This window comes from Embleya scabrispora DSM 41855, assembly GCF_000372745.1.
Taxonomy (GTDB): Bacteria; Actinomycetota; Actinomycetes; order Streptomycetales; family Streptomycetaceae; genus Embleya; species Embleya scabrispora.
This window is the reverse complement of sequence record NZ_KB889668.1, coordinates 1-115343: the sequence shown is the minus strand read 5'-3', so window position 1 is coordinate 115343 and position 115343 is coordinate 1. Positions and strand designations below refer to the sequence as shown.

Below are 115343 nucleotides of genomic sequence, written 5' to 3'. Positions count from 1 at the left end.
TGCAGCTCCAGGGTCAGGGTGTCCAGGATGTTCTGCGTCGAGCCCTGGCGCAGCGCCTCGGCCAGCGGTGCGGTCATGTGCGAGATGCCGGTGTAGGTCAGCCAGAAGGACATGAACTGGGCATCCGGAATGCCGCCCATCGTGGCCAGTTCGCGGTACAGGTCGTTGCCGGCCACCAGCGGGAAGATCGCCTTGACCGGCGAGTTCGGCCCGACGGACGCGGCGGTCATGATCTGGTTGATGCCGGCGTAGGAGCCGCCGATGAGGCCGACCTTGCCGTCGGAGTGCGGCACCTGAGCCGCATGGGCGACCAGTTCGGCGCCGTCCTGGGCCTCCTTCGGCGCCCACGGCGACCACGAACCGTTGGAGGTGCCGGTACCGCGCACGTCCGCGGCGATGGCGATGTAGCCGCGCTGGACGAACCAGGACAGTTCGGCCTCGGTGGAGCCCTTGCCGTACGGGGTCTGGGTCAGCAGCACCGGGAAGGAGCCGGCGGCGGGCGTGCTGGTGCCGGCGGCGGCCGGTGTGTAGACGTCGACGCGCAGGACCGTGCCGTCGGACATCGTGACCGGCAGGTTCTGCTGCTTGGCGATGCCGTACTGCGCGACGCTGCCCTGCACGAGCGGCGTCGCGGCGGCGGGCGTCGAACTCGCCGGTACCGCGCCGAACAGCGCGGCCAACAGGGCGAGGGTCGAGGCGAGGGCCACGCCGATGCGTCGGCGGGCCGCTCTGCGTGCTGTTCGTTGCCGGGGAGTGTGGACGGGTATGTGGACGGACACCCTTGGCCTCCAAGGATCACGCAATACAAGGGGGACTGTGGCGCGAAGTGCGTTGGGAGGGACGGATGGGATCGGCAATCGTTCGCGTCGGGCCCGGACGGGCCCGACGGCGCGGGACCGGCACGGCCGCGAGGCGGGGCGTGCCGGGATGGCCGCATGGCGGCTCGGCCCACGGGGCCGGCCGGCGGCCGCGTCGTGCTCGAACGGCGGACGACCCGGGCCGCCGACCGCTCCGGGTTCCCGGAGAGCGGGCCGTGGCAGGGCCGCACGACGTTCGAGGACGACCGTTCGGGGGGCGTCGAGAGGCGGGCATCCCGGTCAGGGCGCGAGCGTCCGGGTCGGGACCGAGCGCCCGGGTCGGAACACAAGCGTCCCGATCAGGGCGCGAGCGTCCCGGTGAGCGCTCGGCGCACGGAGGCGGCGCGGAGGTCGCCGACGAGGGCGTGGGTGATGGTGCCGGGGATGACCCAGCCGCCGTGCAGGTGGGCCAGCACGCGGAAGGCCGCGCCCGCAACTCCCGCTTCGTGCAGTCGGGTCAGGTAGCGTTCGCCCTGGTCGCGGACCGGGTCGTATTCGGCGACGGTGATCACGGCCGGCGGCAGACCGCTCAGGTCGGGCTCGTACATCGGCGAAACCCTGGGATCGCGCGGGTCGGTGACACCGGCCAGGTAGAGGTCGAAGAACTCGTTGCAAGCCTCGGGGGTCAAGCCGCCGAAGTCGAGGATCGCCTCGGGGTCGGCGTCGGTGTCCATCCGGGTCAGGTCCAGGCACGGGACATCAAGCAACTGGGCGCACGGCATCGGCAGTTCCCGGTCACGGGCAACCAGGCACAGGGCGGCGGCCAGGTTGCCGCCCGCGCTGCACCCGCCGACGGCGATGCGCTCGGGGTCCAGGCCGAGTTCGGCATGGTTGGCGTGCAGCCAGGCGTAGCCCGCGACGCAGTCCTCCAGCGGTACGGGATAGGGGTGTTCGGGCGCGAGCCGGTAGTCGACCAGGGCCACGGCGCATGGCACCAGAGAGGTGATCGGACCGAGTTCGACCTCGGCGGTGTCCAGGTCGCCCTGGAACCAGCCGCCGCCGTGGATGAAGTAGAACACCGGTGCGGCGGCGGGCAGTCCGGCCGGTCGCAGGATCCGGACGGTGATCTCGCCGTCCGCGACCGGCACCCGGTGGTCGGTGGCGGCAACGTCGTCGGGCCGACCGGTGAACGCCAGTCGCATGGTCGCGTTCGCGAGCTTGCGCCGCTCCTCCAGGGTCCCGGGCGGCTCGTTGGTGTCGCGGTGGGCGGCGAGCAGGTCGATGATGCGCTGAATCGGCGGGTCGAGGGGCATGGGTCAGCTCTCCATCACGGGGTCGGGCACGGGATGCGACACGGCGGGGACGGGGTTGGGCCTGGCCCCGGAGCCGAAACCGGAGCCGGAACCGGAGTCGGAACCGGAGTCGGAGTCGGAACGGGAGTCGGAGTCGGAACGGGAGTCGGAATCGGAACCGGAGTCGGAGTAAGGCCCGGACCCGGCACCGGACTCGGTCTCGGACCCGGGAGCGGCCGCGGTACGGACAGCCCCGGTCGCCGCGCCCGACCGGTCGATCGCGCGCGTGTCGGTGCCGAGGTAGCCGGCGATCACGGCCGGATCGGTCCGCACCTGCTCCGGTGTGCCCTCGCTGATCACCCGCCCCGCACCCAGGCAGTACAGCCGGTCGCTGATCGACATCATGAACGGCATGTCGTGCTCGATCACGATCATCGCGGCGTCCAGTTCCTGGCGCAGTCGCAGCAGCAGCGGGCCCAGCGCCTCGGTCTCGCGTTGGGCGACGCCGGCGGTCGGCTCGTCCAGGCACAACACCCGTGCGTCCAGCGCGATCAGGTTGGCCAGTTCGACGATCCGCCGGGTGCCGGTGGACAGTTGCGCCACCGGCGAATCCGCGTAGCGGCCCAGGCCGACCAGGTCGATCAGGTCGGCGGCCTCGGTTCGTCGGTGTCGTTCGGCGCGGGTGGCGGCGGGCAGGAGCAGTGCGGTCGACAGCAGGCCGGAGCGGCGGCGCGCTTCCAGCGCGACCAACACCGTCTCCCGCACCGTGAGTTCCGGGAACAGCCGGGCCGCCTGGAAGGTGCGCCCGAGGCCGAGCGCGGCCCGCCGGGCCGGCGCCAGGCGTGCGACGTCCCGGCCGAGCAGTTCGATCGTTCCGGTGGCCGGCGCGAATCCGCCGATCGCGTTGAGCAGCGTGGACTTGCCGGCGCCGTTGGTGCCGATCAGACCGAGGATCTCGCCGGGGCGCAGCTGGATCGACACCGAGTCCACGGCGGTGTTGCCGCCGTAGCGCACGGACACGTCGCGGGTGACCAGTACCGGAGCGTCGGTCGGGGTGCCCGGCGTCTCGGTCCGCTCGCGAACCCGCAGGGGCCGTTCCGGTTTCGGCGTAGGCGTCGACGGCGCGGGTTCCACCGGCAGACGCCCTTCGGCCCAGCGCAGCAGTGCCGTGCGTGCCGCATTCCCGATCTGGGTCAGTCCACCCGGGAAGTACAGGAGCAGTACCAGCAATCCGATGCTCGAGGCGAAGATCGGCACGAGCGAGTTGCCGGGGAAGAACGCGGGCAGTCCGATCACCCACACCGACCCGACCACCGGGCCGACGGTGGAGCCGAGGCCGCCGATCACCACGATCGCCACCAGGGTCAGCGAATCCGAGACCTGGAAGAACCGTTCGGTCAGCGGCACGCTCTGCACGCTGCCCGCGAGCAGCGCGCCGCCGAATCCGGCGATCGCCCCGGACAGCGCGAACGCGGTGACCTTGGTACGCAGCGGCGCGACGGTACAGGCGGCAGCCGCCTCCGGGTTGTCGCGCACCGCGATGGTGCGCCGCCCGGTGCCGTGCGCACGCAGCCGGGCGATCAGCGCCAGGACCACGATCAGCACGCCCAACAGCACGTAGTAGTAGTTGCGTTCGTCGGACAGATCCAGGCCGAACAGGTCACCTCTGGGCAGCGGTACCGAGGACGCGTTGCCGTCGGTGAGGAACGGCCGCCGGTAGAGGTAGCCGGCCGCGGCGACGCCGAGCGCGAAGGTGCTGACAGCGAGCAGCATGCCGTCCACTCGCAGTGCGCCGGCGCCGACGATCGCCGCCATCGCGGCCGTGACCAGCGCGGCGAGCAGCGCGGAGAGCGCGAACGGCAGGGCCTGGAAGGCGATCGTGCGGTCCGCGCCGATGTCGATCGAGACACCCCGGGTGAGCGCGGCCGTGGTCAGCGCCCCCAGACCGGCGAACGCCATCTGGCCGAGCGAGAGTTGCCCTGCCCAACCGGTGAGCACGGTGAGCGAGCAGGCGCAGATCGCGAAGGCCAGGATCGTGCCGTAGAGCAGGTGCCGGGATGCCTGGGTGACCACGAGCGGCAGCAGTACGGCGATCAGGAGCGGTACGACCAGGGCGAGTCGGTTCAGGTGCCGGATCCACCAGATGCCGCGCAGCCGTTCCGGAATCGGCGCCGGGCGCGGGCCGGTCGCGAAAGCGCGCGCGTCGCTGCGACCGTCGGTGCGGGCGTCGCGCCGGGCGCGGACCCACACCGCGGTGACCACCGCGCCCAGCAGCAGGAAGTCGACCAGGCCGGTCTGTTCGACGAAGTTGAACCGAACGGCCGCCTGGAGCACCCCGATCAGGACGCCGGCCAGCATCGACCAGCGGAACGAGGTCAGGCCCGCGATGACCGCGGCGGCCATCGCCCGGACCATGGTGTTGGGGCCCAGGTCGGCGGTGGCGGCGACTCGGCCGGACTGGCCGGCGATCAGGATCATCGCGAGGGTCGAGAGCAGGCCGGCCAGGGTCCAGACCACGGTGGACACGATTTTGGGGCTGATCCCGACCGTGCGGGCCAGGTTGGGATTCTCGGCGGACGCGGTGACCGCGCGGCCCTGGGTGGTCCGGCCGAGGAACCAGGTCAGTGCGCCGGCCACGACCGGAACCACCACCAGGACGCAGACCTGCGCGCCGGTCACCCGGACTCCGGCGATCTCCCATTGCGAGGTGATCGCCACCGGGTAGCTCGCGCGGACCGCACCGTCCACGTCGGGCAGCGCGCGCACCGCCGCCACGCAGGCCTGCGCGACGCCGATGGTGGCGATCAGTACGGTCACCCGGGCCGAGTCGAACAAGCGGCGGATCACCGCGAGTTCGACGATGGTGCCGGCGAGCGTGCCGACCAGGAGGGCGCCGATCAGGGCGGCCCAGAACGGCACACCGTAGTTGATCACCGCGAGCGGCAGCAGTGCCGCGCCGATCACGCCGAGGTTGCCGACCGCGAAGTTGATCACCCGGCTGGAGCGGTACACCAGCACAATGCCCAGTGCGATCAGGCCGATCGCCAGGCCGTTGACCAGGCCGTCGAAGGCGATCTGGCGAGTCATCAGGTCAGCCACGGTCGGCACCCTTTCCCCCGGTTCCGGCGGGATCGACGGAACCGGCGGGATCGGCCGGATCGAAGAAGCCGGCGGGATCGGCGGGAACCGCCGAATCCCCCGCCTCCGCGTCGCCGCCCAGGAACACCGCCCGGACGAAGTCGCGTTCGGCCAGGTCGGCCGCCGCCCCCTCGAACCGGATCCGACCCTTCTCCAGGAAGATCGCCCGATCGGCGATCGACATCGCCACGTTCAGCGACTGCTCGACCACGATCATCGCGAGACCCTCGGCCTTCAGCCGCTCGATCACCGCGAGCAGTTCGGCCACCATCGCCGGCGCCAGGCCGAGCGACAGCTCGTCGATCAGCAGCACCTCGGGGTCGTGCAACAGTGCCATGGCCAGCGCCAACATCTGCTGCTGGCCGCCGGACAGTGCCGAGGCCGGCTCGTCGGCTCGCTCGACCAACTGCGGGAACAGTCCCAGCGAACGCTCGATCCGGGTCCGCACCTGCTCGGGATCGCCGCGGTGGATGTACGCGCCCATCTCCAGGTTCTCCCGCACGCTCATCCCGGGGAACACGCCCGCGCCACCCGCCAACGACACGATGCCCAGCCGGATCCGCTGCTCGGGGGCGACGAAGGTGACCGTGCGCCCGCCCAGTCGGATCACCCCACGCTCGGGCGTGGCCAGGCCCGCGATCGCCCGCAGGATGGTCGACTTGCCCGCGCCGTTGGTACCGAGCAGGGCCAGTACCTCGCCGCGCCGGACCTCGAAGCCGACGTCGAACAGGACCTGGACCCGGCCGTAGGAGAAGTCCACGTGGTTGAGCTGGAGCACCGGGACCTGGTCCGGTCGGGCCTGCCGGCGCTCGTATTCCTGGTGTTCCTCGTGCAGTTCGGCCACGATCAGCGCGAGGTCGTCACGCACGTAGCCGGCACCGCGCATGATCAGCAACCCGCCGATCACGGTGGCCGGGACCAGGGTGATCAGCACCGCGGTGCGCGGGCCGAAGCTGTCGATCAGCGGCGCGGAGACCAGGCCGCCGCCGGTGGCGCCGATGAAGAACACGTAGATGGACGCCATCGCGGTGCCCAGGCCGCGCAGCCGATACGGCACGATCGTCTGCATCAGCGGACCCATCAGCGCGAACGCGCAGGACAGCAGCACGATCTGCGGCACGCCGAAGACCGTGTAGAGCACCGGGTTGGGCGAGAAGTACTGCAGCGGCGCGAACAGCGCCGAGGGCACGATCAACAACCCGATCAGGCGCAGCGCCTGTGCCGGGTCCTCGCGGAAGCGGCGGTCGTAGTAGCGGCCGATGAACGGCAGCACGAGCAGCCCGCCGATGCCGCCGGCGGTGCCGACCAGGCCCCGGTCGAACGCGTCCAGGCCGTACTCCTGTTCCAGGAACAGGTTGCCCAGTACGGGTGTGGTGAACAGGCCGAAGCCCATCGCGGCGAAGGCGAGGATCACCGTCTTGAGGGTGCGGATCCGGCCCAGCCGGGCGAAGGCCGCCTCGATCGAGATCGGCGGCGGGTTCTCGTCCTCGATCACCTCGCCGAGCACGTCGGCCTTCTCCCATTGCCCGCGCGGGGGTTCGGGCAGGAAGAACGCGAACGCGGCGAAGACCACGACCGGCAGGCCGAGCAGGTAGTACGCCCAGCGCCAGCCGTCGGGTCCGCCGACCGCCGCGGCGATGCCGCCGACCACCAACGGACTGAGCACCGCGCAGAGCCGGCCGGACACGCCGATCGAGGCGCCGAGTCGGCCGCGGATCCCGATCGGGTAGGTGTCGGCCAACAACGATCCCTGCACGGGACCGCTGTTGGACTTGGCCACGCCCGCGCCGAACCGGGTCCAGAAGAACATGAACGCGTTCGTGGCGAAGCCGGACAGGAACACCATCATGGCGAAGAACGCGGTGGAGACGCCGATCACCGGACCGCGCCGGAAGCGGTCCGCGATCCAGCCCATCGGCACCGCGCCGAGCACGGTGAACGCGCCCGCGGCGACGCCGAGGAAGACGATGGTGCCGTTGCCCACGCCCAGGCTGTCCCGGATGTCGGGGGCGAGCACCGCGAGCGCGGCGCCTTCGAGTTCGTCGAGCGCGGTCAGGATCAGCAGCACCGTGAACACGGACGTGCCGCCGCGACGCAGACCTTGACGCAGGGTCAGTTGCTCGGCGGCCGGCTTCCCGCCCGTCCGGCCGGGGCCGTCACCGACACCGGGGACGGTGGTGTCGACGGCGGGGTCGTGGGGGCTCGGCGGCGACTTCCGGCCGCCGGGCGATCCGCGCCCGGCGGCCCGCGGTGATTCGTCCAGGACCGCACCGGCGAGGTCTGCCAGGTTTCCGGGCTCGCCCGCGGTGTCGTCCCGCTGGGGTGCGGCGGTGCCGCCGTCCATATGTGATCGGCCTTTCTCGTGGTTCGCGTGCCGTCACTTCGTGGCGGAGATCGGCGGCCCCGCCGGGAGCATCTGGTTCTGGGTCGGGTCCCAGCGGTACACGCCCACCGCGTCGCCGGCGCTGTGCTTGCCGGGGGTGAGCGAGGCGAGCGGCATGCCGGGCAGCGCGAGCTTGGTCAGCGACTCGGCCCCGCGCTGCCAGGAGGCGGCGGTGAGGTCGCGGCCGGCGGCATCGGCGGCCTGGACGAACAGCCGGAACGCGGCGCAGGAGTTGGCCACCGCGCTCAGGCTCTCCCGGCTCGCCGCCGCCGCGTCGAAGCGCTCGCCGACGCCGCCCGCGTTGTACTCGTCCACGCACGCCGTCACGGCCGGATCGGCGAGCAATTCCGCCTTGGTCGGAATGTACGGCGCGGCCACCGTCACCCGCTGCATCGTCGCCGGCTTGATCCCGGTGGTCTTGACCACGGCCGGACTCAGTGCCTGGGCCGAGGTCGCGTACACCTGCTCGGGCAGCCAGTTCGCCCGTTGCAGCGCGATCATCAGGTTGGAGAAGTTGGAGGTGTTGAGGATCGTGTCGGCGCCCGCCGAGCGCATCTTCTGGACCAGCGTGTCCAACGCCTGGTCACCGGCGGCCTGGTCGGTGCCGTAGTCGTCGAGCGGGGTCTGCACGACCACGTCGACGCCGGCCGCGTCCAGGAGCGGCTTGACGGTGTTCTTGGTGACCGCCGCGTCCTGAGCCTCCCAGTAGAGCGCGACCTTCTTGCCCTGGAGCAGCTTCTGGTCGAGCAGCGCCTTGACCGCGGCGGCCCGCTGCCGGTCGTCGGCCATCTCCAGCGCGACGAACGGCGCCTTGGAACGGCGGTCGCGCTCGGCGGACTGGCCCCATTGGCCCAGGTACGGCGTGCCGTGCGTCTCGGTGAAGCACAGCGGGGTGTCCCCGGTGAGGATGCCGATCGCCAGGAACACCTTCTTGTCCTCGCTCAGTTCCACGCACGCGGCCTGCGCCTCGGCCGGGCCGGTGGGCAGGAACGGGCGGAAGGCGAGTTCGATGGTGCGGCCCTGGACACCGCCGCGTTTGTTCTGCGCGGCGATCCAGGCGGCGTACATGTCCTTGCTCGCCGGGCCCTCGCTCGGCACGCCGAATGCCTTGAGCTGGGCCGGGTCGGTGGCGGCGACGCCGAGCTTGACAGTGGTGTCGGTGACGCCGCGGGCGGGACCGCTCGGGGCCGCGGCCGGGCCGGCGGGCTTCTTGTCGTCCGACTTCTTCTCGACCGAGCAGCCGACCGAAGCGGTCAGGCCGAAGGCGGCGAGCAGGACGCCTACTGCGATACGTCGCGCCGGAGCGGGTCCGTCTCCTCGGAGCAACATGAGGGCTCACCTGTCCTTCGAACGAAACAGTGGATCACGGGTGGTTCGGTCGCGGATCCGGGCTGGACCAGCGAGTCGAGCAGCGGTGGAGCGGTGCGGGCCGGCGGCGGAGCGCCGGCCGGGTCGACGAGTCGGGTGCCGTCGACGGGTGCGGTCGACGGTGGAGCCGACGAGTGCGGTCGGCGGATGGGTCGGCGGTGGAATCGGCGAGTGGAGTCGGCGGGCGCGGGATCGGCGCGACCGCGGTGAGCAGCACCGAGAGCGCCGACGGGCGATGGCGGATCCGTGGTGGGAATGGCGGCCGGGTGGCCCTGGTCCCGGCGGATCCGGGGGGATTTGGTTGTCACATCACGACGGCGGGACGCTAACATCGAATACATGCCAGATGGAAGGCTTTCGTGGACGGCATCATCCCGACTCCTCGCCGGCGGTACACACGGCGAGGCCGAATCGCACCACCCCGACGCCCCTCGACCACCGTTCTCCGGGGCGGACCTGCGCTATTGCGACCTGCCCGCGGTCGAGCCCGATCCGGGCACCGCGCCGCTGCTCCTGCTGCACGGATTCGCCGGCAGCCTGGCCGACTGGGACGGCGTCGCGCCGCTCCTGGCGCGGGATCGACGGGTCCTCGCGTACGACCATCGCGGGCACGGGGACAGCACCAAGTTCGCGGACCGATCCGCCTACACGTTCGACCACCTCTCGGCCGATCTGGAGGGATTCGTCGAGCGCATGCTGCCCGAGCCGATCGATCTGCTCGGCCACTCGATGGGCGGCGTCCTGGCGCTGCGGTACACGCTGGCCCACCCGGACCGGGTGCGCTCGCTCGTGCTGATGGACACCGCGGCCGAACCCACCTCCACGCCGCTGCTGCGGGTGCTCAGCGCGGGCATGAACGCGGTGGTGGGCAGGTTCGGCCTGGCCCCGCTGCTGACCGCGCTCAAGCCGTTCACCCGCACGCCGGCCGACGCCACGCCCGAGGACCTGGCCCGCCGCGAGCGGCAGACCCGCGCGATCACCGGGATGGACCCGGCCGCGTTCGTCGGCTGCGCTCGGGCGCTGGGCGCGTACCCGTCATTGGTCGGCCGACTGGCCGAGCTCTCCTGCCCGGTCACCGTCGTCGTCGGCGAACACGACCGGCGGCTCCGGGGCGCGGCCGAGCAGTTTGCCGCGGGCATTCGGGGGGCGGAGCTACGAGTCGTCGCGGGGGCCAGGCACAGCCCGCAGACGGAGCGGCCGGATGCCTGGTTGGCTGCGGTCCGCGGGCACCTGGCCCGCTGACCGGGTCGACGGCGGCTTCGCCCCTCGGGCGCCGGGCCGGCTCTGTCCTCGAACGCCGGACCGGCTGAGGGGCCCCGGCCTTCGGCCGAGGTGGCCCCAACCGCCGGCCGGGCTGGATTTCGCATGACTTCGGTGCATTGTTCGGCATCCCGAAGCACTTGGTGCACCGGATCACTCAACCCGCCGGATCGTTCGACCTCCCGAGTCGCCCAACCCGCCGGCTCGCCCACCCACAATCGCTCTCTCCCGACTCGCACAAACCCCCCGCGTGGCCACCCCCGGCCCGCTCCCCCGGGCAGTTCGCCTCCCGGTTTGATCGCCTCCACGGGCCCTCGGAAATCGGGCTCGGTTCTGCTTGTTTTCTCCGACACGAAGGAACGATCGCGTGATCGTCAGTACCGACTTTCCGCCCGGACGGTGGCGGGCCCGGTGGATCTGGGCCGAACCGGAGGGTGGGCGTCCGCAGGGGCGGCATGCCGTCGCGTTGCGGGCCGTTCTCGACCTGGACCGAGTGCCCGAGCGGGTGCCCACACGCGTGGTCGCGTTGTCCGGGTACACGCTGGCCGTGAACGGGGTCGAGGTGGCGCGCGGGCCGGTGCGCGCGAATCCGCGCGTCCGGCCGTACGACGATCTCGATCTGGCCGCCCACCTGCGGCCGGGCGCCAACGTCGTGACCGCGCTCGCCTGGGTCTACGACGGGCCGAATCCGTGGTGGTTGCCACCGTCGCCGTTCGGCAACGACCTGGTGCACGGCGCGTTCGTGCTGGAGGCCCGGCTCGGCCCGGATGCGTGGTTCGTCACCGACGAGCGCTGGCAGGCCCGGGTCCTGGACGGGTGGACCGCGACCCCCGGCGGCGGCACCGTCTCCGGGCGCGGCCGCGAGTTGCTCGACGCCCGTGCGCTGCCCGCGAATTGGCAACATCCCGACCACGATCCCGGTTGGCCGGCGGCGGTACTGCGGCGCGCGATGACCACCGGCGAGCCGGGTCGGCCCGAGCCGCCCAGCTACCCGGGCGGCCCGTTCGGCGGCCGGCCGATCAGCTGGCCGCGACCGCACGAGACGATCCTGACCCCGAGTTCGGCCGGCGCGTACTCGGCGGAGCAGGTGCTCTCCGGCACCCTGGTCGTCGACGCCCACGGCCCGGCCGGCGCCCAGGTCGTCGTGCACACCGCCGAGTTCGTCGACCCGAGCGCACGCCCCGCTCCCGGCGAGCACGACGCGAGCTTGGCGGTGACCCTCGACGGCACCCGTCGCGAGCTGGAATCGTTCGACTCCTACGGCCTGCGCGGTGTCCTGGTCGAGGCCCCGGACGGCGTCACCGTGCACCGCGTGGCGGTCCGCGAACGCACCTATCCGGTCACCGGCGACGCGTGGTTCGCCTGCTCGGATCCGCGCCTGGAAGACATCTGGCGGGTCGGACGCCGCACCGTGACGCTGTGTTCGGCGGATGCCTACGTCGACTGCCCAACCCGCGAGCAGCGGGCCTGGACCGGCGACGCGGTGGTGCACCAGTTGGTCGACCTGACCACCAACTCCGACTGGCGGCTGGCCCGTTGGCATCCCCGGCTGGCCGCGTCGCCACGCTCGGACGGGATGTTGCCGATGGCGGTGGCCGGGGACGCCGAGTGGGCCGACTTCACGGTGATTCCGGACTGGGCGCTGCACTGGGTGCACTCGGTGTGGAACCTGTACCGCTATGTCGGCGATCGGGAGGAGATCGCCGAACTGCTCCCGGTGGCCGAGCGGGTGCTGCGCTGGTTCGTGCCGTTCCTGGACGACACCGGCGTGCCCACCGACGTGTTCGGCTGGGTGATCATCGACTGGTCGGCCGTGCACACCGAGGGCGTCTCGGCGGCGCTGTGCGGCCTGTGGGGCCGGGCACTGCTGGAGTTCGCCGAACTGGCGGACTGGCTGGGCGATCGCGGTCGGGCGCAGTGGGCGCGCACCACGCATGCCCGGCTCGTCATCGGCTTCGAGCGGCTGTGGGATCCGGAGCGGGAGCGCTACGCGGACTCGTTCGCGAACGGTGAACGCCGCCCGATGGCGTCCCAGCACGGCCAGGCGGCAGCGATCGTGGGCGGCCTGGTCCCAGCCGAGCGGATCGAGCGGCTGGTCGCCGTGCTCACCGCCGAGGAGGACCTCGTGCACGCCGCCTTCAGCGCTCCGGACGGCCCCGCCGAACCCGGCTCGGACACCGAGGTCGGCGGCGCGCACCTGCGGGCCGGGCCGCCGAAGCCGTGGTGGGACACCGGCCGTCGGGTGGTACGCGCCCAGCCGTTCTTCCGCTATGTGGTGCACGACGCGCTGGCGCAGGCGGGCCGGGCCGACCTGATCGCCGGCCTGTGCCTGGACTGGGTGGCCCTGCTCGCGCGCAGCGACACCTCGTGGAGCGAGACCTGGTACGGCGGCACGATCAGCCACGGCTGGTCCTCCACGCCCACTCGCGACCTGATGACACGCGTGCTGGGCGTAGAGCCGGCCGAACCCGGCTTCGCGGTGGCCCGGATCGAACCCGCGCTCGGCCGGCTGACCCGGGCGTCGGGCGCGGTGCCGTGCCCGGCGGGACCGATCGAGGTGGCGGTGACACCGACGCTGTTGAGCGTGCGCAGCCCGGTGCCGTTCGTGCACGCCGGCCGGTCCTACCCCGCCGGCCGGCACGACATCCGCCGGCCGCGCTGACCCGGGCTCACCTCCCGGTCACCGCTTCGCCGTTCCACCGTCCTCGGACAGTGGAACGGCGAGCACGGCCAGGAAGCGGTCCAGGAACTGTCCGTAGGCGGCCACCATGTCCACCCGGTCGGGTTCGAGCAGCCACTGCACCTGAAGGCCGTCCATCGCGGCCAGCATCAGCTCGGCGCAGTGCTCGGCGTCCACGTCGGCGGCGATGTCGCCGTCGTCCCGGGCCTGCGCGAGGTGCCCGGCGGCGATCTCGCGCGCGATCCGGTAGCGCTCGACGAAGTACGCGTGGGCCGGATGCGCGGGATCGGTGGCCTGCACGGACAACGTCGCGAACAGCCGGATCAGCAGCGGCTGCCGGGCGTTGAGCGCGACCACGTCCCGGCTGGCCCGCACCCAGGCGATGCCGCAGACGTCCACCGGCTCGTCCGGGGTCAGCGTCAGCTCGTCCTTGTAGCGCAGCACCGCGGTGAGCAGGTCCTCCTTCGACGCGAAGTGGTGCCGCAGGCCGGTATGCGACAGGCCCACCTGGGCGGCGATCTCGCGCAACGAGACCGCGTCGTACCCGCGCGTGGCGAACACCTCCAACGCCGCGTGCACGATCTCCTGCCGCCGCGCGACACCTCGCGCGTACGGGCCCCGTGCCCCCGTGCGATCCGACATCCGTCCGGCTCCCCTCGTGAAAGCATTCCACCTGGAATGTATTGAATGTAGTGTGCCCCGCGTGTCGCAGGCCAACGGTCATGATGACCGCACCCTTCCCCCGTCCTCGGCCGAAGAGGCGTCCGGCGCCTTCGAGCCGCTCGAAACCACTCCCACGCCCACCTCCACAGACAGCCCCAGGGCGCCGGACGCCCGCATCCACGAACACATCGAGGCGGCCCTGGCCCGACTCGATCTCGAAGCCAAGGTCCGCCTGCTCACCGGGTCCGGATTTTGGCGGACCGCTGCCGAACCCGCCATCGGACTGCGCGAGATGGTGTTGTGCGACGGTCCGGCGGGCGTGCGGGGCGAGCGCTTCGACGAGCGCGAGCCGTCCGCGTCGCTGCCCTGCCCGACCACGCTCGCCGCGTCCTGGGACGAGAATTTGGTCGAGCGACTCGGCGGCCTGCTCGCCGTCGAGGCGCGCCGCAAGCACGTGGACGTCGTGCTCGGCCCGACCGTCAACCTCCAGCGCAGCCCGTACGCCGGCCGACACTTCGAGTGCTACTCGGAGGAGCCGCTCCTGTCCGGCCGAATCGGCGCGGCGTTGGTGCGCGGCATCCAGGCCGGCGGCGTGGCGGCCACCGTCAAGCACTTCGCCGCCAACGACTCGGAGACCGAGCGGTACTCGGTCGACGTGCGGATGTCCGAACGCGCGCTGCACGAGATCCACCTCGCCCCGTTCGAGGAGATCGTGCGCGCGGGCGGCGTCTGGGCGCTGATGGCCGCGTACAACAGCGTGGACGGCGTCACGATGACGGAAAATCCGCTGCTGAACACGCCGTTGCGCACCGAGTGGGGCTTCGACGGATTGGTCGTCTCGGACTGGTTCGCGACCCGCTCCACCGAGGGCGCCGGGCGTGCCGAACTGGACCTGGCGATGCCCGGTCCGGGGCCGGATCGACCCTGGGGCGCGGCCCTGGTGGCCGCGGTGCGCGCGGGCCTGGTCGCACCGGAGGCGGTGGACCGCAAGGTGCGCCGGCTGCTGCTGCTCGCGGCCCGGGTCGGCGCGCTCACCGCGATCGTGCCACCGGCCCCGGCGCTTTCGAACCCGGATCCCGCCGCCCTGCTGCGCGAGGCGGCCGCGGCGGGCATGGTGCTGCTGCGCGACACCGGGACGGCGCTGCCCTTGGCGCCCGACACGCTCCGCCGGGTCGCGGTGCTCGGCCCCAACGCCGACGTCGCGCGAATCCAGGGCGGCGGCAGCGCGACGGTCATTCCGCCGTACGCGATCAGTCCGCTCGCCGGGCTACGTGCGGCGCTGGGCCCCGATGTGACGGTCACCCACGCCGTCGGCGCGCGCATCCGGCACCGGCTGCCCGCGGTCACCGGCGCCGACGTGCACGATCCGAAGACCGGCGAACCCGGCCTGTGGGTGCGCTTCATCGGCCCGGGCGACGAGGTGCTGCACGAGGAACCGCGGGGCGGAGGGCGGCTGTTGTGGCTCGACGATCCGATCGTCGCGCGGGCCGTCGCGATCGAGGCGATCGGCGTACTCCGGGTCCGCGCGGACGGACCGCACCGGATCGGAGTGGCCGGCGTGGGTCGCTTCCGGCTGCTCGCGGACGGTGTCCCGCTCGTGGACGACGACCTGGTGACCGAGGACCCGCTCGGCGGCATCCTCACCCCGCCCGAGCGGTGGGCCGAACTGGACCTGACGGCCGGCCGGGAGGTCGAGCTGCACCTGCGCCACGAGTTCGCGGCGGAGCGTCCGGGGACCGGGTTCGTGCTGGGCGTCGATCCGCCGCCGGTGCACGAGGACGCGGAGCTCGCGCACGCCGTCGCGGTCGCGGCGGACGCCGAGGTCGCCGTGGTCGTGGTGGGCAGCACCGAGGAGAGCGACAGCGAGGGCCGCGACCGCACGCACCTGTCGCTGCCGGGTCGGCAGGACGAGTTGGTCCGCCGGGTCGCGGCGGTCAACCCGAACACGGTGGTGGTGGTCAACAGCGGATCGCCCGTGCTGCTGCCGTGGCGGGCGGACGTGGCGGCGATCCTGGTCTCGTGGTTTCCCGGCCAGGAGTTCGGCGCGGCGCTGGCGGACGTACTGCTCGGGCGCAGCGAGCCGGCCGGCCGGTTGCCGATGACCTGGCCCGAGCGCGAGGACGATCCGGCGGTGTTGTCCACCACGCCGATCGCGGGCCGGCTCGACTACGCCGAGGGCATCCACATCGGCTATCGCGGCTGGGGCCGGGCGGGCGCGACGCCTGCCTACCCGTTCGGCCACGGTCTGGGATGGACCACGTGGGAGCACGTCGGGATCGAGACGGTCGCGTCCGGCGCCGACTTCGTGGCCCGGGTGAGGATCCGCAACACCGGGCCGCGTCCGGGCCGACACCTGCTCCAGGCGTACCTGAGCCGCGCCGACGGCGCCGTGGAGCGGCCCGCGCTGTGGCTGGCCGGCTACGCGTGGGCGACCGCACCCGCCGGCGCCGAGGTCACCGTCGACCTTGCGATCCCGGCCCGCGCATTCGAGCACTGGTCCGCGCAAACCGGTCGCCGCGAAACCGAACCCGGCGGCTACACCCTGCGCGTGGGCGCCTCCAGCGCCGACCTGCCGCTGACCACGACCCTGGAGGTGAGCCCGGGCCCGCGGTCCTGAACCCGTACGTGGGACGGTCCGCGGGACCGTCCCACGCACGGAGGCGACCGGGTCTGCCGAAGGGCGGCCGACTCCGCACCGCGACCCGCCCACACGCGGCACGCGCATCCGGCCCGTCCGGCGTTCGCGGACACCGGACGCGGACCGGCCCACCCGCGCCGCGGGCTCAACCGTGCGCGAGTTCGACGCGCAGGTCGAGTGTGGCCAGCCGACTCACCCCGAAGTTGTTGCCGTACGTCAGACCCGCCTCGTACCGATCGACCACTCCCGTCGCCCACACCGTCGCGATGCCCTCGGCGACCCGCACCGTGCGGGTGGTCAGGGTGATCGGCGTGGCTCGCTCCTTGATCGTGAGCAGGCCCCGGATCAGCCACGCGTCGCCCTCGCGGACCACCTCCGTGCTCGCGAACAGCACGTCCGGGTGCCGGTCGGCGTCGAGGAAGTCGGGGTTGCGCACGTGTGCGTCACGCTTGGCGTTGCCGGTCTCGAAGCCGGTCGCGTCCAGTCGCGCCCGGACCTCGACCGGGCCGCCGTCGGGGCCCACCGACACTGTCGCCTCGTGGATCGGGAACGCCCCGGTCACCGACAGGACCAGGAAGTTCTTCACCGTGCAGGCGGCCCGGCTGCGCTGCGGGTCGGCGCTCCACAGGCCGGGTCGGATGGTCTGCGCGGCGGACGTGGGTGTACTCATGGCGGTGGCCTCTCGCTGGCATGGGGCATCGTGATCGGGCGCTCCCGAAGCAGCCCCGGGTGTCGAGTCACTCCACCGTAGAACGATTCAGTTCCGGAACTCAAGTGTTCCATAAGTGGTGAGTCGGGGCACCCCTCTCCGCCGCGGCCGCGAGGTGGGATTCTGGCTACATCCGCCGGTCCGCGGACCGCCTCCGCCGGGAGCGCACACGATGAGCAGGACGACGAGTACGAGGAGGCAGCCATGCCGGACACCGAGGTCGACAAGACTTCGGCCGCCGTCGACGCCCTGCGCCGCCCCGCCGCCGCGCCGGCCGGACGCGGTGGTCGACCGCGGGACGCTCATCGGGACGCGCAGATCATGCGCGCGGCGCTGGATGTGCTCATCGAGATCGGCTACGACCGGCTGACCATGGACGCCGTGGCCACCCGCGCCCGCGCCGGCAAGGCCACGCTGTACCGACGCTGGCCCTCCAAGGAGGCGCTGATCGCGGAGGCCGCGCTGTGCGCCGGCGCCGATTCGACCGAGGCCGTGCCCGACACCGGCAGCCTGCGCGGCGACCTGATCACGATGCTGGCCGGCGCCGCCGAGCACATCGACGAGTCGCACGCCCGCGCGGTGGTGGCCCTGCTGCCGATCCTGCCCGGCAATCCGGAGTTGGCCGAGATCGTGCGCGAGCGCTTTCTCACCGAGTGGCAGCGCCTCCTGCAACCGCTGTTGGCCCGCGGCCGCGAGCGCGGCGAGGTGCACCCGGATCGGGACCTGGACCTGCTCGCGCTGGTGCTGCCCTCGATGGCCTTCTATCAGACGGTCTTCGCCGAACGCCCGGTCGACCCACCCCTGTTGACCCGCCTGATCGACGAGATCCTGCTGCCGCTGGCGGCCTCGCCGCCGCACCCGCGCACGGGGTAGGGCCCCGAGCGGGCCGGCCGCGCCCGGTGTGGGGGTGGCGGGCCCGCCCGCCACCCCCACATCGCGCACGCGGTCCATCAGGACACCGGCAGGCCCGTCTCCCCCACGCGGGCCAACCGCCGGTCCGCCTCCGCCTGGATCGTGTCCTTGTCGCCGATCTCCACGTCCGGGATCGCGTCCGGCAACGCGTCCTCCATCCGACTCAGCGGCCGGTACCACAATCCCAGCAGGCCCCACACGCCCAGCGCCAGACCGACCAGGACCAGCAACAGGCCGGTGCCGCGGCCGGGTCCGGTGCCCAGCACCACGCCCACCGAACCGGCGAGCGCGCCGTCGGAGCGCAGCAGCGGCTCGAAGACCCGGTCCGCGAGCGGGCCGGCGGTCACGAAGCCCAGCGGCATCATCGACATCGCCAACATCTGATTGGTGGCCAGCACCCGACCCTGCAACTCCATCCCGACCTTGGTCTGGATCAGGGCCATCCAGTGCGAGTTCAGGATCATCAGTGCCGCCCACAACACGAACAACCCGAGCGCGACGAACACCGGTTCGGGCCGACTGCCCGCGAACACCGCGGCCAGGCCGACCACCGAGGTGAAGCCGATCATGCCGGTGGCCCGCCGGGCGGTCCCGCCCCACAGCGCCATCACCAGCGCGCCCAGCACCGCGCCCACCCCGCCGAACGCGGTGACCACGCCCAGCGTCACCGCCGAGCCGTCGGCCAACACCATCGGCGTGACCAGCACGGTGGCCACCGCGAAGAGGTAGTTGAACACCACGAAGAAGACCACCATCGCCACCAGTCCGCGCCGGCGCACGATGTACCGCCACCCGGTGACCACTTCGCGCAGCAGCGGCTCCTCGCGCTTTTCGAACAGGGCGTCCGGGAAGCGCACCCGCAGCAGAACGGTCACCCCGATCAGGAACGTGGCCATGTCGAACAGCACCACACCGTGCAACCCGACCGCCGCCACCAGCACGCCGCCGGCCAGCGCGGCGAGCATGTCACCGGACCCGGTGCCCAGTTGGGCCAGTCCGTTGGCCTGACCCAGATAGCGCTTGGGCACCAGTTGGGCGATCGCCGCGATGTAGGCGGGTCGTTGGAACGCGTTGCAGATCGACCCGACGCACGCCACCACGTACACATGCCACAGGTGCAGCTGATCGGTCCACAACAACACACCCAACGAAAGCATCCCGGCCGCGGCCACGGTATCGGTGACGATCATGATCCGCCGCCGGTCCACCCGGTCCGCGACCGCGCCCGCGATCGGCAGCAACAACACCGCGGGCAGCACCGCGGCGACCGAGATCATCGCGAAGTCGAAGGCCGAACCCGTCTGCAGATAGACCCACACCCCGAGCGCGAACGTGGACAGCGCGGTGCCGATCATCGACACGAACTGTCCGCCCGCCACCTTCGCGAAGGTGGCCAGGTTCGGCCGTGCCGAGGCCGGCCGCGCGCTCGGCCGCTCGGCCGCCGGTGTGGGACCCGCCGACCAACGGCTCAACACCCGGGCCAGTTCGACGGCCTGGTGCTTGAGGAAGTAGTGGCCGGCGCGCGGGATCACCGCCAACTCGACCCGTGGACCGAAGTGCTCCCATTCGGCGTAGCGTTCCTCGTACAGCAGCGTCGCCCGGTCCTTGTCGCCCACCACGCACAGGATCGGCGCGGCCACCGGCGCCGGCCGCTCGTCACCGTAGGCGCGCGTGTAGAAGTCCTCGGCCTGCCGCACGTCGTGTCGCAACGCCCGGATCAGGTATCGCTGTTCGGCGTCGTCGTAGACGTCGGTGAAACCGCCCATCGCGCGCAGGTAGTCGAGGTAGGCACGGTCGGAGAGCAGCCGGTCGCCGGGCAACCGCCTGGCCACCCACTCGGCGAACCGGCCCGGCAATCGTGCGGCCGGGAAGGTGCCGCCCAGCGCGACGCCGCTCAGCTCGGCACCGGCCGCCTCCAGCCGGCCGGCCAGCGCGGTCGCGAGCGCGCCGCCCAGGCAGTGCCCGTAGAGCAGGATCGGGCCGCTGATCCGCTCGGTGATCTGCGCGGTCAGCCGATCGGCCAGCTCCTCCAGCGGCTCGGGTTCCTCCTCCGGCCGACTGGGATCGTGGCCGGGCAACTCGACCGCGTACAACCGGTGTCGGTCGGGCAGTGCGTCGGCCAGCGGTTGGAAGGTGATCGGACTGCCGCCGCCGTACGGCACACAGACCAGGGTCAGCGTGGTCGGCCCGGCGTCCTTGGTGAGCCGGTGCAGCAGCGTGCGCGGACGCTTCGCCGCATCCGGTTCGCCGGCGCGTTCGTCGAGCAGGGCGGCGAGTTCGCGCACGGTGGGCCGTTGGAACAGGTCGATGACGGACAGGCCGCGACCGATCGTGCGAACCGCCCGGACGGCGGAGAAGCTGTCGCCGCCCAGCGCGAAGAAGTCGTCGGTCGCACCGACCCCGGTCGTGCCCAACACCTCGGCGAACGCCGCGCCCACCACCGCCTCGGTCGCGGTGTCGGGCTCCATGTGGCCGGTCTCGACCGGTGCGAGCTCGGGCGCCGGCAGTGCCGCCCGGTCCACCTTGCCCGCACCGGTCAGCGGCAGCGCGTCCAGCACGAGCACCGCCGAGGGCACCATGTAGTCGGGCAGCCGGGCCCGGGTGGCTGCCCGAATCGCGGCGCCGTCCACCTCGGCGCTCGGGTCCGCGACCACATAGCCGACCAGCTTGCGCGCCGCCCCTTCGCCGCGGGCCACCACGATCGCCTCGCGGACACCCGGCTGCGCGGCCAGTTCGGCCTCGACCTCGCCGATCTCGACCCGGAAGCCGCGGATCTTGACCTGGTGATCGGCCCGGCCGAGGAACTCGATCAGGCCATCGGGACGCCGCCGGACCAGGTCGCCGGTGCGATACGCGCGCCGCCCGGCCCACTCGACGAAGCGCTCCGCGGTCAGCTCCCGCCGACCCAGGTAGCCGCGGGCCAACCCGGCCCCGGTCACGTACAACTCGCCCGGCACACCCACCGGCAACTCGCGGCCGTGCCCGTCCAGCACATGCGCGCCGACGTTGCCGAACGGCAGTCCCAGCAGCGCACTCGCCGCGCCGGCCGGCACGGCCGAAACCGGTGCGCCGAGCATCGACACCGTGGTCTCGGTCGGCCCGTAGTGGTTGTGCAGCGTCAACTCCGGTCGGGCCGCTCGGATCCGGTCCACCAGATCGGCGCGCAGCGGCTCGCCCGCACAGATCAACAGCTCACGCGGAAGCACCTCGGCGAGCCGGTCGCCGAGCGCGGCCAGGCCCTCCAGGTGGCTGGGCACCAACTTCATCGCATCGATTTGATGGGCGCGCAGATACCGGGCGAACGCGTCCGGATCGGTGGCCTGCTCCCGGGTCAACAGGTGCAGACACCCACCGCCGGTGAGCGCGCCGAACACATTGGTGGTGCCCAGGTCGGCGGCGAAGGTGGAAACCAGCGCCCAGTTCCACGGCCGCCCGTCGGCCGCGCGCCCCGGACCCACCCGCTCGCGCAGGCCGGACAGGTAGTTGCGGTAATTGCGATGCTCGACGGCCACCGCCTTGGGGGTGCCGGTGGACCCGGACGTGAACAACACGTAGCAGAGGTTGCCGGGCCCTGCCTCCGTGCCCGAGGCGGCCGAGGCGCCCGGGACAATCGGGGCAGCCGAGGTGACCGGCCCGCTGCCCTCCGGAGCCGCAGGGCCCGCCTCGGGTACCACGATCGGCAACGAACCGGCCACGCGCGCCCGCAGTTCCCCGGTCGTGACCACCGCGACCGCGTCGGCCGCGCCCAGCAGCGCCCGGATCCGTTCGTCCGGATACAGCGGGTCCAGCGGCAGATAGGCACCACCGGCCTTGAGGATGCCGAGCATGCCCACGATCAGCGCCACCGAACGCTCCGCGAACAGCCCGACGACCCGATCCGGGCCCACTCCCGATCCGCGCAGCCGATGTGCCAACCCCTCCGCCCGCGCGTCGAGTTCGGCGTAGCTCAACTCGCCGTCGACACCGCGCACGGCGGGTGCGTCCGGGGTGCGCCGGGCCTGCTCCTCGACCAGGGCGTGCAGCGTACCCTCGGTGTCCCAGTCCCGGGCGGTGTCGTTCCACCCGGTGAGCCGGCGCTCCTCGGCGGCCGTCAGCAGCGGCAACTCGTCCACCGAGCGGTCCGGGTCGGCGCTCATCGCGTCCAGCACGGTGGTCAGGTGACCGAACACCCGTCGGATGGTCGCCTCGTCGTAGAGCACGCTGCGCCAGACCAGGTCGGCGACCAGTTCGTCGCCGGGGGCGGTGTCGAGCACGGCGATGGCCAGGTCGAACTTGGCGGCGCCGGTGTGCGTGTCGCACCACTCGACCTCGACACCGGGCAGCACGGGACGGGCGGGCGCCTGGTTGTGCACGTTCAGCAGGACCTGGAACAGCGGCGTGTAGGCGAGTTCCCGGTCCGGGCCGAGCGCGTCGATCAGCCTGTCGAACGGAAGTTCCTGCCGGGCGAAGGCGGCCAGGGTGTGCTCCCGCACCCGCCCCAGCAACTCCCGCACGGTCGGCTCGCCGGACAGGTCGGTACGCATGGCCAACGTGTTCACGAAGCAGCCGATTAGGGCATCGGTACTGCTGTGCGTGCGTCCGGCGACCGGACTGCCCACCGTGACGTCCGTGGTCCCGTTGTACCGGGCCAGCACGATCTGCAGGGCGGTCAACAGCACCATGTACGTGGTGCCGCCGGTGCGTTCGGCCAGAGCGCGGATCCGCCGCGAGCGCTCCGCCCCGAAGGCGACCTCGATCCGCTCGCCCCGGGTGTCCGCGACGGCCGGACGCGGGCGGTCCACCGGCACGGTCACCGTGCCGGACGCACCGTGTAGTCGAGCCAGCCACCAGGCCGACTGCCGGTCGAGCTCGGCCGCGAGCGTGGTCTGCTGCCGGTACGCGACGTCCGCGTACTGCACCGGCAGCGGCGCGAGTTCGGGTGGATGCCCGGCACACCGCGCGGTGTACGCGGCGGCCAGGTCCCGAAACAGCACGCCCACCGACCACGCGTCGGCCGCGATGTGGTGCAGCACCACGCTCAGCACGTACCGCTCGGACGAACGCAACAGCGTTGCTCGGATCGGCAGTTCGCCGGCGAGGTCGAACGGGCGGCGGGCCTCGGCGGCGAGCAGCCCGGGCACGTCCGGCTCGGGCGGGTCGAGCACGGACACCCGGAACTGGTCGATGTCGTGCACGGTGGGCAAGACGTGCCCGTCCACGCTGGGATACACCGTGCGCAGCACCTCGTGCCGGGCGACCACGTCGGTCAGCGCCGCCACCAGCGCGTCCTCGTCCGGCCGTCCGGTCAGGCGCAGCACGAGCGGCATGTTGTAGGCGGCGCCGTCGGGTTCGTACTGGGCGAGGAACCACATCCGGCGCTGCGCCGCGGACAGCGGCGCGGGCACGTCCGCGGGTCTGGGCATCAGGTCGGCGCGGGGTGTCGCCACGCGCGCCCTGGCCAGCCGGCGACGGAGCAGTTCGCGGCGGGCCTGCGCCGGGTCGGGCTCGGGACGGGTGGTCAGGATCTCTTCGGAGTCGGTCATCCCGCGTCCAGGTCGGTCGAGGTGATCGGGGTGCCGGGGCCGACCCGGTCGCCGTGCGGGCCCGGGTCGCCGAAGGCATCGGGCTGTGCGGGGGCACCGGGCTGGTCGAGTTCGCTGAGCAGGATGTCCTCGATCCGCCGGGCCATCGCAGCCAGGGTCGGCGCCTCGAAGACGACGCGCAACGGGAAGTCGATCTCGAAGCGTTCGCTCACCAGGGCCATCAGGCGCAGCGCGAGAAGCGAATTGCCGCCAAGCGCGAGGAATCCGTCGTCGCGGCCGATGCGATCCGGACCGAGCAACTCGTGCCAGATCTCGGCCAGGATCTCCTCGCAGTCGCCCTCGGGCGGGGCGCCGCTGCCACCGGGTCGGGGTTCGGGCAGGGCGGCCCGGTCGATCTTGCCGGCCGGGGTCAGCGGCAGTGCGTCGAGCGGGACGAACACCCCGGGCACCAGGTGCCGGGGCAGCCGTTCGCCGAGCGCGGCGCTCAGATCGGCGGCGTCGAACGCGGTCTCGGTGACGACGTAGCCGACCAGGGTCGGTCCGGCCGGTCCCCGCCACAACGTGGCGACCGCGCCGGTGACGCCCGCGAGCGCGGTCAATGCGGCCTCGATCTCCCCGAGTTCGATCCGGAAGCCGCGCAGCTTGACCTGATGGTCGGCGCGGCCGTGGTACTCGAGCGTGCCGTCGCGGCGCCGGCAGGCGATGTCGCCGGTCCGGTACATCAGCGTGCCGGGCGGGCCCAGGGGGTCACGGACGAAGCGCTCGGCGGTCTGTTCGGCCCGGCCGAGGTAGCCGAGTGCGACCCCGGCGCCGGCGATGCACAACTCGCCGGGAGCGTTGACCGGCGCGGGCCGCCCTGCCGCGTCCAGCACGTACACGCGGGTGTTGGCGATCGGCGTACCGAGCGGAACCACACGCCGTGCCGCATGCGCGCGATCCACCCGCAGGACGGTGGACCAGACGGTGGTCTCGGTGGGGCCGTACATGTTCCACACCCGCGCGCAGCGGTCGAGCAGGGCACCGGCCAGGTCCCCGGTCAGCGCCTCGCCGCCGCACAGCGCCACCAGGTCGGGCCGGCCGGACCAGTGCGCGTCGAGCAACATGCGCCAGGTGGCCGGCGTGGCCTGACATACCGTCACCTCGCGGCGGGCGAGCCACTCGGCGAGCCTGCCTCCGTCGCCGGCGGTCTCCCGGGAGGCGATCTCGACCCGGGCGCCGACCACCAGGGGCAGCCACAGTTCCAGCGCGGCGATGTCGAAGGTGAGCGTGGTGACGGCGGCCATCGTGTCGGCGGCGCCGAGTCCGGGCCGGTCGGCCATCGAGAGCAGGAAGTTCACGATCGCCCGGTGCGGTACCACCACCGCCTTCGGCCTACCCGTGGAGCCGGAGGTGTGGATCAGGTAGGCCGGGTCCTCGACCTCGGCCCGTCCGGGCAGCGCCGCCGAGGAGGCGGCGGCGACCTCCGGACCGTCCACGAGGACCACCTCGTAGCCGGGATCGGTCAGCAGCGGGGTGGCCGCCGCATGTACCCGCTCCCCCACGATCAGGGTGACCTTGGCGTCGTCGAGCAACGCCCGGTTGCGAGCGATCGGTTGGTCGGTGTCGATCGGCAGGTAGGCGGCCCCGGTGCGCAGGACGCCCAGCAGGGCCGCGGGCAGCAGGTGGGAGCGGGGCATGGCGATCGCCACGAGGGTGCCGCGTTCGGCTCCGTGGGCTCGTAGGGTATTGGCCAATCGGTATGCGACCGCGTCGAGTTCGGCGTAGGTGAGGGTGCCGGTGTCGGCCGAGACGGCGGTCCTGTGCGGGGTGCGGGCGATCTGCTCCGCGAGGAGATCGGGCAGACACAGCTCGGGCCGTGCGGTCGGGGCCGGGTTGTCCGCCTCGACCAGGCGTCGATATTCGGCCGGGTCGAGCATGATCGTTTCTTCGATCGCCCGGTCCGGCGCGGCCAGCGCCTCGGCCAGTACCGACATCAGGTGGTCGATGATCATCTCGATCGAGGCCGGGTCGTAGCGTCCGGTGCGATACTCCACGGACAACAGCGGTCCGGAAGCCGGGAACTCGACGAACATCGACAGGTCGACCTTGGCCCCGCCGTTGCACACCTCGTTCAGGAACTCCAGGGTCAGATCCGGCAGTTCCACCGTCGCGCCCGGGTGGTTCTGGACCGCGAGCAGGATCTGCGACACGGGGGTCGCGGTCTCCGCGCCGAACACGCCGGCGAAGCGGAGCTGCTCCAGATAGGGCAGCGCACAGTGGTCGAGCGCGTCCAGCACCACCGGACGCAGCCGGTGCACCACCTCGCGAAAGGTGTCGGTGCCCTCGATCCGGAATCGCAGCGGCACGGTGTTGAGCAACGGACCGAGCACGCCCTCCAGTTCGGGCAGCGGGCGGGCCGCGAACGGAGTCAGTACGGCCTGATCGGTGCGGCCGGTGCAGCGATGCACGAGCGTGCCGAGCGCGGCGAGCAGGGTCATGTACAGACTGGCGCCCTCGCCCGCCGCCCACTCCTCGGCGGCGCGCATGAGTTCGGGATCCAGGCGGCGCGCCAGGCGGGCTCCGCTCGGGTCGAAGGGGTCCGGGTGGTCGCGGTCCCCGGGCAGGTGCTGTTCGACGCCCAGGCCCTCCAGCCGGCCGGCCCAGCGCCGCGCCTCCTGGTGTTCGGCGTCCGCGTAGCGCCGCTCCCAGGCGGCCACGTCGCGGTATTGCAGGGCCGGTTCGGCGAGCGGCAACCCCTGGTAGGCACGCGCCAGGTCGCGCAGCAGCAGGCCGATCGACCAGCCGTCCATCGCGATGTGGTGCACGGTGAGCAGCAGTTCGTGCCGGTCCGGGCGCACCCGCACGACCAGTGCGCGCAGCAGTCGGCCCTCGGCCCGGTCCAGCGGCCGGGCCGCCTCGGCGCGCAGCAGGGCGTCCAGGCGTTCCTCGTGCCCGTCCCCGTCGCCGGCCGTGTCGGGCAGGTCGAGCACCGGCACCTCGACCGGGTAGGGCGGGCGGATCTCGGCCACCGGTTCGCCGGCCCGGTGCACCAGCGCGGTGCGCAGCACCTCGTGCCGACGTACCACCTCACCCAGCGCCCGGCCCAGCGCGGCCACGTCCAGGGCACCGGTGGCCCGGATCCGCAGCGGCACGCTGTACAGCGCGCTGCCCGGCATGACCAACTCGTGCATGGTGAACTCGCGTTGCACAGTGCCCACCAGCGCGGGTCCGTGCGGTTCGCGGTGCGGTGGTTCGACCATCGAGGTGGTGGTGCCCTCGGCGCGGTCCACCCGCTCGGCCACGGCGGCCGGCGTGGGGCCGGCGAAGAACGCGTCGAGCGGGATCCGGACTCCGCAGGTCCGCTCGATCCGGGCCAGCAGGCCCACGGCGAGCAGCGAGTTGCCGCCCGATTCCAGGAACGGGTCGTGCACCCCGATCCGGGAGGCGTCGAGCACGTCGCGAAAGAGTTCGGTGATCCGGGTCTCGGTCGGCGTCCGCGGCGCGACGAACTCGGCGTCCCGGAACCGGGATCGCGTCGCGGCGGGCAGCGCGTTGCGGTCGATCTTGCCGTTGAGGGTGAGCGGCAGGTCCGCGAGCACGGTCACCGCGTCCGGCAGCATGTAGGTGGGAACCCGGGTCAGGCAATGCGCGCGCAGCTCGGCCGGGGTGGGCTCGGGCGTCCGGTCGGCGCCCTGCACGAACGCCGCCAGGTAGGGTCCCGCCGCGTCCTCGCGCAGCACCACGGCAGCGGCCTGCACGCCCGGATGACCGGTCAGAACGGCCTCGATCTCGCCGAGTTCGATCCGGAAGCCGCGCAGCTTGACCTGGTGGTCCACTCGCCCGTGATACTCCAGCGCGCCGTCGGGCCGGCGGCGGACCAGGTCGCCGGTGCGGTATCGGCGCTCCCCCGCCACCGTGACGAACCGCTCGGCGGTCAGGTCCGGACGCCCGTGATAGCCCTGCGCGAGGCCCTCGCCCGCGAGGTAGAGCTCACCGAGTTCGCCTGGCGGGGCGAGTTCGCCGTGCTCGTCGTGTACATGCGCGGTGGTCCCCGGCAGCGGTATGCCGATCAGCGGCTCGGCGCGATCGGTGCGATCCACCAGCGCCCAGGTGGAGTACACGGTGTCCTCGGTCGGCCCGTACAGGTTGTACAGCCGCTCGATCTGCGGGCACGCGTACACCTGGTCCGCGACCCGACGCGAGAGCGCCTCGCCGACCAGGTTGATCGTGCGCACCTCGGGCGGCAGTCCGGGACCGCGTAACAGCGCGGCGATCGCGCTGGGCACGGTGTTGATCAGGGTGACCTCGTCCCGGGCGGGCGCGTCGGCGAGTGCGAGCACGTTCTCCACCAGGATCACCGTGCCGCCGACCGCGAGCGGGAAGAATATCTCGTAGACCGAGATGTCGAAGCACACGGAGGTGGCGAACAGCACCCCTCGGGTCTGGTCCGGCCGGTAGGTGTCGGCCGCCCAGCGCAGCATCGCGGTGACCCCCCGGTGGGTCACCCGAACGCCCTTGGGACGGCCGGTGGAACCGGAGGTGTAGAGCACATAGGCGAGATCGTCCGGACCGGTGTGCGCCCGGGCCGGCCGCACGTCGGTGGGCGGCTCGGCGTCGACGTACACGAGGCCGGCCGTCGCGCCGGCGAGCAGGTGCTCGTGCGCGCGGTCGGTGACCACGAGGGGAGCCCGCGCGTCGCCGATCACCCATTCCAGGCGCTCGCGTGGGTACTCCGGGTCCAGCGGGACATACGCGGCGCCCGCGCGCAGCACCGCGATCAGCGTCGCGACCAGGTGCGGGGTGCGCGGCAGGCAGACGCCGACCAGATCGCCCTTGGTCACCCCGGCCGCCGCCAGGCGCGCCCCGACCAGATCGGCCTGCGCGCCCAACTCGCGGTAGGAGAGCCGGTGTTCGCCGGCGATCAGAGCGATCGACGCGGGCGATTGATCGATCCGGGCATCGACCGGAGCGGCCAGGGATGCGGCCGGATCGAGTGCTGGGAAGGCGGTTGGACTCATCGACTCTCCTGAGGTGTCCTGGTGCCGATTCGTGGTCGGCGGCGCAGACGATGTGCTCCCGGGGAGATCGTGGAGGAAAGTGTTGACTGTGCCTAGCATCTTCCCCTCACTACTTCGGGTTGGCTGAAAGCCGCCGTCGCGGACGGTCGTGGCCGGCGGGCCGCCGACTCCGGGTCTCGGCCGGTTGCGACGGGCCGGCCGCACCGGGCCCTTCGGCCTTCGAACTCGTCGTCACGTTGGTCAAGGAGTACCGCGTCGGGCTTGTACCGCGCTTGGCTCGGGCCGGATCGCGGAACCGGATACGCACCGTGGGCCGCGCGGCTATCCGTCCGGCGACGTGCGCGCAGGGGAAAGGCCCACGCGCGACGCTCGCGCGTACCCGATCGTTGCGCAGAGTTTCGCCGTCGTGTGTTCGGGGGTTCGTTCGGGCTTCCTAACGTTTCGATCATGTTCTCGCAAACGTCTTCGTCCCCGTTTCGGCTGCCTCGGCGGCATCGCTCCCGGCTTCGGGCCGCCGCCCTGGTCACCGCGCTCGGCATCGGCGCCGGCGCCGGCCTGATCGACGTCTCGCTCGCGGCCGCGGAACCCGCCGCCGCACCGACCGCCGGCGACGTGGCGGTGTCGGAGGACTTCGCCGGCTCCGCGCTGCCCGACGGGTGGCGGGCCATCGAGGGCGATTGGCAGGTGGAGAACGGCCGGCTGGTCGGCACCTCGGCGAACTCCGGTCAACAGAGCCGGATCACCTTCGGCCGGCACCTGGAGGACTTCCGCTTCGAGGCGGTGGTCCGCTTCGAGAGTGCCGTCGACGGTGCCCGCTGGACCGCGTTCGGCCTCGACGTGCCCGCCGCCGGTACGACCCCGTGGTCGATCGCCACCATGCGTACGGGTACCACGGCGGCCAACGGTCTGGAGTTCGCGCAACGCACCACCGCCAACACCTGGAACGTGACCGACACCGGCTCGGCGCCGACCGCTGCCGGGACCGGCCGGGACGTCCGGGTCGCGGTCGAGGTGCACGGAAGTCGGGCCCGCCTGGTGGTGGACGGTCGCGAGGCACTGCGCAGCACCCGGGTTCAGCGCTCCGCCGACGGCGCGCAGGCGTTGTTCGTCAACGGTGCGCGGGTCTCCTTCGACGACGTCAGGATCACACAACTGGCCCCGGAGGCGAACGCCTTCCTGCGCGCGCCCGGCACCCCGCCGGCCGTGATCGCGCACCGGGGCGCGTCCTCGGCCGCGCCGGAGAACACGCTGATCTCGGACGAGACCGCCCGCCGGGCCGGCGTCGACTGGATCGAGAACGACGTCCAGCCCAGCAAGGACGGCATTCCGCACATCCTGCACGACGACACGGTCGACCGGACCACCGACGGCAAGGGCCGCATCCGCGACCTGACGGCAGCTCAACTCGCGGGCCTGGACGCCGGTTCGTGGTTCTCCCCGCTGCACACCGGGGCCCGGGTGCCCACGCTGCGCGCCCAACTCGACGACCTGCGCACGCGCGGCGGCAACCTGCTCCTGGAGATCAAGGGCAGGCACACTCGCGACGAGGTAGCCCGGATCGTCAAGGACATCCGCGACACCGGGATGAGCGGACGGGTCTTCGTGCAAAGCTTCGAGGTCGACGCGCTCGTGTTCACCCACGAAGTGGCGCCCGACCTGCCACTCGGCCTGCTCCGCAGCACCCTGGACGCGGACCCGGTCGCCCTCGCCCGGCAACTCGACCTCAGGGCCTACAACCCCTCGGCCGCCGCACTGGCCACACGCCCCGGCGTGGTCGCCGACCTGCATCGGGCCGGCGTCGCCGTGATGGCCTGGACGGTGGACGACGCGGCCGGCTGGAAGACCCTGGACGCGGGCGGCGTGGACGCGTTCATCACCAACCGCCCCGCCGAGCTGGCCGGTTGGCTAGCCGCGTGGCGACAGATCGGCCCGCCCGTGTCGCCCGCCGCACCGACGGTCAAGGTGCTCGCGCCGGCGGCCGGCTCCCGGGTGGAGCGGGCGAGCAATCCGGTACCCGCGCTCGACACCACCGGCGCCGACACGGTCCGACTCAGCCTGGACGGGCGGGAGTTGGCGCCCGGCACGCCGATCGACTCCGGCACCCTGCCGCTCGGCGCGCACACGCTGCGCGTCGAGGCCAAGGGCCCGGGCGGCAGCACGGCGGTCGAGGCCGGCTTCACGATCACCGCGTCCAGGACCGGCCTGGCGCACCTGATCCTGACCTCCGCGGCCGACCGCAACGCGATCGCCACGCTCACCACGATGCTCGCCCACGACCAGTACGACGCGCTCGCCCGGTGGGCGGACAACCAGGCCGGGCGCACCATCCCGGAGGCTCGCGCCCGGCTCATCGCAGGCGACGCCCGCGCCCTGCGCTGACGGCGGCCGGGAGGCGCTCCGCAGGCCCGGGAGCCGGCATCTCGGGGCCGCCGGGCGCCGACCGGTGCGAGCGGACCGCGACGAGCCAGGGCGGAACGGCGCGGGACGAGGCGGCGCGGGACGAGGCGGACCGTGACGCGGCGGCGCCGACCGGACCGGCCTGCTCGATCCGGTCCGTCCGCCTCGATGGTGTGATGCGTTTCGGGGACGTCCCCGTCATCCGCCGGTGTCACGCCGCTTCGATGGTCGCCGACCGGGATCGGTTCCCGGGCGACGTCCCGGACGCCTCCGCGCGATGCGCCCGCCGAGGCGTCGCCGACGCGCCGGGGGCGCGGTGGACCCGGGTCAGTGGCCGGGCACCAGGCCCGCGAGCCGGTGGGCCGCGCCGGTCGAGGTCGTGGCCGGCCTGGCGGTTCGGCGGGCGCAGGCCGCATCGTGGTGCAGCGTGTGGGCCCGATGGCGGGTGCGCCAGGCGAGTGAGGGTTTGCCACCGGTGTCCGCGGCGGCGATCAGCAGGCCGCCGAACATCGACACGTTCTTGAGGAAGTGGATGCGCTGTCCGGCGCGTTCCTGCTTGTTCTCGGCGGCCCAGAACCGATGCCCGGCAAGCGTGGTCGGAACCAGCGTGGCCGCGATCGCGAGCGCGGCCAGACGCGGCACCCGGCCTACCGCGAGCAGCGTGCCGGCGACCAATTGCACACCGCCGTTCAGCCGTACCGCGGTGCGAATGTCGGCCGGCACCACCGGCACCCAGCGGGCGATGCGTCGCACCACCGGTTCCGCGGCCGGCACCACCCGGTCGGGATGTACCAGGGCGTCGTAGCCCTGGAGCACATAGATCGAGGCGAGCATGGGACGCGCGAAGGTTCTCAACACAGCCATGACGGGACGAGTGCCCCCGGAACGGGCGCCTCGAACCCACCCGAACGCCGCGCCGGGCCCGACCGGCGAAACACCCGGGGTGCGATCCGACGATCCGCCGGTATGCCCGGACGCGGACCGTACACTGCGACAATGGCCGAACGGAACGCGGCGAGTGCCCTGGTGTTGCTGGTCCCCGACGTCGAACAGGTCGTCGAGCCCTGGCGCGAACGCTACGATCCGCGCACCGCCGACGGGATCCCCGCGCACGTCACGGTGCTCTACCCGTGGCTGCCGCCCTCGGACATCGGCCCCGCGGATCTGGCCGCGCTCGCCGACATCGCCGCCGCACAACCCGCGCTGGACCTGGTCTTCGATCGGGTCGGCCAATTCCATCGGGGGCTGTGGCTGGCTCCCGATCCGGCCGAGCCGGTGCTGCGCCTGATCGAGGCGGTGACCACCCGCTGGCCGGACTGCCTCCCCTACGGCGGCGCGTATCTGGACGACCCCGACGACGTCGGTCCGCACCTGACCGTCGCCCTGGGTCAGGGCCCCGACGAACTGCGGGCCCTCGCACGGGAGGTGACGAGCCGGCTGCCGCTGACCACGCGGGTCGACCGGCTCGATCTGGTGGTCGGCGACGACGACGGCGCCTGGGCCGTTCGGGACTCGTTCGCATTCGCGCCGCGCGCGGCGAACGGTAGGACCGACGGCGGCACGCCCTAACCGGCCGCGCGGGAGCCGAGGTGGGGGTGCTCAGCTTTCCTTGGTCCAGGAGCCCAGGACCATGAGGGTTTTGGTGCCCGTGACGTTGCCGCTGCGGCGGAGGTGGTCGATCACCTGCTGGAGGTGGGTGATGTCGCGGACGCGGACGTGGATGAGGGCGTCGGGGTCGCCCGCGATCGTGTAGACCGCCTGTACCTCGGGTGTGTCCGTGGCGGTGCGGACGATCTCGCCGACCGGCATGCTGCCCGGATAGCGCAGTTCGGTGAACGCCTCGACGCCCCAACCCAGTTTGGCGTGGTCGATCTGGACGGTGAAGCCGGTGATCACACCCTCCTCGCGCAGGCGGTCCACCCGGCGCTTGACCGCCGCCACGGACAGGCCGATCTGGCCCGCCATCTCGGAGAAGGTCCGCCGTCCGTCCTCGCGCAGCATGCGCAGGATCGTGTGGTCGATGCTGTCGATCTCGGCCATGCTCGGCGCTCCACTCCTCGGCGCTGCCACGCAAACGTCAGGCCACGAACCTGACCGGCAGGCAAGAATCTTGCGGCCTGAGGCCGTTTCGCCGCAAGTTGCTTGCGCCGGTGAGCCGAATGCTCGCTCCGGCGCCGATCGCCGCGAGTCCCCGCGGGTCGAGGCCCTCGGCCCGATACGCTTCCGCCGGGATCCCGCCACCAGACGCGTCGAACGGATCGGGAGGGCTGGGCCATGGGCAGGACACGGGAGGATCAGGGCGGTACGGACGAGGCCCCCGGCACGCCCGGTCCCGCGCCGGGCCACGCACACCACGCGGCCGGCCACGCACACGGTCACGGCCACGCGCACGGACCGCCCTCGCCCGCGTCGGCCCGGCTGCGGCGCCTGGTGGCCGCCGTCCTGATCCCGTTCGCGGCGGCGGTGGTGGTGGGCCTGGTGGTGTTGTGGCCGGGCGGCACCCCGGCGCACCCGCGTACCGGAGTCGGCTTCGACCAGGAGACCCGGAACGGACGGGTCACCAAGGTCGAGGAACTGCCGTGCGCGCAAGCCGACGCCGAGATCTTCGCCGGCCCGACCGGCGCACCCGCTGCCGGCGGCCCACCGGACACGAGCGGGCCCTCGGGCACGAACAGATCCTCCGGCACGGCTCCCCCCGTCGCGGACGGGCAACCCGGCGACGACATCCCACCCGGATCGAACGGCGCCGCCGCCCACCCCGACGAACCCGGCGGTGTCCCCTGGCCTCCGCCCTCACTCGGCGCCCCGGGCGCGCCGGGCACTCCGAGGGCGGCGCCCGCCGATTGCCACAGGGCCACGATCGAGGTCACCTCGGGCGCCGACAAGGGCCGGCGGGTCACCGAGTTGGTCCGGCCCAGTGAAGTGCGCCGGTTCTCGGTCGGGCAGGAGGTCGTGCTCGCGTACTCCCCCGGCGCGCCGGAGGACCTGCGGTATTCGGTGATCGACGTCCGGCGCGGCCCGCCGATGCTGCTGCTCGCGGGCCTGTTCGCGGTCGCGGTGATCGTGGTGGGTCGACTGCGCGGGCTGACCGCGCTGATCGCGCTCGCGATCAGCTTCGCGGTGCTGTCGTTCTTCATCCTGCCCGCCATCCTGCACGGTTCCGATCCGCTCCTGGTCGCGGTCGTCGGCGGCAGCGCGATCATGTTCGTGGCGCTGTACCTGTGCCACGGCCTGTCCACGCGCACCTCGGTCGCCGTGGTCGGCACGCTCGTGTCGTTGTCCCTGATCGGGGTGTTGGGTTCGCTGTTCATCGGGTGGGCGCACCTGACCGGCAACACCTCCGACGAGACCGGCCTGGTCCATGTGCTGTATCCGGACATCGAGTTGCACGGCCTGCTGTTGGCCGGGTTCATCATCGGATCGCTGGGCGTGCTCGACGACGTGACCGTCACCCAGACCTCGGCGGTGTGGGAACTCAAGCAGGCCGACCCGACCATGACGGCCCGTCGGTTGTACCAGGCCGGCATCCGGATCGGCCGCGACCACATCGCGTCCACGGTCAACACCCTCGTACTGGCCTACGCGGGCGCGGCGTTGCCACTGATGCTGCTGTTCTCCATCGCCCGTCGAGACGTCCTGGACGTGGCCACCAGCGAGATCGTCGCCGAGGAGATCGCCCGCACCCTGGTGGGCAGCATCGGCTTGGTCGCCTCGGTCCCGGTGACCACCGGCCTGGCGGCGATCCTGGCGGCGGCCGACCACGGCAAGCCCGCACGAGGCGAGCCCGCGAAGGGCGGGCCCGCCCCGGTCCCGGTGCCCGCCGCCCGGGGCCGACACCGGGGCCGCTGACCCCGACTCCGTCCGGCACGGAGGGAGCGCGGTACCCCCATGCGCCGCGTCTCATATTCGGGATATCGTCTCCGATATGAGAAGCACTGGGAGTGAGGCAGCACCCGGGGGCCGTACTCCAGAGGAGCTGGAGGCTCGGCTGGCCGTACGGCTGTCCGAGCTTCGGGGCGAGCGCGGGTGGTCGTTGGACGAGTTGGCGCGCCGCGCGGAGGTGAGTCGATCCACGCTGTCCCGGTTGGAGCGGGGCGAGATCAGCCCGACGGCGTCCCTGCTCGGCCGGTTGTGCGCGGTGTACGGACGGACCATGTCGCAGCTGCTCGCCGAGGTGGAGTCGGAGCCGCCGCAACTGGTGCGGGGCCGGCGGCAGGAGGTGTGGACGGACCGGGCCTCGGGCTTCACCCGGCGATCGGTGTCGCCGCCGCACCCGGGTCTGCGCGGCGAGGTGGTCGAGGGCGTGTTGCGGGCCGGCGCGGACATCGCCTACGACGGGCCGCCCGTGCCTGGGCTGGAGCAGCACATCTGGGTGCTGGAGGGTGTCCTGGAGGTGACCGCGGGCGGTCACGTGCACGAGGTGCGCGCCGGGGACTGTCTGCGCTTTCGACTGTGGGGCCGTTCGCGTTTCTGCTGTCCCGGCCCGGATCCGGTCCGCTATGCCCTCCTGATCGTCCTGCCGTAGCCGAGCCCTTCGACCCGCCCTTGTCGTAGCCATGCCCCCGATCGACCCCCGCACAAGGAGACCTCGATGCACACCATCACCCGGCTGAGCCCCGACGACTTCCGAAGCAGCGTGCAGGGCCTGGCCGACCTCCTCGCGGACGTCGTCGCGGACGGCTCCTCGCTCGGCTTCGTCGCACCCTTCGACACGACCGCGGCGGCGAGTTGGTGGCGCGAACGGGAATCGGCCGTCGCCGACGGCAGCCTGCACGTCTGGATCACCCGAGGCGCGGAGGGCGTCGCCGGCACCGTGAGCCTGGCCTTGGAGCGCAAGCCGAACGGCCGGCACCGCGCCGAGGTGGTCAAGCTCATGGTGCACCGCGACGCCCGCGGCCACGGCCTGGGCCGTACCCTGCTCGCCACCGCCGAACGGGCCGCCGCCCGGGCGGGCGCCACCCTCCTGCTGCTCGACACCGAGACCGAGAGCAGCGCGGACCACCTCTATCGCGCGGCCGGCTGGACCCGCTACGGCGTGGTCCCCCGATACGCGGCCGACCCCGCCGGCGCACTTCGGGACTGCAGCTTCTACTACAAGCAACTGCCCTGAACCACACACCGATCCGCCGCCGTCCGCTCTCGGGCGGGTCCTCGTCGCGGCAGGCACCACGCCGGGGCGGGGGGCTGGCACCAGCACCGTCTCTGGTGGTCGCCGGATACTGCCGGGGGCCCGAACTTCCTACCTTCGAGGGGAATCAGTCATCCGAGCGAAACAAGGGGACGATCACCGTGGACCGCAGGAGAAACCGCAAGTTGGCCAGGGTCGCCGCGTGTGCCGGCCTCGCACTCGGCGCCGTGGGATTGTCCACCGCTCCGGCCCTGGCGGATGCGGACAGTCGACCGGCCCTCCGAACCGCCTCGGCCCCGACCGCCGCACCGCTGCCCACCTTCGACTTCACCGACTGCCCCGCGCTGCCGGCGAACGCGGACCCGAACAAGTGGCGCTGCGAAGTGCACGTCTCCACCGGCGAGATGCGGCTCGGCGGACTCACCGTCCCGCTCCGCCCGATGACCATCACCCATGCCGAGGGCCCGCTGCCCGACGGTTCGACCGGGCAGGTGTTCGGCGCCATGCACGCGACGCCGAGCCCGGCGACCGGCGGCCTGCTCGGCGTCCCCGGACTGCCCGACCGGGCTCCCGTCGTGGGAGTGAACGTCGAGACCAGGTACGGCGGCTGGTTCGACTTCCTCTCCCATGGCACCTCCGCCGGCGGCCTGGACGTGACCCTCGCGCTGAGCGGTCCACTGTTGCCGCAGGGCTGCTCGATCGGCACCGCCGAGCACCCGATCCGGCTGACCATGATGCGCAAGGGCCCCAACGAATGGGTGTCCAAGGACCCGCCCGTGCTCAAGGGCACGTTGTGGGACAACACCGTCGCGATCCCCGCCGCGACGAACTGCGGCCCACTCGGCCCGGTCCTCAACCAGCGCAACCGACTGCCCTCGCCCGGCGGCGCGAACTCGGTCACCCTGGACGGCCTGTACACGTTCAAGACCTACGCCCGGCTGGGCCGCTGAGCGCACCCGACGCCCGACGCGTCCACGACGAGCGACCCACCTACGCCGTTCGGTCCGTGCGTCGCGGGGTGCGCTTCGCCGCCCCGGACGACCCCGATCGAGGACAGAGCCCACCACCTTCCGCCACCTGACGCAAAGCCCGCCCCGGACGGCCCAGCCGTCCGGGGCGGAGCCGTTTCCGGGGCCGAATCGAAGACAAGGAGGCTTCCACTTTCTAATGGCTGAACATGTGTGTAATCATTAGTCAGAGTGGTGGGGTCACCACCTCGAACCACCGGGCATCCCCGTCGCAATCGCCACCACCCCTGTCGTCGCCACCACCTCCGCACCACCGCCAAGGAGCAACGATGAGCAACCTCACGACACTTCAGACCGGCCACGTCGGGCTGAACGTGTCCGACCTGGACCGATCCGTGGCCTTCTACAAGGCGGTGTTCGGGTTCGAGGTGGTGGCCGAGGGCAACGAGACGGACCGCCGGTTCGCCTTCCTCGGCCGGGACGGCAAACTCCTCGTCACCCTGTGGCAGCAGAGCGAGGGCGAGTTCCGGGCCGATCGCCCGGGCCTGCACCACCTGTCCTTCCAGGTGGAGACAATCGACGAGGTCAAGGCCGCCGAACAGGTCCTGCGTGGTCTCGACGCGCGCTTCGGCTACGACGGGGTGGTGCCGCACGGCGAGAACGGGACCTCCGGCGGGATCTTCTTCGCCGACCCCGACGGCATCCGTCTGGAGATCTACGCCCCGTCCGGCGCCGACCCGGCCGACGCGCCCACCGCCGGCGCCCCGACCTGCGGCTTCTTCTAAACCCTGGCCCCCATCCGGCCGCGAACCTCGTTCCGTACCCGCCCTCGGCCCCACCCGGCACCGGCTCGGCCGGGGTGACCCACAGGACCACTTTCGGAGGGAATGCCATGGCAACCCGATACCACCGCGGGGAACGCGCGGTGCAGGATCGCGCCGACCTGACCCGTCAGGCGTCGATCGCACTCGGCGGCATCGGGGAGTCCATCCCGCCGGTCGCCGCGGCATTCCTCACCGAGCAACCCATGATCATCGTCGGCGGCGCCGACGCCGCAGGGCGGATCTGGTCCTCGCAACTGGTCGGCGAACCCGGCTTCCTGCGCGTCCCCGACCCGCGCACTCTCCTCGTCGACGCGACTTTGCCCGCCGAGGACCCGCTCGCCGAACTCCTCGCCGGACCCGCCAGGGTCGGCATGATCGCCATCGAGCCCACGTCCCGACGCCGGATGCGGATCAACGGCCGGTCCACGCCGGTGCCCGGCGGCCTGTGCGTCGACCTCGACCAGGTGATCGCCAACTGCCCCAAGTACATCCAAAAACGCGACTTCCGCTTCGTCTCCGACCCAGGGCCCGGCCCCGCGCCGACCCTGCGGGCCGTCACCCGGGGCACCGCCCTGACACCGGCGCAACAGCGGACCCTGCGGGCCACCGACACGTTCTTCGTGGCCAGTGCGGACGACTCCGGCAACACCGACGCGTCGCACCGGGGAGGCAATCCCGGCTTCGTCCAGGTGTTGTCCCCGAACGTACTGCGCTGGCCGGACTACGTCGGCAACGCCATGTTCCTCACCCTGGGCAACCTCGAAATCCGCCCGGTCGCCGGCCTGTTGGTACCCGGCTGGGACACCGGCTCGACCCTGCACCTGACCGGCACCACACGCACGATCTGGGACGCGGACGAGGTCGCCCGCGTGCCCGGCGCGCAGCGCCTGGTCGAGTTCACCGTCACCGGCGCGGTGGAGATCGCCGACGCCGTCCCGCTGCGCTGGAGTGCGCCGAACCACTCCCGCTTCAACCCGCCCGTGTCCTGAACAACCCACCCGACAAGGGAGTCGCACCATGCGCGTCACCGTGGACCCGAACCTGTGCCAAAGCCACGGCCAGTGCGTCTTCGCCGCGCCCGACGTCTTCTCCTTCGACGAGGACGACTATCCGGTCCACGACGCGAACCCCTCGGACGCGTACGCCGAACACGTGCGCACCGCCGTCTCGATGTGCCCGGTCCGCGCGATCACGATCGAGGCGCGGGGACCGAGAGGCGCAGCGTGATCACGATCGGCGCGGTGACACCGCGCCGGATCGGTCGGACGCGCTCGCCACCCGGCGCAGCAGGTGCTCCGGGCTGGTCAGCGCCGGGTCCGTGTCGGTGTCCGCGCGCCGCGAGATGGCGATGTCGACCTCGGGCGCGGCGGGCAGGCGGTGCGGCGCGGACAGCCGTACCGCGTCGGGGGCAGATTGGCCGCCGGCAGCGCGCCGACCCCGATCCCGGCGGAGATCGCCGCCCGGACGGCGTGCACGCTGGTGCTCCGGAACGCGACCCGCCGGCGGCGACCGTGCCGATCGAGTGCGTCCAGGGCCGGTTGCCACCACCTGCACGGCTGGGAGAACAGCACCAGCGGCAGTGGTTCGGCGAGCGGATCCAGACCCGGCGCGGCGGCCCACACCAACGGCACCCGGCGTTCCCAGCGCAGCGCGGCACCGGGCATCACGATCGGATCGCCGAGCACCAGGGCATCGAGATATCGGGATTCCCTTCGGCTCGGGGGTCCCCCTACGCTCGGCGCCATGCCCTTGACCTACCACCACGTCGACGTCTTCGCCGACCGCCCCTACACCGGCAACAGCCTCGCGGTCTTCGTCGATCCACCGGCCCTGGACACCGCGCAGATGACTCGGATCACCCGGGAACTGCGGCACTTCGAGTCCATCTTCGTCACCACTCCGGACACCGGCGACGTGGTACACGCCCGGGTGTTCGACCTGTTCGAGGAACTCGCGTTCGCCGGGCACCCGGTCCTCGGTGCGGCCGCCGTCCTGCACGCCGGGTCGGGCGCCGCCGTCGACGACGAACGTGTCTGGACGATCGCCCTGGCGGACCGCATCGTCGCGGTGAGCACCCGGGCCGACGCCGACGGCCGGGTGTCCGCCGTACTCGACCAGGGCCGGCCGGAGTGGATTCCCGCTTCGACCCGCGAGCGCCGGGCGGAGATCGCTGCGGCCCTGGGCCTGGACGTGGCCGATCTGGACCCGACACTGCCGGTGGAGGTGGTCTCCACCGGCCTGCGCTACCTGATCGTCCCGGTCGACGGCACCGGCCCGCTCGGCCGGGCCCGGATCGTGCACCCGGACTTCGCAACCCTCCTCGCCACATTCGGCGCCCAGTTCGCCTACCTGCTGGACGCGCGCGCACCGGAGGGCCGGCACTGGAACAACGACGGCGTCCTGGAGGACGTCGCCACCGGCAGCGCGGCCGGGTGCGTCGCGGCCTACCTGCTGCGCCACGGCCGGGCCCACGCCGGAGTGGAACTCACGCTGTCCCAGGGCCGATTCGTCGACCGTCCGAGCACCCTGACGATCGCCGCGCACGGCACTGCCGAGGACGTGGAGCGAGTCGTCGTCGGCGGCACGGTCTCGATGGTGGGCATCGGAACCCTGCACGCCCTGCCGCCGAGCAGCCCCGCATGAGCGGCCCGGGCCCGGAATCCGCCCCGAGGATCTTCGACGCCGACCCCATCCGCCGTGCGATCGGACCGGGCGGTGTCCGTCGTGGCCGATGCCGAGCGACGGTCCGCGCGGCCGACGTGATCGTGACCGCGACCGCCGCCAGGGAACCGATCGTGGCGGGCGCGTGGTTGCGGCCGGGCCAACACGTCACCGCGATCGGCGCGGACGACCCCGGCAAGGCCGAACTCGACCCGACCGGCGCCGATGCGGACCCGATGCGGCGGCGCTGATCGGGGACGCCCTTGCGCACGGCCCCGGTCCGATCGACACCTGTCCGAGGTCGGGTCGCCCGAGCGCACCCGGTGCGGCCCCGACGTCCCGCACGACCCGGCGCCCCGTGCTCAGCGGAAAAGCTCGATGTTCTCGTCGAGGAATGCCTCCAGGGTGCGGGGCGGCCTGCCGAGCAGGCGCGCGACCGTGTCGGTGGGCTCCTCCGGCCGGTTCACCGCCAGTTGTTGGATCTCCACCACGTGGGCGGCGAGCCAGTCCGGCAGGCCGACGCGTTCGATCAGGTTGTGCCGCATGGCCTCGGGCGACAGGTCGACGTAGCGGATCGGCCGGCCGAGCATGTGCCCCAACAGCTCGACGAGTTGCGGGTGGCTGAAGGTTCGACTCCCGGTGAGCGTGTACGTCCGCCCGCCGAGTTCCGGTCGGATCAGCACCTCGGCGGCCACGTCGCCGATGTCGCGACAGTCGACGTAGTTGCAGGCCGCGTCCCCCGTCGTCCCGAACACGACGCTCTGCGCCGCGATCATCGGTGCGAGCGTCGACAACTTCTGCATGAACGCGTACGGGCGCAGCACCGTGTGTGGCACACCGCTGTCCCGGAGGGTCTGCTCGATGGCGTGGTGCCATCGGGACACCGCGACCGGGGAGTCCGCCGTCGCGGCCGGGGCGGAGAGTTTGACGACGTGTTCGATGCCGGCGGCCGCGGCCACCCGGATGGCGCACATCTCCTGTGCCTGCTGCGCGGGGCTGTTGGCCATCGCGAGGAACAGTCGGCTCGCGCCGTGGAAGGCATCGTGCAGCGACGACGCGTCGTCCGCGTCGGCGGCTCGGACGTCGACCAGGCGACGCGCCGCGTCGTCCAGGCCGGCTCGCAGCCGTTCGGGGTGGCGGCTGAGCGCCCGGCTCGGGATGCCCAGGGTGACGAGGCGGTGCAGGAGGGCACTTCCGGTGGCGCCGGTGGCGCCCATGACGACGATCATGTGTGTCCTGTCTTTCCGGTGAGGGGTGGTACGGCCGGATCCGACCGCTCGGTCGATCCGGCCTGTGCGGCCTGTGCGGCCTGTGCGGTCTATGCGGCCGGTCGCCGGTCCCGCGTCGCCCCGCGCCAGCGCCACGTGATGATGGAGGTGGCCAGGGCCGCCGAGAGCGGCAGATCCAGGCGGAGGCGATCGGGCCACGGGCCGTGGTGCGGGATGATGCGTTCGGGTACGTGGCCGGCGACGAACCAGCCGACCAGGGCGGCCAATGCGGTGACCGCGGTCGCCAGGACGAGGGTCGGGACCACTCGCGGCGTCGAGGTCAGCCATGTGCGTCGAACACCGATCCGGCGCAGCCGGCCGCCGACGAGCGCGGCCACGATCGCCGAGGTGCCCGCGATCGAGGTGCAGGCCGCGACGACCAGATCGGGCTGCCCACCGACCAGGCCGCCGGTGCCCGCCATCAGCGCGGGAGCCAGGTACGCCACGAGCACCTCGCGCCACAGCGTGAACGGCGGTGGGCCGGAGTTCCGGGCGGACGAGCGGCCTTGTCCCATGCGGTTGTCGACCTCCATTTTCGGCATATGGTTAGCTCCCTAATTACATGGTCGAGAGAATGCCGCCTCGGCGGCACACCGCGCGGACGCGACGTGCCGCCGAGGCGGCGACGGGAACGGATGGTGTGGTACTACTCCTCGCGCGCCGAACGCTCACGCGTCAACGCCGGGATCCCGCGGACGAGCCGGCCGAGCAGATCCAGGAAGACGGCGCGCTCCTCGGGATCGAGCGCGCCCACCATCTCCTGCAACCGGCCGAAGTGCTCCGGGGCCAACTCGCGCATCCTGCGCGCACCCCGGGCGGTCAGCACCACCACGGCCGAGCGGCCGTCCTCGGCGGACGGTCGGCGAAGCACCAGACCCTCCCGCTCCAAACCGCCGATCAATCCCGTCACGGTGGCCCGGGACACACCCAGAACGTCCGCCAGCCCCGAAGGGGACATCTCCCCGTCGGCGTCCTCCAACGCGGCCAGCAACCGGTAGCGCCCGGCGGACAGACCGAACCGGGAAAAGTGCACCTCGACCGCCTGGCCGAGCCGCGCCCCCGCCGCCATCAACCGCACCGCGACCAACACCGCCTGCGGGTCGACATCGAGCCCGTAGCGCCGGATCTGGTACGCCGCCTGGTCGAGCGTGGGGGTGTCCTCAGGCATCGGTTCGTGTTCCACGACATTTAGTATGGCCCCTAACCACCTCGCCGGTCAACATGCCGAACCGAAAGCGGGCCACGCTCCAAGTCGCTTCCATGTGCCTTCCATGACTCCCCGGCGAGAGTTCTTCCAGGACGACGAAGACCGCCTCCCGGGCCGACGGTTCGCTCACGAATCGCTCGACCCGGACCACCGCCTCACCGGGAGACCTCCATGAACGTCAAGAAGTTCACCACCACCCTGGCCGCGCTCGGCGGCCTGTTCATCGTCTACATCGGAATCGCCTACCTGATCGCCCCGCAGTCGAGCGCGTCCGGGTTCGGGCTGCCGAGTCGGCCCGAGCACGAGGGCACCGCGTTCCTGGCCGTCAAGGGCATGCGGGACCTGGGCACCGGGCTGGTCGTCTTCGCGCTCCTGCTGACCGGTCACCGGCGGGCGCTGGGGTGGGCGATGGCGGCCATCTCCTTCATACCCGCCGGCGACATGGTGATCGTGCTGAGCAACGAGGGCTCGACCGGCAAGGCCCTCGGCATCCACGGCCTCACCGCCGTCCTGGTCGCACTCACCGCCGGCCTGCTGCTGCGTGAGCGCCCGGCGGCCCCGGTGCCGGCTTCGGCGACCGCACCCGCCGCCGTGACCCGGGTCCCCGCCCCCGCCGCGCGTTGACCCGCTCCGCCGCCCCCGCCCCCGATCCGCTCAGTCGGCGGGGGCCAGGCGGCCTGTTCCCATCGGCAACCACGTGAGCCCGAAGTCGTCGTCGGCACCGCCGCTCGCGCCGATCTCGACCAGCGCACCGCGGCGGATCGGCACATGGAACGGAGTCTCCGCCGGGACCCGCGAGGTGTCCCGGTTGTCCGACGTGAAGATCTGCGCGTACTCCGCGGTGCCCACCCTGATCGTGGCCGGCGCCGCGCCGGCCTTCGCCCGCACGTGACCGACCAGGATCCCGTCCGTTTCGGCCCGCAGGCGCAGCGCCGGGCCCGATCGCGGCGGGTCCAGCCGCTGATCTGCGCCGATCATCCGCACGTGGCGCCGAGCGGCGAGATCCCGCACCCGCAGGTGCGGCCGGAAGACGGTCACGGTGGTGGTGAGCACCCGCTCGGCGGTACCGCCGGGCAGGGTCGCGGCGAGCCGGAAGGTCGTGGTGTCGTGCAGCGGCGGCGAGTCCCACTCCTTGACCGCACTGACATCGCACTCGCCCCGCAGGCCCCAGCGCATCGTGTAGACGGCCGGCGAACCCTGCCAGGTGAGCCTGACGCACGAACCGTTGGCGACGTGGATCGCACTCGGGGCGAAGTAGCGGAAGGCGAAGTCGGCGGGAAACTTGGGGACGCCGAGCTCCGCCGTCCGGGCGACCCAGTTCGTGCCGTCGGCGCTGGTCTCCTCGGTGACGGTCAGCACCGTCCCGCCGAGCGCCGCGTTGACCGCGACGGCGCCGAGTTCGAGGGTCAATGGCGTGACCCCGGCCAGCCAACCCCTGGCCGCGTTCGGAGTCGCGGTGAACACGGCCGAGCCGCTCGGGGTGGAGCGGGCGATCGTCCAGCCGCCGCCCTGATCCTGGTGTCCGCCGCCCTGGACCGGTGGTGTGACGATCGAGGCCGGATCGGCGGTGAGCGCGCCGGCTCCCGTGCCCGTCGGTATCCCGAGACTGATCCGCCGGCAGTACGCGGGGGCCATGCCACCGCGGGCGACCAGACGCAGCGTGGCCGGCGCACCGACCCGGATCGGATCCGGGTCGGTGGTGAGTGCGTACGCGAGCAGCGGTTCGGCTCCGACCCTCATCGCGACATCACCTCGAACCCGCCGGTGCCCTGCGGCAGCCAGACCAGGTCGAGGGTGTCCCCGCTCTGTCCGCCGAAGTACAGCAGCACCTCGGCGTCCTGCGGCACCGGCACGCTGATCGGGGTCTCCCGGGGTGGCGTCGCCGCCGGGTTCTCCGAGCTGAAGCGCATCGTGTACTCGTTCGCGCCGGCCCGGTACACGGTGGCGGCCAGGGTCGAACTCGGCGCGCCGCTGCGGCCGGAGAGATATCCGACCAGCGTTCCGTCGGTGGCGGCTCGGTAGTACTGCGAGGTCCCGGACGCCGGCAGGGGGAACTGCTGTCTCGGGCCCTGGAGTTGGGTGATGCCATTGACATCGAGATTGCCCACGAGCAGGTTCGGCTCGGTGACGGTGACCGCCGTGGTGAGCGCGTACGTACGGCGACCGGCACCCTCGCCGTCGACGGCGACGAGCATGAAACCCGTGGTGTGGTACAGCTTCTTCGAAGGCCACGAGCTGCGCGCGGTGACGTCCTCGGATCCGCCGTCCCAGTACATCGTGTACTTCGGGCCTCGGCTGCGCTCCCAACGCAGCATGACGGTCTCGCCGTTGCGGACCGTGGCGTCGTCGGGGCGGAAGTTGGCGAAGGTGAAGTCCGCCGGCCACTTGTCGATCGGGAATCGGGTCGTGCGCCGTGTGGTCTCGTCGTCCTCCTTGGGCGAGGTCCACTCGTCGACCACGATCTCGGCGGTGCCGACCTCCTCGTTGACGTGGAAGTCGTACAGGATCATCGTGACCGCGAAATCGCCGTCCGCGTAGACCCCGCGCCGGTTGGTGAAGGAGACGGTCGCGATGCCGCCGACCAGGCTCGCCTCGGCGCTCCACCCCTGGTCCGGCGGCGTCTCGTAGTCCGTGCCGTCCTTGATCGACGCGACGGCGGTGGTGGTCAGTTCGCTCGCGCCGGGGCCGTGCGGGATGGCGATGTCGATCCGGTCCAGGTACACCGGCGCCTCGGCCCGGCCGCGGACGGTCAGTTCGAGGGCGAGGAGTTGCGGCTTCTTCGGGGTGCTGACGTTGACCACCGAGGGCACCGGGGCCAGCGTCAGGGTCAGCGCGGTGTCCTCGAACGCGGCGTATCGCCTCACGTGAGTTCCTCCTCGTCGGCGGCCTGGGCCGGTTGCAGGAGCAGATAGCCGGCACGCGCGTGCGGCACCGGGTCGTCGGGGTGCGGAACCGCGTCCGCGGCCAGGATCGCCCGCTCCTGCCAGTCGCCGTCCACCGCCGACAGCGGCTCGGCCCAGGTCCACGTGCCATGCCAGGCGGCCGGCCGGATCATCACCAACATCTCCTCCGGCAGCGGCTGTTCGTCACCGAAGGTGCCGATCCGCGCGTACCGGCCGCCGCTCGGCCGAGCGGGTTCGATGGCCGGGATCCGGGTCGGCGCCAGCAGCGGGTTGAGCCGGAACGCGGCACGAATGCGCAGCAGGGCCTGGTGCACCAGATCGGCGGGCAGTTCCAGATCGGTCACCGGGAGGATGTCCGTGGTGGCGTGGATCGGGTTGTGCGGGTCGGCCAGGATGGTGAGGTAGTGCGAGACGGCCTCACCCTCGGTGGGGCGGGCCGGTAGTTCCAGGCCCGCGCCGTTGCCGATCTCGACCAGGTAGGGATCCCGGACCGCGGCCTCCACGACATGCAGGCTGCTGTAGTCGGTCCGGCCCCCGGGCCCCTCGGCGCTCGCGTAGTAGCCGATCAGCCCGTCGGTGAGCCGGTCTGGATCGCCCAGCCGGATCGGCCACCTGTAGTCGGGGTACACCTCGTCCGACCCACCGAGCGCGTACCGCCAACCCGGGTTGCTCAACGGGTCGCCGCGCAGCTCGACGTCCAGCCGCATGCGGTACAGCGCGACCGGCCGGCCGACCAGTCGGGCGGGCGCGCGGTCGTCCTGAGCGGCGGTGTCGGTCATGCCCTCGACGCCCTGGTCGATCGTGGCCAGCAGCGCCGTGAACGGGCCCACCGGACCGACCAGTTCACGGACGAATTCGGCCAGGTTCGGGTGTTCGCGCCCGAAATCCTCGTCGCTCTCGTCGTGGTATGGCGACGACGGCAGCGGGGTCCACATGGTCTCCGTGGTGTCCCCGCCGGTGCGCACGATCCGCAGTTCGCCGAAAGCCTCTCCGTCCGGCCCGTACACGAGCAGGTTGTCGTCGAGCCGGTTGATCAGCACCCAGCCGACGAGCGGGCCGGCCGGGTCGCCGACGCGAGCAGCGCTCCCGGCGGGCGCCTCGGCGTCGTCGCGACCGGACACCGTACGCATCCGCACCCGTGCGTCCTGGAGCAACCTGGGCGGCAGTTGGGCGAAGCGGTCCGGTGCCTCGATGCCCTCCTCCAGCGGACCGCTGGGCAGCGTGCTGGGGGTGGGCACCAGTTCCAATTGGAGATGCCCGTCCCCCAGCGTGTTGGCGATCACGGCCGAGCGGCCGAATCGGTCGACGATCCGCAGATCGCGGAAGTAGAACTGGCCCGCGCGCACCGGTTGGAAGCGAAAGTCGACGTCGACGTCGCCCGGCAATCCGGGCGACGCGACGTGCCCGGCCTCCCCGGTGAGTCGGGCCACCGCCGCCGGGGTGGCGTTGCGCGCGCCGATGTCGCGCATGAGCAGCGTCTCGTTGAAGCCGTCCAGGGTCTGCGCGAGCACATCCAACTCGGCGTAGGTGTCGCGCAGGGTGCGCAGGCTCGACAGTTCCGCCGGGCTGCCGCCGTAGGTGTCGAGCAGCCGGTCGATCTGCTTGGCCAGTACGTACGGCGCGCTCGGGGTAAGGAAGGTCCGCGCGGTGAAGGGGATCCACTCCGGCCCGTCCTCGCCGTTGCCCGGATTGGCGCCGGATCCCTCCCACTTGTAACTGCTGCCCTCGAAGGTCCAGTTCCGGGAGCCGTCCTCCTCCTGGTACGGGATGGGGTGATAGCGCAGGTCCCATTCCAGGTACATCGGCAGCCAGGGCTGGCGCCACACCGCGGCGTACTCGCCGAGGACACCGCGCACGTTCCCGGCCTGCCTGGCCAGGGCCATGGCGAGTGCGCTGCCCCCGTCCGGATCGCCGGTGGCCGGCACTCGCGCGGCCCGGTCCAGCAGGGTGAATTCGGCCAGCAGCGCCCCGGCGGGCCCGGGCAGGCCGGCGACCTCGATCGGGCCGGGATCGGGCAGGTCGAGCGGCGGCAGCACGACGTCTCGCGTGTCGATCCATTCACCGTTCACCCGCAGTGAGGTCAGCAACCCGGACTCCGTGCGGCACGGCAGCGGGTTGTCGGGGTCGCGGGTGAGCGGGTCCTTGACGCCCGCACCGGTGATCAGCACGACGGGATCGCCGGTGCGGTGGAAGGGCGGCTCGGCGACGCGGCGCAGTTCCAGGTCGGGGGCCAAGCGGTGATCGTCGGCGAACCGGTCGATGTCCGCCTGCATCTGTTCGGAGGTGATGCCCTGCGGGATGTACTCGCGCAGTTCAATCAGTTCGGCGTCGAGGGCGGCGGCGCGCGCGGCCGGCGTACCCGCGATCTCCGGGTTGAGCTGTTCCGCGGCGGCCTCGTCGAAGCCCTCGGGGTGCTCTCCGGGCAGGCCCTTGAGCCACCACAGCGTGCGCAACCGTTCCTGGACGTGTGCGAGTTCGCGACCGGCCGCGTCGTGGCGCCGCTGCTGCGCATTGAGTTCGGTCAGCCACGGCGGGGTTCCGGTGGGTGCGGCCCGGGCGGGTTCGGGACTGTCGGTGGGCCTGGGCACGATCTGCCAGGTGTAGCCGGACGCGGATACGGAGAACCAGGCGCGGCGGGTGATCTCGTCCAGATCCTCGCCGCCGCCCGCCTGGTCCAGGCCGTCGATGGTGCCGTTGTACAGGGCCTTGATCAGTTCGCCGGTTCGGCCACAGCGGGACTGGCGCGCGGCGATCTCGCCGAGCGCGTCGGCGGTGCTGTGTCCGACGGCGACCGGGAGTTGCTCCGGACGGGCGGGCATATCGTCCTCGGGCGACCAGTCGTAGTAGGTCCACGGGATGCCCAGGGCGGTGCCGGCGTAGATCGAGCGCTGTGGGCCGGCGGGCGGGGTCTGCTCCTCCGGGAGGTCGGTGTAGCCGGGCAGCGCCCAACCCAGGGCGCGCAACAGGTCGTCGGTGCCGTTCGCGCCGGGCGGGAGCAGGCCGGGAATTGTGCGGGCGCGGAGCAGGAAGTCGGCGGTGTCGGTGGTGTACCAGCCGAGCACGAAGTAGCTCAGGGTGGTGGTGGCGGGCACGTTCCGCTCGATCAGGTCGGTGAGCGGGTCGTGGAACGAGAACACGTTCTGGTGATAGGGCTGGAAGCCGGCGAAGGCGGGCAACCCGGGGCCGATCGCGGTCAAAAACGGCTTGACCGGGGCCGGTTCGGTCCAGCCGCCCGTGCGCAGATCGTGCGCCCGCCCGATCCAGTCCTCGCGGAGTTCACCGGGTTCTCCGGGCTTCTCGGACAAGTACGGACAGGTGCCTCGTTTGCCGGTGCCGTGGGCGTGCTGGAGGTGGTCGCTCTGGATCAGCCAGGCCGCCGCCCGGGTCTGGCCCGCGCCGGGTCGCGGCGAGGGCACCGTGTGGTGGCGGACCACCAGCCAGCGATTGGGCACCAGCGGGAACGTGGTCTCGCCGGTCTCGGGGTCGTAGTGGCCGGAGGTCAGCGCCTCGGGCAGCTGCCACTGCACGTGCACGCCGAACGCAACACCCGTGGTGCCCTTGCCGGGTTCCGGCTCGGCGGCCTTCCGCTTCTTCAACATGTCGTCGAAGTTGGGCTGCCAGCGAGCGAAGGCGTTGCTCTCCTTGACCGTCTCGTTCACCACCAGGGCATGCACCCGGACGGGGACGATCAGGTCGGGATCGGTGTCCGTCATCGCAGGCTCCCGGTGGTCGTGGCGGGCGGGGCGGGCGGGACAGGCCCGGTGCTTCCGGCGGCCGGGAAGGCCGGCCCCCTGGGGACGAGCCGCTGGCGGACCGGCGAGTTGATCAACTGCACGGCGAACTGCGACGGCGTCAGATCCTCCAGCTCGAACGCGCCGGCCAGGCCGGGCACGAGGCCGTCGACGCCGAACAGGCGCAGGACGTCGCGTTCACCCCCGTCGGGGCGGTAGCGCAGGTACTTGCTGAACACCGTGTCGCCGTCGGGGTGGTCGGGGTCCGGGAAGTACTCGCCGGTGGATCCGCCGAGCGGGTCCTCGACCCCGTCGAGGCTGCGCAGGCCGATCCGGTCACCGATGTCGATGCCGAAGTGGATGCCCTGGCCGGGCTCGCGGATCTCGATCACGTCCGGCACGTCCTGGAACAGGTAGAGGAGGATGTTCGAGGTCAGGCGCTCCTGACGCAACTCGGCGATCGGCGTGTCCGCGGCGGTCTTCGCCACCAGCGGGAAATCCGGCCATGCCTTGACCAGTTCGGAGTTGATCAACAATCCGGCGCCGGGCACGAGTTCGCTGCGCCGGCTGCGGGAGACCACGGCGCGCAGGTGCGTATCCACGTCGCGGTCCAGCGTGGTGTGCAGGCCGACGTCGCTCGCGCCGGCCAGGACCGCGTCCAGCCAGCGCTCGTCGATCCGGAACATCCGCATCGACTCGGGCGGCAACATCCTCGGGTCCGGCACCAGGTAACAGAACGGGATGCCGCGCAGCAGGCCCAATTCGTCCAGCCAGGCGGGCATGTCGCCGGTGTTCCGCGCGGCCGTGCTGCGCAGCAGGGACACCGAGCGCTCCTCGGCGAGCAGTGCACGGCCCTCGGCACGGTTCAGCCGTCGGCGGCCGGCCACGCGCGGTGCCGGGCCCGGCTCGACCGGTTCGGTCAGCGCGGCGGCCAGGGATCGGCCGCCGTCCGAAGCGAGTTCGTGCAGGGCGGCCAGGCCACGGCCGGTGTCGGGATCGGTCCGGGCGCGGGCCGGGTCGGCGCCCATCGCCCGCAAGGTGGCCGCTCGGTTGGCCAGTTCGCGGCGTGCGCGGGTGAGCTGGGCCGAGTAGTCCGGATCGGCGAGTGCGATCGTGCGGCCGAGCGTCCAGGCCGCCGCGTAGCTGACGTCGAACAGGCCGTGATCCTGCTCGTAGATCAATGCGTGGTCGGCCGTCGTGTACCCGCGTCCGCCCACCTGATCCGGCACCTCCGGAGCGGTGACCGGAGTGGCCGGGCCCCGGTACCACGCGTAGGTGAGTTCGCCGGAGAGGGTCTGGAACGGCACCGGCGCATAGCCCAGTTCGAGCCGGGCCCGGGCGTACCGCTCCGCATCGTCCTGGGGTTGTCCCTTCGGCGGGTTGATCCGCAGCGCGAGATCCTCCGGGTGGCCGGACCAACTCGGCTCGACCAGGTGACGGAGCATCTCCGGGATGTCGAGGGCGTTGGTGAGGTCGGTGGTGAACGCCCAGGAGGACAGCGACACCAGGCGCAGCGCGCGATGGGTTCCGGGAGCGCCCGGGGCGAGTTGGGCCTCGTAGCCTTCGAGCGAGACCAGATGCGCGGTATAGCGGCCGGCTTCGCGCGGAAAACGATTGGCCGTGACGACCGCGTACTTGCCCTCCATCAGGAATTCCCCGTCGGCGCGTTGCACCGGACGAGCCACGTCACGCATGTGCGCGAGGTAGTACATCTCCTCCTGGTGTGGCGCCACCCGACGAAAGACCTCACGCGGCACGTCGATGGTGGCGCACGTGCTCGCGGCGATGCCGGGAGTGATCCCCTTCGGCTTGAGGATGGGGCCGATCACGTCCGTCTCGACCGGCTCGATCAGTTCGGCGACGGTGTGCGGCTTGGTGTCTCCCGTGGCCGCCGGGTCGTCGGGCAGTTCGCCCTCGCGGAAGACCAACAGGGCGACCCAGGGAGCCCGGGCGCGCGAGCGGGCGCCGGTGAGCGGCCGTTCCCACGGCAGGATCGCCCGATCGAGGGTGATGTGCGGCAGCACCGCGTCGTAGCGGCCACTGGACCCGGCGGGCGGGTAGAACGCATGCACGGACGTCTCGTGCAGCGTGAAGCGGGCCGCGCGGATCTCGAACTTCTGCTCGGCGGCGGGCAGCGGTTCGGTGTCGACGCGGGTCCCGTCCGCCTCTTCGAGCAGGTGCTCGGCGCGCACGGTGTACACGCCCGGGTCGGCGCGCGGGACGAGGTAGTCGTGGAAGGTGACGTCGAGTCGGGGCGGCTTGTTCGGTTCGAAGGCTTCGGGCACGCGGCTCACCTCGCTGCGATCGGCACGGACAGGGTGTCGCCGGACTGTGCGGCGGTCGTGGTCAGCGGCGGGTCGACCATGATGCGGCCGACCAGGCGGGCGTACTCGGTCAGTTCGCCGTCGGTGTCCTTCTCGGGCGCGGCGCCCAGGCGGGTCAGCGCGTCGTATACGGCACTTCGCCGGATGGCGGTGGTCGACGTGGCGAGCGTGTCGACGATCTTGCGGACGCTGTTCGGGTCGGGGAGCGGGGCGGGCCCCTTGGCTGCGGCGTCGCGCAGCGGGGTGTAGCCGTCGTCCTGCGGCTCGATGTCGAGCGCGGCCGAGGTGACCGGGCCCAGACCGGGGCTCAGATCGGGGCCGGGCACCTCGACGTGCAGGCCGGTGAACAGGCCCGGTTCCAGGCCGGGTTCCGTAGGCGAGGGCTTGGTCACCGGTTTGCCCCACATCGCCTGGGGCAGGTCGCGGTGGATGACCTTCAGCTTCCAGATCTCCGGATCAGGGGTGAACTCCAGGTCGTCGAGGTCGATCGTGACGATGTGCTCGGAGGTCAGTCCGGCCTTGCCCATCGGCCGAATGTTCACCTTCTCGTCGGCGGTGGCGAACACCTCGCCGTTGAGCCGGATCACCGACGCCGGTACCGCCGCCTCGGTGGAGAAGGCGAACCCGTCGGAGGAGACCAACAGCGGCTCCTTCGCTGCGCTGCGCGCCTCGCTCTCCGACTCGTCCACGTCCAGCAGCAGGCCCTTTTCCGGCTTGGCCCGGATCGGCGACGGCAGTTGCATCCGGAACTCGCTCCACGGCACCGGCGGAGCGCCCTTGCGCGCCGAACCGAAGTCGAAGCCGAACGAGATGAACCAGACCTTGACACTGACATGACCGCCGAGCGGCGGCGTCCACAGTTGCAGGTCGATCCCCACCTCGATGGAGACCCGGATCTTGACGATCACCTTGATGGTGAAGGCGACGCCGATCGAGATGCCCATCGCGATGTCGAGGTAGAACGGCTTCCACTGGATCAGCGCGTCCAGATGCGCGGTGAACCACGCGCTGAGCAGTCCCTTCTCATAGCGGGCGGCCAGCGCGCCGCCGAACATGATCGCGCCCGGGGTGAGCGCGGTGTAGCCCTGTGCCTGGATCACCACCCGGCTGCACGGATTCCAGCGGAAGCCGAGCCGGGTGGGCGTGGGGTAGTAGTCGGGTCGGGCGAACTGCGGGTGATAGCCGCCGATGCTGATCACGAAGTCGCCGCCGCGATCGCCGCCGGTCCACACGCACAGCGCGATCCCACCGGTCAGCTCGCAGGCCGGGTCGAAGAAGAACGAGCCGGGCGCGACCGCGACATCCAGGCTGATCAGGTGCTGGTCGGACAGGTACGCCAGGCGCAGGTCGATGTTCAACCGCGCGTGCACCCGGCCGCCGACGTCGGCGTTCTTCGGGAAGGTGATCGAGGTGCGGCCCAGCAGCATCAGGTTGAGTCGGTTGCCGAACTCGACGAGCGCGAGCGCCTTGGTCTCGATGAAGCGGAAGGACGTGAACTGCACGCCGATCGCAGCCCAGTACGAGCCGTCCTCGGGCCGGATCCACCCGGTCTTCCCGGCCAGGTCGTCCAGCATCTTCATCGGTGTCGGCGGCTCGGGGGTCGGGTCCTCGGGTGTCGCCGGCGCCTTGTCCAGGCGGGAGACCAGCGGGAAGACGGGCAGTTGACTCGCGGCGGGCGGCTTGATGGTGCTGTTGATGCCGAATCCGGCGGAGAGCCCGGTGACGGTGAACGGTGGCGGCCCGAACAACGATCGGCCGCCCGCGAGCAGCGCCTCGACGTACAGGAAGACCGAGTTGAATTTTTCGGTGGCACGAAAGAACCCACCCGCGCCCAGGACTTCGACGGCGGGCGTGGTCACCTTGACCAGGCCGACCAGCCCGCCCGCGAGCATGTCGTCCCGGGCGCCGGCCCAGCGCAGGGCGGCCATGATCTGCATCGGTGGACTGACGCGGGTGATGTCGAGCCCGGCACCCATGAGTTGCGGCTGCGGGATGAAGCCGCCCTTGAGCGGGATGACGATGCCGAGGCCGTCCAACTGGAAGGTGAAGCCCGAGACCCGGAACTCGCCGACCAGGAAGATCCGCAACCCCTGCTTGTCCCGGACCCGCCGGACGGCGGCGATCTCGACCGGGCCGAAGGACACCGGCAGGCCGGGGACCCGGATGTCCTTGTCCGGCTCGGGTGGCTTGGGCGGCTTGGGATCCTTCGGCACCAACGAAATCGCCAGCGCGGGCAGTTCGCCGCCGTTGACCCACCAGCTCAGCACTGCGGTGAACTTCTCCGGCCAGGCGTGCTCGGTGGCGATGTTGGGGATCGGGAACATCGTCTCGGTGGCGCCGTATCCGCGCAACACCGTGTTGAGCTGCTGCACCTCGTCCACGTTGATCGGGCGGGAGACGTAGACGATCCGCAGGGCCGGGAAGACGAACGCGCCCTTGGGGATGCTCTCGCCGATCAGGGTCAGCCCGGAGGCGTCGAAGCCGATCCGGACGTCGAGCACGGCCGCCTTCAGCGAAGCGTTCCCCACGCGGTTGGTCTTGATGAACACCATGTCCACCGGGCTGGCCTGACCGGGCTGGTCGTAGCCGGGCGAGCGGGCGGTGTAGAGCCTCTCGCCGACCGGAAGGTCGGTGTACTGGAACACGTTCTCCAGGAACGGGACCAGCTCGTCCGGGAGTTCCACCATCGGTTCCTCGATGGCGTTGAACATGTCGAGCAACGTGACGGGTTCGGCGGCAAGGGACACGGAGCCTCCTCGGCGGTGGGGGTGGGTGTCGCGAGGTGGGGCGGGATGGGTCAGTAGACGGTGAAGGCGATGGCGCGTGGCCATCCGCCTGCGGCGACCGGGATCGCGCGGTCCAGCACATGCTCGGCGGTGTCGACGATCGACACGGCCATCGATTCGCGCTCGCCGACGAAGGCGTACGTACCGGCGAAGTCGAACGCGATCCCGTGCGGGGTGCCGAGGCCGCCTTGGCCGCCCACCGGAATCCGATAGCGCACGCTGTGGTCGACCGGATCGACCACGAGGATCCCGCTCTTGTCGGCCTCGGGCAGGCAGTACAACGACAGACCGTCCGGAGTCAGCGCGATGTTTTCGCACACCGGAAGCACCCCTTGACGCCGGATGTTTCCGTTGCGCACGTCGACGGTCGCCACATCGCTGCGAGTGGCCACGTGCACGAAGAGCCCGTCCGGCGACACGGCCAGGTCCTCGACCCCCTGGGAGCCGGGGATCCGGAAGCCCTGTCGGACCAGACCGGACTGATCGTCGACCTCGATCACGACGGCGTTCCCGTCGACGCTGCCGCCGAAGTAGAGGTGCCGGCCGCCCGGCACCGAGAGCAAGGGGGAATCGAATACATACAGGCTCCCGGCCTTGGCGGCTTCGGCCGGGTCGGCGAACAGGTCACCCGCACGGATCTCGATCCGCCGGGTGCGTTGGGCGCTGCCGACCGGATACGTATCCAGGTAGATCGGGCCTTGCTCAACGCTGAGCACCCCGTGCACGAACCGGCCGTCCGCGCTGAACCCGGTGTTGGTGGCGGTCAGTCCCGTCGCGATCTCCGGGGTCCGGGCCAGGACACGATGCGTCGTCGTGTCCAGGCACACCCAGGATCGCTCGGCCCGGACATACAGGTGGCGACCGTCGGGGCTGACGGCGAGCGTCTTGGCCGCGTCCGAGGCGACCCGGATGTCCAGGTTGCCGCTCACCTTTCCCGCCGCCACGTCCACGATGTCGAGCGGACGGCCGGACCCATGGCTCACGTACACGTGTCCCGGGGCGAAGGTCGGCACCAGACCCGGCCACGAACTCTCGTCGATCGCCGCCGCGTTGGCAGTGACCGTGCGGGTGGCCAGGACGCCCTTGGTGTACTGCATGCCGCGAAAGAGGTGGAACTCGCCCTTGCTCGGGTCGTAGGTCGCCGCACTGATCCCGTTCACGAACGCCGGTGCCTTGGCCTGCAACCCCGACCACATCTCGGCGAGCGACTCGGTCTCGACCACGGCCGGGATACGCGTGTCGTACAGCACGCACTGATTGCCCCGGAACAGGAACACCTGACTGCCGGTCGGACCCGGCAACGCCGCGTCGATCCCGGATCCGAACCCGGCCGGCAATCCCGGGAACCGCGCCGCGATCGTGGTGACTTCGGCGACGCTCCCCTCCAACGGATGCAGCCGCAGACACTGCGTCCCACGAAACACCAGCGTCCACGGGTCGTCCGACGGCAGCGTCAACGCCGCGTCGAAGCCGGCCCGGAAAACGGCGGGCAAACCCGGCCAGCGGCGCGCGAGCGGCACCGCCCCGTCCAACATCCGCCCGCTCACCCAGCCGTAGCGGGCCGCACGGTCGCCCCGCACGACGAACCCGGTCTGTTCGATGCCTTGGCCGGCATTGGCGATGGTGAAGAAGGCGTCCACTTGGTGTTCGGGCACGACAAAGTCCTCCAACGGTTCGGTACGGGCGCAACGGTCGACGGGCCCGATCAGTAGGGGGCGTAGGCGACCCGGTCGAGGCGGGTGATGTCACGTGAGAGCGGGATGGACGCGATCTTCCGGTGCTCGGCGGTGTCGACGATCGCGATGGACGTCTGTTGGTATGTCTCGTCCTCCGTCACATACGCGAACTCGCCCCGGTGACTGAACGCCACGCCCCTGGGCGTCCCCGGGCCACCGCCCGCCTTGATCGGGATGCGGTGCCGCACGCCGTGGTCGGCCGGATCCGCGACCAGTAGGCCCTGCCCCTGCGCGACCGGCCCGCAGTACAACTCGGAGCCGTCCGGGGTGAGTTCGATCCAGGAGCAAGTCGGCAGCAGCCCCTGCCGCAGGATCGCGCCGTTGCGCACGTCGAGCGCGGCGACACCGTTGAGGTGCGCCACGTGCAGCACGGTGCCGTCGGGAGAGAGGGTGAGGTCGCGCATCAGGCCGGCGTCGGGGATCCGGAACACCTGGCGGACCTCCCGGTCGCGCAGGTCGACCTGCGCGACGGCACCCCACGTGCGCTCGATGTTGATGCCGACATACACCCGGTCGTCCGGGCCGGTGACCACGGGGGTCTGGCCGGGGCCCACGTCGATCTCGCCGAGTCCGAGGCTGGAGAGCGTGATGCGACCGACACTGTCGAAGGTTCCGGTGTGGACGGTTTCCAGGTAGTAGGGCCCGGGGATGGTGCGAAACACGAAGTGCATCAGCGTGCCGTCCGGGCTGAAGGACATGCCGCCACGGGCACTGATCCAGACCTCCTCGAACTCCGCCACGACCTTGTTGGCGGCCGTCTCGGCGCAGATTCGCCCCTGGAACGAGCACACGTACACGTATCGACCATCCGGGCTGGTGACCACACGCCGGGCGGCGATTCCGCTCTTGTGCGGGATCTTCCCGATCGGCTCACGCGATTCGAGATCGATGATGTACGTGCCCTGTTGGCTGTCGAGATTCGTCTCCGTGGCGAGGTACAGGAAGCCCGCCGAGAAGGCCGGGACCAGGCCCGGCCAGGAGGTGTCGTCGATCGGCGTGGCGGCGAGGGTGACCGTCCGGGTCGCCAGCACGCCCTTGGTGTACTGCGCCCCTCGGAAGAAGTGGAACTCCCCCGAACTCGGGTCGTATGTGGCTGCGTTGATCCCGTTCACGAATGCCGGCGCCTTGGCCTGCAGCCCCGACCACATCTCGGCGAGCGACTTGGTCTCTACCACGGCCGGGATCCGGGAGTCGTACAGCACACACTGATCGGCGCGGAACAGGAACACCTGGCTGCCCGTGGGCCCCGGCAGCGCCGCGTCGATTCCGGACGCGAAACCCGGCGGCAGACCGGGGAATCGGGCGGCGATCGTGCTCTCCTCGGCGACCGTCCCGTCGATCGGGTGCAACCGAAGGCACCGGTCGCCACGAAAAACCCATGTCCAGGGGTCCTCCGCCGGAGTGGTCAGCGTCGCGTCGAAACCCGCTCGGAAGGCGGTCGGGAGCAACGGCCACAGGCGGTCGAGCCGAATGGCGCTCCCGTCCAGCATGCGACCGCTCACCCAGCCGTAGCGGGCCACGCGGTTGCCCTGGACGACGAATCCGGTCTGCTCGGCGCCTTGGCCGGCATTGGCGATGGTGAAGAAGGCGTCCACTTGGTTCTCGGGCATGGCGGGCCCTTCGATAGTGGGGGCGACTGTGGTGGGGCGCGAGCTCAGGCTCAGTACGGGGTGAACACGAGGCTGGAGTCCGGGCCGGCGTACGGAAGCACGATCGAAGCGATCTTGCGATAGCACCCGGCGTCGATGACGGCCACGGTGCGGCTGGACTCGTGGGTCGTATACGCGTAGGTGCCGAAGTGACTGAAGGCGAGCCCGCTCGGTGTACCGAGTCCGCCGCGGCCACCGATGGGAATCCGGCGAACAATCCGATGACTCACCGGATCCGTCACCAGGACACCGGTGTTGCTCGCGGTCGGCAGGCACCAGAGTTCCCGCTTGTCGGGAGTCAGTGCCATCGCCGTACAGGCGGGCAATACGCCTTGGAGCACGATCTGCCCAGTGAGCAGGTCCAGCGCGCACACCCCGCCGGGGAGCGCCACGTGCAACAACCTGCCGTCCGCGGAGATGGCCAGGTCGGCGATGGGCCCTGGGCCGGGCAGCGTGAACGGCTGCCGCATCACCTGCTCGTCGAGGTCCACTTCGGACACGACGGCTTGACCATTGTCGGTACCCCAACCGGCATACACACGGCGCGCATCGGGTGACAGGACCACGGGCGCCGGCTTGTCCCACCAATCGTCCGGCACCGGCAAGCCGGAATCCGACTCGGCGTCGGCGTTCGTACCCGTCGTCGGGTTCGGCGGGTCGACAGGATTCCAGATGCTGATCTCCGACAACAATCTCGGCGGATTCAAACCGACCGCACACAAACTGCTTTGGCCCGATCGGACGAAGTACGCGCGGCCGCCCTCGGGGCTGAATGTCATTCGCTGGGTGCGCATGAAGGAGTATTGGCCGCTATTGCCCACTTCCTGCCCTGTGGCCATGTCATGGCAGTGCCAGTCGCGATGGTTCTCCTCCCATCCGAGGACGTGGATGTACCGCCCGTCGGGACTGACCTCGACTCGGCGCCGGCGCCACCCGCCGCCCCAGTTCGGACGAGTCACGTTGTGGGTCTCCAAGTCGACGCTGTAGGAGTCGACTCCCGGCACGATCACATGCCCCCGCGCGAACGCCGGCATCAAGCCCACCCACGACGTGTTGTCCACCGCACTCGCCGCCAGGTCGATCACACCGGTCGCGAGCGTGCCGCGCGTGTACTTCCCGCCCCGGAACAGGTAGCACAGGCCCGACTTGGGGTTGACCGTCGCCGCGCTGATGCCGGCCACGAACTCCGGGGCTTTCGCGGCGAGTCCGCTCCAGGTGTCGGCCAACGACCCAACCGCGATCAGGTTCGACGCGCGTAGGTCGTACAGCGCGCACCGGTCGCCGCGAAACAGGTACACCTGGTTGGCGATCGGACCCGGCAGCGACGCGTCCAGCCCGGCCGTGAAGACCGCGGGCAACCCCGGAAAGCGGGCCGAGATCGTCGCGACCTCGGCGACGGTCCCGTCCAATGGGTTCAGCCGCAGACATCGCTCGTCTCGGAACACCCACGTCCACGGGTTGTCGGACGGCGTGGTCAAGGTCGCGTCGAAGCCCTCGGTGAACGATTCGGGCAACCGCGGCCACCGCCGAGACAACAACGCCGCGTCCGTGTCGAGTGCCTTGTCGCCGTTCCAGTCCCAGCGGGCGACCCGGCCGCCTTGGATCGCATACCCGATCTGTCGTTCCTCGTCCGTAACGGTGAAGAAGGCGTCGATCAAGGTACGGGACATCCCGATCACTCCCTGAAGTGAGACGACTACCGAGCATCGAGGTGAGCCAACCGGGGAGTCAAGAGGAACAAGCGTCCACACCCGGCGATTGGCCGATTCCCAACGGGTTACAAAAATAGGATGATTACCACCAATCAACCGCCATCGAGAACCACTTTCGCTCGCCTCGGTCACCTTCCACAGCCGTCCGACCATCGCGAAAACCGACCCGTGGTCCCGTTCGCCGGACTCGAACCGCACTCCCGGCGGAGGTTTCGTCCCGCCGTGCGATAGCCGCGGATTGTCTTGAAATGGTGCAACATCCGCAACATCCGCAACTCCGGGCAAGTCGACGGTCATCGCCGGCCATCGACCCCCGCCCGCACCCGGGTGGGTCGAAACCCGCGACCGGCGGAGCCGCAGTGGCCGCGGGCGCGAAACACGGGGACGCGGTTCCGGCCGTCGACGCCGATCCACCTCATCCATCACTCACTCAAAGTGATCAAGCTGTTACCATGCGAATACTCGGGGTCTCTCCGCACGCCATCCACCCAGAGGAGCCAGGCCGCATGCACGCCACCAAGGGAGATCGCCTTCTCATCCACGGCCGAGTCGTCGGCCAGCAGGACCACTTCGTGGAGATCGTCGAGGTGCTGGGCCCCAACGGCACCCCGCCGTATCGGGTACGGGCAGCCAACGGCCACGAAACGATCATGTCGCCGGGGCCGGACTCGGTCGTCGAGCACCGCGACTCCGCCGACTCCGAGTAGCGCACCCGGCAACCGACCCGGTGGGCGGTTCGCCGCCCGCACTCCCCCGAGGAGCCCTCGTGACCGGCCCCGTTCCGCCGCCGACGTTCGAGCTCGGTACGGACGGGCCGCGGGCCGTACCGGTCGGCGTGGACGGCTCCCGAACCTCGCTCCGCGTCGCCGACTACGCCCTGGGCCAGGCCCGGCGCGGCGGCGCGGAGCTGGTCGGTGGGTACGTCCGTGCTCCGCTCGGGCTCGCCGCCACCACACCCGAGGGCGCCGAGGTGATGGAGCAGGCGCACGCGGTGCGTGACATCGCGGACTACATCGCCCGTCGGGCCGACGAGCCGCGGGTGCGCCACCGCTTCGTCGAGGCGCGCGGCGACGTCGCGCACGAGATCGCCAAGGTGGCCGACCAGGCGCGCGCCGACGCGGTCGTGGTCGGCGCCTCCGAACGCTTCGGCCACCGGCTGATCGGCTCCCTCGCGATCCGCCCGGTGCGCTCGGCCCGCCGGCCGGTCACGGTCATCCCCTGAGCGGTCGACCCCCGAGCGCGATACCCGGGTCGGCCGATCGCCGCCCCGAATACCCTGGACAGCCCACACCCGCCCTGTAAATGTATGTCGAGTGAACCATATTCATGCATCGACGGGCTTCGAACATCTCCTGGTCGTCCCCCAGTGGCAGGGGTCGGGCACGGCTCACCCGGACCGACTGGTGGCGGGCGCACACCGGCTGAGCGCACTGCTTCCCGCGAAGCGCCGCACGGTCGTCGCCGTCGACGCGGACCCGGCCCCGGATCGGGACGGCGTGCGCCGACTCGACGCACTGGCCCGCGCGCAGTCCGGCACGCGGGAGGCCCTCGACGGGTGGGGCGACGGCGCCCTGTGCACCGTGGGCGGCGACTGCGGCGTCGAACTCGCCCCGATCGCCCACGCGGTGGGCCGGCACGGAGACCGCCTGGCGGTGGTGTGGTTCGACGCCCATCCCGACCTGAACACCCCGGACAGCTCCCCCTCGGGCGCCTTCCACGGCATGGTGCTGCGTACGCTGCTCGGCCAGGGGCCCGCCGCGCTGCTGCCGCCGCCGGCGCAACGACTGTCCGCCCGACGGCTCGTCCTTGCCGGGGTGCGCGCCGTCGACCCGGCCGAGACGCGGTTCATCGAGGCCGAAGGCATCCGCCTGCTGCCCGTCGCGCAGCTCGGCGACCCGAGCCCCCTGGTGGCCGCGGTCGCCGCCACCGGGGCCACCCACGTCTACCTCCACGTCGATCTCGACGTCCTGGACCCGGGACAGTTCACCGCGCTGTCCGTGCCGGAGCCGGACGGCCTGCTTCCGGCGCGGCTGGGCGCGGCGCTGCGGGCACTGGCCGCGGAGTTCGCGGTGGCCGGGCTGGGCATCACCGAGCACGCGCCGGCACCCGCCGCCGACGCGGCCCGCGACGAACGTGTGCTGCACGAGATCTTCGACGGCCTGGCGCCCCTGTGACCGGTCGGCTCACTCGTACGGCGCAGGAAGGGCGACACCCGGGCCCGGGTCCGCGTGCTTGCGGGCCCGACGCCGGTTCCCGGAGTCAGACTGGACAAGTCACTACGACACATGTCATCAGGGTCGAAAACGGCCCGGCGAAGGAGCGACGTGCTCAGTACCGACTTTGTCAAGGGTTCGCCGAACTGGCTGGACCTGGGCAGCCCCGACACCACCGCGGCGGCCGCCTTCTACCGCGCCGTCTTCGACTGGGACTTCGAGTCCGCCGGACCCGACGCGGGCGGCTACGGGCTCTTCCAACAGGAGGGCCAGACCATCGCCGGCCTCGGTCCGCTCACCGAGGAGGGTGCGTCGTCCGCCTGGACGGTCTACTTCGAGACCCCCGACGCCGATGCCACCGCCGCGGCCGTCAAGAAGAGCGGCGGTACGGTTCGGGTGGAGCCGTTCGACGTCATGGAGATGGGCCGGATGTCCCCGCTGACCGACCCGGCCGGCGCCGATTTCGCCATCTGGCAGCCCGGTACCTTCCACGGCTCGGAGCTGCTGGGCGAGCCCACCTCACTGGCCTGGGTCGAGTTGCACGGCGTCGATCGCGCCGCGGCGCTCTCCTTCTACGGAGGGCTGTTCGGTTGGCGTTCACAGGAGTTCGAGATGCCCGGGATGACCTACACCGTGCTGTCCACGGCCGAGGGCGACCCCCGGGACGCCTCCTTCGGCGGCATCGTTCCGGACTCCCACGGCCAGGACCCGCACTGGATCGCGTACTTCGAGGTCGCCGACCCCGACGACGTCGTGGAGCGGGCCCGGCACAACGGCGGCTCGTTGCTCATGCCCGCCGCCGACGTCCCGGAGGTCGGCCGCATCGCCTGGCTGGCCGACCCGTTCGGCGCTCCCTTCGCCATCATCCGCAGCGCGCCCCAGCCCGAGTAGTTCGCCCGTCGACGACCTCCGGGCGGCCGGTCGTGCCGGATCCCGCCCGGCGAACGCGGGTCACGCCGAGGAGCCGACGCGGGTCGGGCCCGGCGGACTCGGCCGCGCCGGATTCGGTCGGCGTGCCCGGTCGGCGTTTTCCCGGTCGTCGGGCCCGGATGGCCTGCCCGGCAACTCCGTTCGGCGGTCGGGCCGGCGGCGGGCTACTCCTCGATCGCGCCGCCGGTGCGACGCAGGTGCCGGCGGAACGTGTACGACGGGTCGCTCGCGCGACGGGCCAGGTAGTCGTCGAAGGTGGTCTGTCGACGCAGCGTCTCGCCGGCCCGGATCCGGCGGGCCTGTTCGCGTTCGGTGTCGCGGATGCGATGAGCCGTCGCGAGCACCTCGTCGGCCCGGTCGACGGCGAGGAACAGCACGCCGTCCTCGTCGCCGAACACGAGGTCGTCGGTGCTCACCAGATGCGGTCCGAACCTGGCGGTGGTCAGCGCCTCGGGCTCGCGCTCGTCCAGCCGCAACGGGCCGGGCGGGAAACCGCCGTAGCTGAACACCGGCAGGCCGATCTCCACCAGTTCCGGGGTATCGCGGTGCAGCCCCCACACCACCAAGGCCGCCACCCCCGCCGCCTCGGCCTCCAGAACCGCCAGATCGCCGATGCACGCCTCGTCGGTACGACCGCCGTTGTCGATCACCAGCACGTCGTCCGGCTCGGCCGCGCCGAACGCCTCCAGGAACACGTCCACACTGCCGTAGTGCCGAACCGGCAACACCCGACCGGCGATGCGCTGTCCGGGTACCACGGCGCCGATTCCCGGCGGCGCGACCCGAAGCGGCATGCCGTGTCGCACACACGCGTCCGCCACGAGCGGCGTGGAGAGTTCGGCGAAGGTCTTCAACATGGCGTTCTCCGTGGCTCGGCGGGTCCCGCGGGACACGCGCGGATGCGGCGAGACAGCCCTGCGATGCTATCCGCGCTCGGCTCGACGCGTCGCCGTGCATCATGAACCGTCAACGCGTCGCCCGCGTGTGGTCGTTCCCGGGGTCGGCGTCCCGGGGCGGTGTCCCGGGGGCAGTGTCCGCAGGGCCGTCCGGGCCGGAAAGGTCCCGATTCGCGTCACTGCGCGTAGTCGTCCGGACGAGACACGCAGCCATCATGACCATGTTGGTCATGATGGCTTCACAGCTCGACCCGTTCGTGCCAAGGTGCACCAGGCGCCGAACCGGCGCCTGATCCACCGGGGTTCGCCGGGGTCGGGTTCGGCCCCGGCGCGCCTTCCGATGGACTCGTTGGTTGCCGTAGATGCAGGTCGGCACGTGTCGAGTCGGCCGGGAAACCCTCGTCGGTCGCCTCGACGTCAACGAGCCGGAACCGGAGCGTCCGGTTCCGATCCGTCCGCCGTACGCCATGCGCCAGGCCACACCGGCCATCGCCGAGCGCGCCGCCATCGGGCGACGCCGTGTTCGGGAGGTATTCGCGTGACCGAGACCATCGACAGCACCCCGCCGCCGGAGAAGCCACAAGAGTCCGCACCCGTCGGCGGCGCCGACCCGGGCCGGCTCGAAGGCGCGTCCAAGCTCCGGATCTTCTCGGTGCTCGGAGTGATCGTGCTGTTCTCCGAGGTGGTACCGCTCCAGTACACGATGATCGGCACCGCCGTACAAAAGATCGGCCTGGACTTCCCGTCGGCCGGCAACAACATCGGCTGGATGATCATCATTCTCGGCCTGGTCGGCGGCGCCACCACGCCGATCATCGGCAAACTCGCCGACCTGTACGGCAAGAAGCTGATCCTGCTCGCGTGCAGCGTCTCGTTCCTGGCCGGTTCGATCCTGTGCGCGCTGACCCACTCGTGGGCGATGTTCCTGGTCGGCCGCGGCCTCCAGGCGGTGGCGTTCGCGATGGCGGCGGTGGCCGCCGGGCTGATCCGCGACCTGATGCCGCGTCGGATGGTGCCGATGGCGATCGGCGTGATCGCCACCGGATTCGGTGTATCCGCGCTGACCGCACCGCTGCTCAGCGGTTGGCTGACCGACCACTGGAGTTGGCGCTCGCTGTTCTGGTTCCTGATGATCTACATGCTGGTGCTGATCCCGATCTTCTGGCTCGTGGTGCCCGAGTCGAAGCTGAAGACGCGTCAGCGACTGGACTGGCTCGGCTCGGTGCTCATCGGGGCGGGCGTCGCGCTCGCCCTGATCTACATCAGCAACGGTCAGCAGTGGGGCTGGGGCCGGTTCACCGCATGGATCTACCTCGTGCTCGGCATCGCCCTGCTGATCGCCTTCTACATCTGGGAACACCGCGCCGCCGACCCGATCATGGACCCGAAACTGCTGCGCGCGCCCAGGGTGTCCATCGTGCTGGCCATCGGCCTGTTCGCCAACATGATCATCGGCGTGCAGTTCTACGCCGTGTCCTACATGGCCCAGATCGACGAGAAGGTGGTCAAGGAGGGCACCGTCGCCGGCTTCGCCGCCAAGGCCGGCATCCCGGTGGACGCGATGCGCCAGGGGCTGATCTTCCACGGCGACATCGGCTACGCGCTCGGCTTCAGCCTGATGGCGCTGGCCGTGCACCTGACCACGTGGCAGTCCATCCCGGGCATGGTCACCGGACCGGCGGCCGGCCAGTGGGCGACCAGGGTCGGCCTGCGTCGCCCGTACATCGTGTGTCTGGCGATGATGACACTCTCGATGGCGCTGTACGCGATGTTCCACGGCTCGTGGGGCGTGCTGCTGATCATCGGCATCGTCTACGGTCTCGCCTTCGGCGTGTACTACGCCTGCGCGAACAACCTGGTGATCGAGGCGGTGCCCCAGGAGCAGCAGGGCATCGGCGCGAGCATGCTGGCGCTGACCCAGTCGTTCGGCAGCGCGGTCGGTACGGCGATCCTCACGGCGATCCTGTCCGCGCACACCTACCAGGTCTCCACCGTCGCCCAACCCGGCGCACCAGCGCAGACGTTCGACATCCCGCAGGTCTACACCGACGACGGCTGGACGATCGGGTTCTGGGCGGTGGCCGCCGCCGGCGTGGTGTGCGTGGTGCTGGCCGTGGTGATGAATGCGGGCCGTACCCCGGCCACCGGCGGCACGCTGCACTGAGCCGCGCGACCGGGCCCGACGGGCCGGGCCCGGTCGCAGCGGCGTCGAGTCCGCCGTCGAATCCGCCGGTGCCGCGACGTGTCGGGACGCACCCGACCCGCGCGGCGCCGGGGCTCACAACGGCTGCACCAGGCGGCTCTCGTACGCGACCACCACCGCCTGGACCCGGTCGCGGACGCCGAGTTTGGCCAGCACCCGGCTCACGTGCGTCTTGATCGTGGCGTCCGACAGGTGCAGCCGGGCGGCGATCTCCGCGTTGGACAGGCCGCGCGCGACCTCGATCAGCACGCCCCGCTCGCGCTCGGTCAACTGGGCGAGCCGCGGGTCCTCGGCGCCGGGCGTGACGTCGTGGTGCGGCAGGCGGTGCGCGAAGGTCTCCAGCAGGCGGCGGGTGATGCGCGGGGCGACCACCGCGTCCCCCGCCGCCACCGAGCGGATCGCGCCCAGGAGTTCGGCCGGCAGCGCGTTCTTGAGCAGGAAGCCGGAGGCGCCCGCGCGCAGCCCGGCGAACGCGTACTCGTCCAGGTCGAACGTGGTCAGGATGAGCACCTTGGTCTCCGGGCAGCGCTCGCTGATCAGCCGGGTCGCCTCGATACCGTCCATGCCGGGCATCCGCACGTCCATCAACACCACGTCCGGGCGCAGCCGCTCGGCCAGCCGGACCGCCTCCTCGCCGCAGTCGGCCTCGCCGGCCAGGGTCATGTCGTCCTGGGCGTCCAGGACCATCGTGAACGCCATCCGCAACAGCGGCTGGTCGTCCACCACCAATACGTCGATGGCCACGTCAGGATCCTCCCGGATCGGTCAGGTGCAACAGCGCCGACACTCGCCAGCCGCCGCCGGGCAACGGCCCGGCCTCCACTTCGCCACCGTAGACGGCGGCCCGTTCCCGCATGCCGGCAAGCCCCCGCCCACCGCGCGGTTCGTTCCGCTCGCCGATGTCGACCGGGCGCGGACGGCCGTCGTCGACCACGCTCAGTTCCAATCGATCGGCCGAACTACTCACCCTGATCCGCGCGTTCGCACCGGGCTGAGCGTGCTTGAGGGTGTTGGTCAGCGCCTCCTGAGCGAGTCGGTACACCGCCAACTGCGCACCCGGCGGCACGTTCCGCGTGTCGCCCTGCACAGTGAGCGTGGTCGGCAGGCCCGCCGCGCGCACCTGCTCGGCGAGCGCGCCCAGCCGAGCCAGATCCGGCTGCGGGTGCCGCGCGGCATCGGGTTCGTCCTCGTGCAACACGCCCAGGAAGCGGCGCATCTCGGTGAGTGCCTGCCGGCCCGTGCCGGAGACCTGTTCCATCGCCGCGGCGGACCGCTCCGGCTTGCTGTGCACGGTCATCGTGGCGGCGTCCGCGAGCGCCACCATCACCGACAGGTTGTGCGTGACGATGTCGTGCATCTCCCGGGCGATCCGCGAGCGTTCGGCCGCCACCGCGAGTTCGGCCTGCTGTCGCTGCTCGCGTTCCAGGCGCTGGGCACGTTCCTCCAGGGCGACCAGGTAACGCCGCCGGGTGCGCAGGTTGGCGCCGAGCACCGCTGCGGTCAGGGCCATCGCGCTGAGCCCGACGAACGCGCCGAACCGGAATCCGTCGGCGGTCCAGCGCGCGATGGCCAGCACGATGCCCACCTCGATCACGGCGAGCGCGTACAACGTCCGGCGCCGGTCGCAGCTCGCGGCCACGGTGTACAGCGCGATCAGCAGACTCGCGTCCGCGCCGGTCCGCGCGTCCACCACCCACTGGGCGAAGGCCACGACCGCGATCATCGAGAACACCGCGACCGGGGCCCGCCGGCGCAGCGCGAGCGGCAGCGTCAAAGCCACCCCGAGCATCGCCCAGTCGGACAGCCGCAGCAGGTTGCCGGCCTCGAAGAGCAGGAGCAGGGCCATCGCGAGGGTGGTGTCGGCCCAGATCGGATGGCGGCGGGTGAAAGCCACCAGGCGTGCCGGTACGGCGGCGAGGCCGTGCTCGCCGCCGTACCGTCGAAGCAACGTGTTCACGCGTCGCGCCTGCGCAGCAACACCGCCGCCACCGCGAGCGTCGCCGCGGCGTACAGCACGAACACCGTGATGCCTGCTCCCGGGGACAGCGCGCCCTCCTCCGGATGCCACCGGGTGAGCGCCTGGCCGGCTTCGCTGGGCAGGTACTTGGTGATCCGGTCCTGCCAGTCGGACGGCAGGGCGCGGACCACCTCGGGCAGTACCAGCAGCAGCCCGAACACGATCGCGATGCCGCCGGCGGCGTTGCGCACGATCGCTCCGATGCCGATCGCCAGGATGCCGGTGACGGCGAGGTAGACCGCGACGCCCACGACCACACGCGGCACGCCCGGGTCACTCAGCGAGACGTCGATGTGCTCCTTGGCCAACACCGCCTGCCCGCTCAGGAACGCGACCAGGCAGGTGCCGAGCATCAAGACGAAGGTGACCGCCCCGAACACCACGCTCTTGGCCCACAGGACCGGCAGCCGGTGCGGCACCGCGGCCATGGTGGCTCGGATCGAGCCGGTGGCGTACTCGCCGCTGACCACCAGGACACCGAGCACGCCGATGGCCTGTTGGGCCAGGTAGAGCCCGGTCAGGCTCGCGTTCGGCGGGGACAGCCGTGCCTTCTCGGCGGCGCTCGTGTTCGGCCAGCGGTCGACCGTGCCCACGCAGACCAGCAGACCCAGCGCGATCACCAGGAAGACCGCGGCGACCAGCACCCAGAAGGTCGAGCGCAGGCTGCGCAGCTTGATCCACTCGGCGTTGAGCACCCGTACGAAGGTGACCCGGCCGTGGCCGGCGGCCCGGGAGACGAACCCGGGACCGGCGCCGGTGGTGACGATGCCGGCCGACATCAGGCGACCTCGCCGTCTCGGTGGCGGGCGGCGGCGGCCGTCCGGGCGGGTCCGGGCGCGCCTTCGGCCACTCGGTACTCGACCGCGTCGCGGGTCGATTCCATGAACGCCTCCTCCAGCGAAGCCTGCTGCGGGACCAGTTCGAACAGGGTGATGCCGTGCGCGGACGCGAGTCGGCCGATGTCGTCGCTGGACACCCCGGTGACCTCCAGGACGTCCCGCTCGCGGCCGGTGACCCGCACCTCGGGGCCGAACAGCAGCGCGCGCAGCCGATCGGCGTCCGGTGTGCGGACCCTGACCTGGTTGGGCGCGGCGTTGTGGATGAAGTCGGCGACCGAGGTGTCGGCGATCAGCCGGCCCCGACCGACCACGATCAGGTGCTCCGCGGTCAGCGCCATCTCGCTCATCAGGTGCGAGGACAGGAAGACCGTGCGGCCCTCGGCGGCGAGCGACTTGAGCAGCGTCCGGATCCACAGCACACCCTCGGGGTCGAGCCCGTTGACCGGCTCGTCCAGCACCAGGGTGGCCGGGTCGCCCAGCAGCGCGGTGGCGAGGCCGAGCCGCTGGCCCATGCCCAGCGAGAAGCCGCCGACCCGCTTGCGGGCCACCTCGTCCAGGCCGACCATCTCGATCACCTCACGCACCCGACGGGCGCGGATGCCGGTGGTCGCGGCCATGGACAGCAGGTGGTTGTACGCGGAGCGCCCGGTGTGCACCGCCTTCGCCTCCAACAGCGCGCCGACCTCGTGCAGCGGGGCGGGGTGGTCGGCGTAGCGGCGGCCGTTGACGGTGACCGTGCCGGAAGTGGGGTGATCCAGACCCAGAATCATCCGCATGGTGGTGGACTTGCCCGCCCCGTTGGGACCCAGGAAGCCGGTGACGATACCGGGACGGACGGTGAAGGTCAGCCCTTCGACGGCGGTCTTGGGCCCGTAGCGCTTGGTGAGTGCGTCGGCTTTGATCATCCCTGCCGTCTCCATGACTCCGGTGCTTCGGCGCCTCCGGTCGGAGCACCGCCGGGCGACTGCCCGATCCGCCCTCAACGCTAGCCGGCGGTCGATGCCCCGACGATCGCCGCGCGGGCGAACCTCACGACGACGTTCGTGCACCCCGGGGGTGAACGGGTACGCCGCTGGGATGACGTGGGGTGGGGGCGGGTCGGGGCGGGCGTGTCCTTCGGTTCAGCCCGCGATGGTGAGTTGCATCAGGGCCTCGGCGGTGTGCAAGCGGTTCTCAGATTGGTCGAAGACGCGGCTTCGGGGACCTTCGAAGACGTCGTCGTGCGCTTCGAGAATGTCCGGGTGGGCGCGCGCCTACGTCTGTCGAGGCCGGATGGGCGCGGATTTTCGTTCCGGAATCGGGTGGAGGCGCGGCGCGGGGGGCTGGTAGGTTCCCGAGCGTGTCCAGTCCCGAGTCGGACAGACGACGGCCACCGGTATTGCGGTGGCCGACCTTTCGTCGATGAGCCGATGAAACCCTGTCGCCCGGCCTGATCAGGTCCGGGGCGTTCGGGCACGGCTGTGCCACCGGCAGCACCGGAACCGCGAAGTGTGGGCCATCGCCCCTTCGTTCCGGCACTCGTGGATGGCTCCCGGCGTGTTGTACGAGGGACGTGCGTGTGCGGCCCACCCCTGCCCAGTCGGATCCATGCCGGATCCATCGGACGTCCATGGGGTTTCGTCATGCCATTCGCTGTCTACGTGCTCGGGCTCGCGGTCTTCGCCCAGGGCACCTCGGAGTTCATGTTGTCCGGCCTGCTCTCGGACATCGCCGCCGACCTGCACGTGTCCGTGCCCACCGCCGGGTTGTCGACCTCGGCATTCGCGATCGGGATGGTGATCGGCGCGCCGGCGATGGCGCTGCTGAGCCGGGACCGGCCGCGTCGGCGGGCGCTGTTGCTCTTCCTGGGTGTGTTCGTCGCCGTGCATGTCGTCGGCGCGCTCACCCCGAACTACCCGATCCTGCTGGCGACCCGCGTGGTCGGCGCGCTCGCCAATGCCGGGTTCTGGGCCGTCGCCCTGGTCACCGCGATCGACCTGGCCGGGCCCGAACGTCGGGCGCGGGCGACCTCCGTGGTGGTCGGCGGCGTCACCCTCGCCTGTGTGGTGGGGGTGCCCGCGGGTGCTCTGCTCGGCACCTGGTGGGGATGGCGGGCGGCGTTCTGGGCGGTGGCCCTGGTGTCGCTGCCGGCCCTCTTCGCGATCGCCCGCACGGTGCCGGAGCGGGCCACCGGGCCGGAGAAGGCGGGCACAGCGGGCGACACGACCGACCCCGAGGGCGCGGCCGGAGCAGACGGCCTCGGTGACGCGGTGGGCGCGCGCCGCGAACTGCGGGCCCTCGCCACACCGTCGCTGCTGCTCACCCTCGTGCTGAGCGCCCTCGTCCAAGGCGCGACGTTCGGTTCGTTCGCCTACCTCGAACCGGTGGTCACCGAGGTCACCGGCCTCGGTGACGGCTGGGTCCCGGTCACGCTCGCGCTGTTCGGGGTGGGCTCGTTCGTCGGCGTCACCATCGCGGGCCGGATCGTCGACGCACGCCCGAACACACTGATCACCGTCGGTGCGGCGGCCCTCGCCCTGGGATGGGCCGTACTCGCGCTGACCGCCGACCGGCCGGCCGCACTGATCGCCCTCGTCCCGATCCAGGGAATGCTCGCCTTCGGCACCGGAACGGCCCTGATCACCCGCGTACTTCGTCTCGCCCCGGCCGGCTCCGCACTGGCCGGCGCCGCCGCCACCGCCGCCTTCAACGTGGGCGCCGCCCTCGGCCCGTGGCTCGGCGGCCTGGCCATCGACGCGGACCTCGGCTACCGCGCCCCGCTATGGGTGAGCACTGCCCTGATGCTCGCGGCCGTCACCGTGGCGACCGTGACCCTCCGATGCACGAAAGCCCCCGAGATTTCCCAGGCCCACCAACACACCTGACGCCGTGCGACCGATCGGCGCGGAGTCGGTCCGGGTCAGCCCATGCCGACCCGGGCCAGGGCTCGCATCGTGGCGGGGGAGAGCCGGCTCATCAGGCGGCCCAGTCTTGCCTCCGGGGTGACCGGGACCACCGGGCGGTGCCGGCGGATGGCGTGGACTATGTGGTCGGCGACCTTGTCCGGTGGGTAGTTGCGCCTTGCGTACAGTCGGGAAAAGCGCTCTCGGCGGGCGTCTTGTTCGGCGTCGTCGGTGCCGGAGAAGGTCGTGCCGCGGGTGATGCCGGTGTTCACGATGCCCGGGTGGATCGTGCTCACCCGCACACAGGAGCCGGCGAGTTCGGCGCGCAGGCAGTCGGACAACATCGCCACCGCCGCCTTGCTCGTCGCATAGGCCGCCAGCAGCTTGGACGGTGTGTAGGCCGCCGCCGACGCGAGGTTGACGATGTGGCCGCCGGTGCCGCGCTCGGCCATCAGCGTGCCGAACGCGCGGCAGCCGTGGATCACCCCCCACAGGTTGACGTCCAGGACCCGCTTCCACTCGGCGCTCGTCGTGGCCAGGAACGTGCCCGAGTGTCCGACGCCCGCGTTGTTGACCACGATGTCCGGGACGCCGTGGGCGTGCGCGACCCGCGTCGCGAAGGCGTCCATCGCCGCGCCGTCGGCCACGTCCACCCGATACGCGTGCGCCGTTCGCCCGTACAGCCGGGCCAGTTCGGCCGTGCGCTCGACGGCGGGGAGATTCAGGTCGCACAGCACCAGGTCCGCGCCCTGCTCGGCGAACGCGACCGCGGTGGCCCGCCCGATTCCGCCGCCCGCGCCGGTGACCAGCGCGAGCCGGCCGGCGAACGGGTCCTTGCCGACCGGGCGTTCACGGTGTCGGGCCAGGTCCAGGGCCGGTGTCGCGGTGCCGTGCTCGATGTGGTCGACGAACTCGCGGGTCATCCCGGCCACCGTCGGTCCCTTCTCCAGGAGGGCGGACCAGTGGCCGGCGGTGATGGATCGCCGCCAGAGTTCGGGGGCCCAACGCTCCAGACCCTCGGACAGCGCCGCGCCGACGTAGCGGTCACCGGTGAGGGTGATCAGCTGGACCGGCACGGTGGTTTCGCGCCGGCCCGGCAGCAACATCCGGGGCAGCATGTTGGCCCGGTACAGCGCGATGCCGCGCACCGCGTCGGCGCCGAGGGTGGGCTGCGGGTGGTCGGCGCGCGGCCGAATCCCCTCCGCCCTGGCCAGCACCCGGCCCCAGTTCGCGGCCAGACCCAGCTTCCAGGTCGCGGGTGCGAGCACCGGCAGGTGGAACGCGGTGATGTACCACGAGCGCACCGACTGCGCCGCGAGTTGTCGCACGTGTCGGGGCGTGGGCCGGGCGAACCGGCTCCGCGCCCAGTGTCCGACGTGGTCCAGGCACGGCCCGGAGATCGAGGTGTACGAGGCGATGCGGCGCGGGCCGGCCCGGTCGGTGACCGCCTCCCACGCCTGGATCGAGCCCCAGTCGTGGCCCAGTACGTGCGCGGGCCGATCCGGGGCGACCGCGGCCAACACCGCGAACAGGTCGGCGGCCAGCTGTTCGAGGCGGTAGCCGTACCGGTTCGCCGGAGCGCCCGAGGCCCCCGCGCCGCGGACGTCGTAGCGGACCACCCGGTGGTCGCGCTCCAGGTCGGCGGCCACCTCGTCCCACACGTGATGGGTGTCCGGATATCCGTGCACCAGCAGTACCAACGGGCGGTCCTGCGGGCCCTGTTCGTACACCGCGAGGGAGACCCCGGCGGAGACCACCGTGCGGGTGGGCAGCCCACCGACCGCATCCACGACGCGCCCGGCGGGGGGCGCGGCCGGCGCCGTCATCGGCCGGCCGCCGCACGCACGCGGCGCACGTGCGGCACCTCGTCGTCCAGCCAGTACGCGTCGTCGTCGGTGACCACCAGCAACTCCTCGAATTTGGCGCCCACTCCACGCAGCGCGATGTGCGGTTCGACCGCCCACAGTCCCGGCGTCGGCGCGTGCCGCGAGGCCCGTCCGTCCGCCCACAGCGGCGAACGCCCGTGCAGCCGCTCGCCGATCAGCTCCCGGCCCAGCGTGCGCAGCGTGCGTACGCCGAAGCCCAGGACGTTCACCCCGACCGGCCGACGCAGCGTCACCCGGGTCACCTGATGGCCGATCACCCGGCCGGGATAGACCCGATGCCGGTTGTCGTAGCCGTGTTCGACGATCAACTCGTCCACGGCGCGGTACACGTCGTCGAGCGGTTTGCGCGCCTTGACCTCGCGCAGGATCAGGTCGCGGTACGCGCCGAGGTCGGCGACGATGCGACCCCACACCGCGTTCTCGCCGACCTTCCCGGCATAGCCGATGTCGGCGGTGTACCCGTCCACGATCGGCGCGCAGTCCAACACGTACGGCATGCCCTCGGTGAGCACCCGGCCGGTGGCGAAGAACTGGAGCGGGGTGCGGAAGTCGCGGAACGCGGTGCGGTCGCCGAACCACGCGAACGGGATGTGGAAGAAGTCCCGGACGCCCTCGCCCACCAGTTCCCGGCGCAGCCGCGCGGCGGCCTGACGCTCCGTCACGCCCGGCTCGAGCCGACCCGCGACCCGCTCGGCGCACCGGTACGCCAGCCGTTGCACGTCGCGGAATCGATCCAGGTCGACCTCGTCGAAGGTGAACGTCGGGGTCCCTCGGGGCGGCCGCACCGCCGGAACCTGTAGCCGTGTGCTCATGAACTCCGCCTTCGTGAGGGGTGGACCGGCACCGGACCGGATGGCATCGGGCCGATGGAGCCGAGGGGAACGGAACCGGGTGGTACACGCCCGAGCGAATGGGCACGGTACGCGCCCGAGCCGATGGGCTACGGCCGTTCGAGGCCGGCCCGGCGGCCCGGCCGCTCAGAGATCCAGCACGAGCCGCTCGCCCGCGGCGGCCCGTGACACGCACACCAACATCGCGCCCGCCGCCCGTTCGTGGTCGGTCAGACGCAGATCGCGATGCTCGACGGCACCGGCCGAGACCCGGACTCGGCATACCCCACAAAACCCCTGCCGGCACGAGTACGCGGTGTCCGGCCGGGCCTCGCGCAGCATGTCGAGGGCGGTTCGGTCGGCGGGCACCGGCAGGTCGATCCCGCTGCGTCGCAACCGCAGTTCGAAGGGCCGCCCATCGACCACGGGCGGCGGCGCGAACCGCTCGAAGTGCAGCCCGCCGGCCGGACTCGCGTCGATCGCGGCACGGACGCCGGCCGTCATCGGCGCGGGTCCGCAGCAGTACACCGCGGCCCCGAGGGGCGCCCGGCCGAGCAGCTCGGCGCAGTCGGGCGGCCCCTGCTCGTCGTCCACGCGCACCTCGAACCGGTCTTCCTGAGCCGCCAGTTCGGCAAGCTCGGCAGTAAACGGCAGCGACGCGCGGGTGCGGCCGAGGTGGATCAGCCGCCAATCCGAGCCGGCCCGGGCGGCCTGGCGCACCATCGGCAGAATCGGGGTGATCCCGATGCCGCCGGCCAGGAACAACACGGCCGGTTCGGCGGCGAACGGGAACGCGTTGCGCGGCCCCGCCGTGCGCAGCGTGGCGCCGACCGGCACCGCGTCGTGCAGCTCCACCGATCCGCCGCCGCCCGCGGCCAGTCGACGGATCGCGATCCGGTAGGTGTAGCGGTCCTGCGGGTCGCCGCACAGCGAGTAGTGCCGGCGGCGTCCGGAGGGCAGTTCCAGGAGCAGGTGGGCGCCGGGCTGCCAGCCGGGCAGTCGACCGCCAGCCGGTGCGGTCAGCCGCAGCGAGAGCACGTCCTCGGCCTCGACGACCTTTTCGCGCACCACGAGTTCGAGCGGTCCGGGCCGCCCGTTCGTCGGGGTCGGCGGCCCGGCGGAGCGGGCTCGGCGCCGTCCCCGGCGCGCGACCGCCTCGGTGTGCAGCCGGCCGAGCACGGTAAGCGCGCGCATCATCCGGTCGCCGCGGTCGCGTCCGTACAGGTCCGGCGGTGCGGCGGTCGGTCGCGGGGGCGCCGCGGTCGGCCGCGGTGATCCCGACGTCGACGGTGTGGTCGGGCTCATGGGCATCCTCGGCATCCTCGGTGTGCGGTGCGGAAGGCAACGGTCGGCGCGACCCGTGCCGGGCTCACCGGGCCGCGGCCCGGGCGGCGGGCGAACACGCCAGATATGCGACGGCCTGGCTCGTGGAGCCCTCCTGGGTCGGGTGGTAGCGCGGCTTGACATAGCGAGCGGCGGACCGGGCGGCCCCGGTCAGCCCGGGCAACAGCCCGCGCCGCGACGCCTGTACGTACGCGCGCCAGGTGGGCTTGGTCGGGCCCGTCGACTCGGGGTCGGCGAGCATCAGGAAGCGCACCCCGCGCACCCACATCCAGGTCAGCACCGGCCCGGTGACCGCCATCGTGCGCATCCGGCGCGGATAGCTCGGATCCAGGTGGACGAGCAAGTCGTAGGCAACGCTGCGGTGTTCCACCTCCTCGGCGCCGTGCCAGCGCAGCAGATCGAGCATCGTCGGATCCACCTGGGCCCGGTCCAGACCGGGCGCGTTGAGCACCCAGTCGCCGAGGAACGCGGTGAAGTGCTCGATCGCGGCGATGATCGCGACCCGCTCGATCAGGTGCTCGCGCCCGGCCGCACCGCACAGGTCGTCCCGGGCGCCGAGCACACGATGAAAGAGCCACTCGACCTGACGCACGAACGGCGCCGGGTCCAGGCCCTTGGCGAGGAGCAGGTCCAGCACGCCCTGGTGCGCCTCGGCGTGCACGGACTCCTGACCGATGAAGCCGATCACGTCCTCGCGCAGCCGCTCGTCGGTGATCAGCGGCAGCGCCTCCTGGAACGTGCGCACGAACCAGCGCTCGCCCTCGGGCAACAGCAGGTGCAACACGTTCATCGTGTGCGTGGCCATGGGCTCCTCCGGCACCCAGTGCATCGGCAGGCGCGACCAGTCGAATCGCACGTCCCGCGGATCGAGTGCCAGGTCGCGGTGTTCGTCGGCACGAACGACCGGCCTGTCGAACGGAGTTCGAGTCGAGCGCCGAGCGATCCGCAGGACCGCCGAGGCGGGGGGAGCCGAGGACATGGCGGTGCTCCTTCGTCGCAAGGACTCTTGTTACCCCACAGTAGGGAGTGTTGAATAAAAGTCAATACTTCGTTCGTCGATCGCCTGCGGCCGCTTCGGGCGACGCTCGCAACGGCTTGAGCACGATGTCGGTGGTGAGCTTGTCCGCGTGTACGAACGCCTGTTGGGCACGCACGTCGGTCATGAATACGAACGGCGGGATGATCGGCGGCAGCGGCAGCGCGTCGGGCGCGAAGTCGAGGCAGAGCAGACCTTCGATGCAGCCGTGCAGCCGGGTCAGGTAGATCCGCACGTTGCCCACCAGATCCAGGCTGCGGGTGGTCAGCCCGATGTTGCCGCCGGTGTCCGCGGTGGTGAGGGCATAGTCCTTCAGGTGTGCCGAGTTCATGGTCAGGACCAGTACCCTGCGCGGCCCGGCGGCGGTGTCGATGGTGGTCACTCCCGCCAGTGCGAAGCCGTTCGGCGCGAACACGCTCGCGGTGATCTCCACGGGCCTCGCATTGGCCCGCGCACCCGGCGCCGGCGCGGCGGCCACGGTCCTGGGCGGCGGAGCGGAACCGGCTTGCCGGGCGCGGGCTTGCTCGGCGCGGGCCTGCTCGGCGCTCGGGCCGCCGAGTACGGATGCGGCGATCAGTATCGGCAACGCCGCCGCCAGGAAGGCGGCAGGCGAGGCCCGGTCCGGCCACGATCTGGGATCCATGTCGAGTCCGTCCTCGTCGGAATCGGTCGCGCTGACGGAGGTGCCGAGGATCGAGACCGACAACGGCGCGGGCGCCCCGGATCGAACAACACGGCACGAAGGGCGCCGTGGATCGAAGGCCGCGACCGCGCACGCGCGTCGTCTCGAAAGGAGCGACCGGGTGGAGTTCCCCGATCCGCCCGAGGGTTGCGCCGGTACTCTTGCCGTGGACGTGGCACGCGGGGCTCGTTCGCCCCCGCCACGTTGCCGCCAACCGTGCACGTACCTTGCCGCGACCGAGACTAGGCGTCGTTTTGAATCAAAGTCAACGCTCTCGCCAGGAGGGTCGCCGGACCCCGCCCGAGTCGAAACGCTCACAGGCGCGGCGGGCCGAACTCGTCTCCATCGGTCGGCAATTGTTCGCCGACACCTCCTACGACGCACTGTCCGTGGACGAGATCGCGGCCCGGGCCAACGTCGCCAAGGGCCTGCTCTACTACTACTTCCGGAACAAGCGCGGCTACTACCTCGCGGTGATCGAGGACTCGGTCGCCGACCTGGTCGCCCGGGCCCGCAGCGACGCGGATCAGCCCGCCGCCGACCGGCTGCGCAATGTGCTCGACGGCTATCTGCGCTTCGCCCAGGGGAACGAGGCCGCCTACCGTACGGTGGTCAGCGGCGGCGTCGGATTCGACACCGACGTGCTCACCATTCGCGAACGCGTCCGCGAGGAAATGCTCACGTCGCTCGCCGAAGGCGCCTACGGCCGCGCCGACCTGTCGCCGGTCGCCCGCGCCGCGCTGGTGGGCTGGTTGTACTGCGTCGAGGGGGTCACCCTGGACTGGCTCGCCCGCCGGGAACTGGAGCGCGAGGAGGTACACCACCTGCTGGTGATGCTGCTCCTGGACACGTTCGTCACCATCGCCCGCCTGGACCCGGCCCGGCAGCCCCCCGAGGCCGCCCTGGCCCTGCGTCGCGCCGGCGGACATCCGGAGTAGCCGGGCGCGCCCGAGGCGCCGAGCGCACGAAGCAGCCGGTCGGGGCGACGGGCGTACGGCCGCACTCCGCCGACACAGTTCACGTGCAACGGCTCTCGCCGGCGGAGGAGTTCGAGAAGTACGCGGAGGCGTCGGCAGTCTCCGACGGCACCCGCTCGGCATCGGTGGCCGGCGGTGCGCATGCGTCGGGCCCCGGCGGGTGGCGCCGCCGGGGCCCGTGATCGACTCGCCTCCCCCCGAGGTTTGTCGATCAGATCCGCTGCCACAGAGCCGGCACGTTGGGCGGCTCCCAGCCCGGTTGTGCCGTGTGGCCCTGGAGGCAGCGGTAGTTCTGGCTGCCGTAGCTCGCCGTGGCTCCGGCCGCGTAGTTGGTGCCCGCGCGCCAGGTGCCGCCCGGCGGGTCGGTGGGCGGTTGGCTCGTCGGCGGCGTGGTCGTCGGCGGGACGCCGTTGATGTTCAGCACGAAGTCGAAGGAGGCTTCCTTGGCGTTGCCCACGGTGCGAACCGTCATCAGCAGCCGGGGGTCGAAGATGGTGTCGGTGTTGTTGCGCGGCTCACCCGGGAAGTACGTCTGCGTGGTGAGGATGCCGCGGTTGGGCGCCTGAACCTTCATGTGCAGGTGCCGGGTGCGACCCGGGTACAGACCGGGCACGATCGTGGTGAGCTTGTAGGCGCCCTGGGCGTTGGTGTACTGGTGGCCTCGGAAGGTGTATCCGACGTTGTCGTAGTTGCCGTTGGTGTCCGCCTGCCAGAAGTCGAGCAGCACGTTGGCCAGCGGCTGACACTGCCGACCGAACACGTACCCCGACACGGTGAGCAGGGTGCCCGGGCCGGTGAGCACCGAGCGCTCGGGCGAGTTGGGCTTGAAGTACGGGCCCTCGGTCTGGTCGATCGTCGGCTCGTCGCCGTCGTGGCAGAACGGCGTCGGCTCCAGGGTGTGGCCCTGGTCGCGCTGCGCCCGGGCCAGCGCCGGCACACCGCCGATGAGCAGCGGTAGCGGTGCGGCCACCAGGGCCGCCTTGAGCAGGTTCTTGCGGGTGATGCCGCGCCGGACGGGCTCGTCCTGATCGGTGTTGTCGGTGTCCACTGCGACCTCTTCTCGGCGAGGGGACGGGTGGGCGGGGTCGAGGCGAATCGATCCGGCCCACTCGCGATTGGTCTGAACCTATGCGCGGCAATCGGGTGCGTCGATGGACAAAGCACGGCCCTCGTGGTGCTTCGCGTTGATCTCCCGGCGGTACTCGCCGGGCGTGCTGCCGGTCTCCCGTCGGAAGAACCGACAGAAGTACGCGGGGTCCGCGAAACCCACCCGATCGGCTACCTGGCGCACCGTCAGATCACTGCCCGCGAGCAGTCGTTTGGCCTCGACCACCTGGGTCTGCCGGATGATCCGGCCGGGCGTACGCCCGGTGGCACTCTTCACCGCGTGGTTGAGATGACCCACCGAGACGCCCAGTTGGGCCGCGTACGCACCGACCGTACGCTCCAGGGGGTCCAGGTCCACCGGCCCGTCCAGAAGCCGGGCGAAGCGCTGCGCGATGACCGCGGTGGGTCCCGCATCCGGTTCCGGCTCGGCATCCGGGCCGTCCTGGGCCGCGAGTCGGGCGGCGCGCAGGATCAGCACATGCAGGTACGCCTGCAGGACCGGGATGAACTCCTCGCCCTGGTCGGCGTATTCGCGGCGCATCTCCGCCACCACCCCGGCCAGCCCCGGCGCCGCGTCGGGCGTGGGCCGCAGTCTCGGATACCCGGCCAGTTCACGGATCGTGCCCCGATCCCCGGGGTGGGCGAGCAGGAAGTCGTCGTTGAACAGAACGACCCAGCCGGTGAGTCCCTGCATGCGATGCCAGAAGTGCACCTGACCCGGCGTGACGAAGAACAGGTGTGGCGGATCGACCGTTCTCGGCGCCAGGTCGACCACATGCGTGCCGCGCCCGCCGGTCACGAAGGCGATCTCGTAGAAGGTGTGCCGATGTGGGAAGTCGGCTCGGGACATCGGTCCGATCGTGTCGAACGACCCGATCGCGAACGGCAGGATGCTCGGCGCGGGTACCTCCAGCCGATGCAGGGGAACCGCCGGTCGAAGCTGGGTGGGTGAGCTCATCGGCCCCTCCCGACCTGTCCGTCGGGCCTGCCCGGCCTGCCGTTCCTGTGGAAATCCCTTGCCATGTCGGCCCCCTGGCGATTCTCGGACGATGCGGCCGGCGCTCGATCAGCGGTCACGCTAGACCGTACGACACCCGGCGTCCGCGAGTTGGCACCCTCCGTCACGAACTGGCAAACGAAGCACCCGGCCGCAGGGGCAGGCGAAACCAGACCACGCCGGCGTCGTCGGCACGCTGGCCGCACCGCCGCACCGCCGCACCGCCGGTCAGCCGGTCAGCCGGTCAGCCGGTCAGCCGATCGGAGCTTCCGCGGGCGGCGTGCGGGCGAGTTCCGCGGGTGCGGCCCGAATCGCAACGACGCGGCGGACCGTACGGTGTGCCCGCGCGCCGGCAACCGGACGTCGGCTCGCGGTGGGGTCGCGAGTCGACGCCCGGCGTTCCTGGGCGATCGACAAGGTCTTCGGGGTCGGCCGCGCGGATCGGGTCGGATCCGCGCGGGCCGCCCGGCGGCTCGGTCAGACGATCGCGAAGTCGTCCCCGTAGACCGAGCCTTGCGCGTACCACCCGTGCAGGTAGACGGTCACCGAGCCGGAGGCACCGACGGTGAACGGGATGGTCAGCTTGCTCCACGCGGCCCCGGGAGAGGCCCACGTGCTCGCGCCGGCGCCGCCGCTGACGCCCAGGTAGGCGTAGTTGCCGCGGACCCAACCGGTGAGCGTATGTGCCGAGTTCGGGGCCAGTTGCAGGGTCTGCCGGCATTCGCCGGTCTGGGCCGCACCGGCCGCGGCCTCGATGGCGTGGGTGCCGCCGTGCGCGACGGAGGTGACCACCGCACCGCCCGGCTGGCAAGTCCACGGGCTGAGCGCGCCGCTCTCCAAGTCGGCGTTGAGCAGGCCGCCACCGGGCGCACCGGTCACGGTGAGGGTGTACACCGTGTTGTGCGTCGCCGAGGGACCCGTGCCGGTGACGGTGAGCACGTAGGTGCCGGGCGTCGCGGTCGCCGAGGCGGCGACATCGAGCGTTGCCGACGCGCCCGCGTTCACCGATGTCGGGCTGACCGTGGCACTGACCCCGGTGGGCCCGCCGGTCACGGTGAGCGCGACGTTCTGCGTGGCACCGGCCGTGACACCGGTGTTGATCCGCGCCGACGTGATGGCGCCCTGGGCGATGGTGCCCGATGCCGGACTGGCCAGGATGGAGAAGTCGTCGGTGACCGGCCCGGAGGTGACGGTGAGCGCGTAGGCCGCGGTATGCGTCGCCGACGGACCCGTGCCGGTGACGGAGAGTTGGTACGTGCCCGGTGTCGCGGACGCGGAGGCGGCGACGTTCAGGGTCGCCGATCCGCCCGCCGTCACCGACGTCGGACTGACCGTGGCACTGACCCCGTTCGGCGCGCCGGTCACGGTCAACGCGACGTTCTGTGCGGTACCGGCCGTCACAGCCGTGTTGATCGTCGCCGACGTGCTGCCGCCCTTGGCGACCGACCCGGATCCGGGATTCGGCGCGAGCGAGAAGTCGTTGGTGACCGGTCCTCCACCGCTGGTGAACGGCGCGAAGGTGTGCGTGAAGTACCAGGTGTCCTGGGGAATTCCGGAGCAGTTGTCGGCCGCCCCGCCGCCCGGGCACGAGCCGTTGTCACGCTGGAGGGCCCACATCGACAGGGTGCCGATGTTCTGCGCCTTGGCCCAGTTGTAGACGGTGACCGCGTCGGCGGTGGTGAACGTCTCGGCCGGACCGAAGTCGTCCACACCGGGCATCTCGGTGACCCCGACCATGGCCCACAGTTCGGCCTGGGTCTTGTTCGGGTAGAGCTGCGCGAGCTGGTTCTTCAGGCCGGTCGCCGCCGTCTTGGTGTCGTTGGCCATCTGATGCGGCTGGTTGTCGTAGTAGTCGAACGTCATGATGTTGACCACGTCGACCTTGGTCCCGTTGGAGACCGCGTTCCGCAGCACGGCCAGACCGCTCTCGGCCAGACCCTGGGTCGTGGTCGGCAGCGTGTACTGGATCTGCAGCGGCCGGCCGGTGCTCGCGGCCCACGCCTGTACCTGCTTGATCGCCTTGTTGCGGCGGTCGATGCCGGCCGGGTTGGTGAGCGAGTTGTCCTCGATGTCGAGGTCGATCCGGCTGACGTCGTAGGTCGAGACGACATTCTGGATCGCGCCGGCGATCGAGTTGACGTTGGTGCAACTGTCCGCGATCTCGGTACCGGTGTTGTCCGCGGTGTAACCGCCGAACGACGGGATCACATCGCCGCCGGCCGCGCGGATCGTGGCGATGTCCGCGCCGAAGGTGGACTGGGATATCGGCATCCCGGTGTCCCCGGACCAGTACGGCGTACAGGACCCCTTGCTCGGCGTCTGGATGAAGGCCATGGTCAGGTACTTCGCACCGGATTGCGCGGACAGCGTCGCCGGGCTCTCCCCGGTCCACGCCTCGAAGTACGGCGCGAACACATGCGCCGGCATCGGCGTGCCGGCGGCCTGCGTGAGGGTGACCGTCGGAGCCGCCTCCGGGGCGGCCCGCGCCGCGCCGCCGGCGGACAACACGAGCCCCAACGACGCGGCTGCGGTGGTCAGCACGGTCGCCAGGGTACGGAGCGGACTTGGTCGTCGCATGGGTGCTCCCGTAGTCGATGAGACGGGAAGGGGACGGGGCGGCCGGTGGTGCGGGACGGTGGTGTGCCCGTCGCTCCGCGGCGAAAAGGGCTGCGGCGGAGCGGCGAGCGGCGGAGCGGCCGGGCAGTGTGTGGCCCACCTCCGGCCCGGCGGCGGTCGTCGGGTTGGTCGGGCCCGTCGGCTTCGTCCGGACCGGAGGTGGCATCTGTGGGGCGTCGGGCGCGTGGTCAGCGCCGCGCGTGGGCCTCTCGGCGCCGGTTGGTCAACAGCACGGCGCCGCCGCCGAGGATGATCAGCGCGCCCGCGCCCGCCGCGCCGACGCCGGCCGCGCGCGGGACGCCGGCGGGGCCGGCGTCCGGTACGGCCGCGGCCACCGGCGCCTCGTTGATGCTCTCGTGGTTGTGCGCGGCGGGTTCGATGTACGGCGCGCCGGTCACGTGGGCCAGCGGTGCGGTCGCCGGGTTCACCCGCGCGGCGGCGGGTGCGGCGGCGGCACCGAAGACCACGTCCGAGCAGGAGTAGAACGCCTCGGGGCTGTCGGTGCGTTGGTAGACGACGTAGATCAGGTGCCGACCGGTCTTGCCGGTGGGCATTCGCCCGTTCATCACGAACGACCCGTTGTCCAACGGCGGATCGGTCTGGGTCAGGAACGGCGTGGGCTCCAGGTCCGACCACTTCAGCGGCACCGTGGGGTCGTATCCGTCCCTGGTCACATAGAACTCGAACGTGCCGCGGTGCGGCGAGGTGGCCCGGAACAGGAAGTTGAAGGTGCTGCCGGCGGAGACCGCGGTCGCCGGCCAGTCGGCGCGCGCCTGGTCGAAGCCCTTGTACTTGTCCCGCCCGGCACTGCACAGCTTGCCGTCCGGAATCACTTGACGATGCCGGCCGGCAACGTCCGCGAGGTTGACCTCGTTCCAGTCGTACACGGGCTGCGTGCCGCCGATCGCGACAGCCGCCTTGCACGCGGCGGACGTGGGGTTCTCCGGATTCTCGGCGCGACACGTGCCGGTGCGGCTGAGCGGATTGCTCAGGGTGCCGTGTGCCTGCGCCGTTCCGGTGGCGAGCGCGGTGATCGTCAGGGGCGTCAGACAGCAGGCCGCGGCGAATGCCGCGACCTTGCGGCGAGACTTCATGAAGCCCTCCGGGTAAGGGAGTTGCCGATATCGGGGACGTACGGGGGCCTCGAACGAGAGCTCCCTCGTGCGGGAGCCCTCGGATGGGGCGGATCGGCGCGGATGGGACGGTCGGCGTGGAAGGGGTGAGACGGCACGGGTGGGACGGGGATCCGCGATGGCCGCGACGGATCCGGGGGTTCCGGCGTACGGGTGCCGCCGCCCGCGGTCCGAGGGGACAGGTATAGACCAATGGCTGCGGCGGTACTCAGAGTCGCCGTGCTCGTCCGGTCGCGCAAGAGCGCGGAGCCGGTCTTTCCGATTGGACCGCGCGATTCGATGGTCATTACTCCCCAACCGAAGCGATGCAAACCGCGCCGAAAAGTCGGGACGGCCTGCGCGGTTTGGTTTCTGATGCCCCGTCAGTTGTGTCGTCATTGTGGCGAGGAAAAATTTTCCGCGCCCGGGCGCCGCCTTGCCAATACTTGCCGGGCGACCCCGAAAAGTGCCCTCACACCTATGGACGGGGACAGGGTTGGTATAGACCATTGTCCGTGCCAGGACGCTCGTCGACGCGATGCGGACGGCGATCATCCGGCCCTTTCGAGGATCGACACCTTCGAGAACCACCCGAACACCAGGCGCCAAACGTCCCGACGACAAGCACTCCGACACCAAGTACCCGGACACCGACTGCCCCACCGCCCGGCCGCGAGCGGTGGGGCACGCCAACCGGCGGCGTGCGCACGGCATGTCCAACACCGCTCTCGTCCCCCGACCCGTGTCCCAAGACGTGTCCAGGAGCCGGCTCGATGATCTCCCCGTTCCCCACACCGCACCGCAACTCCCGAACTTCTACCCATCGTTCGTCGCAGGTCCGACCTCATTGGCGGGCCCGACGGCCGCTGCGCACACTCGCACGCGTCCTGGTCGCGGCCGTCATCGCACCGATCGCGCTGGTCGTCCTGCCCTCCGGCGCCGCCCACGCCGCGACCCCCGAGGCGACGTTCGCCAAGGCGTCCGACTGGGGTTCCGGCTTCACCGGGCAGTACACGATCCGCAACCAGGGCGCCACCACGCTCACCGCGTGGCGGGTCGAGTTCGACCTGCCCGCCGGAACCACCGTCGGCTCGTACTGGGATGCGCTGCAAACCGGCTCGGGCGGCGGTCACTACGTCTTCACCAACCGCGAGTACAACGGCACCCTCGCCCCGGGCGCCTCGGCCACCTTCGGCTTCCTCGGCGCGGGCACCGGAACTCCCGGCAACTGCAAACTGAACGGCAACCCCTGTGTCGGGCCGGCCGGCCCCGACACCACTGCGCCCGGTACGCCGACCGACCTGCGCGTGGCCACGGCCGGCCCGACCGCGCTGACCCTGTCCTGGAGCGCGTCCACGGACGACGACCGGGTCGCCGGCTACGACATCTACGTCAACGGCGCACCCACCGCGACCAGCGCCGGTCCGAGCGTGACACTGTCCGGACTCACCCCCGGCACCGGATACCCGGTCAAGGTGCGCGCGAAGGACCCGGCGGGCAACGTGTCCCCGTTCACGCCCGAGCTGATCGCCACCACCACGACGGGCGGCGGCAATCCCCCGCCGGGATCGGTGCGCAGCGTTCCGTACATCGACATCACCGCACCAACCCCGACCCTGACCGAAGTCGCCGCGGCCACCGGCCAGAAGTTGTTCACACTCGCCTTCGTCCTGGGCAGCAACAGCGGCTGCGACCCCAAATGGGGCGGCACGATTGCCCTCGACGAGCCGCGTATCGTCAACCAGATCAACGCACTTCGCGCCCAGGGTGGCGATGTCGTGGTCGCCTTCGGCGGCGCGGCGGGCCCGTACCTGGAGGCGTCCTGCGGCAGCGTCGACACACTTGCCGCCGCCTACACCAAGGTGATCGACACCCTCGGCGTCAAACACCTCGACATCGACATCGAGGCGTCCATCCCGATCGGCACCATGAACAAGGCACTGGCCAAGGTCCAGCGCGACCGGCCCGCCACCACCGTCAGCTTCACCCTGATGGTGCAGGGCGACGACTACGGCCTGACCCCTTCCCTGGGCGTGGACCTGCTCAAGAACGCGCGGGACAACGGTGTTCGGGTCGACATCGTCAATCCGATGGCGATGGAGTTCGGCACCTCGCGCCCGGTGTGGGGCGACGCGGTGATCACCGCCGCCGAATCGACGCTGCGTCAAATGAAGGAGATCTGGCCCGCCAAGTCCGACGCCGAACTCAAAGCCATGCTCGCGGTGACGCCGATGATCGGCCGCAACTACAACGGCAAGATCTTCGTCCAGTCGGACGCGAGCAAGCTGGTCACCTGGGCGAACACCAACCACATCGGCCGACTGGCGTTTTGGTCGGTGGGCCGCGACAACGGCTCCTGCCCGGGCGGCGGCGTCTCGCCCACGTGCAGCAGCATCAACCAATCCCCGTACGAATTCACCACCCTCTTCAAGAACTTCACCGGCTGAACCCAAGACCGGGCCACCGGTTGAACCAGCCGGCCGAACCCACCTACCCGGCATCGGTCGACCCCCTTTCGACCGTTGCCTCCCAGCCCGGCGGCGCCCACGCGACGCCGCCGGGCCACCTTCGAAGTCGCCGCCACCCGGTGCAAGTGCAGCCGTTCGCCGGCGGCCCGCACCCCGAGATCGGGCACAGCTCTCACGCGGCCCACCGACAACGGTCGGGGTCTCGAACCTCAACAGCCCCGGGACACCAACCGTGTCACATTTTCGGCCGACCTCTTGGCAAGGCTTTTATCCCGGAGTAGGGTGGTTAGTGGCTTACGGGGCGAGCGAGGGAGTTCGACCGATCAGTGGTTGGCCTTGGAGAAGGGAGCTTCGGCTCAAGCCAAGGTCGGGCGGTCGGGCTGAGAGGCGTGAAGGTCGAATGGACCGGAACGCGACCCCTAGCACCTGATCCGGACAATGCCGGCGCAGGGAGCCCACCTCGTAGGTCCTTTGCGCGCGTACGTCCGCCCGGTCACCGGGCCCGACGGTCGCGCGTTCGCATGTGTTCACCGGTTCGACGCGGACTCACCAACCCGGATTGTTGAACATGACCTCCGGGTTGGCTGGTGTCACGCCGGCCAACAAGGGCTGAGGAATGCACTTCAGTTGGAGGTCGAAGAAGGCCCCGACGTAGGCCCGGGTCAGGTCCAACCCGCGGCGCCCCGCGAGCGGCGCCGGCAACCGGCCGCCGGGCAGGCCCAGTTGGTCGAGGAAGACCGGAACGTCGGTGAAGCTGTAGTGATTCGCGCCGGCCACCGTCAACCACCTCTTCCAGCCGTCCAGTCGCCCCCACGCCTCGTCCCAGCTACGGTCCACGCCTCCCGGGCGGTGCGTGTCGTCGTCCGTGCCCAGCATCATGAAAGCCCGCCCGCGCAAGCCCGTTTCGGGTACCGCGGAGTGGAACGCACCGTCGATGTTCACGCCCGCCCGGATTCGAGCGTCACCCGCCATCGCCGCGGCCGCGCTCGCGCCGCCGATCGAGTGGCCGGCCATGCCGATCCGGTTGCGGTCGATCAGGGCCGCGTACCGCCAGGTCGGCCGCGGTCCGGTGAGCCGATCCAACACGAGGGACACATCCTCGGCCCGGCCCGCGGTGACCGCGGCCAAGTCCGCCTCGGTCCGCACCTTTTCACAGGCGACGCAGGTGCGCATCCGGCCGCCCGGAAAGGCGGTCCCCACCGACTCGTACGCGTGGTCGACGGCGGCCACCACGTACCCCCGGCTCGCGAGTTCCTCGGCGAGACCGGTGAGCGTGTACGCGGACACGCCGAATCCCGGGGACAACACCACGAGCGGAAACCGGCCACGCGCGGGCCGGGCATCGGCCTTGACGTCGGTTTCGGTACCACCGAGCGTCTCGGCGGGGAATACGTCACCCATCCCCCGGTCCGCGAGCAGTAGGCGAGCCTCCTCGACCGTGGCATACGGCGCGGGCGTGCCGGTGCCGGGCAGCGCGGGGTAGTACACGCCGACCATCAGCTCGCGCGCACCGGCCTCCGGTACCCACGGGTCCCGCCGGGCCCGGTCGACGAGGTGGAGGGATTCCCGGCCCACGGCGAACGAGCCGGTGGGACGCGGCAAGGAGGTCCGGCCGGCAGCCGCCGGGACGTCGGCCGAGGCCGGGACGAAGGCAATGGGGGCCGCGGCGGCGGAGGCGGCGGCCGACGGGTGTGCCATGGCGGTCGGCAGGGCGAACGCGAGGGCGAGTGCGAGGGCGAGCGTGGGCAGCGCGGCCGTCGGGGCCGACGAGGATCGGGTCATGTCCCGATCCTGGTTCCGGGTCCGGTCCGGCGCATCGGCCATCGGTCGCACCGCGACCGGGGCCGGGCGTACATCCCCGGAAGCATCGGGTCCTCTGGTGGCCGACCGGTCCACGACCGCCCGGACGATCGATCCGACTGCCGCGGCTGTCTCGGAGCGTCCCGAGGCGTCCGTAGGCGAGGCCGGTGGACCGGGTCCGCCCTGCTTCAGGGTGCGTGAGCGGCCGATCGGACCGCGTCCGCGTGGTTCCGTGGCGTCCTTCGGCGTGGCGTGCGCACGGTGCCGGACTGCCGGGCCGAGCCGGCGGATAGTGGAAGGAAGGCGATCCCCGGGCACCGGTCGCGCCCGCGTCCGATGCCGCCCCTCTTGGGAGAAACCCCGTGTCCGACACGCAGTTCACCTATGTCATGTACATCCGCACCACCCCCGAGGAGTTGTGGCGCGCGCTGACCGAACGGGCCGAGATCAGCCGCTACTTCGACGGCTCGGGACCGGAATCGGACTGGCGGGTCGGCTCGCCGGTCCGCTGGTCGATGTCACCGCGGACGGCCCCGCGGGACGCCGGTCAGGTGGTTCTGGCGGTCGAACCGCCACGTCGACTGGCCTACACGTGGCACAACTACGAGCCCGAGATCGGCGAGATGTTCGGCTGGAGCGCGGAACAACTCGCCGAACACCGCCGTGAGCCGATCTCCCGGGTCTCCTTCGATCTGGTACCGCTGGGCGAGGTGGTCGCGCTGCGCGTCCTGCACGAGGGTTTCGCGCCGGAGTCCGAGATGCTCAAGAGCATCCGCGAGGGCTGGCCGATGATCCTGTCCAACCTCAAGACGGTGCTGGAGACCGGCGAGACCCTGGACTTCGGCGCGTAGCACTCCGGTCGGCGACGCACGCGCGTCTCTCCGGCCCCCACCGACTGCCGCGCAGGGGAGACCCGCCGCGTGTTCAGCTTCAGGCGAGTGTCGGCGTTGGGGACCGGCGGTACCGCCGTTGGCGCCAAGCATTCGATCAAGGTCGTCCAGGGCCTGTCCCGAGTCCGGATCACGATCGGGTCGATCCGGCCCGGCCGTCCTCGACGAGCGGTTCGAGGACGAGGACGGGGATCCGGCGGTCGGTGTTGCGCTGGTATTCGGCGTAGTCGGGGTACGCGTCGACGGCGCGGGCCCACCACTGGGCCTTCTCGTCGCCGAGGACCTCGCGCGCCCGGTACGTGTGGGTGGTCCGCCCGTCCTGGATCGCGACGACGGGCTCGGCGAGCACGCCGGCGAACCACTGCGGATTGGTCGCCGTGCCGCCGTTGGACGCGACGGCCGCGTAGCGGCCCTCGTGTTCGACGCGCATGACCGGGGTCTTGCGAAGTTTGCCGGTCTTGGCGCCCCGGTAGGTCATCAGCACCGTGGGCAGGTCCTTTATCGTGACGCCGTCCGTTGTCCCGGTGCGGTGGACCTGGTCGACGTGGTCGCGGACCCACGCCAGACCGCTCGGTTCGTATTCCCCGGCGAGTCCGGCCGCACCCACCGGGTCGGCGGGGCGCCTGGTGTCGATGTTGCGGGTCAGGGCGGTGAGAAGGCTGGGCAGTTCGGTGGCCGTGCCGGCGGGCAGGCCGGCCACGGTCTCCTCCGCCAGGGTGACCCAGACCTGCTTGACCTGCTCGGCCAACGCCCGGCCGCCGTCGGTGAGTTCGACCACGCTCGCGCGCTTGTCGGACACGTCGGGAGTGCGGCGGATGTGACCGGCGGCTTCGAGCTTGCGGGTCATGATGGTGACGCTCGGCGGCTCGCACCCGAGCGCCTGGCTGATCCGGGCCTGGATCATCGGTCCGGTCCGGGCGAGTTCGAGGAGCAGTACCTCCTGCCCGGGATGCAGCCCGAGCGGCGCCAACAACGCGGCGGCCCTGGTCCGGTGACGCAGACTCAGGAGACGGACCGCCTGGTTGAGTTCATCGGCGTACGCGAAGTCCACGGGATCTCCCTCAATTGGTTATGCGGATAACGTTATGCGCATAACCAATCTTCGGCAAGGCCGGATCGCCGTCGAGTGCCGACGCCGGGGCCGCGTCCCAGCACAGGTGATCGATCGCGTGCGGGGGTCCGGCGGGGCGGGTGAAGCCGCCCCGGATCCGGGGCCGCGTCCGGGGGCTTGCCTCGTGCTGCCGGGGCGGTCCGGGGCGGGGAGGGGCCGAGGGCCCGGTGCGGGCCTGGGCCTATGGGCGGCGGGCGATCCAGGTGGTAGGCGTGGTGCGCACCGTCAGGTCGTCACGGCGCAGGATGCCGTGCGGCTGCGTTTCGTCCAGGAGGGTGTCGAGGGCTGCCAGGTCGTCCGCGTCCAGTGCTTCGTCGGCGTGGGAGCGCAGCTCGGTCAGGCAGGTCCGGGCGTAGCGGCCCAGCGCCGGGCCCGCCTGCGAGCCGTCCAGGCCGATCTCGAAGGGACGGCGCGCGTCCACGACGAATCCGGCGTCCGTCAGCCGGTCGGTCCACTCGTGGGGCGGCCGGGTGTTCGTGGCGGCGTGCAGACGTGCCTCCATGCCCGGGCGAGGGTGCGGCCGGTCGCGGCCGGGCGCGCGTTGCCCTGGGCGCCGCGCGGACGAGGCGACCTCGGGCGACCCACCGCGCACGCGTCCGCCCGGAGCCGTCCGCCCCACCCCGCCCGGACCCCGCACCGGCCGCGGGTCGTTCACCGTCGCGGCCGCGTAGGCGCGCCGGGCACGGAACGCGCCCGGGATCGGTCTCCATGTCTCCCGGGCCCGCCGCCACATCGAGGACGGGAGTCGCCGGGGTGAGCGCGGTCGACTCGTACGAGGCCGCGCGTGCGCGGCCTGCGCGGCCCACGTCGCACGCCGCACCGGCGCCGTCACCTGCACGGCCGTGCGCACCGACGCCCACAGCGGCGAATCGGGCGGGTGGGACCGTTGTGTAGCGGATCGGGGGGCGTGATCGCCGAAGTCCACCACCGTCCCGGCGAAGTCCGAACCCGCGAAAGCGACGAGACCATCCGAGAACTCGACGTGCTCGCAGCGGAGTTCCGCACAGTGAAGCGGGCGGTCAATCCCTGGGGCGGGCGGGATCGGCAGGTGTGCACAGGAAGGACCGGGTCACCTCGGTGAAGGCTTGGGGCTCGGCGGCGTGGATCAGGTGGCCGGCCGGGATGGTGACCACCCGGGCGTCGGCGAGCCGGCGGGTCCACTCGGTGACGCGGTCCTGTGGAATATGGCTCGCCGAGCCGCCGGCAACGACGAGGGTGGGGGCGGTGATTCGGGCCAAGCGCTCCCACCACACGGGATCGGGAGTGTCGACCTGCTTGCGGACGGCCACGACCATGTCCCAGTCGAAGCCGAGTTCGCCCTCGGGCCGCGTCGGCGCAATCGGGTCGCGCGGCAGCGGGACGGAGACGTCTTCGAGTACCAACCGGCCCACCCGTTCCGGGTGTTCCTGCGCGAACACGTAGGCCACCATGCCGCCCAACGAGTGCCCGATCAGGTCCACCCGGTCAAGGGCGAGTGCGTCGATGAAGCCGATCAGGTCGTCCCGCATCAGTTCGATGGAGTAGTCGCCGGGCCAATCGCTGCGTCCGTGCCCGCGCAGATCGACGGCGTACACCCGCCACTGCTCGGCCAGGGCTTCGGCTATGCGGGCCCAGTGCGTGGCGTCCTCGCCGAGCGCGTGCAGCAACACCAGCGGCGGGGCCTGCGGCGCACCCCACACGTCGTACGCCAGGCGGACCCCGTCGATCTCGACCGCGCTCGATGCACCCGTTGATTCACCCATATTCGGACCATATCCGCGCGTCGGGCGTGGACGGAACGCCGTTCGCTCCGAGCCGAACGGGTTGTGGCGACGCCCGTTCCCGCGCGCTACGCCCCCGCTCGGGGGGAAATCGAGCGTGCGGCGTACGCGCGGGAAGTCGCTCCGAGGTGGCGGCGTATACGGGGTGGCGCGGCGCGCGTACGCGTGGGGCGGCGTATGCGGAGGGCGCCTCGCGTGGCGGGGGCGGGGCGGGAGCGGAGTCGACGGTGGGTCAGATCCAGCCGTCGAGCGACTTCAGGAACGCGTCGAAGTCGTCGCGGTGGATGCAGTGGCCCACGTTCTCCACCACGCGTACCTCGAAGCCGTTCCCGCGCAGTTCCTCGTTCAGCGCCGGCGTCATGATGAAGCTGTTGGCCGCGGACTGAACCAGGCTCGGCACCACGGGAGCGGCGGGAACGTAGTCCGGGTCGAAGTCGCCCAGCCGGGCCAGGAACCCTTGGTCGAACCTCCGGAAGCCGTCGAGCTCGGCCTGTACATCCGCAGCCGACCATCGCGGGTTCATCTCACGAATGCTCTCCAGGGACGCATCGGCCACCATCGCCCGCATCCCCTCGAAGGCACCTGCGGGTACCGCGCCCATGCGGAAGCCCGGATCGGAGTACACGGCCTTCTTCGGCCGCAACCGCTCGACCGCGAGCGACAGCGCGAGCGCGCCGAGCGAATGCCCGATCGCCACGTCGGCACCGACCGGCAGGTTCTCCACGAGGTCGTCGGCCATCACCTCGGGGCTGTACTCGGCCCGCTCGCTCAGCCCGTGCCCACGCAGGTCCGGCGCGTACACCCGATAGCCGCGCTCGACCAGCACGTCCTCCACCGCGTGCCATGTCCCGTGGTCCGACATCCCACCATGAACGAGCACCGCGACCTTGTCCCCGACACCTCGTTCATGCACGTGAAGCTTCACGAAGAACTCTCCGAAACATTCGCTGACACGATTAAGCGGCTGGTGCGATGCTACCCCTGCCGCCCACCGGAGACCAGAGACCAGAGACCCCACCCATCCAAGAAGGGCAGGCCCGGGCGCGCGAAGCGGACCCCTGGGATGGGCTGCGAATGGCCGGGGCGCGGGTTGGGAGCCGGCGCCGGCGACCGCGCGGGGCCGCGGCGGTGGATCAGGAGACGCATGGCGTCCGTCGGACAGGCCGTCGGAGGGTCCCCCGTCAGCGGTCGGGCGGTGCGTCGCCGTTCTCGTGCGTGGATTCGGCGGGGACCGGGGGCCGGCCTTCGAGGTGGAGGAGGTTGGCGAGGAAGCCGGGGAAGCGCTGTTCGAACTCGGGTTCGCGAAGGCGCAGCATCATGCCGGTTCCGGTGTTGCGTTGGATGATCAGGCCCGCCTCGCGCAGCACCTTCCAGTGGTACGAACGCGTGGATTTGGTACCCGGCACCGGGAACACCGAACACGGCTGCTCGCGGGTCGGGTCCACGGCCAACGCGACGACCACGCCGCGCCGGTGGTCGTCGGACAGTGCGGCGAAGACCGCACTCAGCGACACCTCGTCGAGCGACGGGTGGTGCATCTGGACGGGCATCCCGCATCCGCTCCTTGCCTCGATCCACGGTTGCCGGCGCATGCCGTGGGTGTCTACGGTACCTGAGTACGAAGATTTTCGAACCAAGTCGACGGGAAGCGCACTCCATGACGAACACCCGGCCCACCCCGCTCCGCCCCACCGTCGCCGTGTTGGGCACCGGCATCATCGGCGCCGCCATCGCCCGCAACCTGTCCCGGAACGACTTCGCGGTGCGGGCCTGGAACCGTACGCCCGCCAAGGCCGCGGCCCTGACCGCCGACGGCGCGACCGCGGTCGACACGCCGGCCGACGCGGTCTCCGGCGCGGACATCGTGGTCACCGTGCTCAACGACGGCCCCCGGGTGCTGGACGCCATGCGAGCCGCGGTGCCGGGGTTGCGTGCCGGCACGGTGTGGGTACAGATCAGCACGGTCGGCGTCGACGCACTGGACGAACTGGCCGTGTTCGCCCGCGAACACGAGCTGCTTCTCGTGGACGCGCCGGTACAGGGCACCCGAGGGCCCGCCGAACAGGGGCAGTTGGTCGTGCTGGCGGCCGGCACACCGGCGGGCCGCGAGATCGTCCAGCCGTTGTTCGACACGATCGGTCGGCGCACCCTGTGGGTCGGCGAGGACGGTACCTCCGGCGCGGCCACCCGACTCAAGCTCGTTCTCAACACCTGGGTCCTGGCGCTGACCCACGGCGTCGGCGAGGCCCTGGCCCTGGCCGAGGGCCTGGGCGTGGACCCTCGATCGGTCCTCGACGTGGTGAGCGGCGGCCCGATGGACAACGCCTACTTCCAGCTCAAGTCGGCCGCCATCCTCTCCGACGACTACACCACCAGCTTCTCGGTGGACAACGCGGAGAAGGACGCCCGACTGGTGCTTCAGGCCGCCGAACACGTGGGCATCCGCATGGATGTCGTCGCCGCCGGCGCGGAGCGCTTCCGCCGCGCCTCCGCACGGGGCCACGGCGACAAGGACATGGCAGCCGGCTACTTCGCCGGCTTCGACAAGTAGCCGGCTCGGTCAGCCGCGAGCCCCACGACCCGCGACACTCTCCAGCCTGCGCGTCACCACGGGAACGACAATCGCCGCCGCCACCAGGTGCGCGCCGCACAACATCGCCTTGGTCGAGGCCGGCGTGTCACCGGCGAGCAGCGGTCCGGCCATGGACAGCGCGACCAGCGCAACCGTGGTCACCAGGTACGTCCGCGCCGGACAAGCCGCGAAGCGTGCGACGAGGACGGCCAGTATCGTCCCCAGGCACAGGCTGACAGCCGTGCCCATCGCGAACATCCCCACGGTGATCGGCTCCGCCGTCGCCGCCCCGATGTTGCCGGCCCGCATCGGTACGCCGAGGCCCCGTGCGAGCAACCCGTACGCCTCCGTGCCGATCGCGGCGGCCGCCCCGGCAGCCACGCTCACCGTCCATACCGCCCGCGATTTCCATCCGGCGGGTGCACGTTCGGCCGAGATCGGGTTCTGCGTGGTGTTCATCGGCGTTCTCCTCCGACATCCGGGCGGTCCCTGTTGCCCGAGGGTCGGAGCCGATACCCGCCACTCGACGTCACCACCGACATCCATACCGATCGACTTCAACCGCGTCGGCCCGGTGCTCTGGAGACGGCCGGGTGCGCACATCCCGGAGCGGCGCTCCCGCGATGCCGTCGATCTCACGGCGCGCCGCGGATGGTCAGCCCCTCGGGCGGCGGCGAACGAGGCGGGGGAACAGGCGCGGGCGGCGCGGTCGGCGGGTGTGAGTACGGCGGTCCGGCAGGCGAGCACCGGCTTGCGACGCGACCACCCGACCAGGCCGAGCGCACCGAAAAGGTTGCCGCGGCCGGCCATGCCGTCCGACCGGCCCACCCCAACACTCCCACAAGGCACCTAAGTTGCGGCTCGGAACTTAATCCGCGTCCGCGCGCCATCCCCCCGGGTTCGCAATCCGAAGTCACACGGCCCCAACCAGGCCACTCGGCGTTGATTCTTGAAGGTCATCGTGGCTAACAACCGGTTTTTGGTTCGCCTGCGTTTCCCAACCGTTACCGAAGCCGGCATTTCTCAGGGGTTCCGGGGTCTGGCGGAGACCCGGTGAGGCTATTACGTTGTCGCCCACAACATTTAAGGCGACACCGCCTTCACGTGTTGCGGATTCTCGCTGTCGTGCACCCCGCACCCGTCCGCCCGCACGCCACACAGCCCGCATCGCACAGCGCCACCGCACCCCCGCACCCCCGCACCACCCCGCTGCACCACCCCGCTGCACCGCCCGGCCGCACCACCCGACGCCGCACCACCCCATGACGACGTCTCCACGTCCCCCCGCCGGCTCCACCGGCACGTGCCCGAAGGGATCCACCATGCGCAAGAGGTTCCTCGTGTCCGTCTCCGCCTGCGCCGTACTCGCCGCCGGCACCCTCTCCGCCTGCTCGGACGATTCCGGCACCGGCTCGTCCGGCTCCACGAACGGTGGTGGCAAGAAGGCGAAGATCGGCGTGATCCTGCCCGACAGCAAGACGTCGGGCCGGTGGGAGACCAACGACCGCAAGTACCTCACCGACGCGTTCAAGGCCGCCGGCGTCGACTACGACATCCAGAACGCGCAGGGCGACAAGTCCCAGTTCCAGACCCTGGCCGACCAGATGATCACCAACGGCGCGACCGTCCTGGTCATCGTCAACCTGGACAGCGGCACCGGAAAGGCCGTTCTGGACAAGGCCAAGTCCCAGGGTGTCGCGACCATCGACTACGACCGACTGACCCTCGGCGGCAGCGCGCAGTACTACGTCAGCTTCGACAACGTGAAGGTCGGCACGCTGATGGGCCAGGGCCTCGAGAAGTGCCTGTCCGCCGCGAACGCGCAAAAGCCCACCGTCGCGATGCTCAACGGCTCGGCCACCGACAACAACGCGACGCTGCTCAAGCAGGGCTACGACGCGGTGCTCAAGCCGAAGTTCGACTCCGGAGAGTACGTCAAGGGCCCGGACCAGGCCGTCCCGGACTGGAACAACACCGAGGGCGCCAACCTGTTCGAGCAGATGCTCACCCAGTCGCCGAACATCTCCGGCGTCGTGGCGGCCAACGACGGCCTGGGCAACGCGGCGATCTCGATCCTGAAGAAGCAGAAGCTCAACGGTAGGGTCCCGGTCACCGGGCAGGACGCGGAGACCACCGCTCTGCAGAACATCCTGGTCGGCGACCAGTGCATGACCGTCTACAAGGCGATCAAGAAGGAGGCCGACGCGGTCTCCGGGCTGGCCGTCGCCCTCGCCAAGGGCCAGAAGCCGGCCGTACCCGCCATCGTCCGCGACCCCGAGGGCAAGCGCGACGTGCCGTCCGTACTCCTGGAGCCGGTGGCCATCTACAAGGAGAACGTCAAGGACGTGGTCGTCGACGGGTACGTCACCAAGGACACCCTGTGCACCGGCGCCTACGCCGCCAAGTGCACCGAGTTCGGCATCAACTAGCCACCCGGACCGCGCAGTCGCGCCGGGGCCGACTCCCACGAGGGTCGGTTCCGGCCGGCGCGTACCCTGCCGCCACCCCACGCGAGGAGCCCGCACCGTGGCCCTGTCCCCCACCCCCGCCCCGCCGCCCGCGTCCGATCCCGTGCTCGAACTGCGCGGCATCAACAAGAGCTTCGGCGCCGTACACGTCCTGCGCGACGTGGACCTGTCCGTGTACGAGGGCCAGGTGACCGCGCTCGTCGGCGACAACGGCGCGGGCAAGTCGACCCTGGTCAAGTGCATCGGCGGCATCCACACCGCCGACTCCGGCGAGTACTTCTTCGACGGTGCGCCGGTCACCGTCAACAGCCCGCGCGACGCGTCCGACCTGGGTGTCGAGATCGTCTACCAGGACCTCGCCCTGTGCGACAACCTCGACATCGTGCAGAACATGTTCCTCGGTCGCGAGCGCCGGCGCGGCTGGGTGCTGGACGAGGACAGCATGGAACAGATAGCCGAGGAGACCCTGGCCGGCCTGTCCGTACGCACCGTCACCTCGATCCGCCAGCGCGTCTCCAGCCTCTCCGGCGGCCAGCGCCAGACCGTGGCGATCGCCAAGGCGGTGCTGTGGAACAGCAAGGTCGTCGTCCTGGACGAACCCACCGCCGCGCTGGGCGTCTCGCAGACCGCGCAGGTGCTCGAACTGGTGCGCCGGCTGGCCGACAACGGTCTGGCCGTCGTGCTCATCTCGCACAACATGAACGACGTGTTCGCGGTCGCCGACCGGATCGCGGTGCTCTACCTGGGCCGCACCGCCGCACAGGTCAGCACCAGCGAGATCACCCATTCCCAGATCGTCGAACTCATTACGTCGGGGCAGACCGAGGCACTCGGTCCCGGCGCGGGTCGAAACGGAGTGAACCGATGACGAGCAGCGTCCTGCCTCTCGCCGACAAGAGCGAGTCCGATGCGCCCGAGTCGCCGGTGGTCACGCACATCAAGGACTACGTCGCCCGACTGCGCGGCGGCGACACCGGCGCGATGCCCGCCGTGCTCGGCCTGGTGGTGCTGTGCACGGTCTTCGCGATCATGCGCCCGAGGTTCCTGAGCGCGGGCAACTTCGCCAACCTGTTCACCCAGGGCGCCGCGGTCACCGTGATCGCCATGGGGTTGATCTTCGTCCTGGTCCTGGGCGAGATCGACCTGTCCGCGGGCTTCGCCAGCGGCGTGTGTGCCGCGGTACTCGCCGTGCTGCTGACCGAACACGGCTGGCCCTGGTACGCGGGCGTACTCGCCGCCCTGGTCGTCGGCGCGGTGATCGGCCTGGTGCTCGGCGTACTGGTGGCCAAGGTCGGCATCCCCTCCTTCGTGGTCACCCTGGGCGCGTTCCTGGCCTTCCAGGGCGTGTCGCTGCTCCTGGTCAAGGGCGGCACCAACGTGCCGGTGCGCGACTCCACCATCCTGGCCATCTCCAACCGCAACCTCGCGCCGATCGTCGGCTGGCTGCTGGCCGCCGCCACCGTGGGCGGCTACGCGGCGCTGCAACTGCGCCGCAACCGCAGCCGCATGCGGCGCGGGCTGAGCGCCGAACCGATCGCGATCACCGGCATCCGGGTCGGCACGCTGGCGATCCTGGTCGGCCTCGCGGTGTACGTGCTCAACCAGGAGCGCAGCCGCAACGTGGTGATCTCCTCGCTGCGCGGGGTGCCGATCGTGGTTCCGGTCCTGGTGGTGCTGCTGTTGATCGGCACGTTCGTGCTGCGCCGCACGCCGTACGGGCTGAGCCTGTACGCGGTCGGCGGCAACCGCGAGGCGGCCCGCCGGGCCGGGATCAACGTGGACCGGGTGCGTATCTCGGCGTTCGTGATCTGTTCCACGATGGCCGCCATCGGCGGCATCGTCGCCGCCTCGCGGGCCAACTCGGTGGACTCGAACACCGGCGGCAGCAATGTGCTGTTGTATGCGGTGGGCGCCGCGGTGATCGGCGGCACCAGCCTGTTCGGCGGCAAGGGCCGGGTATTGGACGCGGTGCTCGGCGGCGCCGTGGTCGCGGTGATCGACAACGGTATGGGGCTCATGGGGTACAGCGCGGGCGTCAAGTACGTTGTGACCGGCGTCGTGCTGCTCCTCGCCGCCGGGGTCGACGCCCTGTCGCGGCGGCGGGCCGAAGCCGCCGGGCTGCGGTGACGCCGCCCTCCCCCTCGATCGACGCCAAGGATGAGAAAGGCAGGGTCCGCAGCCCGATGCGCGCAGCGCCCACCCAGGAGGACATCCGCAGGCAGAACCTGGGGGCGCTGCTTCGCCACGTGCACGTGCTCGGCCCCACCTCCCGGGCCCAGTTGACCGCGGGCATGGGGCTCAACCGCAGCACCATCGGCGCGCTCACCGCCGACCTGGCGGCGGCGGGCCTGATCGTGGAGGAGGCCCCGCGCGACACCTCCGGCGGCGGGCGGGGCCGGCCTTCGCTCGTGGTCCGGGCGCAGTCGCAGCGGGTGTACGTGTACGCGTTCACGATCGGCGTGGACCGGGTGGTCGCGGCCCGGGTCGGACTGGGCGGGGTGATCCTGGATCGCCGCGAAATACAGCGTCCCGGAAGCGGTTTCTCGCCCAAGGAGGTGGCCGAGGCGCTCGGCGGGTTCGTCGCGCAGATGCGGCTGAGCGCGCCGCGCGACGGCGTGTGTGTGGGTGCCGGGGTCGCGGTGTGCGCGATGGTGCGCGGCTCGGACGGCACCATTCCCGAGGGGCACACCCCGGATTGGCGCGACGAGCCGCTGGGCGAGCGGCTGTCGGCGGCGATCGGCACCGTGGTCATGGTCGGCAACGACGCCGACCTGGGCGTGGTCGCCGAGCACACCCGGGGCGCGGCGGTGGGTTGCGACAACGTGATCTACCTGCACGGCGACGTGTGCATCGGTGGCGGCATCCTCTCCGCCGGGCGGCCGGTGACCGGCGGCGACGGATACGCGGGCGAGGTCGGCCACATGGTGGTCAACCCGGACGGGCGGCCGTGTCGGTGCGGGTCGCGCGGGTGCTGGGAGACCGAGATCGGCGAGTTCGCGCTCACCCGCGGCACCGCCAAGCACGCGATCGGCGGGCTGGCCGACTCGGCGGCGCGCGGCGATCAGGACGCGGAGGAGGGGCTGCGCCGGGTCGGCGACTGGCTCGGACTCGGCGTGGCCAATCTGGTCAACATCCTCAACCCGCAGATGGTGGTGTTCGGCGGGACGCTGCGCGAGGTGTACCTGGCCACCGCCGCGCAGGTGCGCAGTCGGCTCAACCGGACCTCGCTGGCGGTCACCCGCGAACACCTCAAGCTGCGCACGGCCGCGCTCGGCGACGACGCGCCGCTGTACGGCGCCGCCGAGTTGGCTTTCGGCCGCCTGCTGGACAACCCGTTGGAACCGGGGTTGGAACCGGCGGGCTGAGGGTCTTCGGGCGGAAGCCGGCTCCGAGGGGCGGACGGGCCGGTGGGTCGGCGGGCGTGGGCCGACGGGTCGGCCGGGGTGTGGTCCGGTGTGCACCACGTGGCGCGTCGGGGGCGTGCGGTCACGCGATCGGGTGGACTCGACCGATCGTTTCCGCCGTCCGGGTGACGGAGCGGGCCGATCGGCGTGGCGCGCCCTGTTTCATGGAGTGCGTGTGGCCGTCGCGTTCGGACGATGCATCGCGCCCGAGCATCCCCGAACGCGACGGTCGGTTTCGGTTCACCGGGGACAGCCGGCGGTACCGGTCGCGGCACGCGCCTCGGTGACCGGGCGGCTGCGGGGCCGCGGTGGCGAGGACGGTTCGGGTGGACACGGCGCCCGGGCCCGGGCGCGGCGGCGGCGAGGGCCTCTTCTCGGGCCCGGCGGGACACCCCTCGAAGAAGCCGCAGTTCACGCACACGTGGTGCACCGCACCGCGCGGGTCTTCCGCCGCGCGGCGAAGCCGATCCACGCCTTGACGTCCCCGGACCGTGCGCGGGCCGTCCCGGCGGCGGACGACGGTCGGTCGGTCGGTCGATCGATCGCCCGGCCACGTTTCGTGCGGACGCCGGAGCGACACACGCCATGCGGCGAACGGGCTTGCCACCGATGGGGTTTCCCGTGCGTTGTGCGGCGTCGCGTCACCACCCCTCGGCAGCACACCGGGGTTTGCCCCGTGGGCAATCCCGGGCACGCACGCACGAAGGCCCAGCCCGCAGGTCGATTCGAAGGAGCCCGGCATGTCGACGCCCACACCCCAGGCGCGCACACCCCGGGGCCGCACGCTCCAGGGCAGGGTCGCTCTCGTGGCCGGCGCCACCCGAGGCGCCGGGCGCGGGATCGCGGTCCAACTCGGCGCGGCCGGCGCGACCGTGTACGTGAGCGGACGCAGCACCCGCGAGCGGCGCTCGGAGTACGACCGGCCGGAGACCATCGAGGACACCGCCGATCTGGTCACCGCCGCGGGCGGACAGGGCATCGCGGTGCCCACGGACCATCTGGATCCGGTGCGGGTGCGAGCTCTGGTGGCCCGGATCGACGCCGAGCAGGGTCGGCTGGATGTACTCGTCAACGACATCTGGGGCGGCGAGAAGTTGTTCGCGTGGGACACCCCGGTGTGGGAGCACGACCTGGAAGACGGGTTGCGCCTGCTCCGACTCGCGGTGGACACGCACGCGATCACCAACCACCACGCGTTGCCGCTGTTGCTGCGCACGCCCGGCGGCCTGGTGGTGGAGATGACCGACGGCACCGAGGAGTACAACCGGGACACCTACCGGGTGTCCTTCTTCTACGACCTGGCCAAGTCGGCGGTGCTGCGGATGGCCTTCGCGCTCGGTCACGAGCTGGGTCCGCGCGGCGCCACCGCCGTCGCGCTGACTCCCGGGTGGCTGCGCTCGGAGATGATGCTCGACAACTACGGCGTGACCGAGGCGAACTGGCGGGACGGGATGCGGATCCAACCACACTTCGGCATCTCCGAATCCCCCGCCTACGTCGGCCGGGCCGTGGTGGCGCTGGCCGGCGATCCCGAAGTGGCCCGCTGGAACGGGCAGTCCCTGTCCAGCGGGCAACTCGCGGGCGTATACGGCTTCACCGACCTGGACGGCAGCCGGCCGGACGCGTGGCGCTACCTGGTCGAGGTCCAGGATCCGGGGCTGCCGGCCGACCAGACCGGCTATCGCTGAGCCGGGTCGCGCGCTGCGCGGAACGCCTTTCGGCTGGGTGGCGTGTCCCGCTCATGGCCCGGCTCGGGGTCGGGACCGCCTTTGGTTCGGCTCGGAGTCATTGCCGCGTTCAGCTCAGAGTCAGGACCGCCTTGCCGCGGACCCGGCGGCCGAGCAGGAGAGCGGTGGCCTCGCCGACCTTGGTCCAGTCCGCCTGCCAGTCGACGGGCGCGTGCAGCAGTCCGTCCGCGACCAGGCGAACCACATACGCCAGATCCGCCGCCGAGTCACCGCCGCGCTTGAACCCGATGATCGAGGTCTCGGGGCCGATCAGGCTGTAGGAGGAGAAGTCCGCCCGCTCGCCGGACGCGGCGCCGATCGTGATCACCCGTCCGTTCGGTGCGAGCCGAACCAGCAAGTCCGTCAGAAGTGGGCCGCCGACATTGTCCAGGACGACGTCCAGCGGCGCGTCCAACTCGGCCGGGTCGGTGAGCACCCGGTCCGCTCCGTAGCCGGCCAGGCCCTCGCCGCGCTCCGGGCTGCCGACGAAGGCGCTCACGTGCGCACCGGCGAGATGGGCGAGTTGCACCGCGAACGTGCCCACCCCGCCGGCTGCACCGGTGATTCCGACGCGGGTGCCCGGTGCGACCTCGGCACGACGCAGCGCCCGCAGCGCGGTGACCGCCGCCACCGGGAGCGTCGCGGCTTGTTCGAAGGTGACCTCGTCGGGCAGTACGGCCAGTTCGTTCACGTGCACGGCGCGCAGTTCGGCCCAACCGCCGCGCCAGTCGAAGGTGATCACCCGTTCGCCCACCCGCGGCCCACGCCCGGAGGCGGCCGCGCGCTCGACCACACCCGCCGCGTCCCAGCCGGGAATGGTGCCGTTCGGGGTGTCACCGTCGACCTTGGGCAACTCGCCGAAGTTCAGCGAGATCGCGGCGATCCGCACCAGGACCTGATCGGGTTCGGGGACCGGGTCGGGCACGGTGTCGATCCTGAGCCGACCGGGCACGGCGTGGTCGACGACGAGAGCGCGCATCAGGGGTACCCCCAGGTTGGAGTCCGACTTGCCAAAAGACGCAACCCCGGCAGGGGCACAGGCATTCCGCTCCGGCGGCGGCCGGGGTGGGCGGCCTGGACCGGGGGCGGAGCGGAGCGGAAGCGCGGGCGGAGAGCAGGGCGGCCGGCAGGGCCACACCACCCACAAGCGCCTCCCGCAACCGGACGCACGTCCCCTCCGCAGCCGAAACCCAACCGCTCCCACCCGGGCCCGACCACGAGAACGCAACCGCACACGGGCGGGCCCCCGCACCGGCAGGGCAGCCGCCAAGACCACAACCCCGGCACACCTCCCGCAACCGACCGCACGTCCGCTCCGCAGCCGCGGTCGAACCGCCGCTCCGCGCCGGGTTGCACGTCCGCTACGCGGCCGAAAGACCCGGCCCGGTCCCGCCCCGCCCCATCGCGGAGGTCACGCCGGCACGACGGCAGGCGTCGCGGACCGCCTCGGCGCCGCGCCCGCGCCCCGTGCACCACGCGCATGAGGCCCGGAGCAACCAGCCGGCCACCGGCCGCGTAGCGGACGTGCAACCCGGCGCGGAGCGACCGGCACGACAGGCAGCAGGCTTCGGAAGCACTCGGGGCGACCCGAACGCACCCCCGGACAGTCCGACCCGCCCGCGAAGCGGACCAACAGCGCAACACCCGGAACGACCCCCGGCCGGCCACGTCAACACGCCCCCGCCGACCCGCGCCCGACCCGGCCGCGTCGATCAACCGTGTGGCGTAGCTGGATGTGGATCGGATCGGGAAGGGGTGGGAGGACCGATGACCGATGACCGGCCCACTGCGGGTGAACCAGAACGGTGCCTTCCCGATGAGCGAGACGCCGGTGGTCGACGCGCGCGGCGGGCGGCCGATGCGGCGGTTGATCCCGCTGTTGCCGGCCCTGCTGTACGTCGTGATCGTGGCGGCCGACTTCGGCACACCCAACCAGTTTCGGACCGACACGATGTTGTGTCTGGTGCCGCTGACCGCGTCGAACCTGACCACGGTGCGCGCGACCGCGGCGTACGCGGTACTCGCGACGCTGACGTTCCTGGTCCTGGATCCGTGGCTGGCGCCGACCGGCTACACGCACGACTGGGCCGGGTTCGTGACGGTGGTGCTGGGCGGCGCGCTCGCGATCGCCGCGGTGCTGTTGCGGACGCGGTTGCAGGAGCGGGTGTCGCGGCTGGGGAACGTGGTCGAGCACGTGCAGCGCGCGCTGTTGCCGCCGGCTCCGCCGGTGGTGGGAGGGGTCCGGGTCACCCGTAGCTATCTGGCGGCCGAGCGCGACGCGGAGGTGGGCGGGGACGTGTACGACGTGGTCGCCACGCCGTACGGGACGCGCGCGTTCATCGCCGACGTGCAGGGCAAGGGGCTGACCGCGGTCGGCGCCGGTGCGGCGCTGGTCGGCACCTTCAGCGAGGCGGCGTTCACCGAGCCGGATCTGCGCCGGGTCGGGGATCGTATGGGCGAGGCGCTGGAGCGGTTCGGCCGCAACCAGGTGCTGCTCGGCGAGCCGGACACGGACTGGTTCGCCACCGCGCTGATCGCCCGATTCGGTCCGGACGGCCTGGTCGAGCTGGTCAACCACGGCCACGAGGCGCCTGCCCTGATCGGCCCGTCCGGCGTGCGCTGGATCGACGTGCCGCCCGAGCTGCCGCTGGGGCTGGCCGGGCTGGTCCCCGCCGAGGGACGGGGGCCCGCGTATCGGTTCCGGATGGCGCCGGAGGAGTTGTTGCTGCTGTACACGGACGGCACCACCGAGGCCCGGGACGCCGACGGGCGCTTCTTTGCGCTGCGCGAGTGGGTCGCCCGGCATGCCGACCCGGGCCTGTCCGCGGCCGATCTGCTCGGTCTGCTGCAACGGGCACTGCTGGCGCACGGCGGCGGCCGGCTCACCGATGACGCGGCGCTGATGGTGCTCAGCCCGGAGGCGGCGAGCCCGGCGGAAGACCGCGGGGGTGACGCCGGACTGACGCCGGGTCGGCCGAGTTCCGGATGATGGCGGAACTCCCCTCCCACTCCGCTATGTTCGCGGCATGTCGATACCGGGAGAGCAGCCCCATCCGGCCCCATCGCACGGATATCCGCAGTCGGGCCCGCCCCGGTTGCCACCGCCCGGCCCGTACGGCCGGGTCCCGGCGCAACCCGGGCCATATCCGCAACAACCCGGCTCGTTCCCGCCTCCCGCGGTGGCCGGGTCGGGGTTCGGGCCGGCCGGTGGGCCCTACGGTCCGCCGCCCGGATCCGCAGGTGGGCGTGGCCGAGGGTGGCTGTGGGCCCTGGTCGGAGCCGGGGTCGCCTCGGCGGTGTGGGCGGGCGCGGTGTTCGCCACCGGCGGATTCGGCGGCGCGGACGGCGCGCCGGGTCAGGCGGGTTACCGGTACACCGCGGACCTGTGCGCCGCGACCGACCTGGGCGCCTTCACCGGTTTCGTGGCGCAGGACGCCCCCGGGCCGAACGCGACCGGCATGCGTGAGCCCGACCTGGAGACCATGGGCTGTAACGCTCAACTGGAGCCGAAGGACTCGACGAGCGGCTCGAACCCGGTGGCCTGGATCACCGAGACGGTGACGCTGCACAAAAAGACCGATCCCAAGGACGAGTTCGGTCCGTCCCTGCGCTCCTTCAAGGCGCAGAAGACGGTGCAGTCGCACTACACCGTCGACGAGGTGCGCGACCTGGGCAACGAGGCGTACCTGGTGGTTCAGGTTCCCGAACCGGGCAAGGGTTCGGACGGGGTGGTGTGGGTGCTGCTGGCCGTGCGCGAGGGCGGCATGACGTACCAGTCCACGTGGGTGAGCAGCGGTGCCGGTGGCACCTCGGAGACCACCCCCAAGCAGGCCGGGGACATGCTGGTGCAGAGCGCGAGGGCAACGCTCGCGAAGCTGAGGTCCTGACCGCGCCGGGCGTCGACGTCCGCACCCCGCCCGGCCGCCGGAGACCGGGCGCCGACCGGGGCCGGAGCCGGGGATGCGCCGCGCACGGCGGTCGGGGCGACGATGGCCCGGCCGCCGTGTGATGGCCTCGGGGAGGCGTTTCGTGCCGTTCCGTTCGGGCTCGGGTGGACACGGCGCGGCGACCACTCAAACGAGTTCGCGTTGCGGTCTAGCCTTGATACCGACCGGTCGGTACCGTGACAGGCGCAGCAAGAATCCCGCTTCGCCGCTCCGGCGCACGCGCATACCGACCGGTCGGCACCTCATCGACCGGACCGGCGCGAGTCACCTCCTCGGGCGGCGGGGCGCGGTATTCGCCGGCCGACCTCGTGACCAGTGACGATCCGGAGGATCCAGCACCCATGACCGAGAACACTCCCGCGACCGCCACCGCGACCACACCGCGCGTGGCCATCGTGACCGGCGCCGCCCGCGGCATCGGTGCCGCCACCGCGCGCCGGCTCGCCGCCGAAGGCATGGCCGTGGCCGTACTCGACCTGGATGAGGCCGCCTGCGCCGACACCGTGGCCACGATCGTCGCGGCCGGCGGCAGCGCGATCGCCGTCGGCGCGGACGTCACCGTCGGCGAGCAGGTCGACGCCGCCGTCGCGCGCGTGGCCGACACGCTCGGCGCACCTACGGTGCTCGTCAACAACGCGGGCGTGATCCGCGACAACCTGCTGTTCAAGATGTCCGACGGCGACTGGGACACGGTCATCGACGTGCACCTGCGCGGCGCGTTCCTGATGAGCCGGGCGGTCCAGGCGCACATGACCGCGGCGGGGTACGGCCGGATCGTCAACCTCTCCAGCTCGTCCGCGCTGGGCAACCGCGGCCAGGCGAACTACTCGGCGGCCAAGGCCGGACTCCAGGGCTTCACCAAGACGCTGGCCTTCGAGCTGGGCAAGTTCGGTGTGACCGCCAACGCGGTGGCACCCGGATTCATCGTCACCGACATGACCGCCGCCACCGCGGCCCGGGTCGGCATGGAGTTCGAGGCGTTCCAGCAGGCCGCGGCCGAGCAGATCCCGGTCCGCCGGGTCGGCCGGCCCGAGGACGTCGCGAACACCATCGCGTTCCTGACGAGCGAGGGTGCGGGCTTCGTGTCCGGCCAGGTGATCTACGTCGCCGGCGGCCCGTTGTGCTGACGGCGAACGAACTGGACGACAGGGTCGGCGAGTTCATCACCGCCCACCGGGACACCGACGACGCGCTCGGCTACCTGCGGGCACGCTTCGACGCCGGGCTGGCCTGGGTGCACTACCCGGTGGGCCTGGGCGGCCTGGGCGCGCCGCGCGCGTTGCAGCCGGCCGTGGACGCGCGCTTCACCGCCGCCGGCGCGCCGTCCAACGACCCGGGTCGGATCGGCATCGGGCTGGGCATGGCCGCGCCGACCGTGCTCGCGTACGGCACCGAGGAGCAACGCGAGCGCTGGCTGCGGCCGTTGTGGACCGGTGAGGAGGTGTGGTGCCAGCTGTTCAGCGAGCCCGGTGCCGGCTCCGATCTCGCCGCGCTGGGCACCCGCGCCATCCGCGACGGCGACGAGTGGGTGGTGGACGGCCAGAAGGTGTGGACGTCGATGGCTCACGAGGCGCGCTGGGCGATCCTGGTCACCCGCACCCACCCCGAACTGCCCAAGCACCGGGGCATGACCTACTTCGTCTGCGACATGACCGCACCCGGCGTCGAGGTGCGTCCGCTGCGCCAGGCCACCGGCGAGGCCGAGTTCAACGAGGTCTTCCTCACCGGCGTGCGCATCCCCGACGCCCACCGCCTGGGCGAGGTCGGTGACGGCTGGAGCGTCGCGCGCACCACGCTGATGAACGAGCGGGTGGCCATCGGCGGAGGCGCCGCGCCGCGCGAGGGCGGCATGATCGGCATCGTCGCCGACACCTGGCGCGAGCGCCCGGAGTTGCGCACCGCCGGGTTGCACGATCGGCTGCTGCGGCTGTGGGTGGAGGCCGAGGCGGCCCGGCTGACCTCGGCACGGTTGCGCCTGCAGTTGGCGGCGGGCGAACCCGGCCCCGAAGGGTCGGCGGCCAAGCTCGCGTTCGCCCGGCTCAACCAGGACATCTCCGGCCTGGAGCTGGACTTGCTGGCCGAGGAGGGCCTGCGCCACGACGAATGGACCATGCGCCGCCCGGCGTCGGTGGACTTCACCACCCGCTCCCCCGGCTACCGCTACCTGCGCGCCAAGGGCAACTCGATCGAGGGCGGCACCTCGGAGATCCTGCTCAACGTCGTCGCCGAGCGCGTCCTGGGCCTGCCCGCGGAGCCTCGGGTGGACAAGGACGCCGCGTGGAAGGACCTGCCACGATGAGCGCCACCGAGCACCTTCTCTACACCGAGGACGAGAGCGAACTGCGCTCCGGCATCCGGGACCTGCTCACCGAGCGGGTGACGCTCGCCGCACTGCTCGCCCGGATCGAGACGAACGAGCCGTACGACCCGAAGTTGTGGCGTGTGCTGACCGAGCAGATCGGCGCGGCCGGGCTCGCGGTCGACGAGACACACGGAGGCAGCGGCGCGTCCTGGCGGGAAACCGCCGTGGTCATGGAGGAGTTGGGCCGCTCGGTCGCGCCGACCCCGTTCCTGGGCAGCGCGGTGCTCGCGACCGCCGCGTTGCGCGCGGTGCACGCCGGCGCGCTGCTCGCCGATCTGGCCGGCGGCCGGCGCAGCGCGTCCCTGGCGGTCTCCTTCGCCTCCGTTCCCGGCGCCCGACTCCGGTACCCGGTACGGGCCGACGGCGACACGCTGACCGGGACGGTGACCTCGGTCGTGGACGCCGGCGCCGCCGACGTGCTCGTCGTCGCGGCCGAAGCCGCGGGCGGGCCCGTGCTCTACGCGGTCGAGGCCGATCAACCCGGCGTCGAACGACGCCCGGTGGTCTCGCTCGACCTGACCCGACCGCTGACCGACATCGTGTTCACCGGCGCGATCGGCACCGCGCTGGCTCGCGGCGAGCAGGCCGAGGCGGCGTGCGCGACCGCGCTCACCACCGGCGCCGCGCTGTTGGCGTCCGAGCAGCTCGGCATCGCCGAGTACTGCCTGGAGAGCACCGTCGCCTACATGAAGACCCGCCACCAATTCGGCCGCCCGGTGGGCTCGTTCCAGGGTCCCAAACATCGCCTGGCCGCGCTGTGGGTGTCGATCGCCCAGGTACGTGCGGTGGCCCGCTACGCCGCGGCCTGCGTGGCCGCCGACGACCCCGACACCGCGGTCGCGGTCGCCGTCGCGCAGGCGCACTGCTCGGAGATCGCCGTGCGCGCCGCGGAGGAATGTGTGCAGCTGCACGGCGGCATCGGCTTCACCTGGGAACACCATCCGCACCTGTACCTCAAGCGCGCCAAAGCCGACGCGCTCGCGTTCGGCACCCCCGACCGGCACCGCGCAATCCTCGCGCGGCTGGTCGACCTGCCCGCCTGACCCGGCCCCGGGGGCGGCGCACCCGCCCCCGGATCCCGCCGGCGCCATCACGAAGGAGCATCATGCGCGTCTTCGAGACCATCCCCGAGGTGTTCGCCGCCCGGGGCGAAACGCTCGGTACCAGCGATTGGTTGACCGTCGATCAGGAGCGGATCGACACGTTCGCCCAGGCCACCGGCGACCACCAGTGGATCCACGTGGACGTCGAGCGGGCCGAGGCCGGGCCGTTCGGCAACACCATCGCGCACGGCTATCTGACGCTGTCGCTGATCCCGACGCTGGCCGCCGACCTGTTCACCGTGCGCGGAGTGCGGATGGGCGTCAACTACGGCTCGGACAAGGTGCGTTTCCCCACCCCGGTGCCGGCCGGCTCCCGCGTGCGCGACCACGCCGTCCTGGTCGACGTGGCCGAGACCGCGCAGGGCGTGCGGTTGACGGTGCGTCACACCATCGAGATCGAGGGCGTCGCCAAGCCCGCGTGCGTCGCGGACACCCTCTCCCTGCTCGTCCCGTAGCACCCGGCCGGACGTCCCCCGACGTCCGGCCGCCCCCGGCACCTCGACAGGTAAGGATCACCTGTGAGCTTCAACCTCGCCGTCATGCTGCGCGAGTCCCGTCTCGCGACCCCCGACACGGCATGTCTGATCCACCAGGGCAGGCCGATCACCTATCGCGAACTCGACGACCTCAGCAGCCGGTTCGCTCGCGGGCTGCGGGCGAACGGACTCGGCCGGGACGACGTGCTGGCGATCTGCCTGCCCAACGTGCCCGAATTCGTGGTGGCCTACTTCGGCGCACTCAAGGCGGGCGTCACGCTGATGCCGCTGAGTCCCCTGCTCAAGGCGAACGAGATCGCCTACCACCTCACCGACTCCGGCGCCCGGACGCTGATCGCCTTCGACGTCTTCGCCGCCGAGGCGCTGGGCGCCGCGGCAGCCGTACCCGGCACCGCGGTGTACGTCGTCACCCTGGCCGAGGGCGGCCCGGTGCCGCAGGGCACCCTCGCGTTCGGCCTGTTGCTGCCGGACGGTCCACCGGATCGGACCGAGTCGATCCGCGGCGACATCGAGCCGACGTCGAGCGACGACACCGCGGTCCTGCTGTACACCAGCGGCACCACCGGGCGACCCAAGGGCGCCGAACTGACGCACTTCCAGCTGTACTTGAACTGCACCACCTCGGGCGACCTGTTCGATGTACTGCCCGGTGACGTCTCGCTCGGCGCGCTGCCGCTGTTCCACGTCTACGGGCTGTCGAGCGTACTGAACGTGTGTGTGCGCTACGGCGGAACCGTGTCCCTGGTCCTGCGGTTCGAGGCGCAGAGCGTGCTCGACCAGATGGTCCGGGACCGGGTGAGCGTCATCGTGGGCGTGCCCACGATGTACGTCGCGCTGCTGGCCGCGGACCGCACCGGGCGCGACCTGTCCCGGCTGCGAGTGGGCAGTTCGGGCGGGGCGTCGATGCCCGGCGAGGTGATCCGCGAGTTCGAGGAGGCGTTCGGCATAGTGATCCTGGAGGGCTACGGCCTCTCCGAGAGCGCGAGCACCGCGACGTTCAACCGCAGCGCCGACGACCGGCGGGTGTTGTCCGTGGGCAAGCCGATCTGGGGTGTCGAACTGCGGGTCGCGGACCAGGACGACGTGCCGCTGCCGCCCGGTGCCGAGCACGTGGGCGAGATCCTGCTGCGCGGGCACAACATCATCACCCGCTACCGCCACGACCCCGACGCCACCGCCGAGGCGTTCCGCAACGGCTGGTTCCACACCGGCGACCTCGGCTACCTGGACGAAGACGGCTTCCTGTTCGTCGTGGACCGCAAGAAGGATCTGGTGATCCGGGGCGGCTACAACGTCTATCCGCGCGAGGTGGAGGAAGTGCTGTACACCCACCCGGCGATCGCCGAGGCCGCCGTGGTCGGCAGACCGGACGATCGGCTCGGCGAGGAGGTCGTCGCGGTGGTGGCGCTGCGCTCCGGCGAGGCGGCAGACCCGGACGAGATAATCGCGTACTGCCGGGAACGCATGGCCGCGTACAAGTATCCGCGCGTGGTGCGATTCATGGACGAACTACCCAAGGGCGCTTCCGGCAAGATCATGAAGAAGGAGTTGCGTTCCGTATGACCATGCCCGCCGACGGGTCCCTGCCCGCCGACCTGATCAACCGGCAGATCCGACTGGCCGCACGCCCGTTCGGCCTGCCCAAGCCCACCGACTGGGACGTGGTCGAGGAACCGGTGAGCGAACCGGTCGACGGCCGGCTGCTGGTGGAGGTGTCGCACATCTCGCTCGATCCGGCGATGCGCGGCTGGATGAACGACGTGCGCTCGTACATCCCGCCGGTGCGGCTCGGCGAGGTGATGCGCGCCGGCGCGGTCGGTCGGGTGATCGCCTCCCGGCACTCGGACTTCGCGGTCGGGGAGCATGTGTACGGGCAGTTCGGCGTGCAGGAGTACGCCGACTCGGACGGACGGGCTCTGCGCCGGGTGGATCCGGCCGCGGCGCCGTTGTCGACCTACCTGGGGGCCCTCGGTATCACCGGACTGACCGCGTACTTCGGGCTGTTCGACGTCGGTGACCCGCAACCGGGACAGACGGTGCTGGTGTCCGGCGCGGCCGGCGCGGTGGGCAGCGTGGTCGGGCAGCTCGCCCGGCTCAAGGGTTGCCGAACCGTCGGTATCGCCGGTGGGCCGGACAAGTGTCGGCTCCTGGTCGAGGAGTTCGGCTTCGACGCGGCCATCGACTACAAGAGCGAGGACGTGAAAACGGCACTGCGCAAGCATTGCCCGGACGGCGTGGACGTGTACTTCGACAACGTCGGTGGCGAGATCCTGGATGCCGCGCTGACCCGGCTGGCCCGGGGTGCGCGCGTGGTGATCTGCGGCGCGATCTCCCAGTACAACAACACCGAACAGGGCCCGGGGCCGGCGAACTACCTGTCACTGCTGGTGAATCGGGCGTCGATGACCGGCATGGTGGTGTTCGACTACGCCGATCGTTACGCCGAGGCGAGCGCCGAGTTGGCCGGGTGGCTCGCGGACGGGCGGTTGCGCTCGCGAGAGGACGTGGTCGAGGGCGATGTGACGGCGTTTCCGCAGACGCTGCTGCGGCTGTTCTCCGGCGCCAACACCGGGAAGCTGATCCTGCGGATCCGGTGATCGACGACCCGCGCGGCTTCGCCCGCCGGGGCCGGGCCACCGAAGCGGTCTTCCACTCGGCGGATGCTCTGGAGGTCGCCCGCGCCTTCGCGGAGAAGCGCACGCCGGTGTGGCGAGGCGAGTAGCCACCACGGCTGTGGACACCGAACCCGCCGCACCGCGCGGCGGGTCTCCGGTGTTGCGGGCCCGGGTGGCTCATCATCGAGTGAGCGACGCGAGCAGGGCCAGGACCTGCGGCCAACCTTCCTGCCGGGCGGCGGCGTTGCCGGCCCTGGTACCGCCCTCGTCGAATTGCACGCCCATCGATGGGGAGACCGGACGGGTACCGGCGGCGAGATAGGGATGGGTGCCGACGCCGTGGCCGGCGTTCGTGAAGATCAGTGCCCGGTGCGGGTGGGGGTTGTGGGCCGTATCGAGCGCCTTGACGATCTCTTGGGCCCAGACGCCCGAGGACCACAATTGATCGTCTGCACCGGCGATCGCCAGTACCGGACCGCTGACGCGGGCGAGCGGGATGGGACCCTCGGCAACGGCCTTGTCGTTCTTGGTCCAGGCGGGTATGCCATTGTCCGGAAATCCGATGTGCACGTCGGCAGACGGGGAATAGACGAGCGCGCCGTGAACGAGGTCGGGGTAGTCGTCGGCGAGGAGCAGGGCCGCCTCGCTGCCACGCGAGTAGCCCAGCACCAGGACGTGCTCGGGATCGACTCCCGGCTGCGCGGCCAGCAGTCGACCGGCTGCGGCGAAGTACTCCAAAGGGATGCCGGACAAGGTCTTCGGCAGCCCGGGAAGAGCGAAGTAGCCCAGCGCCAAAGCCGGATAGCCGTGCGAGGCGAGCAGCGCCGCAGTGGGAGTCAAGGCGTTCCCCCCTTCGGAACCGCCGAAGACGAGCACGGCCGGGTGACGCAGCGTGCCGAGAGGCGGGAGGAACAGTGCGCCGGATACCCCGTCCGCCGCGAGGGTGAGTTCCCGGCTCGTCACCCCGGTTCCCGACCAGGAGCGGGTCAGCGTGCGGGAGACGAGCGCTCGTCCGGACACCGCCGCCGTCAGGACGACCTGGTAGCTGCTGCGCGGTGCGTCGGGTGGCACGAAGAATGTGCGCTCGGCATCGCCGGTCTGTGGATTCATCGACCAGAACAAACCCATGCCGTCCGCGTTCCGGTACGTACCACCGGACTTCGGAGTGGCCGTGTCCAGAACGACCAGACCGTGTGCGTCCGCCCGGAAGGTGGCCTGTGCGCGCCACTGTTCGCCTCGCGCATCCACCGCCCGCGCCCCGACGGTGACCTGTTCGCCCGGCGACAGTCCGTCGATCCTGATGTGTACCGGCTGATCCGCCAGGGCCACCGGCGCGTCCACCGCGATCACCGCCAGGCTGCCTCGCTCGGTCGAGCACCCTGTCGCGCCGCTGCCGACCAACGCGAGCACCGCAAGCCCGCAGCCCCACCCGCACAGCCGATTCCGCACGTCCGTGCCCCCCGTCCGAGGCTGTCGCACAACTGCCGCTCTCGGATAGTCAAGCAGTTCCCACTGTTCGAGTTTCAGCCACGCTGATCAGTCGGATGCCAGACACATGGGGTTCAACTTCGTTACCTATGACGTCGATTGCGCGTTCGCGATGCCGCAGGACATCCGGGAATGGCTTCCGGCCGGACATCTGTGTTGGAAGGTCATCGCCACCGTCCGGCAACTGGACCTGACGGCCTTTCTGGACGAGTACCGCGCCGACGGCCAGGGCAGGGCGGCATACGACCCCTCGATGCTCTTGTCCTTGGTCGTCTACTGCTACAGCAAGGGAGTTCGCTCCTCACGCCGGATCGAGAGCGCGTGCCTTGACGACTTGGGATGTCGGATCATCACGACGAACCGCACCATCGACCATTCCACGATCGCGCGCTTCATCCAACGGCACCGCCAAGCCCTGAAGTCCTTGTTCGTCCAGGTACTCGCAGCCTGCGGCCGACACGGACTCGTGGACCCGTCAGCGGTGGCGATCGACGGCTCCCCGATGAAGGCCAACGCGAGCCGGGACTCGAACCGCTCCACCGAAGCGCTCGAACGAATCGTCAACGACTGCGGGGTCGAGGTCACCGAGGAATTGGAGGCCGAGTCGAACTTCGGGACGGCCTCCGGAAGATACGCCCGTCTATGCGATCGGCGGGGCCGAGCCCATACGGCCATGACGCGCCTGGTCGAGCGAGCGCGGCCCTCGGCNGGCGAGATCAAGATCAAGGTCGATGCCGCCGAGCGCGTCGTCGCCCGCGCGAACAAGCGCCTGGCCGCCGAGGTTGCCGCTCATCAGGCACGTTTGGACGACCACGCCTCGCGGCGACAGGCCGACACGACGGCGGGTCGGCGCGGGGCCAATGGGCGGCCGCCCGTGCCACTGGAATCCAAGACGGTCGTCATCCGGCAAC

87 protein-coding genes and 1 pseudogene (1 of these 88 running past the window's edge) are annotated in these 115343 nt (G+C 71.4%); 41 read left to right on the top strand and 47 right to left on the bottom strand.

What is annotated here, in order from left to right; all coding sequences use genetic code 11:
* The 5 genes from A3IC_RS55805 to A3IC_RS0121935 form a co-directional block, all read right to left on the bottom strand.
* Nucleotides 1-707: the start of a CocE/NonD family hydrolase gene (locus tag A3IC_RS55805; RefSeq protein WP_020552208.1), read on the bottom strand. Its footprint begins 1228 nt before the window's first position; the window shows 707 of its 1935 coding nt (coding positions 1-707); it begins with the start codon at nucleotides 705-707; its stop codon lies off the left edge, out of view.
* A gap of 449 nt (nucleotides 708-1156) precedes the next feature.
* Nucleotides 1157-2110, bottom strand: a complete 954-nt coding sequence (locus tag A3IC_RS55800; RefSeq protein ID WP_020552207.1) for an alpha/beta hydrolase — start codon at nucleotides 2108-2110, stop codon at nucleotides 1157-1159.
* A 3-nt stretch (nucleotides 2111-2113) separates the two neighbouring features.
* The gene (locus A3IC_RS0121945) at nucleotides 2114-5188 is read right to left on the bottom strand and encodes an ABC transporter permease subunit (protein ID WP_245599373.1); all 3075 of its coding nucleotides are present in this window, start codon (nucleotides 5186-5188) and stop codon (nucleotides 2114-2116) included.
* Entirely contained in the window at nucleotides 5181-7571 is a 2391-nt protein-coding gene (locus A3IC_RS0121940; protein WP_020552205.1) for an ATP-binding protein, read from the bottom strand. Before A3IC_RS0121940 ends, A3IC_RS0121945 begins: the two co-directional genes overlap by 8 nt.
* 33 nt (nucleotides 7572-7604) lie before the next feature.
* A complete protein-coding gene (locus A3IC_RS0121935; RefSeq protein WP_020552204.1) occupies nucleotides 7605-8939 on the bottom strand; it encodes a type 1 periplasmic-binding domain-containing protein in 1335 nt (444 codons plus the stop codon).
* Between the two features lie 378 nt (nucleotides 8940-9317).
* Here A3IC_RS0121935 and A3IC_RS55795 point away from each other — a divergent pair, with 378 nt between their 5' ends.
* Nucleotides 9318-10220 carry an alpha/beta fold hydrolase gene (locus tag A3IC_RS55795; protein ID WP_020552203.1) on the top strand — a complete coding sequence of 301 codons (903 nt, stop codon included), beginning with the start codon at nucleotides 9318-9320 and terminating at the stop codon, nucleotides 10218-10220.
* Between the two features lie 385 nt (nucleotides 10221-10605).
* Nucleotides 10606-12900, top strand: coding sequence for an alpha-L-rhamnosidase-related protein (locus A3IC_RS0121925; RefSeq protein ID WP_020552202.1), 2295 nt, complete (start codon nucleotides 10606-10608; stop codon nucleotides 12898-12900).
* Nucleotides 12901-12918: 18 nt separating this feature from the next.
* Here A3IC_RS0121925 and A3IC_RS55790 read toward each other — a convergent pair whose 3' ends face one another.
* Complete coding sequence (locus A3IC_RS55790; RefSeq protein WP_020552201.1) at nucleotides 12919-13560, bottom strand: TetR/AcrR family transcriptional regulator; 642 nt, start codon at nucleotides 13558-13560, stop codon at nucleotides 12919-12921.
* 61 nt (nucleotides 13561-13621) lie between these two features.
* On the opposite strand from A3IC_RS55790, the gene A3IC_RS0121915 reads away from it, so the two are divergent.
* Entirely contained in the window at nucleotides 13622-16198 is a 2577-nt protein-coding gene (locus A3IC_RS0121915; RefSeq protein WP_020552200.1) for a beta-glucosidase family protein, read from the top strand.
* A gap of 166 nt (nucleotides 16199-16364) precedes the next feature.
* Here the strand turns inward: A3IC_RS0121915 and A3IC_RS55785 are convergent, their stop codons facing one another.
* Nucleotides 16365-16889, bottom strand: a complete 525-nt coding sequence (locus A3IC_RS55785) for a YceI family protein (RefSeq protein ID WP_020552199.1) — start codon at nucleotides 16887-16889, stop codon at nucleotides 16365-16367.
* A 243-nt stretch (nucleotides 16890-17132) separates the two neighbouring features.
* Here A3IC_RS55785 and A3IC_RS55780 point away from each other — a divergent pair, with 243 nt between their 5' ends.
* A complete protein-coding gene (locus A3IC_RS55780) occupies nucleotides 17133-17801 on the top strand; it encodes a TetR/AcrR family transcriptional regulator (protein ID WP_020552198.1) in 669 nt (222 codons plus the stop codon).
* Nucleotides 17802-17878: 77 nt separating this feature from the next.
* Here A3IC_RS55780 and A3IC_RS55775 read toward each other — a convergent pair whose 3' ends face one another.
* Complete coding sequence (locus A3IC_RS55775) at nucleotides 17879-23362, bottom strand: non-ribosomal peptide synthetase/MFS transporter (protein WP_020552197.1); 5484 nt, start codon at nucleotides 23360-23362, stop codon at nucleotides 17879-17881.
* Nucleotides 23359-28359, bottom strand: coding sequence for a non-ribosomal peptide synthetase (locus tag A3IC_RS0121895; RefSeq protein ID WP_020552196.1), 5001 nt, complete (start codon nucleotides 28357-28359; stop codon nucleotides 23359-23361). The genes A3IC_RS55775 and A3IC_RS0121895 overlap by 4 nt, the downstream gene beginning before the upstream one ends.
* Before the next feature lie 447 nt (nucleotides 28360-28806).
* On the opposite strand from A3IC_RS0121895, the gene A3IC_RS0121890 reads away from it, so the two are divergent.
* Nucleotides 28807-30738 (top strand): glycerophosphodiester phosphodiesterase, encoded by a 1932-nt coding sequence (locus tag A3IC_RS0121890; RefSeq protein WP_020552195.1) that lies wholly within the window; start codon nucleotides 28807-28809, stop codon nucleotides 30736-30738.
* A gap of 345 nt (nucleotides 30739-31083) precedes the next feature.
* On the opposite strand, the gene A3IC_RS0121885 is transcribed toward A3IC_RS0121890, so the two are convergent.
* Nucleotides 31084-31620, bottom strand: a complete 537-nt coding sequence (locus tag A3IC_RS0121885; RefSeq protein ID WP_020552194.1) for a DoxX family protein — start codon at nucleotides 31618-31620, stop codon at nucleotides 31084-31086.
* Nucleotides 31621-31752: 132 nt separating this feature from the next.
* On the opposite strand from A3IC_RS0121885, the gene A3IC_RS68845 reads away from it, so the two are divergent.
* A complete protein-coding gene (locus A3IC_RS68845; RefSeq protein WP_020552193.1) occupies nucleotides 31753-32325 on the top strand; it encodes a 2'-5' RNA ligase family protein in 573 nt (190 codons plus the stop codon).
* Between the two features lie 30 nt (nucleotides 32326-32355).
* On the opposite strand, the gene A3IC_RS0121875 is transcribed toward A3IC_RS68845, so the two are convergent.
* Nucleotides 32356-32796, bottom strand: coding sequence for an Lrp/AsnC family transcriptional regulator (locus tag A3IC_RS0121875; RefSeq protein ID WP_020552192.1), 441 nt, complete (start codon nucleotides 32794-32796; stop codon nucleotides 32356-32358).
* 234 nt (nucleotides 32797-33030) lie between these two features.
* On the opposite strand from A3IC_RS0121875, the gene A3IC_RS65105 reads away from it, so the two are divergent.
* The 7 genes from A3IC_RS65105 to A3IC_RS0121840 all read left to right on the top strand — a co-directional run bounded on the left by A3IC_RS65105 (nucleotide 33031) and on the right by A3IC_RS0121840 (nucleotide 38903).
* Nucleotides 33031-34605 carry a YibE/F family protein gene (locus A3IC_RS65105; RefSeq protein WP_020552191.1) on the top strand — a complete coding sequence of 525 codons (1575 nt, stop codon included), beginning with the start codon at nucleotides 33031-33033 and terminating at the stop codon, nucleotides 34603-34605.
* 76 nt (nucleotides 34606-34681) lie between these two features.
* Nucleotides 34682-35281 (top strand): helix-turn-helix domain-containing protein, encoded by a 600-nt coding sequence (locus tag A3IC_RS0121865; protein WP_020552190.1) that lies wholly within the window; start codon nucleotides 34682-34684, stop codon nucleotides 35279-35281.
* A gap of 66 nt (nucleotides 35282-35347) precedes the next feature.
* Nucleotides 35348-35866 carry a GNAT family N-acetyltransferase gene (locus tag A3IC_RS0121860; RefSeq protein ID WP_020552189.1) on the top strand — a complete coding sequence of 173 codons (519 nt, stop codon included), beginning with the start codon at nucleotides 35348-35350 and terminating at the stop codon, nucleotides 35864-35866.
* 179 nt (nucleotides 35867-36045) lie between these two features.
* Nucleotides 36046-36834, top strand: coding sequence for a hypothetical protein (locus A3IC_RS55760; RefSeq protein ID WP_158696049.1), 789 nt, complete (start codon nucleotides 36046-36048; stop codon nucleotides 36832-36834).
* A gap of 347 nt (nucleotides 36835-37181) precedes the next feature.
* Nucleotides 37182-37637: a VOC family protein gene (locus A3IC_RS0121850; RefSeq protein ID WP_020552187.1), complete on the top strand. Its 456-nt coding sequence runs from the start codon at nucleotides 37182-37184 to the stop codon at nucleotides 37635-37637.
* A gap of 107 nt (nucleotides 37638-37744) precedes the next feature.
* The gene (locus A3IC_RS0121845; RefSeq protein ID WP_020552186.1) at nucleotides 37745-38665 is read left to right on the top strand and encodes a pyridoxamine 5'-phosphate oxidase family protein; all 921 of its coding nucleotides are present in this window, start codon (nucleotides 37745-37747) and stop codon (nucleotides 38663-38665) included.
* 28 nt (nucleotides 38666-38693) lie between these two features.
* Entirely contained in the window at nucleotides 38694-38903 is a 210-nt protein-coding gene (locus tag A3IC_RS0121840) for a ferredoxin (protein WP_020552185.1), read from the top strand.
* A gap of 77 nt (nucleotides 38904-38980) precedes the next feature.
* On the opposite strand, the gene A3IC_RS0121835 is transcribed toward A3IC_RS0121840, so the two are convergent.
* Nucleotides 38981-39421, bottom strand: a complete 441-nt coding sequence (locus A3IC_RS0121835) for a LysR substrate-binding domain-containing protein (protein WP_079026589.1) — start codon at nucleotides 39419-39421, stop codon at nucleotides 38981-38983.
* Between A3IC_RS0121835 and A3IC_RS0121830 the strand changes: the two genes are divergently transcribed.
* Nucleotides 39420-40319 (top strand): PhzF family phenazine biosynthesis protein, encoded by a 900-nt coding sequence (locus A3IC_RS0121830; RefSeq protein WP_020552184.1) that lies wholly within the window; start codon nucleotides 39420-39422, stop codon nucleotides 40317-40319. The genes A3IC_RS0121835 and A3IC_RS0121830 overlap by 2 nt on opposite strands.
* Nucleotides 40316-40588 carry a hypothetical protein gene (locus A3IC_RS72615; protein ID WP_020552183.1) on the top strand — a complete coding sequence of 91 codons (273 nt, stop codon included), beginning with the start codon at nucleotides 40316-40318 and terminating at the stop codon, nucleotides 40586-40588. Before A3IC_RS0121830 ends, A3IC_RS72615 begins: the two co-directional genes overlap by 4 nt.
* Before the next feature lie 111 nt (nucleotides 40589-40699).
* Here A3IC_RS72615 and A3IC_RS0121820 read toward each other — a convergent pair whose 3' ends face one another.
* The 3 genes from A3IC_RS0121820 to A3IC_RS0121810 form a co-directional block, all read right to left on the bottom strand.
* Nucleotides 40700-41566, bottom strand: a complete 867-nt coding sequence (locus A3IC_RS0121820; RefSeq protein WP_020552182.1) for an NmrA family NAD(P)-binding protein — start codon at nucleotides 41564-41566, stop codon at nucleotides 40700-40702.
* A gap of 89 nt (nucleotides 41567-41655) precedes the next feature.
* Nucleotides 41656-42147, bottom strand: coding sequence for a hypothetical protein (locus tag A3IC_RS0121815; RefSeq protein ID WP_026218568.1), 492 nt, complete (start codon nucleotides 42145-42147; stop codon nucleotides 41656-41658).
* 104 nt (nucleotides 42148-42251) lie between these two features.
* Entirely contained in the window at nucleotides 42252-42773 is a 522-nt protein-coding gene (locus tag A3IC_RS0121810; protein ID WP_040876985.1) for a MarR family winged helix-turn-helix transcriptional regulator, read from the bottom strand.
* Between the two features lie 210 nt (nucleotides 42774-42983).
* On the opposite strand from A3IC_RS0121810, the gene A3IC_RS0121805 reads away from it, so the two are divergent.
* A complete protein-coding gene (locus A3IC_RS0121805) occupies nucleotides 42984-43436 on the top strand; it encodes a DUF4267 domain-containing protein (protein ID WP_020552179.1) in 453 nt (150 codons plus the stop codon).
* Between the two features lie 30 nt (nucleotides 43437-43466).
* Here A3IC_RS0121805 and A3IC_RS0121800 read toward each other — a convergent pair whose 3' ends face one another.
* From A3IC_RS0121800 to A3IC_RS0121765, 8 genes are read right to left on the bottom strand one after another with little or no spacing between them, the layout of a single operon-like run.
* Complete coding sequence (locus A3IC_RS0121800) at nucleotides 43467-44552, bottom strand: hypothetical protein (protein ID WP_020552178.1); 1086 nt, start codon at nucleotides 44550-44552, stop codon at nucleotides 43467-43469.
* Nucleotides 44549-45676 (bottom strand): hypothetical protein, encoded by a 1128-nt coding sequence (locus A3IC_RS0121795; protein ID WP_020552177.1) that lies wholly within the window; start codon nucleotides 45674-45676, stop codon nucleotides 44549-44551. Before A3IC_RS0121795 ends, A3IC_RS0121800 begins: the two co-directional genes overlap by 4 nt.
* Nucleotides 45673-49428 (bottom strand): hypothetical protein, encoded by a 3756-nt coding sequence (locus A3IC_RS0121790; RefSeq protein WP_020552176.1) that lies wholly within the window; start codon nucleotides 49426-49428, stop codon nucleotides 45673-45675. The genes A3IC_RS0121795 and A3IC_RS0121790 overlap by 4 nt, the downstream gene beginning before the upstream one ends.
* Nucleotides 49425-51731: a hypothetical protein gene (locus A3IC_RS55755; protein ID WP_158696048.1), complete on the bottom strand. Its 2307-nt coding sequence runs from the start codon at nucleotides 51729-51731 to the stop codon at nucleotides 49425-49427. Before A3IC_RS55755 ends, A3IC_RS0121790 begins: the two co-directional genes overlap by 4 nt.
* A gap of 5 nt (nucleotides 51732-51736) precedes the next feature.
* A complete protein-coding gene (locus A3IC_RS68840) occupies nucleotides 51737-54517 on the bottom strand; it encodes a DUF6603 domain-containing protein (RefSeq protein ID WP_158696047.1) in 2781 nt (926 codons plus the stop codon).
* A 50-nt stretch (nucleotides 54518-54567) separates the two neighbouring features.
* Complete coding sequence (locus tag A3IC_RS0121775) at nucleotides 54568-56211, bottom strand: hypothetical protein (RefSeq protein WP_106668971.1); 1644 nt, start codon at nucleotides 56209-56211, stop codon at nucleotides 54568-54570.
* 50 nt (nucleotides 56212-56261) lie between these two features.
* Nucleotides 56262-57902: a hypothetical protein gene (locus A3IC_RS0121770; protein ID WP_020552172.1), complete on the bottom strand. Its 1641-nt coding sequence runs from the start codon at nucleotides 57900-57902 to the stop codon at nucleotides 56262-56264.
* A 50-nt stretch (nucleotides 57903-57952) separates the two neighbouring features.
* Nucleotides 57953-59806: a hypothetical protein gene (locus tag A3IC_RS0121765; RefSeq protein WP_158696046.1), complete on the bottom strand. Its 1854-nt coding sequence runs from the start codon at nucleotides 59804-59806 to the stop codon at nucleotides 57953-57955.
* 353 nt (nucleotides 59807-60159) lie between these two features.
* On the opposite strand from A3IC_RS0121765, the gene A3IC_RS0121760 reads away from it, so the two are divergent.
* The 4 genes from A3IC_RS0121760 to A3IC_RS0121745 all read left to right on the top strand — a co-directional run bounded on the left by A3IC_RS0121760 (nucleotide 60160) and on the right by A3IC_RS0121745 (nucleotide 62757).
* Nucleotides 60160-60360 (top strand): DUF1918 domain-containing protein, encoded by a 201-nt coding sequence (locus A3IC_RS0121760; protein WP_020552170.1) that lies wholly within the window; start codon nucleotides 60160-60162, stop codon nucleotides 60358-60360.
* 59 nt (nucleotides 60361-60419) lie between these two features.
* Nucleotides 60420-60875 carry a universal stress protein gene (locus A3IC_RS0121755; protein ID WP_020552169.1) on the top strand — a complete coding sequence of 152 codons (456 nt, stop codon included), beginning with the start codon at nucleotides 60420-60422 and terminating at the stop codon, nucleotides 60873-60875.
* Nucleotides 60876-60966: 91 nt separating this feature from the next.
* Nucleotides 60967-61827, top strand: a complete 861-nt coding sequence (locus A3IC_RS0121750; protein WP_245599371.1) for an arginase family protein — start codon at nucleotides 60967-60969, stop codon at nucleotides 61825-61827.
* 150 nt (nucleotides 61828-61977) lie between these two features.
* Complete coding sequence (locus A3IC_RS0121745; protein WP_020552167.1) at nucleotides 61978-62757, top strand: VOC family protein; 780 nt, start codon at nucleotides 61978-61980, stop codon at nucleotides 62755-62757.
* 203 nt (nucleotides 62758-62960) lie between these two features.
* Here the strand turns inward: A3IC_RS0121745 and A3IC_RS0121740 are convergent, their stop codons facing one another.
* A complete protein-coding gene (locus A3IC_RS0121740; RefSeq protein WP_020552166.1) occupies nucleotides 62961-63653 on the bottom strand; it encodes an RraA family protein in 693 nt (230 codons plus the stop codon).
* A 577-nt stretch (nucleotides 63654-64230) separates the two neighbouring features.
* On the opposite strand from A3IC_RS0121740, the gene A3IC_RS55750 reads away from it, so the two are divergent.
* On the top strand, nucleotides 64231-65856 hold the full coding sequence (locus A3IC_RS55750) for an MFS transporter (RefSeq protein ID WP_020552164.1): 1626 nt from the start codon (nucleotides 64231-64233) through the stop codon (nucleotides 65854-65856).
* A gap of 114 nt (nucleotides 65857-65970) precedes the next feature.
* Here the strand turns inward: A3IC_RS55750 and A3IC_RS0121725 are convergent, their stop codons facing one another.
* The 5 genes from A3IC_RS0121725 to A3IC_RS65100 form a co-directional block, all read right to left on the bottom strand.
* Nucleotides 65971-66639, bottom strand: coding sequence for a response regulator (locus tag A3IC_RS0121725; protein ID WP_020552163.1), 669 nt, complete (start codon nucleotides 66637-66639; stop codon nucleotides 65971-65973).
* 1 nt (nucleotide 66640) lies between these two features.
* Nucleotides 66641-67852: a sensor histidine kinase gene (locus A3IC_RS55745; RefSeq protein ID WP_020552162.1), complete on the bottom strand. Its 1212-nt coding sequence runs from the start codon at nucleotides 67850-67852 to the stop codon at nucleotides 66641-66643.
* Nucleotides 67849-68691 (bottom strand): ABC transporter permease subunit, encoded by an 843-nt coding sequence (locus tag A3IC_RS0121715; protein WP_020552161.1) that lies wholly within the window; start codon nucleotides 68689-68691, stop codon nucleotides 67849-67851. Before A3IC_RS0121715 ends, A3IC_RS55745 begins: the two co-directional genes overlap by 4 nt.
* Complete coding sequence (locus A3IC_RS0121710; protein WP_020552160.1) at nucleotides 68691-69656, bottom strand: ABC transporter ATP-binding protein; 966 nt, start codon at nucleotides 69654-69656, stop codon at nucleotides 68691-68693. The genes A3IC_RS0121715 and A3IC_RS0121710 overlap by 1 nt, the downstream gene beginning before the upstream one ends.
* A gap of 216 nt (nucleotides 69657-69872) precedes the next feature.
* Nucleotides 69873-69986 (bottom strand): hypothetical protein, encoded by a 114-nt coding sequence (locus A3IC_RS65100; protein WP_079026595.1) that lies wholly within the window; start codon nucleotides 69984-69986, stop codon nucleotides 69873-69875.
* A 387-nt stretch (nucleotides 69987-70373) separates the two neighbouring features.
* Between A3IC_RS65100 and A3IC_RS0121705 the strand changes: the two genes are divergently transcribed.
* Entirely contained in the window at nucleotides 70374-71615 is a 1242-nt protein-coding gene (locus tag A3IC_RS0121705; RefSeq protein ID WP_020552159.1) for a Cmx/CmrA family chloramphenicol efflux MFS transporter, read from the top strand.
* A 35-nt stretch (nucleotides 71616-71650) separates the two neighbouring features.
* Here the strand turns inward: A3IC_RS0121705 and A3IC_RS0121700 are convergent, their stop codons facing one another.
* The 5 genes from A3IC_RS0121700 to A3IC_RS62495 form a co-directional block, all read right to left on the bottom strand.
* Nucleotides 71651-73459 (bottom strand): SDR family oxidoreductase, encoded by a 1809-nt coding sequence (locus A3IC_RS0121700; protein WP_106668966.1) that lies wholly within the window; start codon nucleotides 73457-73459, stop codon nucleotides 71651-71653.
* Nucleotides 73456-74331 carry a M24 family metallopeptidase gene (locus tag A3IC_RS0121695; protein WP_020552157.1) on the bottom strand — a complete coding sequence of 292 codons (876 nt, stop codon included), beginning with the start codon at nucleotides 74329-74331 and terminating at the stop codon, nucleotides 73456-73458. Before A3IC_RS0121695 ends, A3IC_RS0121700 begins: the two co-directional genes overlap by 4 nt.
* A 165-nt stretch (nucleotides 74332-74496) precedes the next feature.
* Complete coding sequence (locus A3IC_RS0121690) at nucleotides 74497-75654, bottom strand: PDR/VanB family oxidoreductase (RefSeq protein WP_020552156.1); 1158 nt, start codon at nucleotides 75652-75654, stop codon at nucleotides 74497-74499.
* A gap of 64 nt (nucleotides 75655-75718) precedes the next feature.
* A complete protein-coding gene (locus A3IC_RS0121685; protein ID WP_020552155.1) occupies nucleotides 75719-76672 on the bottom strand; it encodes a metal-dependent hydrolase in 954 nt (317 codons plus the stop codon).
* Nucleotides 76673-76733: 61 nt separating this feature from the next.
* Nucleotides 76734-77372, bottom strand: a complete 639-nt coding sequence (locus A3IC_RS62495; protein WP_158696045.1) for a hypothetical protein — start codon at nucleotides 77370-77372, stop codon at nucleotides 76734-76736.
* A 395-nt stretch (nucleotides 77373-77767) separates the two neighbouring features.
* Between A3IC_RS62495 and A3IC_RS0121675 the strand changes: the two genes are divergently transcribed.
* Entirely contained in the window at nucleotides 77768-78349 is a 582-nt protein-coding gene (locus A3IC_RS0121675) for a TetR/AcrR family transcriptional regulator (RefSeq protein ID WP_020552153.1), read from the top strand.
* A 250-nt stretch (nucleotides 78350-78599) separates the two neighbouring features.
* Here the strand turns inward: A3IC_RS0121675 and A3IC_RS0121665 are convergent, their stop codons facing one another.
* The 4 genes and pseudogenes from A3IC_RS0121665 to A3IC_RS0121645 form a co-directional block, all read right to left on the bottom strand.
* Entirely contained in the window at nucleotides 78600-79436 is an 837-nt protein-coding gene (locus tag A3IC_RS0121665; protein ID WP_020552151.1) for a dioxygenase family protein, read from the bottom strand.
* 78 nt (nucleotides 79437-79514) lie between these two features.
* Nucleotides 79515-80453, bottom strand: coding sequence for a helix-turn-helix domain-containing protein (locus A3IC_RS0121660; protein WP_020552150.1), 939 nt, complete (start codon nucleotides 80451-80453; stop codon nucleotides 79515-79517).
* Between the two features lie 990 nt (nucleotides 80454-81443).
* Nucleotides 81444-83069, bottom strand: a pseudogene (locus A3IC_RS0121650) (glycosyl hydrolase family 18 protein); the annotation flags it as partial.
* A gap of 227 nt (nucleotides 83070-83296) precedes the next feature.
* Entirely contained in the window at nucleotides 83297-84202 is a 906-nt protein-coding gene (locus tag A3IC_RS0121645; protein WP_020552147.1) for a lytic polysaccharide monooxygenase auxiliary activity family 9 protein, read from the bottom strand.
* A gap of 791 nt (nucleotides 84203-84993) precedes the next feature.
* Here A3IC_RS0121645 and A3IC_RS0121640 point away from each other — a divergent pair.
* Nucleotides 84994-86667: a cellulose binding domain-containing protein gene (locus tag A3IC_RS0121640; RefSeq protein ID WP_020552146.1), complete on the top strand. Its 1674-nt coding sequence runs from the start codon at nucleotides 84994-84996 to the stop codon at nucleotides 86665-86667.
* Nucleotides 86668-87234: 567 nt separating this feature from the next.
* Here A3IC_RS0121640 and A3IC_RS0121635 read toward each other — a convergent pair.
* Nucleotides 87235-88470 carry an alpha/beta hydrolase family protein gene (locus A3IC_RS0121635; protein ID WP_040876974.1) on the bottom strand — a complete coding sequence of 412 codons (1236 nt, stop codon included), beginning with the start codon at nucleotides 88468-88470 and terminating at the stop codon, nucleotides 87235-87237.
* Between the two features lie 380 nt (nucleotides 88471-88850).
* Between A3IC_RS0121635 and A3IC_RS0121630 the strand changes: the two genes are divergently transcribed.
* The gene (locus A3IC_RS0121630) at nucleotides 88851-89339 is read left to right on the top strand and encodes an SRPBCC family protein (protein ID WP_020552144.1); all 489 of its coding nucleotides are present in this window, start codon (nucleotides 88851-88853) and stop codon (nucleotides 89337-89339) included.
* A gap of 169 nt (nucleotides 89340-89508) precedes the next feature.
* Here the strand turns inward: A3IC_RS0121630 and A3IC_RS73050 are convergent, their stop codons facing one another.
* From A3IC_RS73050 to A3IC_RS55730, 5 genes are all read right to left on the bottom strand, one after another.
* Nucleotides 89509-90429, bottom strand: coding sequence for a nitroreductase/quinone reductase family protein (locus A3IC_RS73050; RefSeq protein ID WP_020552143.1), 921 nt, complete (start codon nucleotides 90427-90429; stop codon nucleotides 89509-89511).
* 241 nt (nucleotides 90430-90670) lie between these two features.
* Nucleotides 90671-90991, bottom strand: coding sequence for a hypothetical protein (locus A3IC_RS0121620; RefSeq protein ID WP_020552142.1), 321 nt, complete (start codon nucleotides 90989-90991; stop codon nucleotides 90671-90673).
* 517 nt (nucleotides 90992-91508) lie between these two features.
* Entirely contained in the window at nucleotides 91509-92231 is a 723-nt protein-coding gene (locus A3IC_RS55735; protein WP_020552141.1) for an alpha/beta fold hydrolase, read from the bottom strand.
* A gap of 250 nt (nucleotides 92232-92481) precedes the next feature.
* Nucleotides 92482-93174, bottom strand: coding sequence for an alpha/beta fold hydrolase (locus A3IC_RS0121610; protein WP_026218562.1), 693 nt, complete (start codon nucleotides 93172-93174; stop codon nucleotides 92482-92484).
* Nucleotides 93175-93430: 256 nt separating this feature from the next.
* Nucleotides 93431-93799: an ArsR/SmtB family transcription factor gene (locus A3IC_RS55730; RefSeq protein WP_020552139.1), complete on the bottom strand. Its 369-nt coding sequence runs from the start codon at nucleotides 93797-93799 to the stop codon at nucleotides 93431-93433.
* Nucleotides 93800-93906: 107 nt separating this feature from the next.
* On the opposite strand from A3IC_RS55730, the gene A3IC_RS0121600 reads away from it, so the two are divergent.
* Nucleotides 93907-94800, top strand: coding sequence for an NAD(P)-dependent oxidoreductase (locus A3IC_RS0121600; RefSeq protein WP_020552138.1), 894 nt, complete (start codon nucleotides 93907-93909; stop codon nucleotides 94798-94800).
* A 9-nt stretch (nucleotides 94801-94809) separates the two neighbouring features.
* Here A3IC_RS0121600 and A3IC_RS0121595 read toward each other — a convergent pair whose 3' ends face one another.
* Nucleotides 94810-95280, bottom strand: a complete 471-nt coding sequence (locus A3IC_RS0121595; protein WP_020552137.1) for a DUF6069 family protein — start codon at nucleotides 95278-95280, stop codon at nucleotides 94810-94812.
* 863 nt (nucleotides 95281-96143) lie between these two features.
* Between A3IC_RS0121595 and A3IC_RS0121590 the strand changes: the two genes are divergently transcribed.
* From A3IC_RS0121590 to A3IC_RS0121565, 5 genes are all read left to right on the top strand, one after another.
* The gene (locus A3IC_RS0121590; protein ID WP_020552136.1) at nucleotides 96144-97250 is read left to right on the top strand and encodes a sugar ABC transporter substrate-binding protein; all 1107 of its coding nucleotides are present in this window, start codon (nucleotides 96144-96146) and stop codon (nucleotides 97248-97250) included.
* Nucleotides 97251-97347: 97 nt separating this feature from the next.
* Nucleotides 97348-98157: an ATP-binding cassette domain-containing protein gene (locus tag A3IC_RS0121585; protein ID WP_245599370.1), complete on the top strand. Its 810-nt coding sequence runs from the start codon at nucleotides 97348-97350 to the stop codon at nucleotides 98155-98157.
* The gene (locus tag A3IC_RS0121580) at nucleotides 98154-99416 is read left to right on the top strand and encodes a sugar ABC transporter permease (RefSeq protein WP_020552134.1); all 1263 of its coding nucleotides are present in this window, start codon (nucleotides 98154-98156) and stop codon (nucleotides 99414-99416) included. Before A3IC_RS0121585 ends, A3IC_RS0121580 begins: the two co-directional genes overlap by 4 nt.
* 56 nt (nucleotides 99417-99472) lie before the next feature.
* Nucleotides 99473-100654: an ROK family protein gene (locus tag A3IC_RS0121575; RefSeq protein WP_020552133.1), complete on the top strand. Its 1182-nt coding sequence runs from the start codon at nucleotides 99473-99475 to the stop codon at nucleotides 100652-100654.
* Between the two features lie 779 nt (nucleotides 100655-101433).
* On the top strand, nucleotides 101434-102381 hold the full coding sequence (locus A3IC_RS0121565) for an SDR family oxidoreductase (protein ID WP_020552131.1): 948 nt from the start codon (nucleotides 101434-101436) through the stop codon (nucleotides 102379-102381).
* A gap of 109 nt (nucleotides 102382-102490) precedes the next feature.
* Here A3IC_RS0121565 and A3IC_RS0121560 read toward each other — a convergent pair whose 3' ends face one another.
* The gene (locus A3IC_RS0121560; protein WP_020552130.1) at nucleotides 102491-103399 is read right to left on the bottom strand and encodes a zinc-binding dehydrogenase; all 909 of its coding nucleotides are present in this window, start codon (nucleotides 103397-103399) and stop codon (nucleotides 102491-102493) included.
* A gap of 795 nt (nucleotides 103400-104194) precedes the next feature.
* Here A3IC_RS0121560 and A3IC_RS55720 point away from each other — a divergent pair.
* The 9 genes from A3IC_RS55720 to A3IC_RS72605 all read left to right on the top strand — a co-directional run bounded on the left by A3IC_RS55720 (nucleotide 104195) and on the right by A3IC_RS72605 (nucleotide 113051).
* Nucleotides 104195-105409, top strand: coding sequence for a PP2C family protein-serine/threonine phosphatase (locus A3IC_RS55720; protein ID WP_020552129.1), 1215 nt, complete (start codon nucleotides 104195-104197; stop codon nucleotides 105407-105409).
* Nucleotides 105410-105446: 37 nt separating this feature from the next.
* Nucleotides 105447-106307, top strand: coding sequence for a hypothetical protein (locus A3IC_RS0121550; RefSeq protein ID WP_158696044.1), 861 nt, complete (start codon nucleotides 105447-105449; stop codon nucleotides 106305-106307).
* A 401-nt stretch (nucleotides 106308-106708) separates the two neighbouring features.
* Nucleotides 106709-107494, top strand: coding sequence for an SDR family oxidoreductase (locus tag A3IC_RS0121545; RefSeq protein ID WP_020552127.1), 786 nt, complete (start codon nucleotides 106709-106711; stop codon nucleotides 107492-107494).
* Nucleotides 107488-108666, top strand: coding sequence for an acyl-CoA dehydrogenase family protein (locus A3IC_RS0121540; RefSeq protein ID WP_020552126.1), 1179 nt, complete (start codon nucleotides 107488-107490; stop codon nucleotides 108664-108666). Before A3IC_RS0121545 ends, A3IC_RS0121540 begins: the two co-directional genes overlap by 7 nt.
* Nucleotides 108663-109772 carry an acyl-CoA dehydrogenase family protein gene (locus A3IC_RS0121535; protein ID WP_020552125.1) on the top strand — a complete coding sequence of 370 codons (1110 nt, stop codon included), beginning with the start codon at nucleotides 108663-108665 and terminating at the stop codon, nucleotides 109770-109772. The genes A3IC_RS0121540 and A3IC_RS0121535 overlap by 4 nt, the downstream gene beginning before the upstream one ends.
* 62 nt (nucleotides 109773-109834) lie before the next feature.
* A complete protein-coding gene (locus tag A3IC_RS0121530; protein WP_020552124.1) occupies nucleotides 109835-110287 on the top strand; it encodes a MaoC family dehydratase in 453 nt (150 codons plus the stop codon).
* Between the two features lie 63 nt (nucleotides 110288-110350).
* Nucleotides 110351-111892 carry a long-chain-fatty-acid--CoA ligase gene (locus tag A3IC_RS0121525; RefSeq protein WP_020552123.1) on the top strand — a complete coding sequence of 514 codons (1542 nt, stop codon included), beginning with the start codon at nucleotides 110351-110353 and terminating at the stop codon, nucleotides 111890-111892.
* Nucleotides 111889-112926: an NADP-dependent oxidoreductase gene (locus A3IC_RS0121520; RefSeq protein ID WP_020552122.1), complete on the top strand. Its 1038-nt coding sequence runs from the start codon at nucleotides 111889-111891 to the stop codon at nucleotides 112924-112926. The genes A3IC_RS0121525 and A3IC_RS0121520 overlap by 4 nt, the downstream gene beginning before the upstream one ends.
* Nucleotides 112923-113051, top strand: coding sequence for a hypothetical protein (locus tag A3IC_RS72605; RefSeq protein WP_020552121.1), 129 nt, complete (start codon nucleotides 112923-112925; stop codon nucleotides 113049-113051). The genes A3IC_RS0121520 and A3IC_RS72605 overlap by 4 nt, the downstream gene beginning before the upstream one ends.
* Before the next feature lie 73 nt (nucleotides 113052-113124).
* On the opposite strand, the gene A3IC_RS55715 is transcribed toward A3IC_RS72605, so the two are convergent.
* On the bottom strand, nucleotides 113125-114393 hold the full coding sequence (locus A3IC_RS55715) for an acyl-CoA thioesterase/bile acid-CoA:amino acid N-acyltransferase family protein (RefSeq protein ID WP_106668965.1): 1269 nt from the start codon (nucleotides 114391-114393) through the stop codon (nucleotides 113125-113127).
* Nucleotides 114394-114499: 106 nt separating this feature from the next.
* Here A3IC_RS55715 and A3IC_RS0121505 point away from each other — a divergent pair.
* Nucleotides 114500-115343, top strand: an 844-nt coding sequence (locus A3IC_RS0121505) for a transposase (RefSeq protein WP_020552119.1), incomplete at its 3' end; no start/stop codon positions are given.

Excerpts from the sequence above, each read along its gene's own strand:
- A3IC_RS0121545 (WP_020552127.1), top strand. The coding sequence starts at position 106,709 with ATGACCGAGAACACTCCCGCGACCGCCACCGCGACCACACCGCGCGTG.
- A3IC_RS0121690 (WP_020552156.1), bottom strand. The coding sequence starts at position 75,654 with ATGAGCCCGACCACACCGTCGACGTCGGGATCACCGCGGCCGACCGCG.
- A3IC_RS55735 (WP_020552141.1), bottom strand. The coding sequence starts at position 92,231 with ATGGGTGAATCAACGGGTGCATCGAGCGCGGTCGAGATCGACGGGGTC.
- A3IC_RS0121600 (WP_020552138.1), top strand. The coding sequence starts at position 93,907 with ATGACGAACACCCGGCCCACCCCGCTCCGCCCCACCGTCGCCGTGTTG.
- A3IC_RS0121845 (WP_020552186.1), top strand. The coding sequence starts at position 37,745 with ATGGCAACCCGATACCACCGCGGGGAACGCGCGGTGCAGGATCGCGCC.
- A3IC_RS0121885 (WP_020552194.1), bottom strand. The coding sequence starts at position 31,620 with ATGGCTGTGTTGAGAACCTTCGCGCGTCCCATGCTCGCCTCGATCTAT.
- A3IC_RS0121765 (WP_158696046.1), bottom strand. The coding sequence starts at position 59,806 with ATGGTCGGACGGCTGTGGAAGGTGACCGAGGCGAGCGAAAGTGGTTCT.
- A3IC_RS0121800 (WP_020552178.1), bottom strand. The coding sequence starts at position 44,552 with ATGAGGGTCGGAGCCGAACCGCTGCTCGCGTACGCACTCACCACCGAC.
- A3IC_RS55780 (WP_020552198.1), top strand. The coding sequence starts at position 17,133 with ATGCCGGACACCGAGGTCGACAAGACTTCGGCCGCCGTCGACGCCCTG.
- A3IC_RS0121580 (WP_020552134.1), top strand. The coding sequence starts at position 98,154 with ATGACGAGCAGCGTCCTGCCTCTCGCCGACAAGAGCGAGTCCGATGCG.
- A3IC_RS0121715 (WP_020552161.1), bottom strand. The coding sequence starts at position 68,691 with ATGTCGGCCGGCATCGTCACCACCGGCGCCGGTCCCGGGTTCGTCTCC.
- A3IC_RS0121635 (WP_040876974.1), bottom strand. The coding sequence starts at position 88,470 with ATGACCCGATCCTCGTCGGCCCCGACGGCCGCGCTGCCCACGCTCGCC.
- A3IC_RS55720 (WP_020552129.1), top strand. The coding sequence starts at position 104,195 with ATGACCGGCCCACTGCGGGTGAACCAGAACGGTGCCTTCCCGATGAGC.
- A3IC_RS0121530 (WP_020552124.1), top strand. The coding sequence starts at position 109,835 with ATGCGCGTCTTCGAGACCATCCCCGAGGTGTTCGCCGCCCGGGGCGAA.
- A3IC_RS0121840 (WP_020552185.1), top strand. The coding sequence starts at position 38,694 with ATGCGCGTCACCGTGGACCCGAACCTGTGCCAAAGCCACGGCCAGTGC.
- A3IC_RS0121590 (WP_020552136.1), top strand. The coding sequence starts at position 96,144 with ATGCGCAAGAGGTTCCTCGTGTCCGTCTCCGCCTGCGCCGTACTCGCC.
- A3IC_RS0121790 (WP_020552176.1), bottom strand. The coding sequence starts at position 49,428 with ATGACGGACACCGATCCCGACCTGATCGTCCCCGTCCGGGTGCATGCC.
- A3IC_RS0121835 (WP_079026589.1), bottom strand. The coding sequence starts at position 39,421 with ATGGCGCCGAGCGTAGGGGGACCCCCGAGCCGAAGGGAATCCCGATAT.
- A3IC_RS0121685 (WP_020552155.1), bottom strand. The coding sequence starts at position 76,672 with ATGTCCTCGGCTCCCCCCGCCTCGGCGGTCCTGCGGATCGCTCGGCGC.
- A3IC_RS55795 (WP_020552203.1), top strand. The coding sequence starts at position 9,318 with ATGCCAGATGGAAGGCTTTCGTGGACGGCATCATCCCGACTCCTCGCC.
- A3IC_RS0121865 (WP_020552190.1), top strand. The coding sequence starts at position 34,682 with ATGAGAAGCACTGGGAGTGAGGCAGCACCCGGGGGCCGTACTCCAGAG.
- A3IC_RS0121815 (WP_026218568.1), bottom strand. The coding sequence starts at position 42,147 with ATGCCGAAAATGGAGGTCGACAACCGCATGGGACAAGGCCGCTCGTCC.
- A3IC_RS0121620 (WP_020552142.1), bottom strand. The coding sequence starts at position 90,991 with ATGGAGGCACGTCTGCACGCCGCCACGAACACCCGGCCGCCCCACGAG.
- A3IC_RS0121535 (WP_020552125.1), top strand. The coding sequence starts at position 108,663 with ATGAGCGCCACCGAGCACCTTCTCTACACCGAGGACGAGAGCGAACTG.
- A3IC_RS0121830 (WP_020552184.1), top strand. The coding sequence starts at position 39,420 with ATGCCCTTGACCTACCACCACGTCGACGTCTTCGCCGACCGCCCCTAC.
- A3IC_RS0121940 (WP_020552205.1), bottom strand. The coding sequence starts at position 7,571 with ATGGACGGCGGCACCGCCGCACCCCAGCGGGACGACACCGCGGGCGAG.
- A3IC_RS55730 (WP_020552139.1), bottom strand. The coding sequence starts at position 93,799 with ATGCCCGTCCAGATGCACCACCCGTCGCTCGACGAGGTGTCGCTGAGT.
- A3IC_RS0121770 (WP_020552172.1), bottom strand. The coding sequence starts at position 57,902 with ATGCCCGAGAACCAAGTGGACGCCTTCTTCACCATCGCCAATGCCGGC.
- A3IC_RS0121935 (WP_020552204.1), bottom strand. The coding sequence starts at position 8,939 with ATGTTGCTCCGAGGAGACGGACCCGCTCCGGCGCGACGTATCGCAGTA.
- A3IC_RS0121760 (WP_020552170.1), top strand. The coding sequence starts at position 60,160 with ATGCACGCCACCAAGGGAGATCGCCTTCTCATCCACGGCCGAGTCGTC.
- A3IC_RS65105 (WP_020552191.1), top strand. The coding sequence starts at position 33,031 with ATGGGCAGGACACGGGAGGATCAGGGCGGTACGGACGAGGCCCCCGGC.
- A3IC_RS0121660 (WP_020552150.1), bottom strand. The coding sequence starts at position 80,453 with ATGAGCTCACCCACCCAGCTTCGACCGGCGGTTCCCCTGCATCGGCTG.
- A3IC_RS0121850 (WP_020552187.1), top strand. The coding sequence starts at position 37,182 with ATGAGCAACCTCACGACACTTCAGACCGGCCACGTCGGGCTGAACGTG.
- A3IC_RS62495 (WP_158696045.1), bottom strand. The coding sequence starts at position 77,372 with ATGGATCCCAGATCGTGGCCGGACCGGGCCTCGCCTGCCGCCTTCCTG.
- A3IC_RS0121560 (WP_020552130.1), bottom strand. The coding sequence starts at position 103,399 with ATGCGCGCTCTCGTCGTCGACCACGCCGTGCCCGGTCGGCTCAGGATC.
- A3IC_RS0121895 (WP_020552196.1), bottom strand. The coding sequence starts at position 28,359 with ATGAGTCCAACCGCCTTCCCAGCACTCGATCCGGCCGCATCCCTGGCC.
- A3IC_RS55790 (WP_020552201.1), bottom strand. The coding sequence starts at position 13,560 with ATGTCGGATCGCACGGGGGCACGGGGCCCGTACGCGCGAGGTGTCGCG.
- A3IC_RS0121575 (WP_020552133.1), top strand. The coding sequence starts at position 99,473 with ATGCGCGCAGCGCCCACCCAGGAGGACATCCGCAGGCAGAACCTGGGG.
- A3IC_RS0121520 (WP_020552122.1), top strand. The coding sequence starts at position 111,889 with ATGACCATGCCCGCCGACGGGTCCCTGCCCGCCGACCTGATCAACCGG.
- A3IC_RS72615 (WP_020552183.1), top strand. The coding sequence starts at position 40,316 with ATGAGCGGCCCGGGCCCGGAATCCGCCCCGAGGATCTTCGACGCCGAC.
- A3IC_RS55775 (WP_020552197.1), bottom strand. The coding sequence starts at position 23,362 with ATGACCGACTCCGAAGAGATCCTGACCACCCGTCCCGAGCCCGACCCG.
- A3IC_RS0121820 (WP_020552182.1), bottom strand. The coding sequence starts at position 41,566 with ATGATCGTCGTCATGGGCGCCACCGGCGCCACCGGAAGTGCCCTCCTG.
- A3IC_RS55800 (WP_020552207.1), bottom strand. The coding sequence starts at position 2,110 with ATGCCCCTCGACCCGCCGATTCAGCGCATCATCGACCTGCTCGCCGCC.
- A3IC_RS0121550 (WP_158696044.1), top strand. The coding sequence starts at position 105,447 with ATGTCGATACCGGGAGAGCAGCCCCATCCGGCCCCATCGCACGGATAT.
- A3IC_RS55785 (WP_020552199.1), bottom strand. The coding sequence starts at position 16,889 with ATGAGTACACCCACGTCCGCCGCGCAGACCATCCGACCCGGCCTGTGG.
- A3IC_RS0121700 (WP_106668966.1), bottom strand. The coding sequence starts at position 73,459 with ATGACGGCGCCGGCCGCGCCCCCCGCCGGGCGCGTCGTGGATGCGGTC.
- A3IC_RS0121695 (WP_020552157.1), bottom strand. The coding sequence starts at position 74,331 with ATGAGCACACGGCTACAGGTTCCGGCGGTGCGGCCGCCCCGAGGGACC.
- A3IC_RS0121740 (WP_020552166.1), bottom strand. The coding sequence starts at position 63,653 with ATGTTGAAGACCTTCGCCGAACTCTCCACGCCGCTCGTGGCGGACGCG.
- A3IC_RS0121645 (WP_020552147.1), bottom strand. The coding sequence starts at position 84,202 with ATGAAGTCTCGCCGCAAGGTCGCGGCATTCGCCGCGGCCTGCTGTCTG.
- A3IC_RS0121860 (WP_020552189.1), top strand. The coding sequence starts at position 35,348 with ATGCACACCATCACCCGGCTGAGCCCCGACGACTTCCGAAGCAGCGTG.
- A3IC_RS0121595 (WP_020552137.1), bottom strand. The coding sequence starts at position 95,280 with ATGAACACCACGCAGAACCCGATCTCGGCCGAACGTGCACCCGCCGGA.
- A3IC_RS0121705 (WP_020552159.1), top strand. The coding sequence starts at position 70,374 with ATGCCATTCGCTGTCTACGTGCTCGGGCTCGCGGTCTTCGCCCAGGGC.
- A3IC_RS68845 (WP_020552193.1), top strand. The coding sequence starts at position 31,753 with ATGGCCGAACGGAACGCGGCGAGTGCCCTGGTGTTGCTGGTCCCCGAC.
- A3IC_RS0121640 (WP_020552146.1), top strand. The coding sequence starts at position 84,994 with ATGATCTCCCCGTTCCCCACACCGCACCGCAACTCCCGAACTTCTACC.
- A3IC_RS0121875 (WP_020552192.1), bottom strand. The coding sequence starts at position 32,796 with ATGGCCGAGATCGACAGCATCGACCACACGATCCTGCGCATGCTGCGC.
- A3IC_RS0121805 (WP_020552179.1), top strand. The coding sequence starts at position 42,984 with ATGAACGTCAAGAAGTTCACCACCACCCTGGCCGCGCTCGGCGGCCTG.
- A3IC_RS0121890 (WP_020552195.1), top strand. The coding sequence starts at position 28,807 with ATGTTCTCGCAAACGTCTTCGTCCCCGTTTCGGCTGCCTCGGCGGCAT.
- A3IC_RS0121810 (WP_040876985.1), bottom strand. The coding sequence starts at position 42,773 with ATGCCTGAGGACACCCCCACGCTCGACCAGGCGGCGTACCAGATCCGG.
- A3IC_RS0121710 (WP_020552160.1), bottom strand. The coding sequence starts at position 69,656 with ATGATCAAAGCCGACGCACTCACCAAGCGCTACGGGCCCAAGACCGCC.
- A3IC_RS0121565 (WP_020552131.1), top strand. The coding sequence starts at position 101,434 with ATGTCGACGCCCACACCCCAGGCGCGCACACCCCGGGGCCGCACGCTC.